At 68.7% G+C, this 114,061-nt stretch carries 106 protein-coding genes, 5 tRNA genes and 1 pseudogene (1 of these 112 cut by a window edge); 65 read left to right on the top strand and 47 right to left on the bottom strand.

Annotation, left to right across the window (positions count from 1 at the left end):
- Nucleotides 1–307, top strand: the 3' portion of a protein-coding gene (locus JOD27_RS32020) for a GNAT family N-acetyltransferase (RefSeq protein WP_204766035.1). It extends 194 nt beyond the left edge of the window; only the last 307 of its 501 coding nucleotides appear in the window; the start codon falls outside the window, past its left edge; the stop codon is at nt 305–307.
- A gap of 295 nt (nt 308–602) precedes the next feature.
- On the opposite strand, the gene JOD27_RS32015 is transcribed toward JOD27_RS32020, so the two are convergent.
- Both JOD27_RS32015 and JOD27_RS32010 read right to left on the bottom strand, forming a co-directional pair.
- Nucleotides 603–1,265: a glycoside hydrolase family 75 protein gene (locus JOD27_RS32015; protein ID WP_204766034.1), complete on the bottom strand. Its 663-nt coding sequence runs from the start codon at nt 1,263–1,265 to the stop codon at nt 603–605.
- An 85-nt stretch (nt 1,266–1,350) separates the two neighbouring features.
- A complete protein-coding gene (locus JOD27_RS32010) occupies nt 1,351–1,914 on the bottom strand; it encodes a TIGR03086 family metal-binding protein (RefSeq protein ID WP_307830453.1) in 564 nt (187 codons plus the stop codon).
- Between the two features lie 143 nt (nt 1,915–2,057).
- On the opposite strand from JOD27_RS32010, the gene JOD27_RS32005 reads away from it, so the two are divergent.
- A complete protein-coding gene (locus JOD27_RS32005) occupies nt 2,058–3,533 on the top strand; it encodes a peptide MFS transporter (RefSeq protein WP_204766033.1) in 1,476 nt (491 codons plus the stop codon).
- Between the two features lie 156 nt (nt 3,534–3,689).
- On the opposite strand, the gene JOD27_RS32000 is transcribed toward JOD27_RS32005, so the two are convergent.
- Together JOD27_RS32000 and JOD27_RS31995 are read right to left on the bottom strand one after the other, a co-directional pair.
- Nucleotides 3,690–4,976, bottom strand: coding sequence for a cytochrome P450 (locus tag JOD27_RS32000; RefSeq protein WP_204766032.1), 1,287 nt, complete (start codon nt 4,974–4,976; stop codon nt 3,690–3,692).
- A 31-nt stretch (nt 4,977–5,007) separates the two neighbouring features.
- Nucleotides 5,008–5,601 (bottom strand): TetR/AcrR family transcriptional regulator, encoded by a 594-nt coding sequence (locus JOD27_RS31995; RefSeq protein ID WP_204766031.1) that lies wholly within the window; start codon nt 5,599–5,601, stop codon nt 5,008–5,010.
- Nucleotides 5,602–5,726: 125 nt separating this feature from the next.
- On the opposite strand from JOD27_RS31995, the gene JOD27_RS31990 reads away from it, so the two are divergent.
- Together JOD27_RS31990 and JOD27_RS31985 are read left to right on the top strand one after the other, a co-directional pair.
- Nucleotides 5,727–5,894, top strand: coding sequence for a hypothetical protein (locus JOD27_RS31990; RefSeq protein WP_204766030.1), 168 nt, complete (start codon nt 5,727–5,729; stop codon nt 5,892–5,894).
- A 235-nt stretch (nt 5,895–6,129) separates the two neighbouring features.
- Entirely contained in the window at nt 6,130–9,012 is a 2,883-nt protein-coding gene (locus tag JOD27_RS31985; RefSeq protein WP_239569827.1) for a PQQ-dependent sugar dehydrogenase, read from the top strand.
- A gap of 87 nt (nt 9,013–9,099) precedes the next feature.
- Here the strand turns inward: JOD27_RS31985 and JOD27_RS46920 are convergent, their stop codons facing one another.
- Both JOD27_RS46920 and JOD27_RS47260 read right to left on the bottom strand, forming a co-directional pair.
- A complete protein-coding gene (locus JOD27_RS46920; protein ID WP_307830462.1) occupies nt 9,100–9,477 on the bottom strand; it encodes a hypothetical protein in 378 nt (125 codons plus the stop codon).
- 137 nt (nt 9,478–9,614) lie between these two features.
- Nucleotides 9,615–9,683: pseudogene (locus JOD27_RS47260) on the bottom strand (TetR family transcriptional regulator); the annotation flags it as partial.
- A 413-nt stretch (nt 9,684–10,096) separates the two neighbouring features.
- On the opposite strand from JOD27_RS47260, the gene JOD27_RS31970 reads away from it, so the two are divergent.
- The 5 genes from JOD27_RS31970 (at nt 10,097) to JOD27_RS31950 (ending at nt 15,982) form a co-directional block, all read left to right on the top strand.
- Complete coding sequence (locus JOD27_RS31970) at nt 10,097–11,296, top strand: glutamate-cysteine ligase family protein (protein WP_307830451.1); 1,200 nt, start codon at nt 10,097–10,099, stop codon at nt 11,294–11,296.
- A gap of 8 nt (nt 11,297–11,304) precedes the next feature.
- Entirely contained in the window at nt 11,305–12,597 is a 1,293-nt protein-coding gene (egtB, locus tag JOD27_RS31965; RefSeq protein ID WP_204766150.1) for an ergothioneine biosynthesis protein EgtB, read from the top strand.
- A 3-nt stretch (nt 12,598–12,600) separates the two neighbouring features.
- Entirely contained in the window at nt 12,601–13,326 is a 726-nt protein-coding gene (gene egtC, locus JOD27_RS31960; protein WP_204766027.1) for an ergothioneine biosynthesis protein EgtC, read from the top strand.
- On the top strand, nt 13,323–14,294 hold the full coding sequence (gene egtD / locus JOD27_RS31955; protein WP_204766026.1) for an L-histidine N(alpha)-methyltransferase: 972 nt from the start codon (nt 13,323–13,325) through the stop codon (nt 14,292–14,294). The genes egtC and egtD overlap by 4 nt, the downstream gene beginning before the upstream one ends.
- 80 nt (nt 14,295–14,374) lie before the next feature.
- Nucleotides 14,375–15,982, top strand: coding sequence for an alpha/beta fold hydrolase (locus JOD27_RS31950; protein ID WP_307830450.1), 1,608 nt, complete (start codon nt 14,375–14,377; stop codon nt 15,980–15,982).
- Here the strand turns inward: JOD27_RS31950 and JOD27_RS31945 are convergent.
- Nucleotides 15,967–16,737 (bottom strand): hypothetical protein, encoded by a 771-nt coding sequence (locus JOD27_RS31945; RefSeq protein WP_204766025.1) that lies wholly within the window; start codon nt 16,735–16,737, stop codon nt 15,967–15,969. The two genes, JOD27_RS31950 and JOD27_RS31945, sit on opposite strands and share 16 nt — an antisense overlap.
- Entirely contained in the window at nt 16,734–17,450 is a 717-nt protein-coding gene (locus JOD27_RS31940; RefSeq protein ID WP_204766024.1) for a sulfite exporter TauE/SafE family protein, read from the bottom strand. Before JOD27_RS31940 ends, JOD27_RS31945 begins: the two co-directional genes overlap by 4 nt.
- A gap of 137 nt (nt 17,451–17,587) precedes the next feature.
- Here JOD27_RS31940 and JOD27_RS31935 point away from each other — a divergent pair, with 137 nt between their 5' ends.
- On the top strand, nt 17,588–19,351 hold the full coding sequence (locus JOD27_RS31935) for a LamG-like jellyroll fold domain-containing protein (protein WP_204766023.1): 1,764 nt from the start codon (nt 17,588–17,590) through the stop codon (nt 19,349–19,351).
- Here the strand turns inward: JOD27_RS31935 and JOD27_RS31930 are convergent.
- Nucleotides 19,311–20,228 (bottom strand): sigma-70 family RNA polymerase sigma factor, encoded by a 918-nt coding sequence (locus tag JOD27_RS31930; protein WP_204766022.1) that lies wholly within the window; start codon nt 20,226–20,228, stop codon nt 19,311–19,313. The two genes, JOD27_RS31935 and JOD27_RS31930, sit on opposite strands and share 41 nt — an antisense overlap.
- The gene (locus JOD27_RS31925) at nt 20,225–21,187 is read right to left on the bottom strand and encodes a helix-turn-helix transcriptional regulator (protein ID WP_204766021.1); all 963 of its coding nucleotides are present in this window, start codon (nt 21,185–21,187) and stop codon (nt 20,225–20,227) included. The genes JOD27_RS31930 and JOD27_RS31925 overlap by 4 nt, the downstream gene beginning before the upstream one ends.
- Nucleotides 21,188–21,368: 181 nt before the next feature.
- Between JOD27_RS31925 and JOD27_RS31920 the strand changes: the two genes are divergently transcribed.
- Entirely contained in the window at nt 21,369–21,560 is a 192-nt protein-coding gene (locus JOD27_RS31920; RefSeq protein WP_204766020.1) for a S1 RNA-binding domain-containing protein, read from the top strand.
- A 171-nt stretch (nt 21,561–21,731) separates the two neighbouring features.
- On the opposite strand, the gene JOD27_RS31915 is transcribed toward JOD27_RS31920, so the two are convergent.
- The 3 genes from JOD27_RS31915 to JOD27_RS31905 are packed head-to-tail and all read right to left on the bottom strand — an operon-like array spanning nt 21,732 to nt 23,935.
- Complete coding sequence (locus JOD27_RS31915) at nt 21,732–22,592, bottom strand: hypothetical protein (RefSeq protein WP_204766019.1); 861 nt, start codon at nt 22,590–22,592, stop codon at nt 21,732–21,734.
- Nucleotides 22,589–23,047, bottom strand: coding sequence for a hypothetical protein (locus tag JOD27_RS31910; protein ID WP_204766018.1), 459 nt, complete (start codon nt 23,045–23,047; stop codon nt 22,589–22,591). Before JOD27_RS31910 ends, JOD27_RS31915 begins: the two co-directional genes overlap by 4 nt.
- A 15-nt stretch (nt 23,048–23,062) precedes the next feature.
- On the bottom strand, nt 23,063–23,935 hold the full coding sequence (locus JOD27_RS31905; protein WP_239569824.1) for an alpha/beta fold hydrolase: 873 nt from the start codon (nt 23,933–23,935) through the stop codon (nt 23,063–23,065).
- 49 nt (nt 23,936–23,984) lie between these two features.
- On the opposite strand from JOD27_RS31905, the gene JOD27_RS31900 reads away from it, so the two are divergent.
- Entirely contained in the window at nt 23,985–25,631 is a 1,647-nt protein-coding gene (locus tag JOD27_RS31900; protein ID WP_307830449.1) for an AfsR/SARP family transcriptional regulator, read from the top strand.
- On the opposite strand, the gene JOD27_RS31895 is transcribed toward JOD27_RS31900, so the two are convergent.
- Nucleotides 25,626–26,102, bottom strand: a complete 477-nt coding sequence (locus JOD27_RS31895; protein WP_204766015.1) for a hypothetical protein — start codon at nt 26,100–26,102, stop codon at nt 25,626–25,628. The two genes, JOD27_RS31900 and JOD27_RS31895, sit on opposite strands and share 6 nt — an antisense overlap.
- Nucleotides 26,102–27,535 (bottom strand): helix-turn-helix domain-containing protein, encoded by a 1,434-nt coding sequence (locus JOD27_RS31890; protein ID WP_307830448.1) that lies wholly within the window; start codon nt 27,533–27,535, stop codon nt 26,102–26,104. Before JOD27_RS31890 ends, JOD27_RS31895 begins: the two co-directional genes overlap by 1 nt.
- Nucleotides 27,536–27,916: 381 nt before the next feature.
- On the opposite strand from JOD27_RS31890, the gene JOD27_RS31885 reads away from it, so the two are divergent.
- From JOD27_RS31885 to whiA, 7 genes are all read left to right on the top strand, one after another.
- Nucleotides 27,917–28,411, top strand: coding sequence for a hypothetical protein (locus JOD27_RS31885; RefSeq protein ID WP_204766013.1), 495 nt, complete (start codon nt 27,917–27,919; stop codon nt 28,409–28,411).
- Between the two features lie 96 nt (nt 28,412–28,507).
- Nucleotides 28,508–28,822, top strand: a complete 315-nt coding sequence (locus JOD27_RS45385; RefSeq protein WP_307830447.1) for a Rieske (2Fe-2S) protein — start codon at nt 28,508–28,510, stop codon at nt 28,820–28,822.
- Between the two features lie 106 nt (nt 28,823–28,928).
- The gene (locus JOD27_RS31875; RefSeq protein WP_204766011.1) at nt 28,929–29,393 is read left to right on the top strand and encodes a Rieske (2Fe-2S) protein; all 465 of its coding nucleotides are present in this window, start codon (nt 28,929–28,931) and stop codon (nt 29,391–29,393) included.
- A gap of 42 nt (nt 29,394–29,435) precedes the next feature.
- Nucleotides 29,436–31,346, top strand: a complete 1,911-nt coding sequence (gene uvrC, locus JOD27_RS31870) for an excinuclease ABC subunit UvrC (protein WP_204766010.1) — start codon at nt 29,436–29,438, stop codon at nt 31,344–31,346.
- 911 nt (nt 31,347–32,257) lie between these two features.
- A complete protein-coding gene (gene rapZ / locus JOD27_RS31865) occupies nt 32,258–33,115 on the top strand; it encodes an RNase adapter RapZ (protein ID WP_204766148.1) in 858 nt (285 codons plus the stop codon).
- A 5-nt stretch (nt 33,116–33,120) separates the two neighbouring features.
- A complete protein-coding gene (locus JOD27_RS31860; RefSeq protein WP_204766147.1) occupies nt 33,121–34,089 on the top strand; it encodes a gluconeogenesis factor YvcK family protein in 969 nt (322 codons plus the stop codon).
- Entirely contained in the window at nt 34,080–35,066 is a 987-nt protein-coding gene (whiA, locus tag JOD27_RS31855; RefSeq protein ID WP_109637858.1) for a DNA-binding protein WhiA, read from the top strand. Before JOD27_RS31860 ends, whiA begins: the two co-directional genes overlap by 10 nt.
- Before the next feature lie 18 nt (nt 35,067–35,084).
- On the opposite strand, the gene JOD27_RS31850 is transcribed toward whiA, so the two are convergent.
- On the bottom strand, nt 35,085–37,439 hold the full coding sequence (locus JOD27_RS31850; RefSeq protein ID WP_204766009.1) for an ATP-binding protein: 2,355 nt from the start codon (nt 37,437–37,439) through the stop codon (nt 35,085–35,087).
- Between the two features lie 89 nt (nt 37,440–37,528).
- Here JOD27_RS31850 and JOD27_RS31845 point away from each other — a divergent pair, with 89 nt between their 5' ends.
- The 7 genes from JOD27_RS31845 to JOD27_RS31815 all read left to right on the top strand — a co-directional run bounded on the left by JOD27_RS31845 (nt 37,529) and on the right by JOD27_RS31815 (nt 42,010).
- Complete coding sequence (locus JOD27_RS31845) at nt 37,529–37,741, top strand: hypothetical protein (RefSeq protein ID WP_204766008.1); 213 nt, start codon at nt 37,529–37,531, stop codon at nt 37,739–37,741.
- Nucleotides 37,742–37,855: 114 nt separating this feature from the next.
- A complete protein-coding gene (gene gap, locus JOD27_RS31840; RefSeq protein ID WP_204766007.1) occupies nt 37,856–38,860 on the top strand; it encodes a type I glyceraldehyde-3-phosphate dehydrogenase in 1,005 nt (334 codons plus the stop codon).
- Between the two features lie 17 nt (nt 38,861–38,877).
- Nucleotides 38,878–40,071 (top strand): phosphoglycerate kinase, encoded by a 1,194-nt coding sequence (locus tag JOD27_RS31835; RefSeq protein ID WP_204766006.1) that lies wholly within the window; start codon nt 38,878–38,880, stop codon nt 40,069–40,071.
- Complete coding sequence (gene tpiA / locus JOD27_RS31830) at nt 40,071–40,859, top strand: triose-phosphate isomerase (protein ID WP_204766005.1); 789 nt, start codon at nt 40,071–40,073, stop codon at nt 40,857–40,859. Before JOD27_RS31835 ends, tpiA begins: the two co-directional genes overlap by 1 nt.
- A gap of 95 nt (nt 40,860–40,954) precedes the next feature.
- Nucleotides 40,955–41,200, top strand: coding sequence for a preprotein translocase subunit SecG (secG, locus tag JOD27_RS31825; RefSeq protein ID WP_030470276.1), 246 nt, complete (start codon nt 40,955–40,957; stop codon nt 41,198–41,200).
- A gap of 65 nt (nt 41,201–41,265) precedes the next feature.
- Nucleotides 41,266–41,610 carry an RNA polymerase-binding protein RbpA gene (locus JOD27_RS31820; protein ID WP_030470277.1) on the top strand — a complete coding sequence of 115 codons (345 nt, stop codon included), beginning with the start codon at nt 41,266–41,268 and terminating at the stop codon, nt 41,608–41,610.
- Nucleotides 41,611–41,809: 199 nt separating this feature from the next.
- Nucleotides 41,810–42,010 (top strand): hypothetical protein, encoded by a 201-nt coding sequence (locus JOD27_RS31815; protein ID WP_204766004.1) that lies wholly within the window; start codon nt 41,810–41,812, stop codon nt 42,008–42,010.
- A 13-nt stretch (nt 42,011–42,023) separates the two neighbouring features.
- Here JOD27_RS31815 and JOD27_RS45380 read toward each other — a convergent pair whose 3' ends face one another.
- Nucleotides 42,024–42,872: a hypothetical protein gene (locus JOD27_RS45380; protein WP_239569820.1), complete on the bottom strand. Its 849-nt coding sequence runs from the start codon at nt 42,870–42,872 to the stop codon at nt 42,024–42,026.
- 217 nt (nt 42,873–43,089) lie between these two features.
- Between JOD27_RS45380 and JOD27_RS31805 the strand changes: the two genes are divergently transcribed.
- Both JOD27_RS31805 and JOD27_RS31800 read left to right on the top strand, forming a co-directional pair.
- Complete coding sequence (locus tag JOD27_RS31805) at nt 43,090–43,713, top strand: hypothetical protein (protein ID WP_307830445.1); 624 nt, start codon at nt 43,090–43,092, stop codon at nt 43,711–43,713.
- Entirely contained in the window at nt 43,710–45,308 is a 1,599-nt protein-coding gene (locus JOD27_RS31800) for a serine/threonine-protein kinase (protein ID WP_307830444.1), read from the top strand. The genes JOD27_RS31805 and JOD27_RS31800 overlap by 4 nt, the downstream gene beginning before the upstream one ends.
- Here JOD27_RS31800 and JOD27_RS31795 read toward each other — a convergent pair.
- From JOD27_RS31795 to JOD27_RS31785, 3 genes are all read right to left on the bottom strand, one after another.
- Nucleotides 45,305–46,585, bottom strand: coding sequence for a sensor histidine kinase (locus JOD27_RS31795; protein WP_204766002.1), 1,281 nt, complete (start codon nt 46,583–46,585; stop codon nt 45,305–45,307). The two genes, JOD27_RS31800 and JOD27_RS31795, sit on opposite strands and share 4 nt — an antisense overlap.
- A 130-nt stretch (nt 46,586–46,715) precedes the next feature.
- Entirely contained in the window at nt 46,716–47,345 is a 630-nt protein-coding gene (locus JOD27_RS31790; RefSeq protein WP_204766001.1) for a DUF4360 domain-containing protein, read from the bottom strand.
- A 59-nt stretch (nt 47,346–47,404) separates the two neighbouring features.
- Nucleotides 47,405–48,175, bottom strand: a complete 771-nt coding sequence (locus JOD27_RS31785) for a DUF4360 domain-containing protein (RefSeq protein ID WP_307830443.1) — start codon at nt 48,173–48,175, stop codon at nt 47,405–47,407.
- A gap of 50 nt (nt 48,176–48,225) precedes the next feature.
- On the opposite strand from JOD27_RS31785, the gene JOD27_RS31780 reads away from it, so the two are divergent.
- On the top strand, nt 48,226–48,615 hold the full coding sequence (locus tag JOD27_RS31780; RefSeq protein ID WP_204766000.1) for a response regulator: 390 nt from the start codon (nt 48,226–48,228) through the stop codon (nt 48,613–48,615).
- Here the strand turns inward: JOD27_RS31780 and JOD27_RS31775 are convergent.
- Nucleotides 48,603–51,506 carry a substrate-binding domain-containing protein gene (locus tag JOD27_RS31775; RefSeq protein WP_204765999.1) on the bottom strand — a complete coding sequence of 968 codons (2,904 nt, stop codon included), beginning with the start codon at nt 51,504–51,506 and terminating at the stop codon, nt 48,603–48,605. The genes JOD27_RS31780 and JOD27_RS31775 overlap by 13 nt on opposite strands.
- 118 nt (nt 51,507–51,624) lie before the next feature.
- Between JOD27_RS31775 and JOD27_RS31770 the strand changes: the two genes are divergently transcribed.
- Both JOD27_RS31770 and JOD27_RS31765 read left to right on the top strand, forming a co-directional pair.
- Nucleotides 51,625–51,972: a hypothetical protein gene (locus JOD27_RS31770; RefSeq protein WP_204765998.1), complete on the top strand. Its 348-nt coding sequence runs from the start codon at nt 51,625–51,627 to the stop codon at nt 51,970–51,972.
- Between the two features lies 1 nt (nt 51,973).
- Nucleotides 51,974–52,984, top strand: a complete 1,011-nt coding sequence (locus JOD27_RS31765) for a hypothetical protein (RefSeq protein WP_204765997.1) — start codon at nt 51,974–51,976, stop codon at nt 52,982–52,984.
- Here the strand turns inward: JOD27_RS31765 and JOD27_RS31760 are convergent.
- The 7 genes from JOD27_RS31760 to tkt all read right to left on the bottom strand — a co-directional run bounded on the left by JOD27_RS31760 (nt 52,968) and on the right by tkt (nt 61,587).
- Nucleotides 52,968–53,384: a GNAT family N-acetyltransferase gene (locus tag JOD27_RS31760; protein WP_204765996.1), complete on the bottom strand. Its 417-nt coding sequence runs from the start codon at nt 53,382–53,384 to the stop codon at nt 52,968–52,970. The two genes, JOD27_RS31765 and JOD27_RS31760, sit on opposite strands and share 17 nt — an antisense overlap.
- Nucleotides 53,385–53,455: 71 nt before the next feature.
- Nucleotides 53,456–54,235, bottom strand: coding sequence for a 6-phosphogluconolactonase (gene pgl / locus JOD27_RS31755; protein ID WP_204765995.1), 780 nt, complete (start codon nt 54,233–54,235; stop codon nt 53,456–53,458).
- Nucleotides 54,232–55,239, bottom strand: a complete 1,008-nt coding sequence (gene opcA, locus JOD27_RS31750) for a glucose-6-phosphate dehydrogenase assembly protein OpcA (RefSeq protein ID WP_204765994.1) — start codon at nt 55,237–55,239, stop codon at nt 54,232–54,234. The genes pgl and opcA overlap by 4 nt, the downstream gene beginning before the upstream one ends.
- Complete coding sequence (gene zwf / locus JOD27_RS31745; protein WP_204765993.1) at nt 55,236–56,777, bottom strand: glucose-6-phosphate dehydrogenase; 1,542 nt, start codon at nt 56,775–56,777, stop codon at nt 55,236–55,238. Before zwf ends, opcA begins: the two co-directional genes overlap by 4 nt.
- Nucleotides 56,774–58,360, bottom strand: coding sequence for a phosphoglucose isomerase-related protein (locus JOD27_RS31740; RefSeq protein WP_307830442.1), 1,587 nt, complete (start codon nt 58,358–58,360; stop codon nt 56,774–56,776). The genes zwf and JOD27_RS31740 overlap by 4 nt, the downstream gene beginning before the upstream one ends.
- A 25-nt stretch (nt 58,361–58,385) precedes the next feature.
- Complete coding sequence (tal, locus tag JOD27_RS31735; RefSeq protein ID WP_204765991.1) at nt 58,386–59,498, bottom strand: transaldolase; 1,113 nt, start codon at nt 59,496–59,498, stop codon at nt 58,386–58,388.
- Nucleotides 59,499–59,502: 4 nt separating this feature from the next.
- Nucleotides 59,503–61,587, bottom strand: a complete 2,085-nt coding sequence (gene tkt, locus JOD27_RS31730; protein WP_204765990.1) for a transketolase — start codon at nt 61,585–61,587, stop codon at nt 59,503–59,505.
- A 243-nt stretch (nt 61,588–61,830) separates the two neighbouring features.
- On the opposite strand from tkt, the gene JOD27_RS31725 reads away from it, so the two are divergent.
- From JOD27_RS31725 to JOD27_RS31715, 3 genes are all read left to right on the top strand, one after another.
- Nucleotides 61,831–62,754 (top strand): heme o synthase, encoded by a 924-nt coding sequence (locus JOD27_RS31725; RefSeq protein ID WP_204765989.1) that lies wholly within the window; start codon nt 61,831–61,833, stop codon nt 62,752–62,754.
- Nucleotides 62,755–62,776: 22 nt separating this feature from the next.
- Nucleotides 62,777–64,768 carry a hypothetical protein gene (locus JOD27_RS31720; RefSeq protein ID WP_204765988.1) on the top strand — a complete coding sequence of 664 codons (1,992 nt, stop codon included), beginning with the start codon at nt 62,777–62,779 and terminating at the stop codon, nt 64,766–64,768.
- Between the two features lie 65 nt (nt 64,769–64,833).
- Nucleotides 64,834–66,780 (top strand): HelD family protein, encoded by a 1,947-nt coding sequence (locus tag JOD27_RS31715; protein WP_204765987.1) that lies wholly within the window; start codon nt 64,834–64,836, stop codon nt 66,778–66,780.
- A 3-nt stretch (nt 66,781–66,783) separates the two neighbouring features.
- Here the strand turns inward: JOD27_RS31715 and JOD27_RS31710 are convergent, their stop codons facing one another.
- From JOD27_RS31710 to JOD27_RS31700, 3 genes are read right to left on the bottom strand one after another with little or no spacing between them, the layout of a single operon-like run.
- Nucleotides 66,784–67,434, bottom strand: coding sequence for an HD domain-containing protein (locus tag JOD27_RS31710; protein ID WP_372441763.1), 651 nt, complete (start codon nt 67,432–67,434; stop codon nt 66,784–66,786).
- Nucleotides 67,435–67,494: 60 nt separating this feature from the next.
- Nucleotides 67,495–68,142: a hypothetical protein gene (locus JOD27_RS31705; protein WP_204765985.1), complete on the bottom strand. Its 648-nt coding sequence runs from the start codon at nt 68,140–68,142 to the stop codon at nt 67,495–67,497.
- A 6-nt stretch (nt 68,143–68,148) separates the two neighbouring features.
- Entirely contained in the window at nt 68,149–69,087 is a 939-nt protein-coding gene (locus JOD27_RS31700) for a hypothetical protein (protein WP_239569876.1), read from the bottom strand.
- 518 nt (nt 69,088–69,605) lie between these two features.
- On the opposite strand from JOD27_RS31700, the gene JOD27_RS31695 reads away from it, so the two are divergent.
- Nucleotides 69,606–70,151 (top strand): FKBP-type peptidyl-prolyl cis-trans isomerase, encoded by a 546-nt coding sequence (locus tag JOD27_RS31695; RefSeq protein WP_204765984.1) that lies wholly within the window; start codon nt 69,606–69,608, stop codon nt 70,149–70,151.
- A 45-nt stretch (nt 70,152–70,196) separates the two neighbouring features.
- On the opposite strand, the gene JOD27_RS31690 is transcribed toward JOD27_RS31695, so the two are convergent.
- Nucleotides 70,197–71,138: a quinone oxidoreductase family protein gene (locus JOD27_RS31690; protein ID WP_204765983.1), complete on the bottom strand. Its 942-nt coding sequence runs from the start codon at nt 71,136–71,138 to the stop codon at nt 70,197–70,199.
- 93 nt (nt 71,139–71,231) lie between these two features.
- On the opposite strand from JOD27_RS31690, the gene JOD27_RS31685 reads away from it, so the two are divergent.
- On the top strand, nt 71,232–72,416 hold the full coding sequence (locus tag JOD27_RS31685; protein ID WP_204765982.1) for an MFS transporter: 1,185 nt from the start codon (nt 71,232–71,234) through the stop codon (nt 72,414–72,416).
- Here JOD27_RS31685 and JOD27_RS31680 read toward each other — a convergent pair.
- Nucleotides 72,363–73,949, bottom strand: coding sequence for a DUF885 domain-containing protein (locus JOD27_RS31680; RefSeq protein WP_204765981.1), 1,587 nt, complete (start codon nt 73,947–73,949; stop codon nt 72,363–72,365). The two genes, JOD27_RS31685 and JOD27_RS31680, sit on opposite strands and share 54 nt — an antisense overlap.
- 36 nt (nt 73,950–73,985) lie before the next feature.
- Here JOD27_RS31680 and JOD27_RS31675 point away from each other — a divergent pair, with 36 nt between their 5' ends.
- The 3 genes from JOD27_RS31675 to JOD27_RS31665 are packed head-to-tail and all read left to right on the top strand — an operon-like array spanning nt 73,986 to nt 75,929.
- Nucleotides 73,986–74,276: a hypothetical protein gene (locus JOD27_RS31675; RefSeq protein ID WP_307830441.1), complete on the top strand. Its 291-nt coding sequence runs from the start codon at nt 73,986–73,988 to the stop codon at nt 74,274–74,276.
- Nucleotides 74,273–75,118 (top strand): ATP-grasp domain-containing protein, encoded by an 846-nt coding sequence (locus JOD27_RS31670; protein ID WP_204765979.1) that lies wholly within the window; start codon nt 74,273–74,275, stop codon nt 75,116–75,118. Before JOD27_RS31675 ends, JOD27_RS31670 begins: the two co-directional genes overlap by 4 nt.
- 22 nt (nt 75,119–75,140) lie before the next feature.
- Nucleotides 75,141–75,929, top strand: coding sequence for an alpha/beta fold hydrolase (locus JOD27_RS31665; protein ID WP_204765978.1), 789 nt, complete (start codon nt 75,141–75,143; stop codon nt 75,927–75,929).
- Here the strand turns inward: JOD27_RS31665 and JOD27_RS31660 are convergent.
- Together JOD27_RS31660 and JOD27_RS31655 are read right to left on the bottom strand one after the other, a co-directional pair.
- Nucleotides 75,915–77,492: a monocarboxylic acid transporter gene (locus JOD27_RS31660; protein ID WP_204765977.1), complete on the bottom strand. Its 1,578-nt coding sequence runs from the start codon at nt 77,490–77,492 to the stop codon at nt 75,915–75,917. The genes JOD27_RS31665 and JOD27_RS31660 overlap by 15 nt on opposite strands.
- Nucleotides 77,489–77,899 carry a DUF485 domain-containing protein gene (locus JOD27_RS31655; protein ID WP_204765976.1) on the bottom strand — a complete coding sequence of 137 codons (411 nt, stop codon included), beginning with the start codon at nt 77,897–77,899 and terminating at the stop codon, nt 77,489–77,491. The genes JOD27_RS31660 and JOD27_RS31655 overlap by 4 nt, the downstream gene beginning before the upstream one ends.
- A 333-nt stretch (nt 77,900–78,232) precedes the next feature.
- Between JOD27_RS31655 and JOD27_RS31650 the strand changes: the two genes are divergently transcribed.
- The 5 genes from JOD27_RS31650 to JOD27_RS31630 all read left to right on the top strand — a co-directional run bounded on the left by JOD27_RS31650 (nt 78,233) and on the right by JOD27_RS31630 (nt 83,232).
- Nucleotides 78,233–80,866: a sensor histidine kinase gene (locus JOD27_RS31650; RefSeq protein ID WP_204765975.1), complete on the top strand. Its 2,634-nt coding sequence runs from the start codon at nt 78,233–78,235 to the stop codon at nt 80,864–80,866.
- A complete protein-coding gene (locus JOD27_RS31645; protein ID WP_204765974.1) occupies nt 80,863–81,282 on the top strand; it encodes a roadblock/LC7 domain-containing protein in 420 nt (139 codons plus the stop codon). The genes JOD27_RS31650 and JOD27_RS31645 overlap by 4 nt, the downstream gene beginning before the upstream one ends.
- Before the next feature lie 131 nt (nt 81,283–81,413).
- Nucleotides 81,414–81,830, top strand: coding sequence for a DUF742 domain-containing protein (locus JOD27_RS31640; RefSeq protein ID WP_307830440.1), 417 nt, complete (start codon nt 81,414–81,416; stop codon nt 81,828–81,830).
- The gene (locus tag JOD27_RS31635) at nt 81,811–82,428 is read left to right on the top strand and encodes a GTP-binding protein (protein WP_204765972.1); all 618 of its coding nucleotides are present in this window, start codon (nt 81,811–81,813) and stop codon (nt 82,426–82,428) included. Before JOD27_RS31640 ends, JOD27_RS31635 begins: the two co-directional genes overlap by 20 nt.
- A gap of 60 nt (nt 82,429–82,488) precedes the next feature.
- Nucleotides 82,489–83,232 carry a DUF5919 domain-containing protein gene (locus JOD27_RS31630; RefSeq protein ID WP_204765971.1) on the top strand — a complete coding sequence of 248 codons (744 nt, stop codon included), beginning with the start codon at nt 82,489–82,491 and terminating at the stop codon, nt 83,230–83,232.
- On the opposite strand, the gene JOD27_RS31625 is transcribed toward JOD27_RS31630, so the two are convergent.
- The gene (locus JOD27_RS31625) at nt 83,169–83,690 is read right to left on the bottom strand and encodes a hypothetical protein (RefSeq protein ID WP_204765970.1); all 522 of its coding nucleotides are present in this window, start codon (nt 83,688–83,690) and stop codon (nt 83,169–83,171) included. The genes JOD27_RS31630 and JOD27_RS31625 overlap by 64 nt on opposite strands.
- Before the next feature lie 137 nt (nt 83,691–83,827).
- On the opposite strand from JOD27_RS31625, the gene JOD27_RS31620 reads away from it, so the two are divergent.
- Both JOD27_RS31620 and JOD27_RS31615 read left to right on the top strand, forming a co-directional pair.
- Entirely contained in the window at nt 83,828–84,292 is a 465-nt protein-coding gene (locus JOD27_RS31620) for a GbsR/MarR family transcriptional regulator (RefSeq protein ID WP_204765969.1), read from the top strand.
- 10 nt (nt 84,293–84,302) lie between these two features.
- A complete protein-coding gene (locus JOD27_RS31615) occupies nt 84,303–85,406 on the top strand; it encodes an ankyrin repeat domain-containing protein (RefSeq protein WP_204765968.1) in 1,104 nt (367 codons plus the stop codon).
- Here the strand turns inward: JOD27_RS31615 and JOD27_RS31610 are convergent.
- Genes JOD27_RS31610 through JOD27_RS31600 form a run of 3 tightly spaced genes read right to left on the bottom strand, consistent with a single transcriptional unit; the run spans nt 85,385 to nt 88,007 of the window.
- Nucleotides 85,385–86,311, bottom strand: coding sequence for a COX15/CtaA family protein (locus tag JOD27_RS31610; RefSeq protein WP_204766142.1), 927 nt, complete (start codon nt 86,309–86,311; stop codon nt 85,385–85,387). The two genes, JOD27_RS31615 and JOD27_RS31610, sit on opposite strands and share 22 nt — an antisense overlap.
- A gap of 11 nt (nt 86,312–86,322) precedes the next feature.
- Nucleotides 86,323–87,021: an ABC transporter permease gene (locus tag JOD27_RS31605; RefSeq protein ID WP_204766141.1), complete on the bottom strand. Its 699-nt coding sequence runs from the start codon at nt 87,019–87,021 to the stop codon at nt 86,323–86,325.
- Between the two features lie 56 nt (nt 87,022–87,077).
- Complete coding sequence (locus JOD27_RS31600) at nt 87,078–88,007, bottom strand: ABC transporter ATP-binding protein (protein WP_307830438.1); 930 nt, start codon at nt 88,005–88,007, stop codon at nt 87,078–87,080.
- Nucleotides 88,008–88,246: 239 nt separating this feature from the next.
- On the opposite strand from JOD27_RS31600, the gene JOD27_RS31595 reads away from it, so the two are divergent.
- Both JOD27_RS31595 and JOD27_RS31590 read left to right on the top strand, forming a co-directional pair.
- The gene (locus JOD27_RS31595; RefSeq protein ID WP_307830437.1) at nt 88,247–88,789 is read left to right on the top strand and encodes a DUF998 domain-containing protein; all 543 of its coding nucleotides are present in this window, start codon (nt 88,247–88,249) and stop codon (nt 88,787–88,789) included.
- Nucleotides 88,786–90,777: a glycosyltransferase gene (locus JOD27_RS31590; protein WP_204765966.1), complete on the top strand. Its 1,992-nt coding sequence runs from the start codon at nt 88,786–88,788 to the stop codon at nt 90,775–90,777. The genes JOD27_RS31595 and JOD27_RS31590 overlap by 4 nt, the downstream gene beginning before the upstream one ends.
- On the opposite strand, the gene JOD27_RS31585 is transcribed toward JOD27_RS31590, so the two are convergent.
- The 3 genes from JOD27_RS31585 to mptB all read right to left on the bottom strand — a co-directional run bounded on the left by JOD27_RS31585 (nt 90,758) and on the right by mptB (nt 96,796).
- Entirely contained in the window at nt 90,758–94,417 is a 3,660-nt protein-coding gene (locus JOD27_RS31585) for a patatin-like protein (RefSeq protein WP_204765965.1), read from the bottom strand. The genes JOD27_RS31590 and JOD27_RS31585 overlap by 20 nt on opposite strands.
- A 298-nt stretch (nt 94,418–94,715) precedes the next feature.
- Complete coding sequence (locus JOD27_RS31580) at nt 94,716–95,027, bottom strand: EthD family reductase (RefSeq protein ID WP_204765964.1); 312 nt, start codon at nt 95,025–95,027, stop codon at nt 94,716–94,718.
- A gap of 236 nt (nt 95,028–95,263) precedes the next feature.
- Nucleotides 95,264–96,796, bottom strand: coding sequence for a polyprenol phosphomannose-dependent alpha 1,6 mannosyltransferase MptB (gene mptB / locus JOD27_RS31575; RefSeq protein WP_204765963.1), 1,533 nt, complete (start codon nt 96,794–96,796; stop codon nt 95,264–95,266).
- A 95-nt stretch (nt 96,797–96,891) separates the two neighbouring features.
- Between mptB and JOD27_RS31570 the strand changes: the two genes are divergently transcribed.
- The 13 genes from JOD27_RS31570 (at nt 96,892) to JOD27_RS31510 (ending at nt 104,623) form a co-directional block, all read left to right on the top strand.
- A complete protein-coding gene (locus JOD27_RS31570; RefSeq protein WP_307830436.1) occupies nt 96,892–97,593 on the top strand; it encodes a helix-turn-helix transcriptional regulator in 702 nt (233 codons plus the stop codon).
- Nucleotides 97,590–99,044 (top strand): Fe-S cluster assembly protein SufB, encoded by a 1,455-nt coding sequence (gene sufB, locus JOD27_RS31565; RefSeq protein ID WP_204765962.1) that lies wholly within the window; start codon nt 97,590–97,592, stop codon nt 99,042–99,044. The genes JOD27_RS31570 and sufB overlap by 4 nt, the downstream gene beginning before the upstream one ends.
- Before the next feature lies 1 nt (nt 99,045).
- Nucleotides 99,046–100,203, top strand: a complete 1,158-nt coding sequence (gene sufD / locus JOD27_RS31560) for a Fe-S cluster assembly protein SufD (RefSeq protein ID WP_204765961.1) — start codon at nt 99,046–99,048, stop codon at nt 100,201–100,203.
- The gene (locus JOD27_RS31555) at nt 100,200–100,517 is read left to right on the top strand and encodes a non-heme iron oxygenase ferredoxin subunit (protein WP_204765960.1); all 318 of its coding nucleotides are present in this window, start codon (nt 100,200–100,202) and stop codon (nt 100,515–100,517) included. Before sufD ends, JOD27_RS31555 begins: the two co-directional genes overlap by 4 nt.
- Before the next feature lie 26 nt (nt 100,518–100,543).
- Complete coding sequence (gene sufC / locus JOD27_RS31550; protein ID WP_189259065.1) at nt 100,544–101,317, top strand: Fe-S cluster assembly ATPase SufC; 774 nt, start codon at nt 100,544–100,546, stop codon at nt 101,315–101,317.
- Nucleotides 101,318–101,344: 27 nt separating this feature from the next.
- Nucleotides 101,345–102,622, top strand: coding sequence for a cysteine desulfurase (locus tag JOD27_RS31545; RefSeq protein WP_204765959.1), 1,278 nt, complete (start codon nt 101,345–101,347; stop codon nt 102,620–102,622).
- Complete coding sequence (sufU, locus tag JOD27_RS31540; protein ID WP_030470337.1) at nt 102,623–103,063, top strand: Fe-S cluster assembly sulfur transfer protein SufU; 441 nt, start codon at nt 102,623–102,625, stop codon at nt 103,061–103,063.
- Nucleotides 103,060–103,446 (top strand): metal-sulfur cluster assembly factor, encoded by a 387-nt coding sequence (locus tag JOD27_RS31535; protein WP_189259067.1) that lies wholly within the window; start codon nt 103,060–103,062, stop codon nt 103,444–103,446. Before sufU ends, JOD27_RS31535 begins: the two co-directional genes overlap by 4 nt.
- 697 nt (nt 103,447–104,143) lie before the next feature.
- Nucleotides 104,144–104,216, top strand: a tRNA-Gly gene (locus JOD27_RS31530).
- Between the two features lie 11 nt (nt 104,217–104,227).
- Nucleotides 104,228–104,301 (top strand) — tRNA-Leu (locus tag JOD27_RS31525).
- A gap of 1 nt (nt 104,302) precedes the next feature.
- Nucleotides 104,303–104,375 (top strand) — tRNA-Leu (locus JOD27_RS31520).
- Between the two features lie 95 nt (nt 104,376–104,470).
- Nucleotides 104,471–104,547 (top strand) — tRNA-Ile (locus tag JOD27_RS31515).
- Nucleotide 104,548: 1 nt separating this feature from the next.
- Nucleotides 104,549–104,623 (top strand) — tRNA-Val (locus JOD27_RS31510).
- A 61-nt stretch (nt 104,624–104,684) separates the two neighbouring features.
- On the opposite strand, the gene JOD27_RS31505 is transcribed toward JOD27_RS31510, so the two are convergent.
- Nucleotides 104,685–105,095, bottom strand: coding sequence for a CBS domain-containing protein (locus JOD27_RS31505; RefSeq protein WP_204765958.1), 411 nt, complete (start codon nt 105,093–105,095; stop codon nt 104,685–104,687).
- Nucleotides 105,096–105,250: 155 nt separating this feature from the next.
- On the opposite strand from JOD27_RS31505, the gene JOD27_RS46910 reads away from it, so the two are divergent.
- From JOD27_RS46910 to JOD27_RS31490, 3 genes are read left to right on the top strand one after another with little or no spacing between them, the layout of a single operon-like run.
- Nucleotides 105,251–106,510 (top strand): prenyltransferase/squalene oxidase repeat-containing protein, encoded by a 1,260-nt coding sequence (locus JOD27_RS46910; RefSeq protein ID WP_204765957.1) that lies wholly within the window; start codon nt 105,251–105,253, stop codon nt 106,508–106,510.
- A complete protein-coding gene (locus JOD27_RS31495; RefSeq protein WP_204765956.1) occupies nt 106,507–107,610 on the top strand; it encodes a cytochrome P450 in 1,104 nt (367 codons plus the stop codon). Before JOD27_RS46910 ends, JOD27_RS31495 begins: the two co-directional genes overlap by 4 nt.
- Nucleotides 107,598–108,428, top strand: a complete 831-nt coding sequence (locus JOD27_RS31490; protein WP_204765955.1) for a UbiA prenyltransferase family protein — start codon at nt 107,598–107,600, stop codon at nt 108,426–108,428. Before JOD27_RS31495 ends, JOD27_RS31490 begins: the two co-directional genes overlap by 13 nt.
- Here JOD27_RS31490 and JOD27_RS31485 read toward each other — a convergent pair.
- The 4 genes from JOD27_RS31485 to JOD27_RS31470 all read right to left on the bottom strand — a co-directional run bounded on the left by JOD27_RS31485 (nt 108,425) and on the right by JOD27_RS31470 (nt 113,195).
- Complete coding sequence (locus JOD27_RS31485) at nt 108,425–109,225, bottom strand: SAM-dependent methyltransferase (RefSeq protein ID WP_204765954.1); 801 nt, start codon at nt 109,223–109,225, stop codon at nt 108,425–108,427. The two genes, JOD27_RS31490 and JOD27_RS31485, sit on opposite strands and share 4 nt — an antisense overlap.
- Before the next feature lie 69 nt (nt 109,226–109,294).
- Nucleotides 109,295–110,359, bottom strand: coding sequence for a carboxylate-amine ligase (locus tag JOD27_RS31480; RefSeq protein ID WP_307830435.1), 1,065 nt, complete (start codon nt 110,357–110,359; stop codon nt 109,295–109,297).
- Between the two features lie 154 nt (nt 110,360–110,513).
- Nucleotides 110,514–112,187, bottom strand: a complete 1,674-nt coding sequence (locus JOD27_RS31475) for a GGDEF domain-containing protein (protein ID WP_204765952.1) — start codon at nt 112,185–112,187, stop codon at nt 110,514–110,516.
- Nucleotides 112,188–112,229: 42 nt separating this feature from the next.
- Nucleotides 112,230–113,195 (bottom strand): lycopene cyclase family protein, encoded by a 966-nt coding sequence (locus JOD27_RS31470; RefSeq protein WP_239569809.1) that lies wholly within the window; start codon nt 113,193–113,195, stop codon nt 112,230–112,232.
- A 10-nt stretch (nt 113,196–113,205) separates the two neighbouring features.
- On the opposite strand from JOD27_RS31470, the gene JOD27_RS31465 reads away from it, so the two are divergent.
- On the top strand, nt 113,206–113,664 hold the full coding sequence (locus JOD27_RS31465) for a nitroreductase family deazaflavin-dependent oxidoreductase (protein ID WP_204765951.1): 459 nt from the start codon (nt 113,206–113,208) through the stop codon (nt 113,662–113,664).
- The last annotated feature ends 397 nt before the right edge of the window (nt 113,665–114,061 follow it).

Raw genomic sequence — 114,061 nt, 5'->3', positions numbered from 1 at the left:
GTCGGTGCGCAGCCGCGTCGACGGCGACCGCATGGAGGTCGCCCGGTTGTCGGTGGCTCCCGACGTGCAGGGCGGTGGTGTCGGCAGGCGGCTGCTCGAAGCGATCAGCACGCGGGCGCCCGAACAGGTCCGGGTCGTCTGGCTCTTCACGGGTGCGGAGAGCGACGAGAACCTCAGGTTCTACGAGAGCGCCGGGTTCGTGCGAGTCAGTGAGCACCTGGACGCCGTCGGCATCAGGTGCGTCAGCCTGGAGAAGAAGGTCATCTCGCGTTCAGGGGCCGGTCACGAGACCCTGGCAGGGTTTTGAAGCGGTCCACCCACGACCACTCACCGGTGCGGACGTCGATCACACGTCGGCTGATCCGTCCGGCACCCGCCGGCCCCGGCGCATCCGGCGCCGGGGCCGGCGCGTGTTCGTGGCCGAAACGTTGTCCGGAGGTCGTTGTCCGCTGAACACGCTCCGACACCGGACAACGATCACCCTGTAGAAAAGCGGTGCGGCCGACCGGTCCGGGGGGATCTGAGGACGCCGCGATCGGGGGAGGAGCGCCCCGCCTCGCAGGAGGCAAGAGGGGGATGCGAAGCGGGGCGCTTCAAGCACGTCAGTTCTCGTTCAGGAACTTCTGCGCCAGGGACTCACCCTGGGAGACGGCCTTCCCGTGGTCCTCGATCGGGGACACCTTCGAGTTCTTGAAGTAGAGGTAGTGCACCGGGCCGTCGGTGCCGCCGTTCTTCGGGTCCGGGTTGATGCCCAGCGTCACCGCGGACGCGTAGGACGCCTCACCGATGATGTTCGACGGCCCCGTGTCGCCGACGACGGCGTAGTCGACCCTGTTGTTGTAGATGACGGCCACGACGCCACCGCCCTGGATGCCGAACTTGCGGTAGTCCCAAGTGCTGCTGGCGCTGGGCACGACCACGTACGGGAGCTTGTCCGCGACCAGCGGCTTGCCCTTCGAGTCGTGGAAGGCGGTGTCGGGTTGGAACCACGGGTCGGTGTTCTTGTTGCACTTCGTGGTCGGCTGGCCATCGCAGTCGATGTCCATGTCGGCCTTGTACCAGACGGCGCCGTTCTTGCCGCAGACCGGGATGTTCGCGGCGGTCTCGGTGTCCGTGCGGTACTTGCCGTTCGAGATCTGCTGGCACGACGTCAGCTTGGCCAGCAACTGCGCTGCGGTGGGGCCTGCGGCCTGGGCGGTAGGGGAGGCCAGGACGGAGGCCACGAGTGCGGACACAGCGAGAAGCCCTGGGGCGAGCTTGCGCATTGCCACCTCTTTCGACAGGTAACTTTCCTGACTGAAAGCGGCGGTAGCGTTACTGTGCGCAACCTAAGTCACGAGTGTCAAGATGCTAGGGCTTACGTCCCAGAAGTCCTATCAGTCGTGTTTGGTCGTCCGCGTCCGGCGCGACCGGTACCGGTGAGTCGAACCACGGAGTGGCCGACCACTCGTCGACGTTCTGCTCCACGTACTTCAGAACCGTCGACGCCAGCTCCGGGTCCAGCTGCTCGTCGGCGCCGATCGAGCGCGCCAGATCCCACGCGTGCACGGCGAGATCCGTGGTCATCTGCCAGCAGTACTCCTCGGCGTCGATCACGCCGGACGACACGTGCACCCGCTTCGACAACGCCGACGGCTCCAGCCACGACTCGCGCGCCGCCGCGGCCGCGACCACCCAGGACACCAGCGGGTCGTCGCCCAGGTTGTCGTGGTCGAAGCGGTCGCCCACCTGTTTCACGGTGCAGCCGGCCAGCAGCTCCGGTGCCCAGAGCTGCTCGTAGACCAAATGGCCGACGAGGTCTCTGACCGACCACTCCCGGCAGGGCGTGCCGAGCGCCCACTGATCCGGTGCGATCGCCCGCACCCGCTTGTCGAACTCCGTCATCGCCAGTCCGTGTGCCTGGATCAAGTCCACCCCAGCAGTGCATCAAATCCCGCTCAAATGCGCACCCCGGCGAGAGATTTGGGCCACGCGGACGCAACCCCGACTGCAAACCGTACGGGCGTTCGGCGTAATGTGCGCCGAATCCGCCGTGACATCGTTGACACGAGAGGACGATGATCGTGAGCGCCACCAGCGCCAGCGTCTCCGAACAGGACAAGGGCTTCTTCGGGCATCCCCGAGGCCTCTCCACGCTGTTCTTCACCGAACTCTGGGAACGGTTCTCCTACTACGGGATGAAGGCCATCCTCGGCCTCTACCTGTGGACGGCCGTGTCCGAGGGCGGTCTGGGCGTCGACAAGGCGCTGGCTCTGTCCGTCGTCGCCATCTACGGCACCGCGGTCTACATGTCCGGCGTGGCGGGCGGCTGGCTCGCGGACCGCGTGTTCGGCGGCCAGCGGGCCACGTTCTACGGCGGCGTGCTGATCATGTGCGGCCACATCGCGCTGGCGCTGCCGATCGGGATCACGGGCGTGTACCTGGGCCTGATCTTCATCGTCCTCGGCACCGGTCTGCTCAAGCCGAACATCTCGACCGTCGTCGGCGGCCTCTACGAGCAGCACGACACGCGGCGCGACGCGGGCTTCACGGTCTTCTACATGGCGATCAACATCGGTGGCTTCGTGTCGCCGCTGATCACCGGCGCGCTGGCGGACGGCATCGGCTTCCACGCGGGCTTCGCGGTCGCCGCGATCGGCATGGCGCTCGGCCTGGTCCAGTACCGGATCGGCCGCAAGCACCTGCGCGGTTCCGCCGCGGTGGCGCCGAACCCGTTGCCCGAGCAGGAGAAGGGCCGCGTCTACGGCCTCATCGCCGCCGTCGTCGTCGCGATCGGCGTGCTGGGCGTGGTGTCGTACTTCCTCGGTGGCGTCGAGGGCGTCATCCTGATGATCAGCGTCATGTCGATCGTCCTGCCGATCGCGTACTTCACCGTGATGCTGCGCAGCAAGAAGACGCTGCCGGTGGAGAAGCCGCGCGTGCTCGCGTACATCCCGCTGTTCGTCGCGGCCGCGATGTTCTGGCTGATCTTCGAGCAGAGCGCGTCGGTCATCGCGGAGTTCGCCGACTCGCACGTCGACAACCACGTGTTCGGGTGGGAGTTCCCGGTCGTCTGGTTCCAGTCGATCAACCCGATCATGATCATCGCGCTGGCGCCGGTGTTCGCGTGGCTGTGGCTGAAGCTCGCCGACCGCGCGCCGTCCACGCCGCGCAAGTTCGCCGGTGCGCTCGTTCTGGTCGGTCTGTCGTTCGTGCTCATGTACTTCGCGAGCGACTCGGCCGCCGACGGCAAGGTGACGCCGCTCTGGCTGATCGTGATGTTCCTGATCATGACCTGCGGTGAGCTGATGCTGTCGCCGGTCGGCCTGTCGGTCACGACGAAGCTCGCGCCCAAGGCGTTCGCGTCGCAGACGATGAGCCTGTGGTTCCTCGCGGTCTCGGCCGGCACCGGTGTGGCCGCGCAGCTCGTGAAGTTCTACACGACGAGCCCGTCGGCCTACTTCTTCACGCTGGGCGGCGCGGCCGTCGTACTGGGTGTCGCGCTCGCTTTCGCCGCCCCCGCGATCCGCAACCTGATGTCCGGCGTGGAGTGACCGATGAACAAGGCGAGAGGGAGGCCCGTCGCGGCGGCGGTGCGGCGGGGCTCCCTCTCGCTCTTAAGGATGCACTACGCAGATGTGTCATTGGGGTACGAACATTGCTCCAGCCGGGTGAAGTCGAGCACGTGTTGCGACGGATTTCGCCCCACGTCAGCTGTTCTTCACCGCCAGTGACCGTTTGGTCTCGTTCGCCCGCACCGGAAGTCGCAACGCGCCGCGAATCAGCTTCGACTTCCTGCGCGTCACCGGTCCGTCCGGCGCGAGGCCGGGGAAACGCTTGAACAGCTCGTGCAACGCGATCGCACCCTCGATCCGCGAAAGCCCCGCGCCGATGCAGTAGTGGATGCCCGCGGAGAACGACAGGTGTTCGCGGGCGTTGGACCGCGTCGGGTCGAACTTCAGCGGGTCCTTGAAAGCACGCGGATCGCGGTTCGCCGCCGCCAGCATGAGCATCACCGGCATGCCCTTGGGCAGCGTCACTCCGGCGAGCTCGAGGCGTTCCTTGGGCCACCGCAGCGTGTACTGCACGGGCGGGTCGAGCCGCAGCACCTCTTCCGCGAACCCCTCGGCGTACTCCGGGCTCTGCGCGAGCGGGGCGACGGTGTGCGGGTTCTCGAACGCCTTCAGCACACCGTTGCCGATGAGGTTGACCGTCGTCTCGAACCCGGCGAACAACAACAACCCGGTCGTGGCAACGAGGTCCTCGCGGCTGAGGTCCGCGTGCTCGGTCACCAGGTGGCTGACGATGTCGTCCTTGGGGTTGCGGCGGCGTTCGTCCATCAGGCCGTCGATGTAGTCGTTGTACTCGATGATGGTGGCGTGCAAGTCCTTCAGCTGCTTGTGCGACCACACCCCGTCGAGCGTCTCGGCGAGCGCGCTGCCCCACCGGGCGAAGGTCGCCTTGTCCTCGTTGGGCACGCCGAGCAGGTCCGCGATGACCTGGATCGGTACCTGCGCGGCGAACTCCGTGACGACGTCGAACCGTCCGTCCAGTTTGTCCAGGTACGTGGCAACGATCTGCCGGATGGACCCGGTGCGGTCCTTGAGCGCCCGTGGCGTGAAGAACGGCTGGACGAGCTTGCGCAGCCGGGTGTGGTCCGGCGGGTTCATCATCAGGAACGAGTCCTGCACCGGGTTGACGATCTTCTCGCCGTCCTTCACGAGCGTGATCGGCACCATCGAGGCCTCGTCGAAGGTGGCGGTGATGAACCTGTTGTCCCGCAGGACCGAGTCGCAGATCTCGCGGGACGTCGTGACGTAGGCGCCCATCTTGCTGCGGACCATGTCGCCCTTGGCCCGGATCCGCTCGTACATGAGGTACGGGTCGCTGTTCGGCGGCGACGTGATCACCTTGGCGTACGGGTCACCGATGAGCGCATAGCCGCGCAGGAGCGTGCGCACTGCGAAGAACTGGGCGGCGGTCTTCAGCGTGGACATACGTCCACAGTGCGCGGTACGTGAAGAAGCTTCAAGAGCTCCGGCGGTGTCGCCGCACGGTTTCTTCGACGAGATCGAGCACGGGCTCCATGTCGTCCGCGGGCAGGCCCATCGCGAGGTGCGAGACCAGACCCTCCAGCACCAGCTCCAGGAAGCTGGTCAGGACCGTCACGTCGACGTCGTCGCGCAGGTTGCCGGCCTCGCGCTGGCGGATGAGGCGCTGGCGGGTGGCGGCGGTGAGCTGCTCGCTTCGCTCGGCCCACCTGGCGCGGAAGTCCGGGTCGGTGCGGAGCCTGCGGGAGACCTCCAGCCGGGTGCCCAGCCAGTCGGCCGCGTGCTCTTCGTCCCGTTTCTCCGGTTCGTCGAGGAGGTCGCGCATGACCTGGACGAGACCCTGCTCGGCCACGACGTCCGCCATCCGCAGGGCGTCGTCCTCGGCGAGAGCGAGGAAGAGCGACTCCTTGTCGCGGAAGTGGTGGAAGATCGCACCGCGGGACAGGCCCGTCGCCTCTTCCAGGCGGCGTACCGTGGCACCCTCGTAGCCGTGGCGCGCGAAGCAGGCACGCGCGCCGTCGAGGATCTGACGGCGGCGGGCGTCGAGGTGGTCCTGGCTCACCCTGGGCACCTGTAGATGGTCGCAGGGGGAGCACGGGAAATCCAATCCGTACGTACGGATTGTGATCCCTTTCGTGTGGATCATCGGCCAGCCCTGCGCGACCTCCGCCATCGCCACCAATATCCTGCACCGCCATGGAGACGCAGGAGATCATCAAGCTGTCGACGCTCGCGGAGCGCCTCGGGTGGCAGCCCAAGATCTTGAGGGACGGTCAGTCCACAGGCGTCCACGTGGTCGATCTGCTGGTGAGCCGTGCGGTCTCCGATCTGATCGCCGCGCTGGCCCAGAACCGGAACCTGTGACGGGTTCGGTAAACGCTTTCCCGCACTTCGGCCCAGGGATTGACAGCGGTTGTCATGCGGTGGTGTGATCGGCGTGACAGATAGGAAAGTTTCTATCCAATAACTGAACTCCGCCGCCGCTCGCAGTGATCCCCCTACCCGTCTCGTGGGAGGCACAACAGTGGCACCGAGCAGAGGCCGGGCGTTACGCGCGCTCGGCACGATGGGTGTTGCGTTCGCGACGACCATCGCAGTGATGTCGGTACCTGAGAGCGCCGTCGCGGCGCCGGTGAGGTACGAAGCGGAGAGCGCGACGATCTCCCAGGGCGTGGTGGAGTCGAACCACGCCGGGTTCTCCGGAACCGGGTTCGTCAACTTCGACAACGTGGCCGGGAGCTCGGTCGAGTTCGCCGTGAACGCCGCGAGGGCGGGCGAGGCGAAGCTGACCTTCCGCTACGCCAACGGAACCGCGGACAACCGGCCGGTGGACGTGAACGTCAACGGTGCCCTCGCCGTCGACGAACGCTCGTTCGCGGGCACCGGTGCGTGGACCACGTGGACGTCGGTCACGAACACGGTTCAGCTCACCGCTGGTGCCAACACGATCCGGTTGACGTCCACGGGTGCCAGCGGCGGCCCGAACCTGGACTACGTCGAGGTCGAGCAGACCGACGCGGTTCCCGCTCTCGAGCAGGAAGCGGAGAACGCGACGATCGGCCAGGGTGTCGTCGAGTCGAACCACGCGGGCTTCTCCGGCACCGGGTTCGTCAACTACGACAACGTGGTCGGCTCGTACGTCGAGTACACGATCACCGCCGACCAGGGTGGTGAGCACGAGCTGACCTTCCGCTACGCCAACGGAACGACGACCGACCGTCCGGTGTCGGTGACCGTGGACGGTGGCAGCGCGCAGACCGTGTCGTTCCCCGGCACCGGCGCGTGGACGACGTGGCAGACGCGCACCGCGAAGGTGACGCTGAAGGCCGGGCCGAACAGGATCCGGGCGACCGCGACGACCGCGAACGGCGGCCCGAACGCGGACAAGCTGTCCGCCGTGCTGGTCGGCCCGCCCGACAACGAGCCGCCGACGCCGCCGAAGAACCTGCAGTTCGTGTCGTCGACGCAGAACTCCGTGTCGCTCAAGTGGGAAGCGGCCACCGACAACGTCGGTGTCGTCGGCTACGACGTGTACCAGCACGGCCAGCACGTCACGAGCGTCGGCAACGTGCTCCAGGCGACCGCGACCGGCCTGCAGCCGGACACCGAGTACGACTGGACCGTCTTCGCGAAGGACGCCGCCGGCAACGTCTCGCAGGCCTCCAACAACGTGCCCGGCCGCACGCAGCCAGCGCCGCCGGACACCGAGGCGCCCACGGTGCCTGGAAACCTGCGGTCGACCGGCAAGACCGCGACGAGCGTCGACCTCGCCTGGAACGCCTCCACCGACAACGTCGGCGTGACCGGGTACGACATCTACGTCGACGGCGAGGCCAGGCAGACCGCCGACGGCAACGCCACCTCCGCGACGGTGGCCGGTCTGACCACCGGCACCGAGTACGCGTTCCGGGTGCTCGCGAAGGACGCGAAGGGCAACAAGTCGGGGCTGTCCAACGAGATCAAGGTGACCCCGGCCGCCGGCGGCCCGACCGGAACGCCCGACCCCGGCACGGTGTCGACGATCGCGTCCGGCGTGGATGTGGCCTGGGGCCTGGTGTTCCTGCCCGACGGCTCGGCGTTGTTCAGCGAGCGCAACACGTTCAACATCTACCGGCTGACCAAGAGCGGGCAGAAGACGCTGGCCGGCAAGATCAGCCAGGCCGTCGGCACGAACGGTGAGGGCGGTCTGCTCGGGCTGGAGATCTCGCCGTCGTTCAACACCGACCACTGGCTGTACGTCTACCACACGGCGTCCGAGGGCAACCGCGTCATCCGGATCAAGTACGAGAACGGCGCGCTCGTGCAGAGCTCGTACCAGATCCTGTTGCAGGGCATGGCGAAGAACCGCTACCACAACGGCGGACGGCTGCGGTACGGCCCGGTGGACGGCAAGCTGTACGTGTCCGTCGGCGACGCGCAGAACCCGGACAACAACCCGCAGAACAACAACTCGCTCAACGGCAAGATCCTGCGCATCAACCTGGACGGCTCGATCCCGTCGGACAACCCCTTCGGCAACGCCGTCTGGTCGAAGGGCCACCGCAACCCGCAGGGCCTCGACTTCGACTCGAAGGGCCGGCTGTGGGAGTCCGAGTTCGGCGACTCCTCGCAGGACGAGGTCAACCTGATCGTCAAGGGCGGCAACTACGGCTGGCCGAACTGCGAGGGCACCCAGGGCAGCTGCTCCGGCTACATCGCGCCGAAGAAGACCTGGTCGACCTCGCAGGCCTCGCCCTCCGGCCTCACGATCATCAACGACCACGTGTTCGTGGCCACGACCGTCGGGCAGCGCGTGTACCGCCTGCGGATCGACGGCGACACGCTGGTCGACCAGAAGGTGTACTTCCAGGGCACCTACAACCGGCTGCGCACGGTCGAGGTCGACCACGACGGCGACATCTGGCTGACCACCACGACGGACAAGGACGGCACCGCGAACAACGACCGCATCCTGCTGATCGACATCCAGTACTCGGGCGGCAACCCGCCGGCCGGGTTCAAGCTGACGTCCTCGGCGTTCGCGGACGACGCGATGATCCCGGCCAAGTACACCTGTGCCGGTGACGGTGTGGCGGGCCAGGACCCGTCGCCGCCTCTGGCGTGGGGCGAGTCGACAGGCGCCAAGGCCTACGCGATCGTCTTCGCGGACCGCGCGAACAACGGCAACAAACTGCATTGGGCGATCTGGGACATTCCGGCGGCCACGACATCGTTGCCGGAGAACCTGGGTGCCGGGTTCAACGTGCCCGGTCAGGGCACGGCGAAGCAGAAGGCGATGGGGTCCGGCGCGAATTCGCAGAAGTTCTTCGGGCCGTGTCCCGGTGGTTCCACCAACCCGTACACGTTCACGTTGTACGCGTTGAACACGGCCACGGTTCCGGGAATCACCTCGTCGTCCACGATGGCCCAGATCGAAACGGCCATCAAGAACGCGTCCACGGCCAACACCGTGCTGCGCGGACGTTCGAACGCCCGTACCTGATTGGTGAGTGGGGCCTTCTTTGCCGGGAGGCCCCGCTTTCGTGGTTTTCGCGAACTCGAAGGTCGCCGGTTTCTCCACGGCCAAGCCTCAGTTGTCGCGGTCGGGCGGTCCTTGGCCGAGGACCGCCCGCCTCATGCTGTCCGCGAGCCAGTCCCGGAACTTCGGCACCGGCCAGCCGCGGCCGCCGACCAGCGACGCGTGCAGCGCCGAGTCGTTGTGGATCCAGATCACGTCGATCGCGGTGTCGAGGTCGTGGGCCAGCGGTCCCAGCCCGGCCGCGTGCTCGACGACCATCGCGGACCCGGCACGGCGGTTGGCTTGCAGGGTCGCCCACAGCTCCGCAGCATCCGGCGCGTCGCCGGCGGCCTGGCGCACCGCCTCGAAGAGTCTCGCCGCGCGGCTCGCGATGAGCACGCACACGTCGGCGTAGGCCTCGAACACCCCGGCCGGGTCCGTGCATCCCACACCGGCCGGAACCAGGGCTGGTTCGGCACCGCCACCGGCTCGTCGTCGCCGGCCAGCGCCTGGTTCAGCACCTCGCGCGGCAGGGCCGGCTTGGACCCGAACGCGGCGATGACCGTCGGCCTGGACACACCCGCGGCCTTCGCGACGTCGGTGAGCGACGTGCCCGCGTAGCCGCGTTCGACGAACAGCTCCGCCGCCGCGGCCACGACCGCCTGCCTGGTTCGCCGGGCGCACGCCTCGCGGACCCGCGACCGGTGTTCGCGCTTCTTGACGTCGCCCACAGTTCGGTCATACCAGTGGCGTATTCACTGGACCAACGGTATGGCCGAATTGATTCCTCGGCAGCCTCATGACGACGAAGGCGGGCGGCGCGGCCGCGGTCGGGGAACCGGCGCGGGTCCGTGTCCCACGGGCACCGCCCGTGATCGATCCGGCCGCACTCGGTCACGCCGCGGCGATGCACTCCGTCGAACTCTTCGTCCCGCCACCACCGGGTTTGACGCTCGTGCGCACGCGTGCGCACGGCAGATCCTTGATCTGTAAGGATTTCAACGCGTGCAACTGTCAGACCCCGCGTGTAGCGTCGTGTGCGCCAGACGATCACGGGGAGTGTGGCAGCGTGACTGCGTTGCGTGACCAACCGGCGCCGGCGAGGTTCGCCGACCGCGCCGAGGCCGAGGCTTATGTGGCCTCGGTCTGTTTCAAGCACGGACCTCCACGGCTGTTCGGCGTGGAGCTCGAATGGACGGTGCACCACGCGGAAGACCCAGCTCGAACCCTCGATTCACGCAGGTTGGCCGCGGCTCTCGGAGACCACGCGCCACCGACCCTCGTACCGGACAGTCCCCAGAGGCCGCTACCGAGCGGCACCCCGCTGACCGTCGAACCGGGCGGGCAGGTCGAGATCTCGACTCCTCCCTGCACCAGCCTCCCGGACCTCTTCCGCACGGTCGCCCAGGACATTTCCCAGCTCACCGCGATGCTGGCGGACCACGGTCTCGTGCTCGGCGATCGCGGCGGCGACCAGCACCGCGGCCCCACGCGCATGCTGCAGGTGCCCAGATACGCCGCGATGGAGCACGCGTTCGGCCAGGTGGGCGGCGACGGCATCGCGATGATGTGCAGCACGGCCGGACTGCAGGTGTGCCTCGACTTCGGCGAGGAGAAGCACCTCAGGGACAGATGGGCCGCCGTGCACCAGCTCGGGCCGGTGCTGAACGCGTTGTTCGCGAACTCTCCCAGCATCGGTGACAGACACCAGAACTGGGCGTCCGCGCGCATGCGCACGCTCTACGGCACGGATCCCGTGCGCACCAGACCGAGCGCTGTGTGCGCCGATCCGGCACAGGCCTACGCCCGGCGGGTCCTCGACACACCGGTGATCGTCGTGCGCGGTCCTGGTCCCAGTTGGATTCCGCCGCGCCCGCTGACGTTCGCGGAGTGGATCGACGGTGCGCTCGACCGCAGCCCCACGAGCGACGATCTCGACTACCACCTGACGACGATGTTCCCGCCGGTCAGACCGCGCGGCTACCTCGAGATCAGATATCTCGACACACCCGCGCCAGGCGGGTGGATCGCGCCGAGTGCACTACTCGTCGCGCTGTTCAGCGATCCGTCCGTTGTGGACGGTGTGCTGGCGGCGACGGAACGGGCTGCCGGGCGGTGGCTCGTCGCCGCGCGGCACGGGATGGCGGACGAACGCATCGCCAAGGCCGCCAGAGATGTCGTGGCGCTGGGCATCGAGGCGTTGTGCCGCACCGGTCTTTCGCACGATCAGATCAGCACCATCAGCCGGGAGCTTGAGGGGAAGCTGTGACACGCCAAATGAATGGTGACGGTCTCCGCGAGCGTGTGGCAGAAGAGCTTCTGCGTTCGCGCGCGCGTTCCACCGCATTGACCGACGCCGTCGACGAGCACGATCTCGTCCGGCAGCACTCGAAGCTGATGTCGCCGCTGGTCTGGGACCTGGCGCACATCGGCAACCAGGAGGAGCTCTGGCTCGTTCGCGACGTCGGAGGTCGCGAACCGGTCCGCAGCGACATCGACGAGTACTACGACGCGTTCAAGTTCGCACGGAGCGTGCGGCCCGAGTTACCGCTGCTCAACCCGCGCGAGGCACGCCAGTACGTCGGGGATGTGCGCGGCAAGGTGTTCGACGTGCTGGAGAAGGTGCCGCTGCAGGGCCGCAGGCTCGTCGAGAACGGGTTCGCGTTCGGCATGATCGTGCAGCACGAGCAGCAGCACGACGAGACGATGCTCGCCACGCACCAGCTGCGCGTCGGTGAGCCCGTTCTGCACGCACCGGCGCCGCCGCACGGAAACCTCGTTCCCGCAACGGAAGCGTTCATCCCTGCTGGACCGTTCGAGATGGGTACGTCGGACGAACCGTGGGCGCTGGACAACGAACGTCCCGCGCACGCCGTCCACGTCGACGCGTTCTTCATCGACACCACGCCCGTCACGAACGCCGAGTACGCCGAGTTCGTCCTGGCAGGCGGCTACGACGACCGTCGCCTGTGGACCGAGGCGGGCTGGGAGCACCGGACGACGGCGAAGCTGGTCGCACCGCGCTTCTGGCACCGCGAGGGCACCTCGTTCAGCCGCACCGCGTTCGGCGTGACCGAACCGATCGTGCCGGACGAACCCGTTGTGCACGTGTGCTTCCACGAGGCCCAGGCGTACGCGACGTGGGCGGGCAAGCGGCTCCCGACCGAACCGGAGTGGGAGAAGGCCGCCCGCTACGACCCGTCGACAGGGCGGACCCGCCGGTATCCGTGGGGCGACGAGGACCCGACCGAGCTGCACGCGAACCTGAACCAGCGGCACCTGCGTCCGGCACCGGTCGGGGCGTACCCGGCGGGAGTGTCCGCGAGCGGCGTGCACCAGCTGATCGGCGACGTGTGGGAGTGGACCTCGACGGACTTCCACGGCTATCCGGGCTTCGAAGCGTTTCCGTACCGCGAGTACTCGGAGGTCTTCTTCGGACCGGAGTACAAGGTGCTGCGCGGCGGCTCGTTCGGCACCGACAAGTCCGCGATCAGGGCGACGTTCCGCAACTGGGACTACCCGATCAGAAGGCAGATCTTCGCCGGCTTCCGCTGCGCCAGGGACGCCTAGGCGATGTGCCGCCATCTGGCGTACCTGGGCCCCGCCGTGCCCTTGGCCGGCCTGCTCTACGACGCACCGCACTCGTTGGAGCACCAGTCCTACGCGCCCGCTGACATGCGGGCCGGGGGAACGGTGAACGTCGACGGCTACGGCGTCGGCTGGTTCCCCGGCCCCGTCCGGTACCGGCGCGCGGGCACGTTGTGGAGTGACGCGAACCTGCGGCAGCTGGCGGTTGTGGAGTCGACGGCTTTCCTGGCCGCGGTGCGTTCCGCGACGGTCGGCATGCCCGTGGCCGATGCCGCGTGCGCGCCGTTCACCGACGGCACGTGGTTGTTCAGCCACAACGGACGCGTCGACGGCTGGCCGCACACCGTGGCGGGGCTCGCGAAGACGCTGGACGTGACCGACTTGCTCACGATGGACGCGCCGACCGACTCCGCGCTGTTGTGGACGGTCCTGAGACGGCGCCTGGAAACGGGGAAGAATCCGGCCCAAACGCTTGTTGAACTCGTGCGGGAAGTGGTGGACGCGGCCCCGAAGTCGCGCCTGAACTTCCTGCTGACCAACGGTGAAGTGCTCGTGGGGACAACGTGGACACACGCCCTGTGGGTGCTCGCCAAAGGACAGAGCGTGACGCTCGCGTCCGAACCGCTTGACGACGACCCGGACTGGCGGGAGATCCCCGACAGGCACGTGGTCACCGCTGCTCCATCCACTGTGGAGGTTCAACCGATATGACCGAGCCGGTGCTGGACGTTCATCTCAAACCGGAGGACGCCGCACACGCGCTACGTGCCGATGCGCGCGCGGGGCTGACGGCAAGCCCGAAGTGGGTCTCGCCGAAGTGGTTCTACGACGCCGCGGGCAGTGCGTTGTTCGAGGACATCACGCAGCTGCCCGAGTACTACCCGACCCGCGCCGAACGCGAGGTGCTCGCCGAGCGGGCGAAGGAGATCGCGGCGACGACCAGGGCGCATTCCCTGGTGGAGCTGGGTTCCGGGTCGTCGGAGAAGACGCGGCTGCTGCTGAGCGCGCTGCGGGAGCACGGCACGCTGCAGGAGTTCGTGCCGCAGGACGTGTCGGTGTCGGCGTTGACCGACGCGGCGCACGCGATCATGGCGGACTACCCGGGCCTTCGCGTGCACGGTGTGGTCGGCGACTTCACGCAGCACCTGTCGTTGCTGCCGGGCGAGTCGCCGCGCGTGGTGGCGTTCCTGGGCGGCACGATCGGCAACCTGATCCCGGAGGAGCGCGAGAAGTTCTTCCGCACGGTCCGCGACGTGCTGCAGCCGGGGGAGTGGCTGTTGCTCGGCACCGACCTGGTGAAGGACGAGGAGACGTTGGTGCGCGCGTACGACGACGCGCAGGGCGTTACGGCCGAGTTCAACCGGAATGTCCTGAACGTGCTCAACCGCGAGGTCGGCGGAGACTTCGACGTCGAGGCGTTCGAGCACGTGGCGTTGTGGAACGCCGAGCAGGAGTGGATCGAGATGCGCCTGCGCGCCAAGCGGGACATGACGGTGACGCTCGCGGAGCTCGGTCTGACCGTGGAATTCCGCGCGGGCGAGGAACTGCGGACCGAGGTGTCGGCGAAGTTCCGGGAGGACGGTGTGCGGCGGGAGCTGGAAGAGAGCGGATTTTCCTTGCACCGCTGGTGGACCGACTCTCAGGGCCGCTTCGCCGTCTCACTGGCCCAAGCCGTTTAGGGACACAACCCTCCGATAGGCGGGTACAAACGGTGCACCTTCGGTGATGGGGTGCATCCGTGACGTCATCTCCTGCATCTGTGCGTGCCGTGCGCGCGGCGCTCGCCAGCGCGCTCGTGCTCGGCACCATCGTTTCCGGTCTGGGCACGGCGAGTGCCCAGACCGAGGCATCCGCCGTCAGACCCGCCGCCTGGGGGCAGTGCGCGGCCGACGTTCTCGCCTCGCTTCCCGCGTCCGTGACGCCGGAGGAGCGGGCGCGTCTGACGTGCGCCGTCCAGGAGGTGCCCGTCGACCACTCGCGTCCGCGCGGTGAGAAGACGGGCATCGCCATGATGAAGCGGCCCGCGAACGACCCGTCGAAGAAGATCGGCTCGATCTTCCTCAACCCCGGTGGTCCCGGCGGTTCCGGCCTGATCCGCGGTGCGGTGTCGAAGAACTACTTCCAGCCCGCCGTGCTGGACCGGTTCGACATCATCGGGTTCGACCCGCGTGGTGTCGCCCGCAGCAACCCGTTGCGCTGCTTCCGCACCCAGGAAGAGGCCGACGCGGTGAACGAGGGCTGGTACGCCCTGCCGCGGACGACGGAGGAGATCTCGAGCTCCATCCGGCAGTCCAAGGCCTACACGGACTACTGCAAGATCAACGCCGGTCCGCTGCTCAACCACATGTCGACCGAGGCCGTCGTGCGCGACCTCGACATCATGCGCGAGGCAGTAGGCGACAAGCAGCTGAACTTCGTCGGCTTCTCGTACGGCACGCTGATCGGTTCGACGTACGCCAACATCTTCCCGCAGCGCACGCGCGCGATGGTGATCGACGGCAACGTGGACCCGCAGCTGCGCCTGACCAACGGCACCGAGTACGACCGCCAGCGGGCCAAGGGCTTCGAGATCGCGCTCGACGCGATGCTCAAGCGCTGCGACTCCGCCGGTGTCGCGAAGTGCGCGTTCGCCGGCAACGCCCGGCAGAAGTTCGAGGTCATGAAGACCGCGCTGGGCAAGGGCCCGGTCACCATGCCGGACGGCAAGCAGGTCGGGCTGGCCGACGTCATCGGCCGCGTGTCCAGTGACCTGTACTCGGTGCCGCGGTTCGCGACGCTGGTGCAGTGGCTGCAGAGCGTCCACCAGGCGCTCAACCCGTCCGCCGCCGCGGCGACCACCTTCGGCGTTCAGTCCGTTGTGGACCTTCCGGCGCCGCTGAACAACAGCGGTGGCCGCATGGACGTCGACCCGCTGCCCGACACCCCGTACACCGCGGACGACTCGTACTACGCGGTCAACTGCACCGACAAGCCGTTCGTCCGCACGAACCGCTTCTGGGCGCAGACGGCGAGCAAGTGGGAGAAGGAGTCGCCCACGTTCGGCCGCTACCAGGCCGCGTCCGACCTCCTGACGTGCCCGACGTGGCCGACCCGCCACCCGGACCGCTGGATCGGCCCGTGGAACCGCAAGACGCCCAACCCGGTCGTCGTGGTGGGCAACTACTACGACCCGGCGACGCAGTACCTGTTCTCGCAGCGCATGGTCAAGGAGCTCGGCAACGCGCGGCTGATCAGCGTCGACTCGTTCGGCCACTGCATCCTGGGCCGCTCGGCCGCGACCGACGCGGCCGTGGCGAAGTACCTGGTGGACCTCATTCCGCCGGCTGAGGGCTCGGTGTTCCAGCCGAACGTTCAGCCGTTCGCCTGATCGATCCGCACGCGGTGGCGGTGCTGGTACAGCGCCGTCACCGCGGCGGCCAGGAGCACTCCCGCGCTGAGGTACGGCGTCACCGAGGCCGCGGCCAGTGCGAGCAGGGCCACGGCACCGTTGACGACGTCCTTCCTGACCAGGGCCCAGATCGTCAACGCCAGCGTGGCCGTGATGGCGACGATCGTGGCCACCAACGGGCTTGTCCACGCGAGCGCCAGAACCCCGATGCCCATCAGGTAACGGACGTCCTTGCGCGGGCCCAGAGCAGCCGCTGCCGCCGCGAACAGCACGATCGGCGCCTCGTGCGGCAGGAACACCACCGCGGCGCCGTACAGCGCGCCCGCGACGGCGGTCCGCCAGCTGCGACGCCGGATCGCCCAGCCCAGCACACCGACGACGATCAGCCACGCCGGAACGACGGGCAGCTCGAGGAAGAACCCGGTGACGCCGGGAGAGTAGGTCTTCTCGTCGGCGATGTACCAGTCGGGCTGGGTGCCGCCGCAGATCGCGCTGCCGTTGAGGCAGACGGCATCGAGCTGCCCGAAGTCGACCATCAGGAACACCGAGCGGACCGAGTACGCGGCGAGCCCGGCGATCACGAGCGCGACCCAGGCTGGTCGTGGTGCCACGACGACCAGCAGCACGGAGATCGCCAGTGCGGTGAACTGAAGAGATGGCAGCCACAGCATCTGATCGTTGATCAGAGCGAGCGCCGCGAGTGCCGCGCCGAAGATGATCGTCCGCCGAATCACAGCAGTGCGCTCCTCACGATCAGCACGACGGCGCTCGCCCCGGCCACGATCAACATAGGGGTACGGATGCCGCCCGCGTCGACCTTCCGCCGCAACGGCCCGGACAGCAGGAACCCGGCGACGAGGAACGGGATCAGCGCGACTCCCGTCCACAGCCGGTGCGCGGTGACCTGCCCGGCCGCGAGCAGCCCGATCACCGACGCGCCGGAGCCGAGCACGAAGAACGCCGCCAGGGTCGCCCTGACCTGCGGGCCCGTCTGGTTCTGGTAGAGCAGCGCGACCATCGGGCCGCCGACCGACGTCGCCGTGCCGAACGACCCGCTCGCGAACCCGGCTGTGACGAGGGACTTCGGCCGGGGCCGTGGACGCCACGTGGTGATCGACAGCAGCACGCACCCCAGCACCGAACCACCGACGACGAGCCCGAACCCCTTGGGGTCGAGCGCGTCGACGACCCAGATGCCGATCAGCGTGCCGGGCAGGCGGCCGAGCATCGCCCAGCCGACGCCGTGCCAGTCGACGTGGCTGAACTCCCTGGCGAGCGACATCGACGCGTGCGCGATGGCCACGATCAGCACCGGCACCGGCAGCAGAGTCGGGTCGAGCAGCGCGATCAACGGCACGGCGATCAGCGCCAGCCCGAAGCCGATCAACCCCTGCAACAGCCCGCCCAGTGCGACCACGCACCCGGCCGCCACTATCCCCCAAGACATAGTTCGCGATGCTATCGAGTACGCGGGGAGCTTTCGTACTCTCCTGGAGTACGCGGGGGCCCCGCGTGCGGTTTGCGCGGCGCAGGTTTCGCTCGCCGTTCGCCTGGTGTTGGTAAAGCTTGCTTACGCTCCGCGCCATGACCGCGTCCCGCCGCTCCTTCCTGCTCGGCACCGGCGCGACCGCCGCCGCTGCCGCCCTGGTCACGCCCGGTTCCGCAGCGGCTGACATCGTTCTCGGCGGCCGTCCTGACCGGGGGCCACGCCGGTTCACCCTCGCCGTGATCCCGGACACGCAGTACATGTTCGACCAGGACCGGGGCGACTCGGCGCCGATGAAAGCCACGCTGCAGTACCTGATCGACCACCAGAAGTCCGAGAACATCGTCTTCGTCAGCCACCTCGGCGACCTCGTCGAGAACGGGCTGAAGAGCGAGATCGACGACATCAGTGAGCGGTTCGAGGTGCTCGACCGGCGCCGCGTCGGGTACAGCGTGCTCGCGGGCAACCACGACCTGCCGGACTCGCGCACCGACGACCAGCGCGGCCGCACGCCGTACCTCGACAGGTTCGGGCCGCAGCGGTTCCGGCACTCGCCGACGTTCCGCGGTGCGAGCGCCGACGGCTACAACTCGTTCCACGTGTTCCGGGCAGCGGGCAAGGAGTGGCTGGTTCTGGCGCTGGACTGGCGCATGTCCACCAAGGGGTTCGCGTGGGCGCGTGACGTGCTGAAGCAGCACCCGAAGCTGCCCGTCATCCTCACCACGCACGAGCTCGTCCAGGACGGCGGCGACGGTGCCGCGGTGATGTCCGACTACGGCCGCAAGCTGTGGGACGAGCTGATCAAGGACAACGACCAGGTCTTCCTGACGCTGAACGGGCACTTCTGGCCGCCCGCACGCGCGACGCTGCGCAACACCGCGGGCAACGACGTCCATGTGCACATCACGAACTACCAGGACCGCTACTACGGCGGCGGTGCGATGATCCGGCTCTACCACTTCGACCTCGACCGCCGGACGATCGACGTGCGGACGCTGTCGCCGTGGCTGCTGGGCAAGCGCTCGCTCAACCCGTTGGAGCGCAAGGAGATCGAGCTGACCGGACCCGCCGACCGGTTCAGCGTTCCGATCGACTTCGAGCAGCGGTTCGCCCGCTTCGACCCGCCGGTGCTGCCCGCGGCGCAGCCCGCTCGCGACGTGCTGGTGCCCGGCACCGTCGCGTACTGGCGGCTCGGCGAGGGGCTGAAGGACCTGTCGGGCAACGGGAACGACCTGAAGCAGACCGGCACGCTGACCGCGGGGGACGACCACCACCGGTTCGCGCCGTCGCACCGTTCGCTGTACTTCGGCAAGAACGGCCATCTGTCCACTGTGGAGTCGGCGCCGCTGAACCGGGAGACGTTCGAGCGCGGGTACACGATCGAGCTGTTCCTCAAGCTGCCCAAGGACTTCGACCACCCGTGGTGCGGCCTGCTCACCAAGCTCTCACCCGGATCGGCCGCGGGCAAGACCGGGGACGACCCGAGCGAGCCGATCGCCACGCTGAACCTCGCGGGCGGCGGCAGTCTGCAGTGGGCGGTCTTCCCGCGCGACCAGGCGGGGATCTCGACGAACTGGGGCCACGAGATGCCGTACGAGACGTGGTGGCATGTCGCGGTCGTCAACGACGGCACGCACACCACGTTGTACGTCGACGGATCTCCGTTGCTGCGCAACCCTTCGACGCCCGCGCGCGGCATCTCGACCGCAGGCGACCCGTGGCTCGTCGGTGCCTACGCGTACAACAAGGTCGTGGAGAAGTCGTTGTACGGCTGGATCGGTGACCTGCGGGTCGTGAACCGGGCTCTCGACCAGTCCGAGTTCATGCGGTCGAAGGCAGCCCGAATCGCGGGAACAGACTGAGGTCGAAGAACGACGAGACGTGCGTGATCCGGTTGTTCCTGACTTCCAGCACCTGGAGGTTGAACGGCCGGAACACGCCGTCCTGCTCGCGCAGGTACAGCCCGTAGGCGGGCTGGCCGTTCGCCTCCACCGCGATCATGCGCGCGCCGTGGGGCACGGCAGGGCACTGGTTCGTGAGATGCCACGCCACCATCTCCGGACCGCTGTACCACTGCGGGTACGGCGGCATGTCCCAGACGACGTCCTCGGTGAACATGCCGATGATCGCCGGGATGTCCTTGGCCTCGAACGCCTTCACCCACCTGTCGAGCAGCGGTTTGGCGTCCGCGGGCTCGGTGACCGCGTCCTCGGTGAGGTCCTTGAGCTGCGCGTGGGCCCGTTGCAGGGCGCTGTTGACGGCCGCGACCGTCATGTCGAGCTGGTCGGCTGTCTCGGCGGCGGTCAGCCGCAGCACGTCGCGCAGGATCAGCACCGCGCGCTGCCTCGGCGGCAGGTGCTGGAGCGCGGCGACGAACGCGAGCCGGGTGGACTCGCGTTCGGTGACGATCGCGGCCGGATCGGTCGGGAACGGCTCCAGCCACGGGATCTCGTGGTCCTGGGTCAGCGGGTCGTTCTGGGTCGCGCCCGCGGACAGGTCGAACGGCAGCGGCCTGCGGGCGCGGCTGTCGAGCGCGGTGAGGCAGACGTTCGTCGCGATGCGGTACAGCCAGGTGCGCACCGACGAACGACCCTCGAACTGGCCGTACGCCTTCCACGCCCGCAGGTACGTCTCCTGCACCAGGTCCTCGGCGTCGTGCAGCGAGCCGAGCATCCGGTAGCAGTGCGCGAGCAGCTCACGGCGGAACGGATCCGCCGCGGTCGCGAAGTCCACTGTCACGACTGCACTCTAACCGCGTTCCGCAGTCTGCCGATGATGGCGTTCACGTGGTCCCTGAGCTCCGCGGGCTCGTGCACGTCGAACTCGAAGCCCAGGAACATCATGTGCCACACGATCCGGTCGAGCGTGTCGGCGCCGGTGATCATGCGGCACGAGCTGTCGTCGATCGGTTCCAGTGACGCCGACATCGGCGAGGTGCGTTCGGCGACGGCCCGCAGCGGGGCGTGGATCGTCAGCACGGCCTGATAGGTGTAGACGTTCGAGGAGACCTGACGGGACACGAACTCGCCGAGGCTCTCCGCCGGTGGTTCGCGCGGCGAGAAGCGGGCGGCGAGCGTCGGTTCCGTGGTGATGCGGTCGACGCGGAACGTCCGCCAGTCCTCTTTGGACGAGTCCCAGGCGACCAGGTACCACCGGCGGCCGGTGTGCACGAGGCCCTGCGGTTCCACGAGACGTTTGGTGGGCTCGCCTTGCGTTGGCGAGTAGGTGAACCGCAACTGCTGGTGGTCGCGGCAGGCGGCGGCGATGATCGTGAGCGTCTCAGGGTCGACCGTGGGGCCCGCGGCCGTCAGGGGAGTGGTGTGGGCCTGGAGCGCCTGCACCCGCCGGCGCAACCGGCTCGGCAGGACCTGTTCGAGCTTCGTGAGTGCACGGATCGACGTCTCCTCGATGCCCGCGATCGTGCCGTTGGCCGCGGTGCGCAACCCCACCGCCACGGCAACGGCTTCGTCGTCGTCGAGCAGCAACGGCGGCAGTTCCGCGCCGGCGCCGAGCTGGTAGCCGCCGGTCGCGCCGGGCAGCGACGTGACGGGGTAGCCGAGACTGCGCAACTTGTCGATGTCGCGGCGAATCGTGCGGACGTCGACGCTGAGCCGGTCGGCGAGCTCGGGGCCCGTCCAGTCGCGCCGCACCTGCAGCAAGGAGAGAAGCTTCAGCAGCCGTGCGGACGTCTCCAGCATGTGACGGATTCTAGATTCCATTGCGGACAACGGCCTGTGGTGGTTAATGTTCGTGGCATGACTGCCGGGTCGGCCTTGTGCCGTGAGCGGAACGGTTGCCCGGCCCTGACTTGATCAGGGCCCCTCCTGCCCCCGCGCTATCCGTCTTGGGATACGCGCTCGGGAGAGGAGGTGATGCGCAATGCTTCCCAACGTTGGTGATGTCTTCTCGGGAAAGGTCGTCAAGACCCTCCCGTTCGGTTCGTTCGTCGAGCACCCCGCCGGTGCACACGGGCTTCTGCACGGCCAGCAGCCCGAGGTCGGTTCGACCGTGCAGGTGAAGGTGCTCATGGTGGACGCCGACAAGCACCGGTTCAGCCTTGAGCTGGCCTGAAGCGTGAGCGACACCGGACAGTGAGTTCGCGTCGGTCGTCCGGTCAACCGCTCGTGCCGAATTCGGCGAAGCCCAATTCGGTGCGAGCGATTCGGCCGGACGACCGACTCAAAGGCGAACTCACCGCCGTCTCCGGAGGAGCGGCAGTCAGGCACAGCGCCCTGCCCGAGTTCACGGTTTGCGGTAGTCCGCGCACTCCACGATCAACCGGTCGTGGAGTGTTCTGCGATGCCCTTGTTCCTGGGGCGCCCGACCGAGCGCGTTCGCCGGGCTCGTGACGTCGTGCAGCAGCCGGTACAACACGACATCCGTTGCGGTGTAAAGCCAATCGTCCGCCTTGCCGGGCGGTGCGGCCGGTCCGAGCATGTTCTCGAACCACGCCGGGAAGAGCAGATCGTTCGCGACCGCGTCCTCGATGCGGGTGCGGATCAGCTCGCGTGCCTCCGCGATGGCTTCGTTGCCCGCTGACTTCACAGCGGTGTCCTTGGCGTGCTCGTCTTCGTCCGGTGCTTCCGGGCGTTGCTTGCCTGCGATCGCCTGCCACTGCTTGTACTTCTTGCGCCACAACGCTTCCGCGTTCGGCGGCAGCGTCGTCAGCGCTTCGGCGGCGTCGATCGCCTCGTGCGCCAGCCGGTCGTACTCGGAGATGGCCTTGCGCCTGGTCTTGGCTTCCTGCGGCGTGAACGTCCTGCGCGCGTAGGCTTCCTGGCCCGCGAGAATCCTGGCGATGAGCGGCTTGCCGATCTCCGGCCAGTTGTCGAAGTCCGCCTTCCGCGTCTCGCCCGCGCGGACCTTCCTGTTGAGCGCCACCAGAAGCCGCTCCAGCCGGTGCACGCTGTCCGCGAGTTCGGTGACGCGGTCGTTGGTCTTGGCGATCTTGCGCGTGGTGTCGCGGATCTGGTTCGTGGTGCTGAGTTTGTTCTGTGCCGCGTCGGTCTGGGCGTTGTCGATGCGATCACCGAGGGACTTGAGGTCCTTCTTGAGCCGCTCGACCTTGTCGTCCAGGGCCTTGACCGGGTCGATGTTCTTCATCGGATCCTCCACGCCCACCACGCGACGCCCGCCACCACGGCCAGGGCGGCCCAGCCGTGCGCCAACGGCGTCAGCAGGACCGCCAGTCCGGCCGCCGCGATCGCCGCCGTCCTCGCCCGCGGCTCCCAGATCCCGTGGCCGGTGGGATCCACGAGCACCGCGGCCGCGACGGCCACCGCGAGCAGGACGGACAGCAGGGACCAGCCGTCGAACCAGCCGATCACCACGACGAGGGCCGCGATGGCCGTACCCGCCGCGATCGCCCTGTTCGGGATGGTCAGGCGGGCCGCCTCGACGTCGTGGCGGGCCTGCAGGACGGCCTCGACCTCCTTGCCGGTGTCGGCGAGGAGGGAGGGGAAGTCGGGGCTGCCGGGTCCCGCTGCCTGCAGTGCCCGTAATGCTGTTCGCAGCGCGTGCTGGCGGTCGGCCAGGCGGGCGAACGGTTCGGCTGCCATGCCCCGAAATCGTGATCAACGAGCCCCGTGGGCCGCCAGACCTGTCGCCTGAGTTGGTCCGGTTGCCGACGAACTTCCCTCATCCGGAGCAACGAGGTCCCTGATGAGCCGAACGACCTCGTCCGGTGCCTCCTCGGCCATGAAATGACCCGCACTGGTCGTGGTGTGGCGGAGGTCGGTGACCCACTTGCGCCAGAGCTCGGTGGGGTCGAAGCCGAGCTGGCTGCCCCAGTCCTGCTGCATGACCGCCACGGGCATGGTGAGCTTCCTGCCCGCGTCGAGGTCGGCGCGGTCGTGCTCGACGTCGACGGTGGCGAGGGCGCGGAAGTCTTCGATGATCGACGGGATCGCGTTCCTGCAGGCTTCGAGGTACTCGTTGCGGACCTCGGCCGGCATGGGGCTCGTCGACCACGCGTCGAGGAAGTGGCCGAAGTACGCGTCGGCGCTGTTGGTGATCATCTGTTGCGGGAGTTCGGTCTGCTGCGCCATGAGGTACAGGTGGAACGCCACCGCTGCTTCGCGTCCGTGCAGGACGTTCCAGGTGTCGTAGGCCGGGACGCTGTCGAGCAGGGCGAGGTGGCTGATCCTGCCCGGGTGGTCGAGGGCGGCGCGGAAGGCCACGTGGACGCCCCGGTCGTGGCCGACGAGCGCGAACCTGCCGACATTCAGCTCGTCGGCCAGGTCGATGACGTCCTGGGCCATCGTGCGCTTGTCGTAACCGTCCCGCGGCTTGCCGCTGGCGCCGTAGCCGCGCAGGTCGGGGCAGATGACGGTGTGGCTCCTGGCGAGTTCCGGGGCGACGTGCCGCCACATCAGGTGGGTCTGGGGGAAGCCGTGCAGCAGGATGATCGGCGAACCCTCGCCGGTGATTGTCGTGTGGAGCTTCATGTGGTCAGCATCGGGCGGCCTGATCAGCAGCCGATTAGCATCCACGTTCGTGCAGATCAGGGTGCTCGGACCGGTCACGGTCATCGGCACTGATGGTCGTGTCGTCGCCGTCGGCAGCAAACGCCGCCGTGAGCTGCTCGGTCGTCTCGTGGCGGCCGGTGGCCGGGTCGTGTCGCTCGAGGCGCTGATCGACGACCTCTGGGAGGACCCGCCCGCTGGTGCTGTTGGTGCGGTCCGCACGTTCGTGTCGGAGCTGCGCGCGGCCTTGGGATCGGACGTCATCGAGACGGTTGGTCGCGGCTATGTCCTTCGGGCTGCGGACGTGGACGTGTGGCGGTTCGAGAAGTCGCCGTCGTCCGTCAGCTGGGGCGAGCCCTATGCCGATCTCGACCCGTCGCCGTGGGTGTTGCAGGAGCGCGCTCGGCTGTTGGAACTGCGTGCGCGCGCACTGCTCGACCAAGGCCGTGGGGCGTCGTTGGTCTGTGAGCTCTCATCGTTCGCCGCGGCGCATCCGTGGCGGGAGAAGGCCCAGGTCCTGCTGGCGCACGCGCTGTACCAGGACGGGCGGCAGGTCGAGGCGCTGGACGTGCTGCGCGAGGCCCGCGGCAGGCTGGTCGACCGGTTCGGGCTGGACGCCGTGCCCGATCTCGACCGCGCCGAGGACGACATTCTTCGCCACGCCGTTGCTCGGGGTGGCTCGTACGCGCGGTTGCGGTCCGCGAGTGTGGTCGCTGGGGAAGCCGCGTTGACGGGCGGTTTGGCGCTGGCTCAGGCACAGCGGTTCGCCGCGGTCGCCGAGGCCGAGCGGCTGGGCGACCCCCTGCTCACCGCTCGCGTTCTGACCGCCTACGACGTGCCGTCGAACTGGACCGTGCCGGACGACGCCGCGCGGGCTGGGGCGCTGGTCGAGGCGGCTCGCCGCACGCTGCGGCTGCTGCCCGCGGATGCGCCGGTCGCGTTGCGGGCGCGGCTGCTCGCCGTGATCGCCCTGGAACATCGGGGGACGCGGGACCTGTGGGCGGCCGAGGCGGCGTGCGAGGCCGAACGGCTGGCCCGTGAGCTGGGTGATCCGGCCGTGCTCGTGGTGGCGTTGAACGCGCGGTTCATGCAGTCGTTCCAGCAGCCTGGACGGTCCGCCGAACGTGCGCGGATCGCTGCCGAGTTGATCGAGGTGTCTGCCCGGCACGACCTGCCCGCGTACGAGACCCTCGGGCATCTCGTGGGAATGCAGGCATGGTCGGCGTTGGGGGACTTCACCGCGGCCGCACGTCATGCGGCCGCGGTCGAGCAGCTGGCCGAGATCCACGAGACGCCGCTGGTGCACGTCTTCACCGCGGGGTTCCGGTTGATGCGTGCGCCGGATGAGGCCGGCTATCGCGCGCTGGACCTCTCATGCATGCCCGGCGTGGAGGCCGGGTTCCTGCCGCTGGCGTTGCTGTCGCTGGGACTTCCTCCCGATCTGACGCTCGACTGGGGGCCGTACCGGCCGTGGGCCGAGGCGCTGGTGATGGCGGACCGGGACGTGCCGACGCCGCGTGCCGACCACTACTACGAGGTGCTGTGGTGGATCACGGCACGCATCGCGGAGCAGCGCGGCGACGAGGTGCTCGCCGCGGCCGCCCGTGAGGCGCTCGAACCTGCGAGCGGCGAGATCATCGGCGGTACCACCGCGATGATCTCGTTCGGCCGGCTATGACTTGCGGCGTGCTTCCGGAGGCCACACGACCTCGATCGGCACGCCGGACGCCCGCGCCTGCTCCACCACGTCCGCCGTCCCGCCCTTGCCCTGCGCCGGCACCCCGTCCCACACCGCCACCAGCAGCTCGACCGACGCGAGCATGCGTTCGTTGGCGGCCACGTAGGCGAGCCGGCCGGACGACATGTGCGGAAGGACGCTGACGACCGTGGCGGCCGCACGCAGCTCGTCGTACTCGGCGACCTGATGCGGCTTGAGCTTGTCCCGGTAGTCGAGCGCCGGCAGCACGACCTCGACCTGGCCGCCGAGGCCCAGCACCGCCCGTGCGAACACCTGGTCGGCGCCCGGCGCGAGGCACGTCACGCCGACCAGGGGTTGCCCGAGCCGTTCCAGCACCTCGGTGATCGCGGCCCGGACGGCCGGGACGCACTCGGGCACCAGGTTGGTGTGTCCGGTGATACCGACCCGCATCAAGCCGTCCGGATCGCTCTGATGGCGTCCCGTGTCTCCTGCACGGCGCGGATGTGGCGGTGTCGTGCCGCTTCCTTGGCGAAGTCCTCCAGCTTGCGGAGCACGCGCCCCGAGGAGAGCCTCGCCGCGGTCGGCAGGACATCGTTGATCAACCCGCACGCTGCCTCCGGGTCTCCCGCGACCATCTTGGTGCGCGCCAGTCCGATCACGTCGAACGCGCGGTTGCGCACCTTCGACGGGTCCCGCAGCTCCAGTGCCCGCCGGATGTGCTGCTCGGCGAACACGGCCTGGGCCGGATCGTGCATGGCGAGGTCGCGGCACCGCGCCCCGATCACGCCCTCCAGCTCGGCCTCGTCGAAGCTGTGCAGGTAACGCGGCTCGTTGTCCTCTGCTCGCTGCGAAAAGCTGTCCTGGGCCATGCCGACGGCCTGATGGAACTCGCGGACCTTGCCCATCTGCGCGTACGCCCACGCCTCACGAGTGAGGAGCAACGCCTTCAACGTCGGCGTGCCCGTGCGGCGCGTGCCGTACTGGCCGAGCTGGACCAGTTCGAGCCCGTCCTCCGGCCTGCCGAGATCGAACATCTGCCGCGCCATGGCCGCGAGGCACAGGGCCGCGAAACCGTCGTTGTGGCCCGCCTTCGCCATCCGGACGGCCAGCACGTAGTAGCGCTGGGCCGCGTTGTGCAGGCCCTGGTCGAACGACATGCTCGCCGCCACCTTGGACAGCTCGGCGCCGATGAAGAACGCCCGTTCCGTCGTCGGACCCGCAGGCGCGCGCTGCAGCCGTTCGGCCAGCTCGTCGAGCTGACCCAGCACGGCCTTGCGCGCCAGTCCGTACCCACCGCGGCCGCCCCAGCCGCGCAGCCCGTCCGCGACGCGCTGCAGGGCTACGAGCTCCTCCTCGCTGATCGCCGAGTGCGACGACCACTTCGACAGGTTCTGCAGGGGGTGCAACCACCGCTGCAGCGGCTCGACAAGCGCGGACCCCACCGTCACCGCGGCCGCTCCCGTGAGCGCCGCTCGTCTGCTGATCGCCAAGTCGCTCCTCGCCGTCTCCTCGACCGAACGGGCAATGCTCGTCGCCTCCCACGGAGCGCCGAGCACATCTGGCGGGCCGGTTTCGGGGGAGCCCACCTGAGCTGGGATGACGGCGCGGTCGAACCACAGTCGTTCGCCGGGCACCCCGAGCACGAGCGCGAAGTGGCGCAGCCGGTCGAGCCGGTCGATCTGGTTCTCGCCCGACTCGTAACGCGACAGCTGCGCCTGGCTGATGCCGAGCCACGCCGCCATGCGGTCCTGCGTGACGCGGCTCAGGTGCTGGGGGTGATGCCGGTACGCGGAGATCAGCGCACCCATGTCGCGGTCGGAGCAGGCGGCCACGATGGCGGGGTGGTCCCAGAAGTCGTTGGGGACCTCTGGCGGGCCGTGCACGCTGGAACGAGCGTTGCGACGGCAGCGGTGACAAAGCCGATCGGTGTTGTCAGCGGCGATGAACGCCCCACACGGGCAAGCGCGCCTGGATTTGGGTCTCGCGGTATCCATCGGCATCGCCCCCGTCACTGAGCGTTTTCCAAGTGTACGGAGACGTGATCGTCAGTCCATCCATCTCATGCATAAGACGTAATGGATTCGCGTGTCGCAGTACGGATACCTCCGTGCGGCGGATGAGCTTCATGCGTTCGCTGCATGAGGCTCATGCACCGGCCGAGTGGTGTTGGCGCGAAGTGCGACGCACTCTGCACATCGCAGGTCGCGGGCCGATCCCCGTGGCGTTGCCAGTGCCTGACCCACCAAAGGGGAGGACGACCGCCGATGAGCATGACGACAGCGGAGACCGGCACGGGGAGTGCCCGGATCCCACAGAACAGGGGACACGAACGGGCGATCGGGGAGGCCGTAGCCGGCTACCGGTTGCTCGGCTGGCAGGTGACCGTCACCGAGCAGGGTGTGTTCCTACCCCTCGGGCCCGCCACCACCGCGCTGGCGATGCCCGCGCGCATCGGGTCGCGCGTGCTCGCCGACCTGAAGTCGCGCATGCTCGCCGGCCCCGTCACCGTCATCCCCGGACCCCGCGAACACTGGATCTTCCTGGCCGAGCTGGTGGCGTTGCTCCCCACGCACCTGAAGGCACCGCCGGAGGTCCAATTCGTGCGATCCCCGCACCGGATCGCGCTGCCACCCACGATGACCAGGTACGGATCCCTCCGCTGGGCCAACCCGCCGTCGCACTCGCGGCACTGGTTCCCGCCGTTCACCGCCGTGCTCGCGCTGGCCCGGACGGCTGCCGCGGAGGACCAGCGCCGATAATCGGCGCTCGTGGACCGTCGTTCTGTGTTGATGTTGTGTGGGCTCGCTGCCGCCCTGAGCGCCTGTGGCGAGCCCGCTCCTCGCAAGACGGGTGGCGTGGGGACCGCCCGGCCGGGCGATCGCGTGACTCCCGCCGCTTCCGTTCCCGTCGGCAGCGGTGTGCTGGTGGACATGCCCGGTAACGCTCAGCTGCTGGTCGTGCAGCCTTCTTCGGGTGAGTTCCGCGCTTTCAACCCCGCCTGCCCGCACGTGGGCTCGTTGGTCAACCCTCCCGCCGGTGGTGTCATCACCTGCCCGTTGCACGGGAGCGCTTTCGACCCTTCTTCCGGCGAGGTCCGCAAGGGACCTGCGGCTTCGGGACTGACTTCGGTCGCTATCGCGCTTTCAGGTGAAGATCTCGTGCTCGCCTGATACCTGTGAGGTTGCTGTGCATTGGGCTTCGCGCTGAACTCTCGCTGACCGGTTCGCGTAATGCTGTGGTGTGACCCCGGACACCCACCACCACGGAGGAACGGTCGTGAACACCGAAAGCCCGGTCAGCAGGCGGGCGGCGCTGTGCGGCATCGTCGTCGCACTCGCCGTGCCGAGCGGTCTCGTGACCGCGTGCAGCTCGTCGGGTTCTCCCAGCACTGGATCCACGCCCACGAAGGGTGGTTCCACTCCGACTGGTTCTGCCGGATCTTCTCCCGCCAAGCTCGTGGCGCTCGCTGATGTCCCCGAGGGCGGCGGCGCTGTCGTGGACGGCCCCGGCGGCACGAAGATCGTCGTGGCACGCCTGTCCGCCACCGAGGTGAAGGCGTACGACGCGACGTGCCCGCATCAGGGTTCGACGGTCGGGGAGCCTTCCGGCGGCACGATCACGTGTCCTTCGCACGGCAGCCAGTTCGGTGCTTCCGACGGCAAGGTGAAGAAGGGCCCCGCGACGTCGGGACTGCGCGCCGTCGGCGTGCGCGTCGACGGCGACCAGGTCGTGCTGACCTGACCGTTTCGGTTTCTGTCAGACCACGTCGTTAGTCTTGAACACGTGGCAGATCCTTCGACGTACCGCCCCGCGGTGGGCACGATTCCCGAGGCTCCCGGCGTCTACAAGTTCCGCGACGCCGGTGGCCGGGTCGTGTACGTCGGCAAGGCGAAGAGCTTGCGCAGCAGGCTGAACTCGTACTTCGCGGATCTCGCCGGCCTGCACCCGCGCACCCGCCAGATGGTGACGACGGCGGCCTCCGTCGAGTGGACGGTCGTCACCACCGAGGTCGAGGCGCTGCAGCTCGAATACAACTGGATCAAGGAGTTCGACCCGCGGTTCAACGTCCGCTACCGCGACGACAAGTCGTATCCGGTTCTCGCCGTGACGCTGTTCGAGGACTACCCGCGGCTGCACGTGTACCGCGGGCCCCGCAAGAAGGGCGTGCGCTACTTCGGCCCGTTCGCCCACGCGTGGGCGATCCGCGAGACGTTGGACCTGCTGCTGCGCGTCTTCCCGGCGCGCACCTGCTCCGCCGGGGTTTTCAAGCGGCACAACCAGATCGGGCGCCCCTGCCTGCTCGGGTACATCGACAAGTGCTCGGCGCCTTGTGTGGGCAGGGTTTCCGCCGACGAGCACCGCGCGATCGTCGAGGACTTCTGCGACTTCCTGGCCGGCAAGACGGACCACATGATCCGGCGCCTGGAACGCGAGATGACGGCGGCCGCCGAGGAGCTGGAGTTCGAGCGCGCGGCACGGCTGCGCGACGACCTGGGCGCGTTGCGCCGTGCCATGGAAAAGCAGGCGGTCGTTCTCGGCGACGGCACGGACGCGGACGTGATGGCGTTCGCGCAGGACGAGCTCGAGGTCTCCGTCCAGGTCTTCCACGTCCGCGGCGGCCGGGTCCGCGGCCAGCGGGGCTGGGTGCTCGACAAGGTGGAGGCGGTCGACGACGCCGCCCTGGTCGACCAGTTCATCATGCAGTTCTACGGCGACAACACGGAAAGCACGCCGCGCGAGGTCCTCGTCCCGGTGCTGCCGGACGACGCCTCGGCGCTGGAGGACCTGCTGTCCGAACAACGCGGCTCCCGAGTCGTTCTCCGCGTCCCGCAACGGGGCGACAAGCGCGCGCTGATGGAAACCGTGGCCCGCAACGCCGCGGAAGCCTTCGCCCAGCACAAACTCCGCCGCGCCGGCGATCTGACGGCCCGCTCGGCAGCGCTGCAGGAGCTGCAGGACGCGTTGATGCTCGACACGGCCCCACTCCGCATCGAGTGCATCGACATCAGCCACGTCCAGGGCACCGACGTCGTGGCATCGCTGGTGGTGTTCGAGGACGGTCTGGCCCGCAAGTCCGAGTACCGCCGCTTCGCCATCCGCGAGGCCGCCACCGAGGGCGACGTCGCCTCCATCGCCGAGGTGGTCCGCCGCCGCTTCCAGGCGATGCTCCGCGAAACGGCGTCCGGCGGCCCCAACCCGGGCATCGACCCGGACACCGGCAAACCCCGCAAGTTCGCCTACCCGCCCAACCTCCTGGTGGTCGACGGCGCGGGCCCCCAAGCCGTGGCGGCGGCCGACGTCCTCGCCGAACTCGGCATCAACGACGTGGCCGTGGTGGGCCTGGCCAAGCGCCTGGAGGAGGTCTGGGTCCCCGGCGAGCCCGACCCGGTGATCCTCCCGCGCACCAGCGACGCCCTGTACCTCCTCCAGCGAGTCCGCGACGAGGCCCACCGCTTCGCCATCGCCTACCACCGCCAGAAACGCTCGAAGCGCATGATCGCCTCCGAGCTGGACGGCGTCCCCGGCCTCGGCGAAACCCGCAAAGCCGCCCTGCTCAAACACTTCGGCTCTGTCCGCAAACTCCGTGAGGCCACAGTGGACGAAATCAGCGACGTCCCCGGCGTGGGCCGCCGCACCGCCGAAGCCGTGGTGGCCACCCTCGCCACCCCGGCGTCCGAGGGCAAGCCCCGATGAGCCCACTCCCGGCCACCCGCGCCCTGACCGAGGGCCCCGCAGTCGCGGAAGCCGCGTCGCTCCGCGCGGTGCACGACGTGGCCGGCCAGCCGAGGGACCGGGTGACGGCCGCCGCGCTGGGTGGCGCGGCCTGCCGCGACGCAGGAAAGGTGCTGCACCTCAGCGGGTTGTCGGGGCCAAAGTCTGTTCAGGTGGCGGACGTGCCGGGTGGTGCCGCCATCCGCGGCGCCGGAAAGGTGCCGTACCCCAACGGGTTGCGGGAACCGGGCTCTGCCCAGGCCGGGGACGTGCTGGTGAGCTTCTCCGGGGTGGCGGGGCGGCGTGAACCTCATTCGCCGCGGTTACGCCGTCACCCGCGACGCCGAAAGGCGCCGCACCCCAGCGGTTTGCCGGAACCAGGCTCTGCCGCGGCGGAGGTCGTGCCGGTGAGCCCGTCCGCGGTGGCGGAGCGCCGCCACCCACGACATCGGCAAGGTACTGCACCCCAGCGAGTTGCCCGAGCCGAACGCCGCCCACGCGGAGGACTTGCCGGTGAGCCGCCCAGCAGCGGAGGGGCGGCGGCGCGAACCTCATTCGCCGCACCGGTCACGCCGTCCCCACCGGCCCCGCACGTCCCACCCGCCCCGCACACCCCCGCCCTCCGAACAACGATCTGGGCGACGACAACCGACCCGGCACACGAGACGTCTCAACCCCACGGGCAGGTCATGAGGTGTGCGTGGCGTGATCGCGGACACGGCGCAGGCGTCTCAACTGCCGAACCTGCCGCGCGCAAGGACCATACGGGTGGAGACTCACACCTGAGGCGTGCCGTGAGCGGCGCCACCAACGCAAGGCTTGCCCAAACGAGAGCGCCAGTTCGCTCATGAACAGGTAACGGAGTCGTAGTCGTGAACGCGGAGAAGTCCGGCATCGAAGTCGCCGTGGTGACCGGGCTGTCCGGTGCGGGCCGCAGCACCGCGGCCAAGTGCCTGGAGGACCTCGGCTGGTTCGTCGTGGACAACCTGCCGCCCGAGCTCATCGCCACCATGGTCGAGCTCGGTGCGCAGGCGCGTGGGGCCATCACCAGGGTCGCTGTCGTCATGGACGTGCGGAGTCGCGCGTTCACCGAGGACCTGGCGTCCATCATCAAGGATCTGGACGCTCGCGGGTACAAGCCGCGGGTGTTGTTCCTGGAGGCGACGGACGCCGTGCTGATCCGCCGGTTCGAGGCGGTGCGGCGTGGTCACCCCATGCAGGGGGACGGGCGGTTGCAGGACGGCATCGAGGCCGAGCGGATTCTGCTCACGCCGCTCAAGCAGGAAGCCGACCTGGTGCTCGACACGTCCGCCCTCAGCGTGCACCAGCTGCGCGCCAAGATCGAGGACACCTTCGGCTCCGAGGCGGCGTCGCGGACTCGGGTCACCGTGCTGAGCTTCGGGTACAAGTACGGGCTGCCGATGGACGCCGACCTCGTCATGGACGTGCGGTTCCTGCCGAACCCGTTCTGGATCCCCGAGCTGCGGGAGCAGACCGGGCTCGACGGCGAGGTGCGCAACTACGTGCTGTCGCAGGAGGGCGCGGACGAGTTCCTCGACCGGTACCACGAGCTCCTCAGGCTCATCGGTGCCGGCTATCGGCGTGAAGGGAAGCGCTACCTGACGCTCGCCATCGGGTGCACCGGTGGCAAGCACCGCAGTGTGGCCCTGTCGGAGGAGCTGGCAGCGCGTCTGGCGTCCGAGGACGGCGTGGCGGTCAAGGTTGTGCACAGGGATCTGGGACGCGAGTGACGAAGTTGAAGGCTGTTGCCCTGGGCGGCGGGCACGGGTTGCACGCGACGCTGACGGCGCTCAAGCGGATCACCGGTGACGTGACGGCCGTGGTGACCGTCGCGGACGACGGTGGCTCGTCGGGGCGGTTGCGGCGGGAGATCCCGTACCTGCTGCCGCCGGGGGACCTGCGCAAGGCCATGGCGGCGCTCGCGGGGGAGGACGACGAGAGCAGGCTCTGGACGTCGCTGTTCAAACACCGGTTCGGTGGCACGGGGGCGCTCGCGGGGCACGCGGTCGGGAACCTGGTGCTCGCAGGGCTGCTCGAGCAGCTCGGCGATCCGGTCAAGGTGCTCGAACACGCCTCCAAGCTCCTCGGCGTGCGGGGCCGGGTGCTGCCGATGTCCAACCAGCCGCTGGACATCGAGGCCGATGTGACCGGGCTCGACGAGGACGTGAACGACGTGCGGCGCATCCGGGGGCAGGTCGCCATCGCGACCACGCCGGGGCTCGTGCAGCGCATCCGGTTGACTGCCCCGAACGGGCGACCTGTCGGCTGTCCGGACGCCGTGGAGGCTGTACTTGACGCCGATCTCGTGCTACTCGGGCCCGGATCGTGGTTCACCAGCGTGTTGCCGCATCTGCTCGTGCCCGAACTGCACGACGCGCTCGTGCGCACGCGCGCCACGAAGGTCCTGGTGCTCAATCTTGTCCCCCAACCGGGCGAAACCGCCGGTTTCTCTCCGGAGCGGCATTTGGACGTAGTCTGCGAACACGCACCCGAGCTGAAGGTGGACGCGGTCATCGCGGACGTCGACTCGGTCCCCACCCCGGACCGGTTGACACGCGCCGCCTCGGCGCTGGGAGCGCGGACGCATCTGGCCAAGATCGCCGCACCGGACGCCGCCGAGCGGCATGATCCGGAGGCACTGGCCGGTTGCCTGATGCAGGTGGTCGATGAGACCGGAGTGGGAGGGACAAGCCCGTGGCGATGACGTCGGCGGTCAAGGACGAGCTGAGCAGGCTCGCGGTATCCAAGACCTGTTGCCGCCGCGCGGAGGTGTCCTCCCTGCTCAGGTTCGCCGGTGGCCTGCACATCGTGTCCGGCCGAGTGGTCGTCGAGGCCGAGCTCGACCTCGGGTCGGCCGCGCGCAGGCTCCTCAAGGAGATCCAGGCTCTCTACGGTCACCACGCCGAGGTCTTCACCATCCAGTCCAACGGGCTGCGCAAGGGCACCCGCTACGTCGTGCGCGTGGTGAAGGACGGCGAGGGTCTCGCGCGCCAGACGGGTCTGCTCGACCCGCGCGGCCGTCCGGTCCGCGGGCTGCCCGCGCCGGTCGTGTCCGGTGGCGTGTGCGACGCGGAAGCCGCCTGGCGCGGTGCGTTCCTCGCGCACGGCTCGCTGACCGAACCCGGCCGCAGCTCGTCGCTCGAGATCACCTGTCCCGGCCCGGAGGCGGCACTCGCGCTCGTCGGTGCGGCGCGCAGGATGGGCATCTCGTCGAAGTCCCGTGAGGTGCGCGGGGCCGAGCGCGTGGTGATAAGGGACGGCGACGCGATCGGCGCCATGCTGACCAAGCTCGGCGCGCACGACAGCGTGCTGGCCTGGGAGGAGCGCCGGATGCGGCGCGAGGTCCGCGCCACGGCCAACCGGCTCGCCAACTTCGACGACGCGAACCTGCGCCGGTCGGCCCGCGCGGCGGTCGCGGCGGCCGCGAGGGTGGCCCGCGCGCTCGAGATCCTCGGCCCCGAGGCGCCCGACCACCTGGCCGCCGCAGGCCAGCTCAGGCTCGCGCACCGCCAGGCGTCGCTCGAGGAGCTGGGGCAGCTGTCCGACCCGCAGATGACCAAGGACGCCGTCGCCGGCCGCATCCGGCGCCTGCTCGCCATGGCGGACAAGCGCGCCAAGGACCTGGGACTGCCGGACACCGAGTCCGCCGTGACCGCGGAGATGCTCGAAGCCGAGGTCTGACCGGAGTCGGCGGGGCCGTCACGCCGTGTGGCGCCCCGCCCACACGGCCAGCTGGGCCCGCGACCGCAGTCCCAGCTTGGCCCTCGCGTGGGTCACGTGCCGGGCGACGGTGTGGGTCGAGATCCCCAGCCGCTGCCCGATCTGCCGGTTGGTGAGCCCTTCTGCCACGAGAGTCGCGACGTGCAGCTCGCGGGCCGAGATCACCGCGTCGTCGTCCTCGGCGGCGGGACGCGCGGTCAGGGCGTAGGAAATGGCTTGGGGCAACGACATCCGCTCGCCGGTCGACTCCGCTGCGCGCAACCGGCCGGCCGTGATGCGGCTGCGGCAGACCGACCGAGCCTCGTCCAGCAGTTCCTGCCAGTAGGGCTCCGCGCGGAAGTCGTAGCGCGTCCGCACAACCGAGGCGGCGGTCAGCAACGACAGGGCGCGCTCGTCGTCGGAACCGACGCCGACCAGCCCCAGCGCCAGGCCCTCCAGGTCGTAGAACTGGTCCATCGGGTGCTCCGACCCCACCTCGAGGCTCTCCCGGAACAGGTCCACCGCCTCGGGAAAGCTCTTGCGCGCCAACGCGATCGCGCCCGCGGTGTGCAGCGCGGGGTTGAGCAGGTGCGGCAGGCCCACCAGCCGGATCAGGGCCAGCGACTCACGGACCAGTGGTGCGGCCGGCTCCGCCTCACCGTGCTGCAGCAACGTCCAGCCGTAGGAGTTCAGCAGGACACCGCGGGCGAGCTTGTCGTCCGAGGAGCGCAGGAGTTCCACCGCCTCGTCGAAGAGCTGCCAGGCCAGCTCGGGGTTGCCCGTGTGGGCCTCGGCGGAGGCGAGCACCTCCAGCGCGCGGGCGAGCGTGCCGGGGCGGCTCGCGTCGGCGCGTTCGATAGCCAGCGACTCCTGGGCGAACCTTCGAGTCACGTGCCAGCCGCCGCGAATGCGGTGGTGCATGGCCGCGAGGACGGTCAGCACGCTGCGGTACGACGGCGGCAGGGGCTGGGACAGTGCGCGGTGCAGCAGCTCGGTGGGTGCGCCGCGAGGGCCGCGCGGGTTCGAGGTCCAGGCCGTGGCGACGATCGTCAGCGCGTGCCGCGGCCAGTCGCCCGTCTCGGCGCTGCGGCTCACGGCGAGCTCGACCAGGCCGATGTTGCGCTCCAGGCGCACGACCACGGACGGCGCCGGGAAGAACGACGAGATCTCCGGCTCCACGACAGAACAGACCCAGTCGACCACGCGGTCGGCTACGAGAGGGACGTCGCCGTGTTCGATGGCACGTTCGCGGCAGTAGAGGCGGATCGACTCCAGCTGGCGGAACGTGGTGTGCCCGGAGGTCCGCTCGACCACCAGCAAGGACTTCTGTTCGAGGCTGGTCAGCAGATCCAGCGCGTCGGGCACGCCGCAGACGGCGCTCGCGACGCCAAGGTCGAACGGCACGCCGAGCACCGCCAGGCGACGGCAGGCGGCCTGTTCCTCGTCGGAGAGCAGGTCGTAGCTCCAGCCGATCGCGGCGCGCAGCGTGCGGTGGCGGTCGTCGGACGCACGCGGCCCAGCGGTCAGCAGTGCCAGGCGATCACCGAGCCTCGCCAGCACGTCGGCGGGGGAGAGGACGGTGCTGCGGCGCGCGGCCAGTTCGATGGCGAGCGGCATGCCGTCGAGCGAGCGGCACACGGCGACGACATCCGCGACGTTCGCGGCATCCACCTCGAACGAGCGGTCTACCGAGACGGCACGATCGCGATAGAGGAGCACGGCGTCGTAACGCAGCGCTTCCGTCACGTCGGATCCGACCGGCGGCAGATCCAGTTCCCCGAGCGCGAATACCTGTTCTCCCGCGAGACGGAGAGGCTCGCGGGAGGTCGCCAGCACGCGCAGCCGCGGGCAGCAGGCCAGCAGCTCCGACACGACGTCGGCGACGTCCGCGAGCAGGTGCTCGCAGTTGTCGAGCACGAGCAGCGGACGCTTGTGCCGTTCGATCTCGGCGATGACGGCGTCGCGCACCGAGCGGTTCGGCAGTGGGTGGGCGCCGACGGCGTGGTAGACGGCCTGCGCGACGCCGGACGCGGGCACGAGCGAGGTCCACCACACCTGATCTGCGCGTTTGCCGACGTGCTGGACGGCCAGCCTGGTCTTGCCGCAGCCCGCGGGGCCGACCAGCGAGACGAGCCGGTGCTCCGCGCCGAGCCTGGCGAGCGCCGCCAGCTCCTCGCGGCGGCCGACGAAGGTGTCCAAAGGTGCGGGAACGCCGGAGTCGTGCGGTGCGTCGTCGCGGGCGGAGGAGCGTTCGCGATACGCGCGCTGCCGACACGCGTTGGAGCAGTAGCGGCGGCCGGAAGGCGCGTCCTTCAGCGGGTTTCCACACGTCACGCAGGCGGCGTTGGCCGTCATGAGCAATGACCGTACCGGTGCGTAACGGTCCGTAACACCCGCTGTTTCGGGGTATTGAAGGCTCTTCGTCGCGTGGACACGATCCGGTCATGACAGCGCAGACGAGACCGGGAAGCACCCCACCGCTCGTGCCGCCGCAGGATCGTGAGGTGGTGGACGAGTGGCTCGCGCGGATCGGAGCCGTCGTCGGCAGCGACGCGGTGGACGACAGTCCGGAGGCGTGCCGCACCGCCGCGGAGGCAGCGGAGGAGCTGAGCGCGTACCTCTGGATGCTCCGCGCCCTTCGCCGCCGAACGGCCTAATCAGCGCCACTTTTTCTGGCTCGATCAAGAGATACGTACTATCCGTGTGACCAGCGGCGCAGTTCGACAGATAGGCTGGGCGTGTTCCTGCCAGTCGAACACAAGGAGTCCGTCGTGACGGTTCGTGTAGGTGTCAACGGTTTCGGTCGCATCGGGCGCAACTTCTTCCGCGCCGTGAGGGCCGCAGGCCACGACATCGAGATCGTCGCGTTCAACGACCTCGGTGACGTCGCCACCATGGCCCACCTGCTGAAGTACGACAGCATTCTCGGTCGTCTGGACGCCGACGTGCAGGTCACCGAGGAAGGCATCTCCGTCGACGGCAAGGTCATCAAGGCCCTGGCCGAGCGCAACCCGGGCGCCCTGCCGTGGAAGGACCTCGGCGTCGACGTCGTCGTCGAGTCCACCGGCTTCTTCACCGACGCCACCAAGGCCCGCGCGCACGTGGACGAGGGTGGCGCCAAGAAGGTCATCATCTCCGCGCCGGCCAAGAACGAGGACCTCACCGTCGTCATCGGTGCGAACGAGGACAAGTTCGACGGTTCGCAGACGATCATCTCGAACGCGTCCTGCACCACGAACTGCCTCGCGCCGCTCGCCAAGGTGCTGCACGACAGCTTCGGCATCGAGCAGGGCCTCATGACCACGATCCACGCGTACACGCAGGACCAGAACCTGCAGGACGCGCCGCACAACGACCTCCGTCGTGCCCGCGCCGCCGCGCTGAACATCGTGCCGACCTCGACCGGTGCCGCGAAGGCCATCGGCCTGGTGCTGCCGGAGCTCAACGGCAAGCTCGACGGTTACGCGCTGCGCGTGCCGATCCCCACCGGCTCGGCCACCGACCTGACGGTCACCCTCAAGCGCGAGGTCACCGCGGACGAGGTCAACGCCGCGTACAAGGCCGCCGCCGACGGCCCGCTGGCCGGCATCCTCAAGTACTCGACCGACCCGATCGTGTCGGCCGACATCGTCACCGACCCGCACTCGTGCATCTACGACGCGCCGCTGACCAAGGTCATCGGCAACCAGGTCAAGGTCGTCGGCTGGTACGACAACGAGTGGGGCTACTCCAACCGCCTCGCGGACCTGGTCAAGCTCGTCGCTTCCAAGATCTGAGCAAGGGCGGAAAGTCAGTGAAGACTCTCAGCGACCTGCTCGCCGAGGGTGTCGCGGGTCGGCGCGTCCTGGTGCGCGCCGACCTGAACGTCCCCCTCGACGGCGACAAGATCACCGACGACGGCCGCGTGCGCGCGTCGGTGCCGACGATCAAGGCCCTGGCCGACGCGGGTGCCCGCGTGATCGTCACCGCTCACCTCGGCCGCCCCAAGGGCGAGCCGGACCCCGAGTTCTCCCTCGCCCCGGCCGCCGCTCGCCTCGGTGAGCTGCTCGGTTCCGAGGTCGCGCTGGCTTCGGACCTCGTCGGCGACTCGGCGAAGTCCGTGGTGGCCGCGCTGACCGACGGTGGCGTCGTGATGCTGGAGAACGTCCGCTTCGACGCCCGCGAGACCTCGAAGGTCGACGCGGAGCGCGAGGCGCTGGCCGCTGAACTGGCAGCGCTCGCCGACGTCTTCGTGTCCGACGGCTTCGGTGTCGTGCACCGCAAGCAGGCGTCGGTCTACGACGTGGCGAAGAAGCTGCCCGCGTACGTCGGCGGTCTCGTCGACGCCGAGCTGGGTGTGCTGCGCAAGCTCACCGACGACCTGGAGCGCCCGTACGTCGTGGTGCTCGGCGGCGCGAAGGTGTCCGACAAGCTCGGCGTCATCGCGAACCTGCTGACCAAGGTCGACAAGCTGCTGATCGGCGGCGGCATGGCGTACACGTTCCTCAAGGCCCAGGGCCACGAGGTCGGCACGTCGCTGCTGCAGGAAGACCAGCTCGACCAGGTGCGCGGTTTCCTCGCCGAGGCCGAGAAGCGCGGCGTGGAGCTCGTGCTGCCGGTCGACGTGCTGGTCACCGCCGAGTTCGGCAACACAGAGCACTCCGTCGTGGCGACCGACGCGATCCCCGCGGACAAGATGGGCCTCGACATCGGCCCGGAGTCGCGCGAGCTGTTCGCGTCGAAGCTGGCCGACGCCCGCACGGTGTTCTGGAACGGCCCGATGGGCGTCTTCGAGATCGAGACCTACGCCGGCGGCACCCGCGCCGTCGCGGAGGCCCTGGTCAAGTCCGAGGCGTTCACCGTCGTCGGTGGCGGCGACTCCGCGGCGGCCGTCCGCGCGCTGGGTCTGCCCGAGGACGGTTTCTCGCACATCTCCACCGGTGGTGGCGCGTCTCTGGAGTTCCTGGAAGGCAAGGAACTCCCCGGCATCAGCGTTTTGGAGTCCTGATGGCAGCCCGGCTCCCGCTCATCGCGGGCAACTGGAAGATGAACCTCAACCACCTCGAAGCGATCGGCCTCGTGCAGAAGATCGCCTTCTCCCTGCCGGAGAAGTACTTCGCCAAGGTCGAGGTGGCCGTTCTCCCGCCGTTCGTCGACATCCGCAGCATCCAGACGCTGGTCGACGGCGACAAGCTGCTGATCAAGTACGGCGCGCAGGACATCTCGCAGCACGACTCCGGCGCCTACACCGGTGAGGTGTCGGGCCCGATGCTCGCGAAGCTCGGCTGCCACTACGTGGTCGTCGGCCACTCCGAGCGCCGCGAGTACCACGGCGAGACGGACGCGCTGGTCAACGCCAAGATCAAGGCGGCGCTGAAGGTCGAGGTCACCCCGATCTTCTGCTTCGGCGAGAAGCTCGAGACCCGTGAGGCCGGCGGCCACCTGGAGCTGGTGCGCCAGCAGCTGGAGGACGGCCTGAAGGGCTTCACCGCCGAGCAGGTCGCCAAGATCGTGTTCGCGTACGAGCCGGTCTGGGCGATCGGCACGGGCCGCACGGCGTCGTCGGCCGACGCGCAGGAGGTGTGCTCGCTGGTCCGCTCGTTCGTGGCGGAGAAGTTCGGCGAGGAGACCGCGGCCGTCGTTCGCGTGCTTTACGGCGGTTCGGTGAAGTCCTCGAACATCGGTGAGCTCATCCAGCAGAAGGACATCGACGGCGCTCTCGTCGGCGGTGCGAGCCTTCAGGCCGACGAATTCACCAAGCTGTGCGCTCTGGCTGCGGGCGGCCCTCTACCCTAAGTTGATCTGGATAAACCCGTAAACCCAACTGGTTGCACACGTTCGGCAGTCGAACAGGTACTCTATGGCGTCGGCTGCCTGACAGCGAGGAAGAAATGATCCTGTTCCTGCAGATCCTGTTGATCGTCTCCAGCGTGCTGCTGGTGCTGCTCGTGCTGCTGCACCGCGGCCGAGGTGGCGGCCTGTCCTCGCTGTTCGGCGGCGGTATGCAGTCGAGTCTGTCCGGTTCCTCGGTCGTCGAGAAGAACCTGGATCGTCTGACGCTGTTCGTCGGCGCGGTCTGGATCATCGCGATCGTGGGCATCGGACTGCTGATCAAGCTGCCCGGCGCGGGCAGCTGATCTCCGTTCAGCGGCAGAAGCCCTCAGGGGCTTGGGGTAACCACTTGGTGGGGGTGTAACGGTCGATGTCCGGTGGTAACGCGATTCGCGGTACCCGCGTCGGCGCAGGCCCGATGGGCGAGTCGGAGCGCGGCGAGTCCGCGCCCCGCCGTCGGGTGTCGTACTGGTGCGCGAACGGTCACGAGTCCCGGCCTTCCTTCGCGGTCGACGCGGAGGTGCCGGAGAACTGGGACTGCCCGCGTTGCGGCCTGCCCGCTGGGCGGGACGAGCAGACGCCACCCGCGCCTCCGCGCAACGAGCCGTACAAGACGCACCTTGCGTACGTGAAGGAGCGGCGCTCCGACGCTGATGGTGAGGCGATCCTCGAAGAGGCTCTCGCCAAGCTGCGCCGTCAGCGGGAAGAGCCGTAAGCCTGGCTCGGCGATCAACGGCTTCAACGCGAAAGGCCCCCTCGCCGAGGGGGCCTTTCGCGTACTTTTTTCGCGTTGTTGAGGCGTACGCGGGGAGCTTTCGTACGCTCCTGGCGTACGAAAGCTCCCCGCGTACTGCTAGTAGAGCGTCGCGGCTTGGTTGTGCTCCGTTGAGTCGGGCAGGGGGCTGGGCGGTCTGGTGCTCGTCACCGAAAGCCCGGATGGTCGCGCTCTCATGCACGTCGCTGCCGAGATGGCGGTAGAGAAATGCCGACGCAAACGCTCGCTGATCACCCCAACTGCTGCCAACCGTGCAGTTGGCAGCCATGAGAGCGCGATCTTCACGATCGAAGCGCGGCTGCCTGCCGAAATCACCTCACTTTCACATCCCAAGAGATAGCTGCAACAAGCTGCTAGCGGCGCAGGCCGGTGAACTGGCGGCGCAGCATCGCGGCGCCCACCAGCAGGAAGAACAGCAGCACCACGAGGGTGCTGGTCGTGCCGCCTGACGAGCTTGAGAGCGTCACGTCCACGTTGCCCACCAGGGTGATACCGCATTCGGCGCGGACCTTGTGGCGGCCCGGCTCGATGTTCGCGAACCTCACCGGAGAGGTGAACTCGCCGTTCTCGTCGGCTACGGCGTCGCCTACGTCCTGGCCGAGTGACTTCAGGGTCACCTTGGCGCCCTTGGGGCAGCCCGTGCCCGTTGCGGTCAGGGGGTCGCCGGGCTGGATGTTGTCCTTGTCCAGGACCAGGACGCCGTCACCGGGGTTGGACGGCTCGCTGGAGGACGAGGACGGGGACTCCGAGGACGGAGGAGTGGTCTCCGTGGTCGTGGTGGTGACCGGGGCTGTGGTGGTCGTCGTGACCGGAGGGCGCGTCACGGGCGGCTTGGTCACCGGCGGATTCGTCACCGGCGGCTGCGTCACGGGAGGCTGGGTCGTGGTGGGTGGCGGTGGCACGACGACGCGCAGCCCCGTGGACACCTTGTTGCAGCTGTTGTACGCATCGATGGTGTGCGACCCGGCGGTCGTGCTCGCGGGCACGGTCGCCCCGACCGACCCGCTCGCGGCCGAGGCCGCAGAGGCGACCTGCGCGCCGTCCAGCGTGAAGGTGATGGGACCGACGATGCGACACGGCCGGAAGTTGTTCCAGGAGATGGTGATGTTGCCGCCCGCTGTGGCAGGCTGCGGCGCCGCGGTCACCACGGCCGGAGGTACCGGCGTGGTCGTCTGGGCCGTGGCCGGTGTGGCGCCGAGCACCGTAACACCAGCGGCTATAGCCACGAGTAAGCCTAAAGACCGCATTCCCTCTCCCCGGATCAGAACCTAAGGTGCGCTAGTGAGACGTCGCTTGGCCGGTGCAGGTTTACTGCTGTGGTGCGGAATTATGCTGCTGCCGTCAACGGCCTCCGCACAGGACGGGTCTGTTCAGCTCGAGGCCGATGTGGACGGTAGGCCGGTTGGAGCAGGGACCCTCGTGCTGAACCCGGCGGAGACCGCGAAGGTCTCGGTCACGGTCCGCAACAACACGAACACCGTGCAGCGCGTGAAGACCGTGCGGATCAGCGGGACGGCGCTCGCGTTGACCTTCTTCTCCTACGACACAACGGTTCCGTTCGACGTGCCGCCCAGGTCGGAGGAGACCCGGTCGTTCCCGCTGGAGCCGACGGACCTGGGTGCGCAGGCGATCGGTCTCCTTCCGGTCACGGTCGAGGTGATCGACGTGCAACGGGAGTCCATCGCCTCGGTGCGGACGACCGGGGACGTGCGGGGCTCGCTGTGGTCGGTGTACGGCGCGTTCGGGCTGGGAGTGCTGGTGTTGACGGCGTTGTCGTGGGCCGGTGCCCTGATCGCGCTGGCTCGTCGCCGGCTGCCCTGGAACCGCTGGCAGCGGGCCATGCGGTTCCTGCCTGCCGGGATCGGGACCGGTCTCATCGCGGTGATCTCGTTGTCAGTGCTGCGATTGGTGGCGCCGTCGCCGACGGCCGAGATCCCGTTCATCGTGGGTGCCGCCGCTGCCGCGTTGCTTCTTGGCTATGTGACACCGCATCCCGGTGAGCAGCAACCGTCCGAAGTGGAGACCGTGAGGATTCAACGGTGACTCTGTCCAGTGTGGTCGCCGCGCTGCCGCAGTACGCCGTCGGCGAGCAGATCGGCGAGGGCGGGATGGGCGTCGTCTACGGCGGCGTGCACCGTCAGCTCGGCCGTCCTGTTGCCATCAAACGGCTGCCGCACGCGGTGGCCGAGGACCCGCGGATGAGCGAGCGGTTCGAGCACGAGGCGCGGTTGCTCGCGCGGCTCGACCACCCGCACATCGTCCCCGTCTACGACTACGTGCGGCAGCAGGGTGAGCACCTGCTGGTGATGGAACGCCTCGACGGAGGCACCGTCTGGTCGCGGTTCGCGAGCGACGGGCTCACCGCGCAGCAGTCGTGCGCGATCGTGCTCGCGACGCTGTCCGGGCTGCACGCGGCGCACGAGGCCGGGGTGCTGCACCTCGACGTGAAGCCGAAGAACCTGCTCTTCACCTCCAACGGGGTCGTGAAGGTGGCGGACTTCGGCATCTCCCAGGTGGTGTCGGAGGGTGCGACGCTCGTGACGCACGGCGGCGCCGTGCTCGGCACGCCCGCGTACATCGCGCCGGAACAGGCGATGGGCAACGCGCTCACGCCAGCCGCCGACGTCTACGCGACCGGCACCGTTCTCTACGAGCTGCTGTCCGGCGACCTGCCGTTCGAACGCGGTGGCGGCCCGCTCGCGATGATCCAGAAGCGGGTCTACCAGGATCCGCGGCCGTTGCAGAACGTGCCGGAACCCCTTGCGGGCGTGGTGATGCGGAGCATCGCGCGGGATCCGAGCGCGCGCTACCGCAACGCCGAGACGTTCGCGATCGACCTCGCGGGCGCGGCCGGCACGTTGTTCGGCCCCGACTGGTTGCCGCGCCTGGGGATTCCCGTGCACCTCGCGCCACAGGTGTCGGCGTCGTCGACCCGTCCGTCGCTGCGGCCGGTCGAGCGCGACACGGTTTCGCTCACGCAGCAACCGATCCGCGCCACGCTGGTGGACCCGATCCCGGCCGCGCGGCTGGGCGGCAGCAGCACGCTGGTGCCCGCCGCGTCGGTGATCAAGCCGCCGTCCACGCCGTGGGCGCTGTGGCTGGTGGCCGTGATCGCGTTGCTGGCGCTGGTGGCCGTGCCGTTCCTGGTGTCCGGCAGGCAGCTGGTCGAGATCAGCCAGAACCTCGCGGATCCCGTTCGAGAGCAGGGAAACCAGCTCGTCGTGAACCTCGCGGGCATCGAGCTGGCGAACGTCGGGCGCGGACCGGACGGGTTCGAGCTGCCCGGTGCCGCGCGGTGGATCGTCGGCGGTGCGGTGACGGCCTCCGTGGACGGGCGGGAGTTCCTGCTCGTCTCGAACCAGACGCCGTGGCTCAGCATCATGGGGACCGGCTCGGCCCTGCTGCTGCTCTTCACGCTCGCGTACCTGGAGTCGAACCTGCGGGCGTTGCGCCGCAGGCAGACCGGCATGGCCGCGGTGGTCGCGTCGGTGCCGCTCGGGTTCGGGCTCGGCCTCGCCGTGTGGCTGCTCGTGTCGGTGGTGCTGAAGCACGAGCCGACGCTGCCGATCGCCCTCACCTGCGGGGTGCTCGGAGCGGCGGCGGCACTGAGCGCGTCGCTCGCCTCCAAACGCGCCTAGCCGGTCCATCCTGGCTGGTCGGGCACCGTCCGCTGCTTCGGGAACGACGCCGTCACCAGGAAACCGCCCTCCTCGGTCGGCCCCGCGGAGAACTCGCCACCCAGCAGCGTGGCGCGTTCCCGCAGCCCCACGAGGCCGTGACCGCCGCTGGGCAGGGACGAGGACGCGCTCGACGGTGGCGTGTTGCGCACCTCGACCAGGACGTCGCCCGCTGCGTCGTCCGCGTCGATGAGGACCGTCGCGCTCGCCCCGACGGCGTGCTTGCGGATGTTGGTCAGGGCCTCCTGCACCGTCCGGTACACCGCGCCGGACACCGGTGCGGGCAGGTCCTCGACCGGGCCCTTGAGCTGCATCGTCACCTCGAAGCCCGCGTCGGCGGCCAGGTCGGGCAGCTCGTCGACGCCCGGCTGGCTGTCCTCGGTCGTGCGCAGCACGGACACGAGCTGGCGGAGCTCGTCGAGGGTGCGGGTCGACAACGTGCGGATGGTGCCCGCGACCTGCTTGTGCTCGGCGTCGGCCACGGCCATGCGCAGCGCGCCCGCCTGCATGGCGATGAGGCTGACCTGGTGGGACACGACGTCGTGCATCTCGCGGGCGAGCTTTGCCCGTTCGTCCGCGCGGATGGCGTGCGCGTGCAGCACACGTTCCCTCTCGCGTGACTCGGCGAGTTCGGCGATGCGGTTCGACAGCTCCTGGCGTGCGTGTGCCAGGAGGGCGACGGCGATCGGCAGGCCCGCCGTCAGGAAGCCGGAGATCGCCGAGGCGAAGTGGCCGTACGGGGGCCGTTCGATGAACTCCGACGGCGGCCACGCCATGAACCTGCTCAGCCACACCAGGACGCCGGCCACGATGGTCTGCCAGGAGGTGATGTAGCGGCGGGCCACCGTGTAGAGCGCGATCATCGACGCCAGCTGCGCGAAGCCCGTGAAGAAGCCGGGGATCGTCAGCAGGGCGACGACGAACGGGAAGCGGCGCCTGCCCACCAGCACGACCGCCGAGATCCAGGAGAGCCACTCCGAGTGGACCGGCACCTCGGGCATGCCGACCGGGTCGGCCTTCACCCACCGCAGCCGCAGCCAGGCGTCGAGCAGCGCGATGAGCACGAGTCCCACGTCGAGCAGGACCATGCGGTAGTCGCCGAGCAGCGACCTGCGCGGGCCGGCCTCGGCATCTGTGGCCGCCGCGCGGTGCGCCGGAAGGAGCGTGGTGGTCAGGATCCGGCCTCCCCTGTCAGGCGTTCGGTCCTCACCGTACTGCGCGTATGCCGCGGTTGGCATTGGCTGCCCCTTCACCCCGACCTGCCCCGTCACGGGGATAGACATCCCCAGACGCGGATTGGTACGGCGCTCTGCCCACATATGTGCTACCGCACACGCATCGGGCGTGTGCGGCAGCCGGAGGAGTGGCCTACGGGCAGGTCTTCCAGGCGAAGTGATACGTCGTCTCGAGGTTGCCGTCGGTCGAGTCCATCGTGATGAAGCTCGTCGTCGTGGCCGTGTTCGACGTACCGGGGTAGACCCGGAGCTCGGTGTTGATGTTGAAGTTCCGCTTCTCGCCGCACGGGGAGTAGACGATCGCGGCCACTTCGGTGGTGTCGGTGGCCTGCCAGTCGTCGCTGACGGGGCCGTTGTACCGGTGGGAGATGGACTCCGTCTGGGACATGCCCTGGAAGTAGTAGTTGGCCTTCTCGATGCCGTACGCGCCGTGTTCGAGGTGTGCGAAACCTCTGTAGTCGGCCTGGGCGATGCCGTAGGTGAAGCCCTGCGGCACGTTGACCCGCAGGTTGAGCTGGCAGTTCTTGCGCAGGTCGGTGGGCTTGGCTCCGACGCCGACCTGGGCGAGGTAGTCGCTGTAGGTGACGGTGAACGCCTTGTTGTCCTCGGACACCGCGACGGCCGCCGTGCCCGCGGGGCAGCCCGAGCCGTTGATCGTGACGATGTCGATCGTGATGTGGTCGGGCGGCGGCGTGTCGTTGGGAGCGCCGGGCGGGATGATGATGGACGAGGCCAGCAGGGCAGCGGCAACCGCGTTGAGCATGGGAGACCTTTCCGACGCTTCTCGCAGGGTGGGGGGTTGGCGGCGGCCTTTGGAAAAAATCAGCAGCGCTTCCAGGAGAAGTGGAACAGCGTGCGCACTTCACCGCGCTGGTAGTCCATCGTCATGAAACTGTTTGTATTGGTGTCCGAGGTACCCTTGTCAACGCGCAGGGCGCTGTTGACGTTGAGATTCCGCTTCTCTCCGCACGGTGCGTAAACGATGTCCGCGAACTCGGTGCGGTGCGTGACCGACCAGTTGTCGTCGTACGGCCCGGCGAAGGTCTGCTTCTTCACGTTGTTGGCCGACTGACCCTGGAAGTAGTAATTCACCCACTGGTTCCCCGTCGCTCCTCGTTCGAGGTGCGCGAAACCGGCGTAAGTTGCTTCCGCGATGCCGTAGGTGAAGCCCTGCGGGATGTTGACCTGCAGGTTGAGCTGGCAGTTCTTGCGGAAGTCTGTCGCGCTGGCACCCTTGCCGGCCTGCGCGAGGTAGTCGCTGTAGATCACCCAGAACGACGTGTTGTCGGAGGAGACGATCACTTCCGCGGTGCCCTGCCTGCACCCGGAACCGTTCACCGTCACCACGTCGATCGTCACCCGGTCCGAAGGAATCGTGTCGGCGTGCGCGGGTGCGGACGACAATGTGAACAGCGCGGCCAGAGCGGCTGCTGCCGTCGCTTTACGCATGAAGTTGGCCTTTCCTGGTGCCTCTTTCTCAGCGTGGAGCGGCAGCGGTGCCGTGGAGGTTAGCGCAGACCCACAACCAATGGTGTGATCCAAATGGCCCATGTCATCCTGATGGAGCAGTTCGTGAGGAATTATCGCGAGCACTTCTCGACCTCGTGCTGAGGGAACGAATACTTTCCGGCATACTGACGCGCATGTCGCAAGCTGGGTTGGTGCTCGTAGTAGAGGACGAGGACCCCGTGCGGAGGTACACCGTCAGCCTGCTCGAGGAACTCGGCTTCACGGTCCTGCAGGCCAGCGACGGCGTCGAGGCGATCGCGATCCTGCGCGAACGCAGCGCGGAGATCAGGGCGATGCTGCTCGACCACAGCATGCCGGGCCTGTCCGGCGAGGAGGTGCTGGCCGAGCTGGAGCGCGAGGGCCTGACCGTGCCGGTCGTGCTGACCAGCGGCCACGACCGCACCTCGCTCGAGCGCCGGTTCGCCGGGCACACCATCGCGGGCTACCTGCAGAAGCCGTTCCGCCTGGAGAAGCTCGAGGAGGCGGTCCGGCAGGCGCTGGCCAACCGGGCTCAGGCGTCCTGAGTCAGTACCGTCTTGATGCGTTCGAGCAGCTCCGACTCCACGTACGGCTTGGTGATCAGCACCTCGTCGTCGAGGATCTCGTCCGTCGTGTAGCCGGACATGTAGATCACGGCGGGTGCCGCGCCGGTCGAGCGCAGCAGCCGGACGAGCTCGGGGCCGCCCATCTTCGGCATCACGACGTCGGTGAGCACGAGGTCGATCGTGCTGCGGTGCGCCGTGGCGAGCTGCAGCGCCTCCTGCCCGTCGCTCGCCTCGATCACCGCGTAGCCGGCGGTCTCCAGCGACCGGCGGGTCATGATCCGGACCTGGGCGTCGTCCTCCACCAACAACACCGTGCCCACGCCCTGGTGCGATGTCGCCCTGCGCGCGCACGGTGCTTCCGGCGTGCCGTCGTGGTCGTGCGGAACGGGCAGGTAGACCTCGATCGTCGTGCCCGCACCGGGCGCGCTGATCAGTTCGATCTGCCCACCGGACTGCTGCACGATGCCGAACACCGTCGACAGGCCGAGCCCGGTGCCCTTGCCGACCGGTTTGGTGGTGAAGTACGGCTCGAACACCTGCGCCTGCACGTCCGGCGCCATGCCCGCGCCGGTGTCCTGGACGCGCAGCACGACGTACTCGCCCGGCCGGACGCCGACGATCCGGCCGGTGTCGCCGTGGCCGAGCGAGGTGTCCGCGATGGAGATCCGCAGCGTGCCGCCGTCGGGCATCGCGTCGCGCGAGTTGACCGCGAGGTTGAACAGGATCTGCTCGACCTGACCCGCGTCCGCCCACACGTGCGCGACGTGGTCGGGCAGGTCCATCTCCAGCTCGATGCGGTCGCCGACGAGCGTGCGGAGCATCGAGTGGACCTTGGTGAGGTTCTCCTTCAGGTCGAGCGACTCCGGGTGCAGCACCTGCTGGCGGGTGAACGCGAGCAGCTGTCTCGTCAGGTTCGCCGCTCGTTCGCCCGCGTGCCTGATGTCCTCGATGGCCGTGCGGCGCGGGTCGTCGGGCAGGGTGCGGCGAAGCAGCATCTCGCTGTTGCCGTTGACCACCGTCAGGATGTTGTTGAAGTCGTGTGCGATGCCACCGGTCAGCCTGCCGATGGCCTCCATCTTCTGCGCGTGCCGCAGCTGCGCTTCGGTCTCGCCGACGCGTTCTTCGAGCCGTGCGCGCGCGTCCTTCAGTTCCTGCATCAGCCTGATGCCCCGCAATGCGCTGCTGAGCTGCTGCTGCACGGCCTCGTAGATCCAGCCGGGTTCCGGGCCCTGCTCGAAGATCACGTACCCGAGGTGGTCCTCGTCGGTGTAGAGCGGGACGCACAGTGCGCTGAACGGCTTGTCCCTCCTGAACGGGTACGGCGTCAGGTTGATGGCGGGGAACGAGCCGTCGGGGTGGTCCTTGAGCTGACCGTCCTCGTACCGGACGAGCGCGCGCGCCGTGCCCGCGGTGTCGTACGCCATGACGTGGCATCCGGGGATGCCGAGCCGGGGGAGTTCCTCGTTGAGGGCGTTCGTCAGCTCGTCGACGTCGCGCGACGCGATGAGCCGTTGACCTGCTTCGCGCACCGTCTGGTCGTGACGCTCGTGCGAGAGATATTTGAAGCGTGCGTCCGTGGCGAACGCATCGCCGACGAGGAGCTGCACGCGCAGCCACAGGTCGTTGATGAGCGTGGCGTCGCTGATCCGTGCCGTCACGAACCGATGGAGGTCGAACAGCGGTGGCCACCAGCGTTCGGGCTGGCACCCGGCGCGCGCACTCGCGCGGATGTACTCGGCCAGCAGCTGGAGGAACTCCGCGCCCTCGACCTCACCACGCCCTGCCGCCATCAGCTCGACGATCAGCTGCTCGGCCCAGCTGTCCGGGAGCTTCGCCGAGAGTGGTCCGAGCGAGCTGCGCAGGTGGTCCGCCACCGTCGCCGCCGTGGCCGACTCGGAGATGTTCAGCGGGCCGTGCGCGGGGGCGTGGTCGCCGGGCCCGGACGGCAGGCAGCCGCACGACCGCCTGACGATCAGCTCGGTCGGCATGGTCTGCCGCGCCGGCGTCGGTTCACCCTTGACGAGCGCCAGCGCCAGCTCCGCGGCACGGACCCCCATCTCGTGGAACGGCGCGCGCACGGTGGTGAACGCGGGCGTCGCCGCGTCGATGTTCACCTCGCGCCGCACCCGGTCGCGCTGCCCGTCGCCCGTGACGGTCATGTAGCCGAGGTCGTGCGTGCGGACGTTGGTGTGGTTGTCGTACCCGACGACCGCGATGTCCTCTGGCGTGCGGAAGCCCATCTGCTCCAACGCGGACACGACGCCGATGGCGTAGTCGTCGTTGGCCGCGGCGATGGCGTCCGGCGGGCCTGCGACACCCCTGACCATCCTGCGCACGGCGTCGGCTGCGCCGATCGGTTCCCAGATGAACGATCCCGGCATGGTGACGAGGTCGGGATCGTACGGAATCCCGTGCCTGCGCAACGAGTTCAGGTACCCCTGGAACCGCTCTTGGGCGCCCGCGTGCGTTTGCGGCCCCCTGATGAACGCGATGCGGCGTTTGCCGTGCACCTCGACGAGGTGGTCGACGGCCTGTTCCATGCCGCCTTGGTTGTCCATCAAGATGGTCGGCCACTGTGCGAGAGAGGTCTCCACACTCACAATCGGCATCGGCGCGTACCGCTTGACGAACTCCTGCATGCCCCCAGTCCCGACGAGCTGCCCCACGCGCGTAGCCCACACGACGAGCGCATCGATCCGGTTCGGCGAGATGAGGTCATAAACAGTGTTGGCACGACGTTTGTGCGGATCCGGGTGGTCCAGCTCGCTGCCGGCGAAGCACAGCAGGTCGCACCCGAGGCGCTGGGCGCCGTCACTGACACCGCGCCACTGCTCGCCGGCGAGCTCGATGAGCGGGCCAGCGGTGATCATCCCGATGGTGGGACGTCGCTTCGCACTGCCGTTCGCCACAAAACCCCCGCTAGTCAACGCGATTCGGGATGATACGCGTTGTCGGGGGGAATGCCTGCCGTGTTACCTGGGGGAACTGGTGAACACCGTGCTGGACGGTCTGGCGTCGAACCCCGCCCTGCCCGCCGCGCTGCTCGACCGCCTGATCGTCCTTGCGGACCCCGTGGTGACCCCCGAACTGGCTGCCCGTTCCGACCTCACACCGGCTCAGGTGCGGGCTCTCCTGGCTCGCGAGGACCCCGCGGTGGTGTCGGCGCTGCTGGGGACAGGCCTGGTCGCTCCGGCGGACGTGCCTTGGTCGAACCCGTCGGTCGCACTCGTGGTCACCGCCCACCCGGACGCCCCGCCCTCCGTTTGCCCGCGCACTCGCCGCACACCCGGAGTTCAAGGTCCGGCTCCCGGAGCGGGCCCGCACGTTGCCTCCTGATGTGGTCGAACTGCTCGCGCGCGATTCGGACTTTCAGGTGGTCGCCGAGCTCGTCACGTTCCACGCGCTGCCTCCTGCGCTGGCCGACGAGCTGAGCCGGCATCCGAGCACCGAGGTCCGCCGCGCGCTGGCCGCTAGCCCGCACACGCCCGGTGACGTGCTGGCGCGGCTGGGTGGTTTTGCTCGCGAACTCTCGGCGAATCCGGCGACACCGGCTCCGGTCGCAGCCGGGTTGGTGCACCACCACGAGGCCCGCTACTGGCTCGCTTCGCGCACCGATCTGCCGCGCCACGTCTACGAACAGCTCGCGGCGGAGGTCGAACCCGGCATCCTGGCGGAACTCGCGGCCAATCCGGCGGTTCCCGCCGATCTGCTTCGTCAGCTGACGGGCACCCGTGCGTTGCGGCGCGCGTTGTTGCGGAACCCTGCTCTTCCGCTGGATCTGTTGCTCCAGGTGGTCGAGACCGCTCGCATCGGGCCCGCGCCGGTGCCGCGCGTGTTGTCTGCTTCGGAAGACGAGCTGCGGACGTTGGCGGCGTCAGCCACGATGCAGGCGCGGATGCTGGTGGCCGGGCGTCCCGATCTGCCGTTGGAGCTGTTCCAACGGCTTGTCGCGGACCCGGATCCCGGTGTGGCGGCGGCGGTCGTTGCGTCTCCGCTGGTGACCGTCGCCCAGCTGTGGGAGCTGGTCGAGCGGCACGGTTCGCGGTTGTTCCCGCGGGCGGCGTCGAACCTGCTTTGTCCGCCGGAGTTGTTGCACCACATGGCTTTGCGGGCCGGCGGGGTCGAGGAGACGTACCGGGCGATCGCTCGGCATCCGGAGGCTTTGGGGGAGACTTTGTTGTTGTGCTTGGAGGATGCGCAGGCTCGGCACCTTGCCGCCGGTCATCCCCGTCTGCCGGTGCCGAAGATCGTCGAGCTGCTGGGCAGTGAGTTCACGGCGAGGGCTGCGGCGGCGAACCCGTCGTTGCCGGTCGCCGTGATGGAGAACCTGATCAGCTCCACCACTTGATGAGGTTCGTCTGCTCTTTGCGTACCTCATATCCGTTGGCCGCGTAGAACTTCCGCGCGTCCACCCGGTTCTGGCCTGTCACCAGCCGCACCCCGCAGGCACCGTCGGCCCGCGCCCACTCCTCGCCCGCTTCGAGCAGCAGCCTTCCGGCACCCTTGCGCTGGTGCCGCGGCGAGACGGCCAGCGTGATCAGGTTCTTCAACGGCCGGTGGTAGGTGTTCTCGTAGTCGCTGAGCTGGATGTATCCGACGACCTCCGCACCGTCCACCGCCACGAACAGCACCGCGTTGGGAGCCTTGACGATCCGCTCCAGCTGGGCACGGGTGTCCACGAGCGGGAACTCGTACCCCAGCGCCTCGCGGTTGATGTCGCAAATGGACTGAGCGTCGGAGAGTTCCACCGAACGAACAATCATGTTCCCCCCCCAAAGAGAAACGGCCCCCAAACAGAGTCTGGGGGCCGTCGAGAACCTCACGCCAGCGGCGGCTTGAACAAAGCCGGCACCTTCGAAGCGGCCGCCGTGTCCAGCAGCCACAACGTCCGGCGCCGCCCGGTAGCCCCCGCAGCCGGCAACTGCACCTCGCCCGTCCCGGTCAGTGCCATCGACACCGCTGCGGCCTTGGCCTCACCGGTGGTCATCAGCCAGACCTCCTGCGCACACCGCACCGACGACAACGTCAGCGACACGCGCGTGGGCGGCGGCTTCGGGCAGTTGCGCACCGCCACGACGGTCCGCTCCTTCTCGTACACGGCGGGAGAAGCGGGGAACACCGAGGCGACGTGGCCCTCCTCGCCGACGCCCAGCATGCAGACGTCGAACGTCGGCACGTCGCCGTGGTCTTCCGGACGGGCCAAAGAAGCCAGCAGGTCGGCGTAAGCCGAAGCGGCGGCTTCCGGGTCGTCGCCGAACTTGCCGTCCGAGGGCTCCATCACGTGGACGCGCGCGGGATCCACCGGCACGTGGTCCAACAAAGCAGCGCGGGCCTGAGTTTCGTTGCGCTCCGGGTGGCCGGAAGGCAGGAACCGCTCGTCACCCCAGAACAAATCCACCCGCGACCAGTCCACGGCATCGCGGGCGCCGTTGCGGTTCAGGTGTTCCAGGACCGCGGTTCCGGTGCGGCCGCCGGTCAGCACGACGGACGCGTAGCCGCGGGCGGCCTGGGCGTCGACCATGCGGGTCACCAGGCGGGCCGCCGCGGCGGCGGCCAGGAGGTCGCCGTCGCGGTGGACCACCACTTGCGGATTGCTCACGAACTCGCCTTCGCCTTGGACTTCTTCGAAGCGGGAGCAGCGCCGTTGGTGGCCTCGGGGGTCTCCGGCTTCGCGGTCGCCGGGCGGCCCTTCGCGACCTTCGACAGCGACTTCAGGGCTGCCGCGTACACCTCGTCCGGGTCCAATCGGCGCAGTTCCTCCGCCAGGCAGTCGCGGATCGAACGACGCTGCAGGGCAACTCGCCGCGACGGCTGGCCGGGCTGGGACAGCGTGCCCACCTTGCCGTCCGGGCGAATCAGATCCACGTCGCCGGACGCGCGGCCCAGCCGGACCTGCACGATGCCCTCGCCCGACGTGGCCTTGAAGCGACGAGCCGGGACCTTCAGCTTGTCGGTCAGCCACGCGGCCAGCAGGTCGGTCGACGGCGAGTCGGCCTCGCCGGTGACCTCGGCTTCGATGATCTTCTCGTACGGCGGCAGGTCCAGGGACGCGGCGAGCATGGCGCGCCACAACGTCAGGCGCGTCCACGCCAGGTCCGTGTCGCCCGGCGCGTAGTGGGCGCGGCGGGACTCCAGGGCCTTGATCGGGTTCTTCTCGGCTGCCGCGTCCGTGATGCGGCGCTGCGCGAGCTGGCCGATCGGGTCCTTCGACGGCGAGACCGGCGCGTCGAACGGCCACCACGCCACGACCGGGGTGTCGGGCAGGAGCAGCGGCATCACGCAGGACGCGCCCTCCTTGGCGAGCTCGCCGTACAGACGAAGAACGACAACCTCTGACGCTCCCGCGTCGCCGCCGACACGGATCTGCGCGTCGAGACGTGGAGCTGCCTGGCGAGCACCGCGGGCCACGACGATCACGCGACACGGGTGTTCGCGCGAGGCGTCGTTGGCCGCGTCGATCGCGGCGTCGGTGCGCTGGCCGTCCTCGGTCACGATGACGAGGGTCAGCACGCGACCGAGCGTCGTCGCGCCGCCTTCGTCCCGCAGCCGGACCAGCCGCGAGTTGATCTGGGACGTGGTGGTCGAGGGAAGGTCGATGATCACGGACGCCTCCAGTGCCTTCCGGTCCTGGCGGTCATCGCGTCCGCCGACGGCGGACCCCAGGTGCCTGCCTTGTACTTCTCCAAAGCCGGTTCGTCCTTGCGAGCCCAGAAGTCCAGAACGGGATCCAGGATCTCCCAGGACAGCTCGACCTCGTCGTTCTTCGGGAACAGCGACGGCTCACCGAGCAGCACGTCGAGCAGCAGCCGCTCGTAGGCCTCCGGCGACGACTCGGTGAACGAGTGGCCGTAGCCGAAGTCCATCGTGACGTCGCGGACCTCCATCGTGTTGCCCGGCACCTTCGAGCCGAACCGGATGGTCACGCCTTCGTCCGGCTGAACCCGGACCACCAGGGCGTTCTGGCCGAGTTCCTCGGTCGCGGTGTCGTCGAACGGCAGGTGCGGCGCGCGCTTGAACACGACGGCGACCTCGGTGACGCGACGGCCCAGCCGCTTGCCGGTGCGCAGGAAGAACGGCACCCCGGCCCAGCGACGCGTGTTGATCTCACAGGTGATCGCGCCGAACGTCTCGGTCTTCGACTCGGGCGAGAACCCGCCCTCCTCCAGCAGACCTGGGACCTTCTGGCCGCCCTGCCAGCCACCGGTGTACTGGCCCCGCGCGGTGGTCTCCTCGAACGGCTGCGCGGGACGCGTCGCCGAGAGGATCTTCACCTTCTCCGCCCGCAGATCGGACGGCTTGAAGGAGACCGGCTCCTCCATCGCGATCAGCGCGAGCAGCTGCAGGAGGTGGTTCTGGATGACGTCCCGCGTCGCGCCGATGCCGTCGTAGTAGCCCGCGCGGCCACCGAGACCGATGTCCTCGGCCATGGTGATCTGCACGTGGTCGACGTAGTTCGAGTTCCAGATGGGTTCGTACAGCTGGTTCGCGAACCGCAGCGCCAGGATGTTCTGCACGGTCTCCTTGCCGAGGTAGTGGTCGATGCGGAACACCGACTCCTCGGGGAACACCTCGTTGACCGTGCGGTTGAGCTCCTTGGCCGAGGAGAGGTCGTGGCCGAACGGCTTCTCGATGACCACGCGACGCCACTGGTCACGCGACGTCTGGGCGAGCCCGGCGCGCTTGAGCTGGTTGATCACCGTCGGGAACGCGCTCGGCGGGATCGACAGGTAGAACGCGTGGTTGCCGCCCGTGCCGCGCTCGGAGTCCAGCGCCGCCAGGCACGAGGCCAGGTTGTCGAACGCCTGGTCGTCGTCGAACGTGCCCTGCACGAACCGGATGCCCTCGGCGAGCTGCGACCACACGTGCTCGTTGAACGGCGTGCGGGCGTGCTCCTTCACCGCGTCGTGCACGACCTCCATGAAGTCCTGGTCGGCCCAGTCGCGGCGGGCGAAGCCGACGAGACCGAAGCCCGGCGGCAGCAGACCCCGGTTCGCGAGGTCGTAGATCGCGGGCATGAGCTTCTTGCGCGACAGGTCACCGGTGACACCGAAGATGACCAGCGCGCTCGGGCCCGCGATGCGGGGCAGGCGCTTGTCCGCCGCGTCCCGCAGCGGGTTGCGCCACTTGTCGGATGAGGTCACGAGCCGTCCTCCTGGACTGCCTCGACGAGCTGGGCCAGACCTGCGATGCGGTCCTCCAGGTGCAACCGCAGCACCGGACGACCGTGTTCGGCCAGCACCTGGCCGTCGCCGAGCGCCTGCGCGAGCTGCAGCTGCGCCAGCGTGTACGGACGGCCGGGCACCTCCAGGTCGTCGCCGGACTCGCCGGTGATCTGGATGAACACGCCGTTCTGGTGACCGCCCTTGTGGTACTGGCCGGTCGAGTGCAGGAACCGCGGACCCCAGCCGAACGTGGTCTGCAGGTGCGTCCTCTTCGCGATCTCCGCACGGAGCAGCTCGAACGACGCGTCGTCGATCCTGTCCAGGTACGCCTGAACCGAGATGTAGCCGTGGTCGGGCGCCACTTCGACCAGCGCCGCGAGCGCTTCCGCGACGGTGTTCACCTTGCGCGGCGCCCAGTCCGTGCCGTGGCCCTCGACCGGTCCGTCCACAAAGGACGGAGAGGACGCCGACGCGACCGGCGCGTCGAGCAGCGCGCGAGCGGCCTTCTTCGCGGCCTCGACGTCGGGCTGGTCGAACGGGTTGATCCCGAGCACGCGGCCGACGAGCGCGGTCGCGTACTCCCACAACAGGAACTGCGCGCCCAGCGGACCCTCGACGGCCACGTTGGCGGAGCCGGTGGCCGGTCCGATCGCGACGGTCGTGGCGTCCGAACGCGCGTCCACGAAGCCGGGAGCCCCGGGACCCTCGACGACGACCGGCAGCAGGCCGGTGCCGTTCTTGCCGGTCGACTCGGCGATCAGCTGCTCGGCCCAGTCACCGAACCCGACGATGCCGGAACCGGTGTCGGCGAACACGATCTTCTCCGCGCCGTTCGCGTGCGCGGCACCGAAGATCGCGGCCAGCACGACGGCGGGGTTCTCGACCGAGTCCTGCGCGAGGACCTTGGCCTCCTCCGCCGCCTCGTCGAGCAGCGCCTCGACGTCGGCACCGGCCAGGTACGACGGCACCAGACCGAACGCGGTCAGCGCGGAGTAGCGGCCACCCACGTGCGGGTCGGCCAGGAACACCTTGCGGTAGCCCGCTTCCTCGGACGCCTTCTGCAACGGCGAACCGGGGTCGGTGACCACCACGATGCGCGACGCGGCGTCGATGCCGGCGTCCGCGAAAGCCTTCTCGAAGATGCGCCGGTGGCTGTCGGTCTCGACGGTGCCACCGGACTTGGACGACACCACGATCACCGTGCGCTCGAGGTCACCGGCGAGAGCGTCGGCGACCTGGGCGGGATCGGTGGTGTCCAGCACGACCAGCGGAACGCCGGCGGTCCGCGTGATCACCTCGGGGGCGAGCGACGAGCCGCCCATCCCGGCGAGCACGACGCGGTCGACGCCCTCGGCGTGCAGTTCCTCGCGCAGGGCCTTGAGCTCGGGGAGCAGTGAACGGGACGTCTCGTGCAACGTCGTCCACGACAGACGAATGCTCGCCTCGGACTCGGCTTCCGGCCCCCACAGGGTCGGGTCCTGCGCGGTCAGCTTGCTCGGCACCGAATCCGCGACCAGGTCAGCAGCGATCGTGCTGACCTGGTCGGCGTTCGGTGACCTCACGATGTCGACGGAGGTCACTTCGTGATCAGCCCTTCAGTTGAGCCAGTTGGTTCGTCACCGTCTCGAGCAACTCTTCCCAGGACTTCTCGAACTTCTCGACGCCCTCGGTCTCCAGGACCACGAACACGTCCTGCAGGTCGATTCCCACGGCGGCGAGCTGGTCGAACACCTCCTGGCCCTCAGCGGCGCGTCCGGTGACCGTGTCACCGGTGATCTTGCCCGCGTCCGCGACGGCGTGCAGCGTCTTCTCCGGCATCGTGTTCACGACGTCGGAGACGACGAGCTGGTCGACGTAGAGGGTGGGGGAGTAGCTCGGGTCCTTCACGCCGGTCGACGCCCACAGCGGACGCTGCGCGTTGGCACCGTCGGCCTTCAAAGCCTCCCAGCGCTCGCCCCGGAACGTCTTCTCGAACGCTCCGTAGGCGATCCACGCGTTCGCGAGCGCTGCCTTGCCGCGCAGTGCCTTGGCCTCGTCCGTACCGATCGCGTCCAGGCGCTTGTCGATCTCGGTGTCCACGCGGGACACGAAGAACGAGGCGACCGAGTGGATCGAGCGCAGGTCGTGACCGTTCGCCTTGGCCTGCTCCAGGCCGTCGAGGTACGCCTCCATGACCTTCTGGTAGCGCTCGACGGAGAAGATCAGCGTGACGTTGACGGAGATGCCCTCGGCGATCGTCTTCGTGATCGCGGGCAGGCCCGCCTCGGTGGCCGGGATCTTCACCAGCAGGTTCGGCCGGTCCACGGTCTTCCACAGGTCCTGCGCCTCGGCCACGGTCTTGTCCGTGTCGAACGCCAGGCGCGGGTCGACCTCGATGGAGACGCGGCCGTCCACACCGTTCGTCGAGTTGTAGATGTCGCGGAACTTGTCGCACGCGTTGCGGACGTCCGTCGTGGTGACCTCGCGGATGGTCGCCTCGGTGTCGGCACCCCGGTTGGCGAGCTCGCGGACCTGCTCGTCGTAGGACTCGCCCTTGGACAGCGCGCCCGCGAAGATCGTCGGGTTCGTCGTGACGCCGACGACGTTCCACTCGCGGATCAGCTCGTCCAGGTTGCCGCTGGTGAGCCGTTCACGGGACAGGTCGTCCAGCCAGATGGACACACCGGCGCCGGACAGCGCGGCAAGATTCGGCTTGCTCACTGAATCAACCCCTCACTCGGTCAAGGGAACGGCGGGCGGCGGCGACGACGTTCTCCGTCGTGAAGCCGAACTCCTTGAACAACGTCTGGTAGTCGGCCGATGCGCCGAAGTGCTCGATCGACACGATCTCGCCCGCGTCGCCGACGTAGCGGTACCACGGCTGCGCGATGCCGGCCTCGACAGCGACACGTGCCTTCACCGACGGCGGGATGACCGACTCGCGGTACTCGGCGTCCTGCTTCTCGAACCAGTCGATGGAAGGCATGGACACCACACGCACTGCAACGCCCTCGCCCTGCAGAACCTTCCCGGCCTCGGCGGCAACCTGCAGCTCAGAGCCAGTACCGATGATCACGATCTCCGGGTTGTCGTCACCGAAGAGCACGTAACCACCGCGCTTCACGCCCTCCGCGGAGGTGCCCGGAAGCGTCGGGACGTTCTGGCGGGTCAGCGCGAGGCCGACCGGGCCGAACTGCTCCAGCGTCGCCTTCCACGCGTAGGCGGTCTCGTTGGCGTCACCGGGGCGGACGACCGCGAAGTCCGGGATCGCGCGCAGGGCCGCGAGGTGCTCGATCGGCTGGTGCGTCGGGCCGTCCTCGCCGAGACCGATCGAGTCGTGCGTCCACACGTAGGTGACGGCCGCCTGCATGATCGCCGCGAGCCGCACGGACGGGCGCATGTAGTCGGAGAACACCAGGAACGTGCCGCCGAACGGGCGGGTCGGGCCGTGCAGGGCGATGCCGTTGAGGATCGCGCCCATCGCGTGCTCGCGGACACCGAAGTGCAGCACGCGGCCGTACGGGTCGGCCTTCCACATGCCGGTGGAGATCGACTCCGGGCCGAACGACTTGGCGCCCTTGATGGTCGTCAGGTTCGACTCGGCGAGGTCGGCGGAACCGCCCCACAGCTCGGGCAGCGCGCCGGCGAGCGCGTTGATGACCTCACCGGAGGCCTTGCGGGTCGGGACGCCCTTGGCGTCGACCGGGTAGACCGGCAGCGCGTCCGCCCAGCCCTCGGGCAGCTCGCGGGCGACGAGGCGGTCCAGCAGCTTCTTGTTCTCCGGGTTGGCCGCGGCCCACGCGTCGAACGACTTCTGCCACTCGGCCTTGGCGAGCTCGCCGCGCTTGACGACCTCGCGGGTGTGGTCGAGCACCTTGTCGGCGACCTCGAAGGTCTGCTCCGGGTCGAAGCCGAGGATCTCCTTGGTGGCCTTGACCTCGTCGGCGCCCAGCGCCGCACCGTGCGCGGCACCGGTGTTCTGCTTGTTCGGCGCCGGGTAGCCGATGATCGTGCGCAGCAGGATGAACGAGGGGCGCTCGGTCTCCGCCTTCGCGTTCTCGATCGCTTCGAGGATGCCCTTGACGTTCTCGCCGGACTCCACGACCTGGACGTGCCAGCCGTAGGCCTCGTAGCGCTTCGCGGTGTCCTCGGACAGCGCGATCGTGGTGTCGTCCTCGATCGAGATCTTGTTGTCGTCGTAGAAGACGATCAGGTTGCCCAGCTGCTGCGTGCCGGCGAGCGACGACGCCTCGGAGGTGACGCCCTCCTCGATGTCACCGTCGGAGGCGATCACGTAGATGTTGTGGTCGAACGGGCTCTGGCCCGGCGCGGCGTCCGGGTCGAACAGGCCGCGCTCGCGGCGGGCGGCCATCGCCATGCCGACCGCGGAGGCGAGGCCCGAGCCCAGCGGGCCGGTCGTGATCTCGACGCCCCTGGTGTGACCGTGCTCGGGGTGGCCGGGGGTCTTCGAGCCCCACGTGCGCAGCGCCTTGAGGTCGTCCAGCTCGAGGCCGTAGCCGGAGAGGTACAGCTGCACGTACAGCGTCAGGCTGGAGTGGCCGGCGGACAGCACGAACCGGTCGCGGCCGATCCAGTCCGGGTCGGCCGGGTCGTGCCGCAGCACGCGCTGGAACAGCGTGTACGCGAGCGGCGCGAGGCTCATGGCGGTGCCGGGGTGCCCGTTGCCGACCTTCTGCACCGCGTCCGCCGCGAGCAGCCGCGCGGTGTCGACGGCACGCTTGTCCAGCTCCGTCCAGTCGTCGGGCAGATCGGCCTTGGTGAGCCGGGTGATGTCGTCGGTGACGGTCACGGACTTACAGCTCCACTCTTGTCGCTAGGGCGGGCAGGCTTGATCGATCCCGAGTAGCCTGACCCGCGTCTCTCCCTCGTCCTTCGGCCAGCCTAGTCCTGCGAGATCCGGATGTTGCTCTGAAAGGTCTCAGGTGGGTGTGTGCCCAGGCACACCGGCACCCGAACGGGCTGTGAATTCTTTGCGCGGTTACCATCAGTCGCTGGATTTCACACCTGTCTCGACACGAGGAGCGTCCCCGCGATGAGTGCCGTCCTCGAGGCTCCTTCCAGGTCGCCTCGCCAGGTCGTGAGCGCCTACGTGGCGCTGACCAAGCCGCGGGTCATCGAGCTCCTGCTGATCACGACGATCCCCGCGATGCTGCTCGCCCAGCACGGCCTCCCGCCGCTGTGGCTGATCGCCTGCACGCTGACCGGCGGCACCCTCGCCGCGGGGTCGGCAAATGCCCTCAACTGCTTCGTCGACGCCGACATCGACTCGGTCATGAAGCGGACGACGGCCCGGCCGCTCGCCCAGAACGCCATCCCGCCGCGCAACGCCCTGATCTTCGGCATCGTGCTCGGCGTCGTCTCGTTCGCGTTCCTCTGGATCTTCGTCAACCTGATGTCGGCCGCCTTCGCGGTGGCGACGATCCTCTTCTACATCTTCGTCTACACGCTGGTGCTCAAGCGCCGCACCTCCCAGAACATCATCTGGGGCGGCATGGCGGGGTGCATGCCGGTCATCATCGGCTGGAGCGCGGTGACGGGCACGGTGGAGTGGCCGGCCCTCGTGATGTTCGGAGTCATCTTCTTCTGGACTCCGCCACACACCTGGGCCCTCGCCATGAAGTTCAAGGAGGACTACGCCAGGGCAGGCGTGCCGATGCTGCCCGTGGTGGCCACAGCTGCGCAGGTGACGCGGCAGATCGTGATCTACAGCTGGATCACCGTCGTCTGCACGCTCGCCCTCGCTCCCGTCACCTCGTGGATCTACGTGGCGGTGGCGGCCCTGTCGGGCCTGTGGTTCGCCGTCTTCGCGCACAAGCTGCACAACGTCGTGCGCCGCGGCGGGTCCACGAACACCATGAAGTTCTTCCACATGTCGAACCTCTACCTGATGCTCGTGTTCTGCGGTCTCGCCGTCGACGCGGTGGTCGGGTTGCCGGTGCTTGGCTGGCCGTTCTAGCTGCACCTCCAGGCGTACGGCTGTGGCGCCCGTTGAGTTCACCGTCTCCGGCGGCGAAGGCGCGCCGCTGGAGTTCGCCGCCGCGCTCGTCGCCACGAAGTCCCTGCTCGTCGTAACGGATCCCGGCGGGTGGGCCCAGGTCAGCCACGGTCTCCCGGTCGGACACGCGGCGTCCGCGGTGATCACCACGCGGGTGCGCGTGCTGCGGCTCGCCGTGCTGGATCTCCGCCACTTCCCGTCGGCCTCGTCGTTGCCGTCGATCACCGACGTCGTGGGCGACGTGGTCGCGTTGCACGACACGCGTTCCTGGGACACAGCTCCGGTCGTGCAGGCACTGCGCCGGCTCGGGCGGCCGGTCGTGCTGTTCACCGCCGTGCACACGTGGGTGCCGGGCGTCGATCCCGCTTCCGCGTTCATCGGGTGGAGTGCGCCGCACGTCGTGATCGCGGAGCCTCGTGGTGCCGGGGAGGGGCGGGTCGAGGACGCGCTGTGGCAGTTCCGCGAGCTGGAACGGCGTCGCCTCGTTCGCTTCACCGCCCTGCCGGAACCGCCCGCGCCCGACGATCGCGTGGTCACCGTGATGGTCGCGTTGCCCGGTGCCACCGAAGGCATCGCGGGAGCGTTGCGGCCGGGCGCGGACTACGAGGTGTGGGTGCGCGTCGGGCAGCACGCGGCCGCTCTGCCGTGCGACCTGGAGCTGCGGGCCGTGCTCGGCATGAACGGGCGCGCGGTGCAGTCCGAGTCGTTCGTGCTGCCCGCCGAGGGTTCCGGCCCGTGGGTGAGTTTTCCGGTCACGACGCCGTACGCGTCGGTGCCGTGGAGCGGTGAGCTGGTCATCTACTCCGGTGTGGTGCCGGTGCACGTGCAGCGGGTCGTGCTGCCGGTCGGGGGCGGTGACTCCCGTGCGACGCCGAGGTTCCGGTTGTCGCGGACGTTCGCGGACCTCGAACCGTTGTCGTCGCGGGTCGCGTCGATCATGGTGCTCGGCGAGCGGGCGCTGGTGGCGTCCGGCGGGCTGCCGTCGTGGATCAGCCTGGACCTGGGTGACCTGCCGCGCTCGCTGCCGCACGTGACAGGGCTGGATCCCTGGTACGGCAAGGACTTCCCGGCCTTCTGCGAAGATCTCGCGGCGCTGGCCCGGCAGGGGTCCGCGCTGTGCTCGCGGCTCTTCGGCTCCGATGCGCCGGCGGAGCGGATCCGGCGGCTGGCCCGTGCCGGTGGCCGTCCGGCCGGGGTGATGATCGCCGACGTGACCTCGGGCACGGTGCCGTGGTCGTTGATCTACGACCTGCCGTTCCAGGACGGCCCGTATCGGTTGTGCGCGTCCGTGGGCCAGTTCGGTCCGTTCGGTGCCGGGGGAGAGGTGCCCGCGCACTGCCCGGTGTCCGACCACAGCGGAAACATCTTGTGCCCCTTCGGTTTCTGGGGCCTGTCGTGCGTACTGGAGCAGCCGGTCGGGCCGCTGGTACCCCTGGTGTCGGCGCGGCCGCACCCGTTCGCGGTGTCGATGGCGGTCGATCACGGCATGGACCGCGCGTTGACCGAACGACACGTGACCGAGCTGATGTCGATGCTTCGGCCAGAGGCAGTGACGTCGGCCTACGTCAGCCCGTCGGAGCTGGGACGCGCGCTGGCCGACGAGGCCATGGACGTCGTGCACCTGCACTTCCGGGAGGGTTTCCTCGACGCCGAGGAGATCGAGCGCTGGGACCGCGAGGGCGTGTGGCCGCGTCCGCACTGGCCGTCGCGCAAGCCGCTGGTGGTGGGAACGTCACCGATGACCGGTCTGGTGCGGGCTTTCACCGACGGCGGCGCGTCGGGCGTGATCAGCCCGGAGACCGTTGTGCCGCAGGACATGGCGGGCTGGGTGACCGGCATGGTGCTCGCCCGGCTGGCCGCGGGGTTCAGCGCGGGCGAGGCGCTGCGGCTGACCCGCTGGGAGATGATCAGCCGCGGCAACGTGATGGGCCTCGCCTACACGTTGCACGGCAGCGCGGACCTCCGCCTTCGGTGAGCGGCTGAGGCTGTCAAGAAGAACAAGACTGCACTTTCCGCGAGGTCGCGGGCACCCTCTCCCGAGTGCAGGAACTCGCAGCTGAGCAGGACCACGTCAACGTGCTGTACGCCCGCCTCGACGCGCTGCGGCACGAGGCGGCCGCCGCGCTCGCCCGCGGCCACACTTCGGACGTGTGGCGGGCGGAGCTCGCGCGGCTGGAGGCGGTGGAGGAGGGGCTGTGCTTCGGCAGGCTGGACCTCGCCGACGGCCGAAGTGTCCACATCGGACGGATCTCGCTGTTCGACGACGACGAGCCGTTGCTGGTGGACTGGCGTGCGCCCGCCGCCCGCCCCTTCTACACCGCGACCGCCGCCGAGCCGGACGGCGTCGTGCGCCGGCGCCGGATCACGACGCGTGGCCGGGCCGTCGTCTCCGTGGACGACGAACTGCTCGATCTGGACGCGCCCGGCGACGGGCTGGTCGGCGAAGCCGCGTTGCTGGCCGCCCTGACGGCCGAGCGGACCGGACGCATGCGGGACGTCGTCACGACGCTGCAGGCCGAGCAGGACCGGATCGTCCGTGACGACGCCAGGGGAGTGCTCGTCGTGCAGGGCGGACCGGGCACCGGCAAGACCGCCGTCGCCCTCCACCGCGTCGCCTACCTGCTGTACACGCACGAGCACCTGCGGGCCCGCGGTGTGCTCGTCATCGGGCCCAGCGAGGTGTTCCTCGACTACATCGGCCAGGTGCTGCCGGGGCTCGGCGAGAACCGGGTGGTGACGGCGACCGTGCCCGGACTGAGGTCCGTCGCCGTCACCGAGGTGGACTCGGTGGCGGAGGCCGAGCGCAAGGGCCGCGCGGACATGGCGGCCCGGCTGGCCGAGAGCGTGCGCGCCGCGGTCCGGCTGCCGGAGGAACCGGTGGACGTCGAGTTCGAGCAGGAGGTGCTGCGGCTGGACCCGGCGGTGGTGCGACGGGCCGTGCGGACGGCGAGGGAGACCGGGCTGCCGCACAACCAGGCGCGACTGGTGTTCCAGCGGGAGATCGTGGCCGCGCTGGCCGGGGAGCTCGTCGGCCGGATGGAGGCGGTCGTGTTCACCGCGACCGGTGAGGCACTCGACGGAGGCAGTGCCGACGGCCGGCTCGGCGAGGCGGAACTGCGTGCGCTGGCGGCAGCGGGTGTGGTGCTCGGGCAGGAGGAGGACGGTCCGCGTGACCTGCTGGACGAGGTGGACCGGGAAGCGTTGCGGACCGCGCTGCTCAGTGACGCCGGTGTTCGGGACGCGCTCGACGAGCTGTGGCCGACCCTGACCCCCGCGGAGGTGGTCGAAGGTCCGTGGAGCGCCGCGGACGTCCCGCTGCTCGACGAGGTCGCCGCGCTGGTCGGTGAGAGCGTGCCGGTGTTCGGGCACGTCGTGGTCGACGAGGCACAGGAGCTGTCCGGCATGGCCTGGCGGATGCTGGTGCGCCGCTGCCCGTCGCGGTCGATGACCGTGGTGGGAGACCTGGCGCAGACAGGCAGCGCGGCGGGCGCGTCGTCGTGGGAGCGGGTGCCGCGGCCGCACCGGCTCGCCCAGCTGACCGTCAACTACCGCACGCCGGTGGAGATCATGACGGTCGCGGTGGAGCTGCTCGCCCGGCACCACCCGGCACTGCGGCCGCCGCGATCGGTGCGGGCGAGTGGCGAGGTGCCGTGGCGGCTGGCGGCCGCGGACGTGCCGGGCGCGCTCGCCACGCTGATCGCCGAGCACGCGGAAGGCAAGCTGGCGATCATCGCGCCGGTCGTCGACGAGCTGGCGGCCGCGTTGTCGCTCCCCGTGCCACCGGACCTCACGGGTGACGTCGTGCTGCTGACACCTGCACAGGCCAAGGGCCTGGAGTTCGACGTGGTCGTGATCGCCGACCCGGTGGCCGTTCTCGCGGCCGGTCCCAACGACCTCTACGTGGCCATGACGCGGGCCACCAGGCAGCTGGGCGTGGTGCATCCGGGGCCGGTGCCGCCGGAGCTCAGCTCGTTGGTCGCCAGGTGAGGCTCACGACGCCACCTTGGTCAGCAGCTCCTCGACGCACGGGTCGTCGAGCGACTCCACGATGTGCTGCCACAGCAGGAGGTTCGTCTCGGCCCACTTGGTGTAGGTCGCGGCGGCCTCCGCGTCGTAGAAGTAGTAGCCCTCGTCGGCCTTGGACACCTGCTCGCCCACGATCTTGTGCGCGAGCTCCCGCAGCGTGATGCCGTTCTCCTGCAGGTACTTGTGCGCGAGGACGACCGGCGTCACCGGGAGCGCCTTGAAGAGCGTGTCGGCGTCGGACAGCGCCTGGGCCTCCAGTGAGATGTCGCGGTGGCGGGTGCGCATCTCCGCTTCGAGGACGATGCGTTCGATCCACTCGATGTCACCGAGGCAGACACCGGCGACGAACAGCACCTTCCTGCGCAGCGCCGCACCGTCGGTCGGCAGCGAGTTGCGGCGGACCATGTAGTTCAGGTCGTGCACCAGAGCGGCCACCTCGACGATGTCCGTCGCGGCGCCGTTGCGTTCGGCGAAGTGCACGGCCTTGTCGCGGACGAAGCTCACGTGGTGCCAGCCGTGGAACTGCAGCTTCGCGGCCAGGTCCTCGCACAGCCGCCTCACGCGCTGCTCCACGTCCGCGATGACAGACCTCGGAATCGTTGTGCGCGTACGCATCATCAGCCCTCCCACCGGGTGGGCTGATGGTAGGCGTGTCATGCGCGCCTCGGCGCGGCTTCACAGGTGGTTCGTCAGATCCTCCAGTCGGTCCTCGACCGGCACGTGCCGATGACTGATCCCGGTGTCCGGGTCGTAGCTGAGGCTCCACGGCGTGACGGCACGCGACTTGGCCAGGAACGTCATCGTCCCGTCCGCCGCGCGCGGGATGCGGTGGAACTCGTGCGCGAGCAACGTGCCCGTGGTGCCTTCGGTGCACTGGGTGCGGTTCGTGAGCTCCGTGCCGACGATCGAGCGCCCACCGACGCCGAGCCGGGCGTCAAATCGTTCGTGCAGGTACGCGCCGCTCAGGATGGTGGTGCAGAAGTGGTACCGGTGGTTGTGGACCGAGTCCGCGTACCCGGTCCGCCAGTCCGCCAGCGGCTTGTACTCGTGCAGCCAGAACGTGAACGGCTCGTCCGGCTCATCCCGCAGGCACCACGCGAAGTGCGTCGTCGTCTCGCGCGAATGCGCGATCACCCAGGTCGCCTGCTGCGGCGTGAGCCCGTCGATGTACGCGCGAAGCTCCTTGCGCAACTCCGGCCGGGCCGCCCACTCGCGGAACCACACGCCGACATCGGTCCAGTGGTCCACCACGGGAAAATCGGCGCCCCTTATCCGAGCGGCGAGCTCCTCGAGCGCGGACAACCCGGTGAACTCGGCTAGCAAGATCGATCAGCTCCTCAACTGAGCGGATGCGGAGAATTCGCGACGGAATGCGTGGAACTTGTCTTCGAGCTCGCGGTATCCGTCGTCGGTGAGAGTGTCGCCGGTGATCTTCTCGAACAACGCCAGGAAGTCGTTCCTCGTCGTGCCCGGCGTGATGACGAAGTGATACCCGGCCTTGGAATTGCTGATCCGCAGGAACTCCGCCCGTTCCATCGTGTACAGGAACGAGCTCTCGGTGAACCTGAGCGTCCTGGGATAGGGCCGCAGCACTCCGGCGGTGTTGCTGAAGAGCGTGAGCCAAGCGGAGTCGTCGAACAATTCGAGCCGATCGAGCGGCGGATCCGAAACGATCGTGACATCGATTCTGCTGCACCGGCTGCGCGCCACGTAGAGCCCGACGAGCCCGATCCCGATCTGCTCCTTGAGCTTCGTCTGGATCTCGTCGTAGTCGCCCTCGGCGCCTTCGTTGCGCAGGAGATACCGCGCCCGCCCGCTGATGGCGTTGTCGTCCCGCGGGTCCGCCAACACGGCCCTGAGCTCGCATTCCGTCTGGGAGAGCAACACCCGCCCCGCCGCGTACCGCCCGGCGAACCCGCGGAAGCAGTACAACCGCGTCCGCTCCAGGTCCTGCATCATGAGCTGGTTGAACACCGGATCCGGCGTAGCGGTCGGCTCGAACACGTGACTGGGGAAGAACTCCCGATCCAGCGCCCGATACTCCTGCGTGAGCTCCTTCAGAGCCTTGCGACTCTCCTCGATGACCGGCGTGAGCAGAGCCTTCTGCGCGGCTTTGGACGTAACCAACGTCTGCGTGAAGCTCACGACAGCCGATATGAGCGTGCCCGTCCCCACCGCGGTCAGCAGGTTTCTAGCCGCCCCGGAATCCATTTGACTGGAAATGGCAAGCGACGCGCCCGACGTCACCACGAGTATGAGGAGGAGCAACCCGGTCCGAGTCCAAAACAACTCCTGGATCAGGTTGCTGCGGATGCCTCCGGCCTCCGCGGACACAAGTCCCACCTCCTGGCGGTCACCTCATCGGCCGCTACCCGATCGGACGAATGCGTTCAGTGTCCGATCAAGTGCGCGGAGTCACTGTACGCGTCGGTCAAAAGATAAGGAAGCTGCTATTCGTGCGACATTTACAACCGGAATAACCGCCCTTGAGCCCCTCCGCCAACCCGCACCCGTGCACTTCGGTGACACCGAGTCGCGACCTACGCTCAACGAGTCGGATGAGGGTGACCCACCCACCCAAACGCACGCACGCCGCGTGTCTTCCTCCACTCGCCCGCACCGCCCACTGCGCCGCGAGGACGAGCCCCGCGTCCACCCGCTGCCGGCCGCGATGCCGGGCATGGACGGCGCCCGAGGGGCCCACGCATCCCGCTGGTGCCGCGTCGGGTGGGCGGCGCCCGACCTGCTACACCCCGCTAACACACCCCCGAATACGCTCCCCCCTCATGCGCAACGTCCTGCTCATCGCGTCCCTGGCGCTGGCAGCCGCCACCGGCCTGACCGCCTGCGGCGGCTCAGCCCAGCCCTCGCTCGGCACCGGCACCGGCAGCAGCAGCAACACGCCGGCCCCGACCACCCCCTGCAAGGCCGACGACTTCAAGGTCACCGGCGACTTCGGCGCGGCGCCCAAGGTCGAGATCCCGGCCTGCAAGCCCACTGACGAGCTCATCGTCAAGGACCTGGTCCAGGGCACCGGCGCCGAGGTCAAGGCCGGCTCGACGGCCACGGTCAACTACCAGCTCACGACCTTCTCCGACAAGAAGGTGCTGGACAGCTCCTTCAAGCGCGGGCAGCCGTTCGACGTCGAGAACGTCGGGCAGGCGCAGGTCATCGAGGGCTGGAACGAGGGCATCATCGGGCTCAAGGAGAAGGGCCGGCGTCTGCTGGTCGTCCCGCCGGCCAAGGGCTATGGCAAGGGCGGCCAGGGCATCAAGCCGAACGAGACCCTCGTCTTCGTGATCGACGGCGTGAAGGTCACTCCCGCGGCGTGACGAACCGGCCCCCGACCAGGAGAACAGTCGGGGGCCGCTCAAACCTCACGGCAGCAGCAGCAACTTCCCGGTGGTCCGGCGCGACTGCAGGTCGGTGTGCGCCTGCGCCGCCTCCTCCAGCTTGTACCGCCCACCGATCCGCACCGACAGCGTTCCGTCCGCGATCGCCCCGAACAGGTCGGCCGCCCGCCACTCGAACTCCGCGCGGTCGAGCAGATAGGCCCCGGTCGACGGCCGGGTCAGGTACACCGACCCGGCGGCGTTCAGGCGCTGCGGGTCCAACGGCGGCACCGGCCCGGACGACGCCCCGAACAACGCCAGCAACCCGCGCGGCTTCAGCGACGCCAGCGACTGGTCGAACGTGTCACGCCCGACCCCGTCGTACACCACGTCGACCTTCTCGATCTGCGACGCGAAGTCCCCGTACCGCAGCACCTGGTCGGCCCCGGCCTCGCGAGCCAGCGCCTCCTTCTCGTCGGTCGACACCGTCGCGACGACGTACGCCCCGCGAGCCTTCGCCCACTGTGTCAGCAACAACCCGACCCCACCGGCGGCCGCGTGCACGAGCACCCGATCGCCTTCCTTCACCACGTGGGTCGAGTGCGTCAGGTAGTGCGCGGTGATGCCCTGCAACAGAGCAGCCGCCGCCAGCTCCACGTCCAACGAAGAAGGAACGCGCACCGCGGCCGAAGCAGGCACCACGACCTCGGACGCGTAGCTGCCCAGCACGGACATCCACGCCACGCGATCACCGACGGCGAACGAAGAGGAGTTCGAGGCGATGACCTCGCCCGCACCCTCCAGGCCCAGAGCGGTGGGCAGCGGCACGGGGTACTGCCCGCTGCGCTGGTAGGTGTCGATGTAGTTGACGCCGGCCGCGCCCACCCGCACCAGCAGCTCGTCGTCACCGGGCACCGGCGACGGCACGTCCGAGTACTCGAGCACCTCCGGGCCGCCGGCCGAACGCACCACCACTGCCTTGGGCATCTGTCCTCCTTGATCGACTCAACTCGAAAGAACTCGGGCCACGGCACGGATGTTCCCGTTCCCGCCAGGTGGGAACCGCTACGGTCGTCCAGCATGGGGGCGTTCGGGTTGTTCTGCTCGGCACGGTTCATCTCACTGCTCGGCACCGCCATGGCGGTGGTCGCGTTGCCGTTCGCGGTGCTCGACCACGGCACGGCGCTCGACTCCGGTCTCGTGCTCGCCGCGCGCATCGTTCCGTATCTGGCGCTGGTCCTGATCGGCGGTTCCATCGCGGACCGGTTCAGCCGGTCGGCCGTTCTCACCATCAGCCACGTCGGTTCCGGTGCGGCGCAGGCCGCGGCCGCCGCCACCCTTCTCACCGGCAACTACCACCTGGGCCTGCTCCTCGGACTTCAGGCGGTGCAAGGCGCGTTCAACGCCTTCACCTCACCGGCGGCGCGCGGCGGGCTCCCGCAAATCGTGGAGCCCGACCGCCTGCAGAAGGCCAACTCGCTGCTCAGCGCCGCGCGCTTCGGCACCGGCCTGATCGGCCCTGCCGCGGCGGGGCTCGCCGCCGCCACCATCGGCGCGGGGTGGGCGCTGGCGTTCGACGCCGCCACCTACTTCGCGGCGGCGGCCCTGTACGCGAAGCTGAACCTCCCCGGCAAACCGGTCACGTCGAGCCTCACGCAGAACCTCGGGGAAGGCTGGAACACGTTCCGCACCACGAGTTGGGTGTGGACGATGGTCCTGTCCTTCTGTCTCACCAACGCCATCTACGTCGGCGTGTGGACGGTCCTCGGCCTCGCGATCGCGAAACGGACCATCGGCGAGTTCGAGTGGGGCCTGGTGCTCAGCGCGTCGGGCGCGGGCCTCGCTCTCGTCACGCTGATCATGTATCGGACGCGGACCGTTCCGTTGTGGATCGCCACACTGATCACGCTCGTGGCGGCGGTTCCGTTGCTCGCACTGGGGCTCGGTGCGAACACTCCCACGTTGATCGTCATCGCCTTCGTCGAAGGCATGGGCATGGCCACGTGGGCGATCGCGTGGGAGACGGAGCTGCAACGCGCCATCCCCAACCACCTGCTGTCCCGCGTCACCGCCTACGACGAGTTCGGCTCCTTCCTGGCGATTCCGCTCGGCGCCGTCACGGCACCGCTGGTCGCCACGAAGATCGGCGACACGACGACCGCGACGATCTCGGCGTTCGCCTACGTCGTCGCAGCCTTCATCCCGCTGCCGTCACTCCTCGCCCAGCGCCACGCGGCGCGCCAGCCCGAGCGGCAGCGAGCCTGATCCCGCGATGCGGTCGTGGAAGTCGCGCGACGATCCCAGTGATGCGGCCAGGTACTCGTCGCGGATCTGGTCGATCTCCAACGCGCCGGTCAGGTACGCCGGCGCCTGCGTCGGCCACGCGCAGTACCGCTTGACCTCGCCGACGGCGGTGCCCGGCGTCAACGCGGTGCGCGCCAGCATGAACGCCTCGGCTTCTTCCGGCGTCATGTCCCCGCAGTGCAACGCGGTGTCGACGATCATCCGCGCCGCGCGGAACAACCGCGCCTCGACGTGCCCCATCAACGCCGCACGGGTCGTGTAGTACCCGACCGACCGCAGCAGCTTCTCCGCGTACAACGCCCAGCCCTCGGAGAAGAACGGCGTCCGGAACACCTTCCGCAACGGATGCGCGTCTCCCTGCGCCGCCACCCACGACATGTGCCAGTGATGGCCGGGGTAGGCCTCGTGCACCGAGATCGTCGGCAGCTGCGAGCGCGCGTTGGTGCGCAGCCGGTGCGTGATCTCCTCGTCCGTGGCGCCGTCCGGGGTGAACGGCACGAAGAAGTAGCCCGCGCGACGTGACGTCAACGGCGGCGGGCCGAGGTAGCTCGCGACCGACATGATCGGACGCTGGAACGGCAGCGACGGCACCACGGCGCACTCCTCGCCGTCGGGCAGCGTCACGAGGGAGTGCTCGACCAGCGCCGCGCGGGCCCGCTGCGTCTCCGCCTCGTACTCGGCCCGCATCGCCTCCAGCGTCGGCGGGTGGTCGTCCTGCAACGAGCTCATCACCGAACGCCAGTCGGACGATCCCGCGAGCTCGATCAGCTCCGCCTCCAGCGAGGCGTACGCGTCCTGGCCGCGCTGGTGCAGCTCCGGCGCGCCGTAACCGAGCAACTCCTTGTCCTGCAACAGGGTCGAGTAGAGCTTCTCGCCCATCCGCCAGTCGCCGGTCGCCCGCACGGCGAGATCTTCGAGGAACGTGGCGTACCGGTCGAACGCCTCCGCGGCGGGCACGGCGGCCTCAACCAGCTGCGCGCGCAGCTCGGGCGACGACACCTCAGACGGCAGCGAGTCCAGCAGGAACGACCGTCCCGTCCGCACCTGCCCGAGCGCGCGCCGCACCACCAGCGGCGACGCCAGCGACGGGTCCAGGTTCGCCTGCGCGGCCGCGAAAACCGAAGGCACCTCACGCAGCTTCGCGACGGCGGAGGCGACCAGCTCCGCCTCGGGCAGCAACCCGTGCAGAAAAGGCGTCAGCAGTCCGAAGAAGACCATCCCCGAGTACTCGTGCGGATCACGCCGCCACGACGGCCACGTCTCCGCCGCCAGCCATCCGCGCAGCACCGACAGCGCGAGATCGCGGTCCACCGACCTGGGCAACGGCTCCAGCCGCGCGACCCACGCACCGTTCTCCCTGGCCCGCCGCTCGAACGCGGCAGCGGAGAAGTCCCCGAACGTCGAGTAGTGCGGAAGCGAACCGACCAGCGCCGCGTGAGCGGGGTTGTTGTCGAAGTACCACGAGAGGAAGGACGCGAGCGTGTCGGTGGTCACCCGACCGAACCTACTCGCTGGTTTTACAGTGTGGGGGTGTCTGATCAAACCACTCAGAAGCGCATCGCCGAGTTCGTGAAGGCCCACGGCAAGCCGGGCACCGCGGTCAAGGCCGTCGTGGAGCCGATCGGCCGGGCCGGCGCGCGGATCGTGCTGGTCGGGGCGGACGGCGCCATGGGCGACGTGATGGCCAAGGACGTCGAGTCCGCCACCAACGCCGTCGACGCCGTCGACAACGTCGAGCAGGCCGAATGGGACCGCGAGACCATCGCCGCCACCAAGATCGGCTTCGCGCACCGCCGCAAGATGGCCTCGATGCAGTCGTGAAGGTCGTTTTCGCTTCCTGCGCCGCACTGCCGGAAGGTGACGGCGACGAGGACGCGCTCCTCGAAGTGCTGCGGCGCGACGGCGTCGACGTCGTGTGGCAGCCCTGGGGCGAGCCAGTTGACGCCGACCTCGTCGTGCTGCGCGCCACGTGGGACTACACCGAGCGCCTCGACGACTTCCTGGCGTGGTGCGAGACCGTGCCCGCGCTGGCGAACCCGATCTCAGTCGTGCGCTGGAACACCGACAAGTCCTACCTGGTCGAGCTCGCCTCGCACGGCATCGCCGTCGTGCCCACCGCCGTGGTGGAGCCGGGGGAGGAGCCGCACTTCCCGGACGGCGAGTTCGTGGTGAAACCGGCCATCGGCGCGGGTTCCCGCGGCGCCGGGCGGTTCACCGACCACGCCAAGGCCTGTGCGCACTTCGAGGCCCTCGGCGTCAAGGCGCTGGTGCAGCCCTATCAGTCCAGTGTGGACGCTCATGGCGAGACGGCGCTGGTGTTCTTCGCCGGCGAGTACTCGCACTCGTTCCACAAAGGACCGATGCTGGCGCAGGGCCTCGCCGAGTCGGAGTCGGGGCTGTACGTCGAGGAGAAGCTGCGCGCCATCGAGCCGACGGAACGCCAGCTCGACCTCGCGAACCGCGTGCTCGACGTCGCCGCCGAACGCCTTTCGTTGCAGCGCAACGACTTCCTCTACGCCCGCGTCGACGTCGTCGAAGGCGAGGACGGCGAACCGCTGCTGCTCGAACTGGAGCTCACCGAGCCGTCGCTCGGCTTCCGGCAGACGGGCGACGAGGCCGCTTCCCGGCTGAGCAAGGCGATTCGGGCGTCAGCGTCGCGATAGTGGCCCGCGCTACGTTCGGATCATGACCATCGCGAGCGTCAACGGCATCACCATCGGCTACGACGACGAAGGCACCGGTGACGACGTTCTCGTCCTGGTGCACGGCCACCCGTTCGACCGCTCGATGTGGCGGCCGCAGGTGGAGCACTTCAGCGCGGCCGGCTTGCGCGTGATCGCCGCGGACCTGCGCGGCTATGGCGAGAGCACCGTCGTTCCCGGCGTCACGCCCCTGTCGGCGTTCGCCGGGGACGTCGCCGCGCTGCTCGACCACCTGGAGATCGACAGGTTCGTGCTCGGCGGCTTGTCGATGGGCGGGCAGATCGTCCTCGAGTTCCAGCGGCTGCACGGCGAGCGCACCAGGGGCCTGATCCTCGCCGACACGTTCGCCCAGGCGGAGACCCCGCAGGGCCGGCGGAACCGCAACGACATGGCCGACCGGCTGTTGCGCGAGGGCATGTCCGGCTACGCCGACGAGGTGTTGTGGAAGATGGTGGCCCGGCACAACGCCGGTCCCGTCTCCGAGCACGTGTCCCGGATGATGCACAACGCCCCGGCGGAAGGCGCCGCGGCGGCGTTGCGAGGCCGTGCGGAACGCCCCGACTACACCGAGCTGCTCGGCACGATCACCGTGCCGACCCTGGTCGTCGTCGGCAGTGACGATGAATACACCCCGGTGCCGGACGCGGAGTACATGCACGAACGCGTCCCGGGTTCGGCACTGGTCGTGGTCGACGGTGCCGCCCACATGCCGAACCTGGAACGCCCCGAGGTGTTCAACAAAGCGGTCGGCGAGCTCCTAGCGCAGGCCTGAGCCGATGCCGGTGAGCCCGCGGACCTCCATCTCCGACTGCTTGTCCGGGTCCGCGGGCTCCCTGCTGAGGATCGTGCCCAGGAACCCCGCGAGGAACGACAGCGGGATCGACACGATGCCGGGGTTGGACAGCGGGAAGTACGCGAAGTCGGCGTCGGGGAACACCGACGACTTCGAACCCGAGATGGCGGGGGAGAACACGATGAGCAGCACGCACGACGTGAGTCCGCCGTAGATGCTCCACAAAGTGCCGCGCGTGTTGAAACGCTTCCAGAACATCGAGTAGAGCAACGTCGGCAGGTTCGCGGACGCGGCCAGCGCGAACGCGAGAGCGACCAGGAACGCGACGTTCTGACCGTTCGCCGCGATACCGCCGACGATCGCGAGGATGCCGACGCACACCGCGGTGACGCGGGCGACCCGGACTTCGTCGCGCGGGTCCGCCTCACCGTGCTTGATGACGTTCGCGTAGACGTCGTGGGCGAAGGAAGCGGACGCCGTCAGCGTCAGACCGGCGACCACAGCGAGGATCGTGGCGAACGCCACCGCGCAGACGATGCCGAGCAGCACCGTGCCGCCGACCTGGAACGCGAGCAGCGGCGCGGCCGAGTTCTCGCCGCCGGGAGCACCGGTGATCTTGTCCGTGCCGACCAGGGCCATCGCGCCGAAGCCGATGACCAGCGTGCACGAGTAGAAGATCGCCATCATCCACGTGGCCCACACGACCGACTTCCGCGCCTCACGCGCGTTGGGCACCGTGTAGAAGCGCATCAGCACGTGCGGCAGCGAAGCGGTGCCCAGCACGAGAGCCAGGGCGAGCGACAGGAAGTCGAGCTTCGTCAGGTCGGTCGCGCCGTACTTCACGCCCGGCGCGAGCACCGCCTCGCCCAGCGGCGACTTCTGCGTCGTGCGCTCGAGCATCGCGGACATGTCGAAACCGAACTTGCCGATCAGGAAGATGGTCAGCAGCGAGGCGGAGAGGAGGAGCAGGACGGCCTTGATGATCTGCACCCACGTGGTGCCCTTCATGCCGCCGACCAGCACGTACAGCACCATGACGATGCCGACGACGGCGATGATGATCGCCTGGCCGACCTTGCTGTGCACGTCCAGCAGCAAGGCCATCAGACCGCCGGCGCCGGCCATCTGCGCGATCATGTAGAAGATCGAGATCACGAGCGTCGCGTTGGCCGCGGCGGCGCGGACCGGGCGCTGGCGCATGCGGAACGCCATGACGTCGCCCATCGTGTAGCGGCCGGTGTTGCGCAGCCGTTCCGCGATGAGCATCAGGCCGATCAGCCAGGCGACCACCCACCCGATCGAGTAGAGGAATCCGTCGTAGCCGTTCACCGCGATGGCACCGGAGATGCCGAGGAACGACGCCGCGGAGAGGAAGTCACCCGAGAGCGCGATGCCGTTCTGGGTGCCCGTGAAGCTGCTGCCCGCCGCGTAGTAATCCGAGGCGCTGACGTTCCGCGTCGACGCGCGGTACACGATGTACAGCGTCAGCAGGACGAAGATGCCGAAGACGGACAGGTTGATCGCGGTGTTCGCCCCGGTCACGCGAGCTCCTCATCGGTTTCCGCGAGTGCGCGCACCTTTTCGACCTGCGGGTCGAGCCTCTTCTTGGAGTAACGCGCGTACGCCATCGTGATGATGATGGTCGTGACGAACTGGAGGAATCCCATCGTCAGTCCGACGTTCACCGTTCCGAAGAGCGGTGTGCTCATGAAGTCGGCGGCGTAGGCGGAAAGTAATACGAACGTCACGTACCAAGCGAGGAACAGCAGTGTTGCGGGCAGAATAAAACGCGTCACACGCCGCTTCAGCGTGAGGAAATCTTCACTCGTTTGGATGGTGCCGAAATCGGGCTCACCGTCACCATCGATAAGCAATGAGTGATGACGCTCGTCAAAGGTCGCGAAACCGGGGGTGGCCGGGCGTGACACGGAGGGCAGCGCCTTCGTCATCAACCGCTCGCATTCGTTACGGGGAGTACCCGGCGAGCGCCGTCGAGGCGGCTTCGGCCGGACCGGGGGTGGAGGGCGCAAGCGTAACCACGCGCCGCGACGAGTCAATCCCCCGAACCCGCAGGACCACCCATAAGGAGGGCTGTCACGGTCAGTGATCAGTCGTACACGCCCCAGGTCGTTGTCGCGTCACGCTCTCTGGCTTACTATCCGCTGACACCCGATACGGCTGATCGGCGATATCGAGCTGCGGGTGACTCAAGTCGCGGGGATTCACCAGGCCAGGAGGTAGCCGATAGTGGGGCACTTCGAGCGCGCCTTGGGGATCATTTCGTGAATGTCGAGTGGAGAAAGATCAGCGACTGGCGCAACTGGCGCCTGCCCGTCAAGCTCGGCGTCGTGCTGCTGGTGCCGGTCGCCGTGGCGGTCGGTGCGGGCACACTGCAGATCTCCGGTTACGTCGACCGGTCCAACAACTACGTGCAGATGCAGGGCCTGGTTCGGCTGCGGGCAGATCTCGCGCCATTGATCTCCAGCGTCCAGCAGGAACGCACGCTCGCCGCCCAGAGCGCGACGAGCGGTTCCGGTGTCGGCGCCTACCAGAACCAGATCAGCGCGACCGACAACGCCGCCGCGACCGTGCGCCGCCGCGTCGACCGCACCGAAGGCCTGAGCGACGTCGCCCGCAACCGCTTCACCGAGATGGGCGGCCAGCTCGACACGCTGAAGAGCGTGCGCGAGAAGGTCGTCCAGGGCGGCGACGGCGGTGACCCGTCCGGCGGCACCATCGGCTACACGAGCGTCGTGAAGTCGTTGCTGGACTTCGAGCAGGCCCTCATCAGCCAGCTCGGCGACGAGGCCATCGCGGGCACGGCACTGGCGCTGCACCACATGGTCATCGCGCAGGAACAGGTCTCCCTGCAGCACGCGATCGTCCTGGCAGGCATCGGCCGGACCAAGCTGCTCGGCGCCGAGCAGCGCACGCTGGAGCAGTCCGACATCCGGCTGCAGGACCGCCTGAACGACTTCCAGGCCATCGCCACCACCGAGCAGCGCCGCGAGTACGAGCAGACCGTCACCGGCATCGCCGTGGCGAGCCGCAACACGCTCGTGGAACGCGCGCTCACCCAGCCCGACGGCGTACCGCCACCCACCACGAAGGCCGGCCAGCCGAAGCCGCCGCCGTCGTTCGGCATCGCGGCGGACGAGTGGAACACCGCGTCCGGCACGACCACGCGCCTGATGGAGAAGGTCACCCGCGCGCTGCAGGACCAGCTCGGGAGCTCGGCCGCCGCGCTGCAGGACGACACGTCCAACAAGGCGGGCGCCGCCGCGGTGATCCTGCTCGCGATGCTGATCATCGCCGGCGCGCTCGGCTTCGTCATCGGCCGCTACCTGCTGCGCTCGCTGTCCCAGCTGCGGCACTCCGCGCTCGACGTGGCGCACCACCACCTTCCGGAGGTCGTCGCCGCGATCCGCGCCGACCGCAAGCCGGACACCGAGGTCGAGCCGGTGCCCGTGCACACCACCGAGGAGTTCGGTCAGCTGGCGCGCGCGTTCGACGCCGTGCACGAGCAGGCCATCCGGTCCGCCGTCGAGCAGTCGTCGCTGCGGTCGGGCATGAAGAACATCTTCGTCAACCTGTCGCGCCGCTCGCAGGGCCTCGTCGAACGCCAGCTCAAGCTCATGGAGGAGCTCGAGCGCCACGAGGAGAACCCGGAGCAGCTCGCCAACCTCTTCAAGCTCGACCACCTCGCGACGCGCATGCGCCGCAACAACGAGAACCTGATGGTGCTGTCGGGCACCGACGTCGCCCGCCGGTTCCACCAGCCGGTGCCGCTGGCCGACGTGCTGCGCGCCGCCGCGTCCGAGATCGAGCACTACCAGCGCGTCGTCGTGAAGTCGACGCCGTCGGTGGAGATCGTCGGCTACGCGGCCAGCGACCTCGTGCGTCTCGTCGCGGAGCTGCTGGACAACGCCACCGCGTTCTCCGCGCCGACCACCCAGGTCATGATCGGTTCACGCATCGACCAGCAGGGTTCGGTGCTCGTCGAGGTCGCCGACCAGGGCATCGGCATGGGGCCCGCCGAGCTGACCGAGGCGAACGAGCGGCTTTCCTCTGGTACAGAAGATGATGTGCCGGTTTCGCGTCAGATGGGTCTTTTCGTGGTCGGGCGTCTCGCGGCCCGCCACGGCATCACCGTGCGCCTGCGCACGCCGGGCGAGGGCCGTGAGGGCCTGCGCGCGTTCGTCCTCGTGCCGTCGGAGCTCGTCCGTTCGCACGACGAGGAGCCCGCCGCCGCGCCCGCCCAGCCGCGCCACGCCGCGCTGCCGCAGCCGAAGCAGGTTCCGCAGAAGCCGCACGTGGTCGTGAAGACCCCGAACCTGGCGGCACCGCCCGCACCGGCCCCGGTCGCTCCCGCCATCGAGCACCCGCGCGAGTCGGCCGAGTGGACCTCCTTCCGCGGCGCCGCGATCGAGGAGCCGCAGCGGCAGTCGCGCCCCTCGCCGAACGGATCTCCGAACGGGTCGCCAACCGAGACGCGGCCAACCACTGTTGAGACGACGTCTTCCTGGTTCTCCGGGAGCGGAGTCTCGGACGAATCGGTCAACAGTGATCATTCGTCGCCAGCTCCCCGACCCGGACCGTCACCGTCCGTAGCGGCTTCCTGGTTCGGCAAGAAGTCCGCGGGCGGGGTCTGGGAACAGCCGGGCGACCCCGCGACGGACGCCGGTGAGACAGACGCCGGGTTGCCGAAACGGGCGCCGCGCAAGAATCTGCTTCCCGACCTCGCGGACCGTTCCGAGAGCGGCACCCGCGCGCCGGTGCCGCCGAAGCGCGATCCGGAGCGAGCACGGGGCTTTCTCGCGAGCTACCAGACAGGCATTCGCCAGATGCCGCTGGGCAGCAACGGGAACGGAAACGGCCAGGGGAAGAACGGCCAGGGGAACGGGGAAAAGGCATGAGCACGCCTCAGTCGCGTCAGGTGGACCAGTTCGGCTGGTTGATCACGAATTTCACCGATCGCGTACCGGGTGTCGCACACGCGATCGTGATCTCGGTGGACGGCCTGCTGCTCACCAAGTCGACGGGTCTGCCACCGGACCGCGCCGAGCAGCTGGCCGCGATCGCCGCGGGCGTCACATCACTGACGATGAGCGCCTCGCGTTGTTTCGAGGGTGGCGGAGTGTTGCGCACCGTGATCGAGATGGACTACGGGATCATGCTCCTCATGTCCATTCGAGACGGATCTTGTTTGGCGGTTCTCGCCGCGCCCGACAGCGACGTCGGCCAAGTGGCCTACGAGATGACCGTGGTCGTCGACCAGGTGGGCCAGATCCTCACTCCCGAACTGCGAGCGCAGCTGCACAGCGTGAGGTGATCATGAGTTCGGCCGCTGACGCGCACCGACGACGCAGGCGGGTGGAGTCACCCGCCGAGCAGACGTTCGCCGACCTGTTGAACGGGTTCTCCCTGGATTCGGGTCGAAAGCGGACGCGCGGTGCGTCCCCCGTGCCCGAGCGGGAAGCGACTCCCGTTGCACCGCAGGAAGAAAAACCGGTGTTCGAGCCCTCGGTTCCCGAGAGCCCGGACGCCTCGATCGTGCGTGCATATGCCTGGACGGGCGGGCGCACACGGTCGAACATCAACCTCGAGATCGAGACACTTGTCTCCGCCAATGATCAGAGTCGCCAGTCTGCGGGTATCTTGCAGGCTGAGCACCAACACGTTGTCGAGCTGTGCCGCTCGCCGCGATCCGTCGCGGAGGTGGCCGCACTGATGCGCCTCCCGCTGGGAGTCGTCAAGGTACTGCTCGGCGACATGGCGGAACGAGGTCTGGTGGACGTGCACCAGACCGCTTCCGCGGGAGGTGTCGCGCCGGACCTCGGGTTGATGGAGAGAGTGCTGAGTGGACTACGTCGGCTCTAGATTTCCCGATTTCGGGCCCCCTGGGCCGCCTGGTCGGGAGCTGACTTCGGCCAAGATCGTCGTCGCCGGTGGCTTCGGCGTCGGCAAGAGCACCTTCATCAGGACGATCGTGGAAAACGATCTGCTGACCATGACAGCGCTCCCACCGGAGCGCGCCGGTCTGGTCACCGAGCTGGTGCGCATCCAGTTCGGCCGGGTGTGGCTCGATCCGGGCCTCGCCCTGCACCTCTTCGTGGCGCCGCAGTGGCAGGATCCGCGCGCGGGCTGGAACGACGTGGTGCGCGGCGCCGTCGGCGCGGTGGTGCTGTTCGACGTGATGCGTCCCGCGGACTCCGTGGACGCCATGCGGTACTTCGAGGATCACCGGATTCCGTACGTGCTGGCGTTGAACAACGTGCACGCGTCTGTCCGGTCGGACGTGAAGGCCATCATCCGCGGGATGGGCATCGCGCCCGAGGTTCCCGTGGTGAACTGCGATCCGCGGGTGCGGTTGTCGGTGCGCGAGACGCTGATCTCGCTGGCGGAACACGCGAAGCTGGACCGGTGGCGCCGTCGGCCCGGTCCCGACGAGACCACGCCGCTCGCACCCGTCTGCTGACTTGAGATCATGGAGCTGGGAGGCCTCTGCCTCCCAGCTCCTTGTGCATCGGGGGTCGGGTTGAGCGGCTGGATCGGCAGGGCACGGGCGTTCGTCACCGACGACAATCTCGACCTCTACCTCCTCGCCCTGGTGGGCCTGGTCTTCACCGTCCTCGGCATCACGGGCCTGTCCGACGTCACGACGCTGGCCTCGGCCGTCCTCGCCCTCCTGGCGATCCTCGCCTTCTCGCAGATCAAGTCGAGAAAGCTGACCCAGCAGATCAACGGAGCCCGCAGCGGTGCCGTCGCGCTGCGCGGCGAGTTCCCGGCGGACCTGATCGACCGCCGCGCGAACGCCTCCGACATCCTCCTGATCGGTCTCACGATGACCAGGACCGTGCAGGGCATGCGCACCGACCTGCCCGCCGTGCTGAAGACCGGTGGGCGGGTGCGCGTGCTGGTGCTCGATCCCGCCGACGAGCGCCTGATGGCGATCGCGGACCGGCACCGGTCGCACTCCCAGGGCGTCGAGCACCTGCGTACCAGGATCCGGGCGACGCTCGACGACCTCACCGCGCTGCGGGAGCGGCACGGCGGCCGGCTGGAGATCCGGGTACTGTCCACCATCCCGTCCGCGGGCTTCAACTGCCTGGACGTGCGCAAGCCGAACGGTGTCGTGTGCGTGCAGCACTACGAGTTCCACCCCGAGGGTGAAGCGGCTCCGATCATGGTGCTGTCGAAGAACGACGCTCCCTGGTATCAGCGTTTCGGCGCGGAGGCCGAGCGGCTGTGGGAGTCCGGCGCGGACTGGCCGCGGAACTGACGCAGATCGGCCAGCTGCCGGGTGTGCGCCGGCACGTGGTTCGAGGCGAGCCCGTTGACGAGATCGGCGAGCGGGACGGGCTGGTCCAGCAGGAGCTCGTCGTTCGACATGAGGAACGACGGCACGAGCACCGCGGCGGCCTGCTCGGTGAGCCGATCGGCGATGTCGCAGAGGATGGCCGCCTGGTCACGGACGCGCGCGATCAGCGCGGTCCTGCCGGGGTGCTCGGCGATGATCCGGTCGAGGTTCCAGCGGTCGAGGCAGATCCGGTTGTCGAAAGTGGGGCGTGCGCCGGACATCACGCCGAGCACGACGGCGGCGGTCGCGGCGTCGACGCTGAGCATGTGGGCCAGCACCTGGTCGGCGTTCCACCCGCCGTCGGAGGCCTCGCCGAGGTCGGGTGAAACCGCCACGTCGAAGAACTTCTCGTAGGCGCTGCGAAGAGCGGTCGTGTCCATCGGTACGTCCTTGTCTGCAAAGAGATGTGCAACCGATGGTTGCACGTTGCGTCCGGCATGTGCAACCAAAAGTTGCGCAAAGGCATTGACAAGATCGCTACGATGACTTCAGTGTTGACCGAAAGAAAGGCTCCGTCATGAGCGTGGGCAGGGAAACCCGGCTGTCCGCCTGGATCGAGCGGTTCGCGGCCCACTTCGCCGAGGAGGGCATTCCGCTGATCGGCGGCCGCATCCTCGGCTATCTCCTGATCTGCCAACCGGTGGAGCGCACGGCGGCTGAACTCTCCCAGGAGCTCGAAGCGAGCAGCGGGTCGATCAGCACGAACCTCAAGTACCTCGTCAACGTCGGCCTGGTGACCAAGCGGACCCGGCGCGGCAGGCAGGCTGCCGAGTACCGGATCAACGAGAAGGCCTGGTCGGAGTTCGTACAGCGAAAGCTCAACGCGATCGCGAGCGTGCAGACGCTGACCGACGACGGCATGCGGCTGCTCAGCGGTGATCCGGAGCGCGCGATGCGGCTGCGGACGGTCGACCACCTCTACGGTTGGCTCTCGGCGGAACTTCCGGCTTTGTGGGAGCGCAGGCCCGCGTCACCCAAGTAGCTTGGGATGCATGTGGCACCCGTTTCGCGACGACATCGAGTACTACGAGGAGCGGGCCAGAGGGCTGCTCGCCTCGGCGTGGGACGGTGTGCCCGGCGCACTCGAGGTCTTCGACGACGTGCCGCTGACGGACGAGGGCGCACACACCGTTCTCGCCCAGGCCCACGGCTGTGCGGACTGGAAGGCGTTCAAGGCGCACATCCGCATGCCGCGCCCGTTCGCCCGCGCCTACCAGGCCGTCGAGCTGCAGCACCCCGATGAGCTGAAGGCGATCATCACGCGCGACCCGTGGCTCGTGAAAGCCAGTGGTACCAACGGGAACGACCTGCTCGGCCTCTCCGCCGCCAAGTGCGACGAGCGGCTCGTCAGGGTGTTGCTCGACGACGGCGCGGACGTCAACCACCAGAACGTGCACGGCTGGACGGCGTTGCACCAGGCGGCCTACCAGGACCTCCCGCAGCTGGCCCAGCTCCTGCTCGACCGCGGCGCCCGCACCGATCTCGAAGCCCGCGGCGAGGGCGGCACCCCGCTCGCCGTCGCGTTGTTCTGGGGCAACTCCGAGACCGCGGAACTGCTGGCACAGCACGGAGTTCACCCGCCTAACCTGCGCACCGCGGCCGGCCTCGGCAACCTCGACCTCGCCACCGAGCCGGAGACGAAGCGCGGCTATTACCGGCCGCACAGCGGTTTCCCGCGCTGGTGGCCGACGAACGACCCGCAGGAAGTCCTCGACGAGGCGCTGTCGTGGGCTGCCCGCAACGACCGCACCGAGGTGTTCGGCGACCTGCTGAAGCGCGGCGCCAGGATCGACGCGGACGTCTACCGCGGCACCGCACTGGCGTGGGCGGCGTGGTGCGGACTGGAGAACGCGACCCGCGCTCTCCTGGACCTGGGCGCGAATCCCAACCAGCGCACGGGTTTCGGCGGCCCGATGCACGGCGAGGGCGTCACGGCGCTGCACCTGGCGGCCGAACGCGGCCACCTGCCGATCATCCGGATCCTGCTCGACGCGGGCGCCGACCCGACCATCAGGGACGCGAACTTCGACTCGACCCCCGCGAACTGGGCCGGGCACAACAACCAGGGCGACGCTCAGGCCTTGCTGAGCGCCTGATCGCCGGGAGCGGGCAGCTCTACCTCGTGCGTCCGCTCACGCGACGACGTCCACAACGCCGCCGTGGCAACGACAACCGCACCGGCACCGAGCACGTGGAGCGACACGAGTACCTCCGGCACGCCAGTCCAGTACTGCACCATGCCCAGCGCGCCCTGAGCGAGGACGACGCCGACGAGCGTCCAGTACGCGCGGGTGCGCGTGAAGAACCCGACCGCGATCAGCAGTCCCAGGAACAGGAACAGCAGGTCCGCGTGGATCTGGGCGAGCGTCGCGACCTCGATGCCCAGGCGCGGCGTCGACGCGTCACCGGCGTGCGGCCCGGCGGCCGTGACCCAGGTGCCCGCGAGCAGCAGCGCGCCGAGCACGGCGGCCATGACCACCTGGAGCTTCTGCAACGGTGCCGGCACGAGCAGCCGGGCGGGACCGTCGCCCTCGGACAGCGAGCGGACGAGCAGCGCGGCGAGCCACACCAGGGCCATCGAGATCATGAAGTGGACGGACACGGTGTACCAGGCGAGCCCGGCCAGCACCGTGACGCCGCCGACGACCGCCTGCAGCGCCACGCCACCGAGCTGGATGAGCGCGAGCGTCAGCACCCGCTTGCGGCGCGGCAGGTGGAACCACGCCGCCAGCACGCAGAGACCCGCGATGACGCCGACGACCCCCGTCAGCGTCCGGTTGCCGAACTCGACCCACTGGTGCAGGGCGGCGACCTCGGGGTGCTGCACCGGCACGACGCTGCCCTCGACGCACTGGGGCCACGTCGGGCAGCCCAGTCCGGAGCCGGTCACGCGGACGATCGAACCGGTCACCGCGATTCCGGCCTGCGCGATGACGACGGCAATCGCGAGCGCGCGCTGCCAGGAAACGAGAAGGGCGGTCAGCTTCGACACGCCTTTGATGGTAGGTGTCCTCAGGTGAGCTTCGTCGTCCGGGTGGCCAGTGCTCCGGCCACAACGCCCCAGGCCACGAGCACTGCGACGGGGCCCACACCCGGTGCCGTGCCGTACACCACAGAGGTTTCCAGCGCCTGCGCGAGAGCAGCCGACGGCAACAGGTGCACGAAGCCGACCGGCACCGACAACGCCACACCGCCGACCATCAGCAGCACGAACCACACGATGTTCGCCAGCGCCAGCACGATCTCGGCCCGCAACGCGCCACCCAGCAGCACACCCAGCGCACCGAACGACAACGTGCCCAGGATGATCAGCAGGATCACCCACGGCAAACCGGACAGCGGGAAGCGCCACCCGAGGATCAACGCGGTGATGCCCAGCAACAGGATCTGGATCGCCACGACGGCCAGCGCGCCGCACACCCGTCCGGCCACGAGCAGCCACCGCGGCAACGCCGAAGCCGCCAGCCGCTTGAGCACGCCGTAGCGCCGGTCGAACCCGAGCGCGATGGCCTGCCCGGTGAACGCCGACGAGATGATCGCCAGCGCGAAGATCCGGGCCGTGGCCGAACCGACGCGCGGCTCGGGCATCGGGATCACCGACATCAAGCTGAGAGCGACGAGGAGCGCCAGCGGGATGATGACGGTGAGCAGGATCTGCTCGCCGTTGCGCAGCGTCAGCAACGCCTCGGTGCGCGCGTGTGCGAACAGCATCTTCGGCAGCGACCCGCGGCCGGGCGCGGGCGTGAAGGTGCCGGGAGCGAAGGTGGTCACGAACGCAGCTCCCTGCCGGTCAGCTCCAGGAAAACGTCTTCGAGGCTGCGCTTGGCCACGGTCAGCTCCTCGGCCAGCACACCCTGCTGCGCGCACCACGACGTGACGGTCGACACGACCTGCGGGTCGATCAGGCCCTCCACGACGTACGTGCCCCGCGTCGCCTCGCGCACCTTCAGCCCCTCGGGCAGTGCGGCGGACAGCAACGAGGTGTCGAGCCCCGGACGGGCGCGGAACCGCAGCTGCTGGTCGTCGGCGCGGTTCGCGGTCAGCTCGGACGGCGAGCCCTGCGCCACGACACGACCCTCGTCGATGATCACGACGTTGTCGGCCAGCGCTTCGGCCTCGTCCATGAGGTGTGTCGTCAGCAGCACGGACACACCGTCGTCCTTCAACGCGCCCACGAGGTCCCACACCAGCCGGCGCGCCTGCGGGTCCATGCCCGCGGTCGGTTCGTCCAGGAACACGAGCTCGGGGCGTCCGACCAACGCGCACGCGAGCGACAACCGCTGCTGCTGACCGCCGGAGAGCCTCTTGTACGGGGTCCGGGCTGCGCCGGCGAGCCCGAGCACCTCGATCAGCCACTTCGGCTCGAGCGGGTGCGCCGCGCACGCCGCGACGAGGTTCAGCATCTCCTCGGCGCGAATGCCGGGATACCCGCCGCCGCCCTGCGGCATCACGCCGATGCGCGGCCGCAGCGACTCGTCGGACGGAGAGAGCCCGAGCACGCGCACAGTGCCGTCGTCCGCCGAGCGGAAGCCCTCGCAGATCTCGACGGTCGTCGTCTTGCCCGCGCCGTTGGGGCCGAGGAGGGCCAGCACGGTGCCGGGAGGCTGAACGAGGTCGAGGCCGTCGACGGCGGTCTTCGAGCCGTACCTCTTGACCAGCCCCGACACTTCCACCGCAGGCTGGGGATTCGGGCTCACGAACGGCAAGCCTAGGCGGTCCCGCCTGCTGAACGGCACGCGGGGACCCCACGTACCCCAGGAGAGTACGAAAGCTCCCCGCGTACTCCTGAAGGACGGCTGAAGAGGGTGGGGCTGGCCCTACCCCGGGGACTCAGGGACACCTCAGGGTTTGCTCGGGGGAGTTCCCCATTGGTTGATCAACGCCGTCACAAGAGACTTTTCTCGTGCTCGAGACGGGGGCGGACAGACGGGGACTCGTGGTCGGGGGACTGGTGTTGTCACTTGTTCCGATTTTCTACCTGCATGTGGTGTCGGCAGGGCAGTTGAACCCGATCACGGACGTGATCAGCGACTACGTGTTCGTTCACAACGGCACGGGCTGGCTGGCCGCGACCTCACTCAGCCTCGCCGCCATCTCGATGTTGCTCGCTGTCAACCTGAGAGGTGTAGGCAGGTCAGCGCAGTGGCTGATCGGCATCTGGTCGGCGGGCCTGACCGTGTCGACGATCTTCCCGACCGATCCGACGGGGGCGCCGACGTCCATGTCGGGCTACATCCACAGGTACGCCGGCGCGGTGATGTTCGTGGCGTTGCCCGCGGCCGGTGTGCTCATCGCCCGCAAATTTCCGGCTCTGCTCGGTATCGCAATAACGGCCAGCGTGTCGAGTGCGGCATTTCTGGTCAGTCACGTTTCGTTCGCCGGATTCGAGGCGCGCGGACTGACCGAACGCGTTTTGTTCGCATCCCTTTACGGACTTCTCTTCGCCATCGCGGCCCTACAGGTTAGGCGCACGACATGACCCTGCTCGCCATTGCGCTCGCCGTGTGCGGCGCCGTGTGCTTCGCGCTCGCGGCTCGCCTGCAGCACGACGCGGTCGCCGAGACCGGTGCACGGGTCATCGTCCTGCGCCAGCCGCGCTGGCTCGGTGGCCTCGCCCTGCTCGTCGCCGGTGCGGGGGTGCACGCGGTCGCGCTCGGCATGGCGCCGCTCACCGTCGTCCAGCCGATCGGCGTGCTCGCGATCGGGATGACCGCGTTGCTGGACCGCCGTTTCCGCGAGCTTCCGGCGATCCTGATCACAACCGTGGGCGTCGGGGCGTTCGTGTTCCTCGCCTCCGGCAGCGCGACCGCCACGCAAGTCGCGCCTGATGCCGAGCTGACAGCCGGTTTCGTGGTCCTCGGCGCGATCGCGGTGCCTGGGGTGATCGCCGCTCTCACGACGAACGCGCGCGTTCGGGCCGTGGCGTTCGCATCGGCTGGTGGTGTCGCGTACGGGTACGTGTCCGTGCTCATGCGGGCCGTCTCGCAGTCGGTTCAGCAAGGCGGGTTCGGGTTCGCGCACGTCGCGTCCGTGCTCGGTATCGCACTCTCGCTCGCCGTCGGCGGCTGGCTCGTCCAGCACGCCTACGCCGGCGGGCCCCCTCATCTCGCCGTCGCCTGCCTGACCGTGGTGGATCCGCTGGTCGCGGTCGGCATCGGCGCCTTCCTGCTCGGCGAGGCCGCGCACCTGTCCCCGTGGACCGGTGCCGCGCTGATCGCCTGCGCGCTCGCCGCAGCCAGCGGTGTGTTCGCCCTCGTCCGTCAACCACAACGTGTGTCGAATACTCGATCGGAGCTTCCCGTGAACACCTCCAGCGCGCTGCGCGTCGTCATCGCCGCCGACACGTTCCCGCCGGACGTCAACGGAGCCGCGCGGTTCGCCCAGCGCCTCGCCATCGGCCTCGCGTCCCGCGGACACGACGTCCACGTCATCGCACCGGACTCGCCCAGGGCCACCGAGATCGAGGGCGTGACCGTGCACCGGCTGCGCTCGCACCGGCTGCCGTTCTACCCGGACTTCCGGTTCTGCCTTCCGTGGCAGGCGTCGAAGGAGGCCGACGAGCTGATCAAGTCGCTCAAGCCGGACGTCGTGCACGTCCAAGCACACTTCGTGGTGGGCCGGTTCGTCCTGAACTCCGCCGTCGCCCAGGGCATTCCCACGCTCGCCACGAACCACTTCATGCCGGAGAACCTGTTCAGCCACGCGCACGTGCCGGCGTTCCTGCAGGGCATGGCCCGCAAGTTCGCCTACCGCGACCTGGCGCGCGTGTTCGGGCGGGCCGACCTCGTCACCGCGCCGACGCCGCGTGCCGTGCAGTTGTTGCACGACAGCGGTTTCCCGGAGCGCGCGGTGCCGGTGTCGTGCGGCATCGACATCTCCCGCTACCAGCGGTCCGTGACGCACAACGACCGCCCGACCGCGTTGTTCGTCGGCCGGCTGGACGAGGAGAAGCGCGTCGACGAGTTCCTGCGCGCGCTGGCCCGCGTGCCCGGCGCGTTCGGCGAGATCGTCGGCGACGGCACGTGCCGCGCCGAGTGGGAGCTCCTGGCCCGCGACCTGGAGATCACGAACCGCGTGAAGTTCCACGGCTTCGTGTCCGAGGACGACCTGCTCGACGCGTACGCCCGCTGCGACCTGTTCGTCATGCCCGGTGTGGCCGAGCTGCAGAGCCTCGCCACGATGGAGGCGATGGCCGCGGGCAAGCCGGTGATCGCCGCGAACGCGATGGCGTTGCCGCACCTCGTGCACACCGGCCGCAACGGCTGGCTGTTCGAGCCGGGTGACGTGAACCAGCTGGCGCAGCGCCTGCACACGCTGGTCCACGACGCGCCCATGCGGGCCCGGATGGGCGCCGCCAGCAGCGAGATCATCTCGCACCACGCGCTGGCGGCGACCCTGGATCGCTTCGAGGCCCTCTACGCACGGGCGATGGGCCGCACGGCACCCGTCATCGCACTGGCGGCCTGAGCTTCTGCTCGATCCGTTGGGCGACAACGAGTCCGGCGGGGGAGAGGGTGAGCTTCGAGGGGTGCTCGCCCTCTCCCCTGATGAGGAACCGGTAGAGCGAGGCGTGGCCCTCCAGCCGCTCGCGCAACGTCTCCGCGATGTCGCAGTCGTCCGGGTAGATCGCCGGAATCGCCTCGCCGACGAGCTGCCGGCGGATCCTGCGGCGTTCCGCCCGCGGCACGTACCAGGACGTGATCAGCAGCAACGTCAGCCCGAACGCCAGTGCCGTGCCGATCACCGCCTGCCGGCCCCACCCGTGCGGGCCGATGATCAGCAGGACGTCGGCGATCGCGAGGTAGCCGACTCCGTAGACAGCGGCCCAGCCCGCCGTCGCCGCGGCGGGCGGCTCCGCTCGTTCCGTGCCCCAGACACCTTCGACCCGGCGCCAGCGCTGCAACGACTTGCCGCCGCCCAGCGCCATCCAGATGCCGAACACTCCACAGAGGACGGACGTCGGGATCACCAGCCAGGGCTTGGTGTGCAGCTCGAACCGCCAGATGCCCCAGACTCCTCCCGCCGCCACCAGCGCGATCAGAACCTGCTTCCAGCGGCGCTTGACGATGTCCATCGGCCTGAAGTCGGCCAGCACCGCCAGCGGTGTGCGGATCGGCGCCGGGAGCGAACCCAGCACCAGCAACGCCGTGACGACCAGCGCCACACCGGCCACCGTGACGGTGCCCGTCGTGATCTCCGAGCGGTCGTCTGGCAGTCTGTCGACCGCCACGGCCACCAACGGGATCACCGGTGACAGCAGCACCAGCCCGTGCAGCATCGTGCCGCTTCTCAGTGCCGCGTAACCGAAAGCGGCGAGGAGACTGGCCGCACCGATCGCCGCGCCCGGCCCTGCCGCCCACGTCGGCAGCATGCCGAACAACGCCATCACGACCAGCGCGCCACCGACCGCGAGGCCGAGCAACCCCAGGAACTGAGCCAGGTTCCCGCCTCTGGTGAGCCCTGTGATCGTCCAGTACGGGAGCAGCGCCGCGCCCCTGACCGTGCGGGTGATCGGCCGGACCGCCCGCAGTCCCGCCCGTTCGGAGTCGGCGACCGTGACCGCGACAGCAGCTGCGGTCGCGGCCGTGCGGATCATCTGGTCCGACGCGGCTTCCTGGGTGAGGGGCTCGCGGCCGATCCCGGCGCGGTCGAACGCGGTGAGCGCCGCCATGCCCAACGTGACCGTGTGCTCCTGCGGGTACTCCAGACGTCGGAGCATGTCCGCGTGTTCCTCCAGGAACAGCTCACCTCGTGAGCGCTTGTCGGCGCCGTCGCCTCGATCGGCGATGATCGCGCCCCTCAGCCGGGGGAGCTCCTCGCAGATGATCCGCCAGTGCAGGCCCCACGCGGCCAGTTCGGCGAGCTTCATCGACGACGGCGACAGCTCGTGCTCCGCCTCGTAGATGCCCTGCAGCTCCTTCTTGGCCTCCTCGGCGCACACCGCCACCTGCATCGGCAGCTCGGGCCCGAACATCGTCTTGATCACCGTGTCGACCACGGCCGCCGCGCGCTGCTCGGTCGTGCGCTGGTCGTCTTCCGGCCGCCCGAGCAGGTCCATCCTGCGCAGCCGGCGCGGGTCGAACAGCACCCGGCACAGCATCGTGGCGCCGTCGAGCCGGCCCCAGATCCAGTCGTTGACCCGCCACGACCGCTTGAGGAACCCGGAGAACCGCGACAGCGACGCCCCGCCCGCCTTGTCGTCGGCGGTGATCGACTGCCGCGCGAACGCGTTGCGCGTCTGCAACGACACCTGGACCAGCTCGACCGGCGTGTCCAAGCCGGTCGACGCGTCGTCCGACAGGCACGTGCCCGCGATCTCCAGGGCGAGCAGGCGACTGAGCCACCGTTCGCCGTCGCTCAGCCCGGCTTCCTGATCCGTGGCCTCGGGGTCGAGCAGCGCGTGCCAGCAGCCGAGCCCGCCGAGCTTGAGCCGGTGCTCGTCGAGGTCGTACATCACCCGCTGGGCCTCGCCGACGATCCGCCCGATCTCGGCGACCTGTGCCTTGACCTCCAGCCCGAGATGTCCGTCGATCATGTGCTCGTGGTAGCTCGCTAGCCGCCCGGTCCAGTACTCCTCGCCGAGCGAGTCCGACGGCTTCCACGCGAACAGCTCGGTCCGCAGCCTGCGCAGCTCCGCGCGAACCTGGTGCAACTCCCGCCGCGTCCTCGCGATCTCGTCGGCCTGCCCGTCCGGAGCCACCCACACGATCCGCTTGAGCAGGTCGAGCGCCGACGCGCCGAGCCGCTCGGCCATCGTGATGCCCCACTCCCAGCCGAGGTCCTCGCGGCACACCGTGCTCGGCAGCTTCACCCCCGGCACGTACGGCAGCACACCGTGCTTCTTCTTCCACTTGCGCTGAGCCGTCTCCGCCGCCCTGCGCGCCCGCTCGAACGACCAGTTGGCGGGATTCCCCTTGGGCAGCGCGAACTGCTGCGCGGTGAGCTGCCGTGCCGCGAGCCGGATCTCGACGTCCTCATAGTGCCCGAAGAGCTTGTCCGCCAACGAGTACACCTCGTCGACGACGTTCTCCCCACCCGCGTGCAACCGCTCCAGCAACGCCATCCGCCCACCGCGACTGCTCGCGGCACGCCGGTTGTGCTCCTCGATCTTCTCGACGTACGTGCGCCCGGCCTGACTGGACATGGCGCTCAGCAACTTGGCGCCAGAACTGACCGTCGTCATCGCCTTGTCGACCGTGTCCGCCTGCGGCTCGGACCCCAACGGCTCGGCGTGCGGGAACACCAGCAACATCACCCTGCGCACCGGCCCGTCCGCGGGCATCCGGTCGATGGCCTCCAGCGCCTCCTTGGTGGGCGTGTTGACCAGCACCCCGCCATCGACCGCGAACCTGCTCCGGTCTCCACCGTTGGCCCAGCTGGCGACGTCCCCCATGTCAGGCCGGTCGGGCGTGGCCTGCCCTCCGACGGGGATGAAGCTGGGCTCGAACGCGAACGGGAAGCTGGCGGAGCTGCGCGCGGCCAGTGCCAGCTGCAGCACACGGTGGTCGAGCGTGTCGGCGGTGAAGTCGTCCCGCGTGTCCTCCGACACCCAGTTGTAGGGGTCGCGCCGGAACGAGAACGAGCCCTGGTGCACCGACTGCGTCAGCGGCTGCCCCAGATCGTCGTACGTGATGGTCGGAACACCCCCGAGCAGCGTGGTGGTGATCCTCAGATCGATCGGCCGCTCGTTGGGCTCGGTGGGCTCGAAGTCCGCCGTGAGCCTGGCCAGCGCCTCCTGCAGTCTCGGCAGGAAGAACTCGTCCCCTTTGAGCAAGCTCGCAGGCTCACCCCGGAACGGCGTCCTGAGCAGCTGCTCCATCCGCCCCTGCTCGGCCCACAGATCCCGCAGCCTGCTGAGATCGGCCTGCTTGTTGACCTGCGACAACGCCAGCGCGGCCCCGTTGATGCCCCCGGCCGACGTGCCGGCGATGACATCCGCTCTCGCGGTGCAGCCCACGAGGTCGAGCAACGGCTGATACGTCGTCCCAGCCCTGGTCAGCCGGTCCAGCTCCAGCACAACGCCGCCCATCCAGACGGCGAGGCTCACCCCACCGTTGAGCACGACGGCGAAGCGGACCTCTTCCCGCGACATGGGTTGCTCGGTCATGCCGCACCACCCCCTCCGGCTTCGATCTTCCCCCTAGGGAGTACTCGTCGGCCGAAGGGATGTGGTTACTGGCCCGGTTGCACCAGTGGTCCGGCCTGGCGGTCCGGTGCCGGTTCCAGCGTGGTCGCTTGAGCGCTTTACCGGGACGGGTCATTTCATCGCCGCTTCGCGACGATTGCGATTGGCGCTTGACTTCGGGGCCCTTGCGAGGCGCTGGTCGGCCTCAAAAAGCCGGGCATGTAAAGCGCCCGGCCGATCCGAACACGGAAGCACCTCGCACCCAAAGTCATCTAAAGGCTCAGGCGATGCCGTCCTGCACCGGATAGTGGATGACGATCGCACCACCGGTGGCGTAGTTGGCGACGTCTGCCGCCGCCTGCCGGCCTTGCGGAGACGCCCTCGCCGCGGTCATTGCCTCGGCGTCGGCGAACTCCGCTTCGAAGATCGCGAAATACGGCGTCTGTCCCTGCGTCGCTGCCACGTCGAAGCTGTAGCGCCACGCGAGCAGGCCGGGCATGCGCATGACCAGTGGGAGATGGGTGGTCACGTAGTAGTCGCGGAAGTGGTCGGGATCGGCGGGCTGGGGATACAGGACAACCAGCTTGTGCATGAGAACCTCCGTCCAGCGGCTGGTCACAATGCCAGCGCCGCTTACGGCACCACAACCGAGTATCGCGGCCACCTCGCATGCCCGACGGGAAAGCCGAGAAACCTCAGAGCCCGACCGCCTAACGCAACCTCGCACGCAATCGTCGCGAAGCGGCGATGAAAAAACCAACGCTCGTCAATAACCCTCCGGAAACGGCAACGGCAACGCGAAGCGAGCCGAACAGCCCCCGAAGCGGTTCACGCGGGGTCGGACTTCAGAAACGGTCCAACCCGCTTCCGAGCGATCAACACACAAACCGCAAACGTGATCACCGCACCGGCAACCGCCTGCGGCACCGTGTAAGCCCGCCCGTCGAACGCAGACCCGGTGGGCGGCAAGATCACGGCGATCACAGCGGACGTCACCATCGCGAACGTACGGAACTTCGGCCCGACCACGGCGGTCGCCAGCGGGAGTGCCGCCCACAGCACGTACCAGGGCTGCAGCACCGGCCCGAGCACCAGGATCGCCCCGAGGGCCGCCCCCAGCCCGTTCATCGCCTTGATCCGCCCCTTGAAGCTGCGCCACAGCAGGATCACCGTGATCACGACCGACACGCCCTGCCCGAGCAGCCGGGTCAGCGAGATCATGGCCTCGGTGTGGTTGCCGAGGCCGAGCATGATGCCGGTGCCCGCGCCCAGGAAGCCCAAAGCGGTGGGCGGCGACATCCACGATTTGACGGTCGACGCGACGTTCAGGGTCTGGATCCAGCCGAACCCGAACCCGGTGCCGAGGCAGATCGCCACCACGCCGACGCCGGCGATCACGGCCATCACCCCGGCCACCAGCACCAGGTGCTTGACCTGCCCGCCGAGTTTGCGCGCCACCAGAACGCCGAGGAAGCCCAGCGCGGCCATCGCCGGGATCTTCACCATCGCGCCGCACACGATGATCGCGGCACCCAGCGTGATCCACGACCACCGCAACGGTTCCAGGCCGCGCATCGCGAGTTCCAGACCGACGAGCATCAAGCCCAAGGCCAGGCCGTCGTTGTGCACGCCGATGACGATGTGGAACAGCACCAGCGGGTTCAGCGCGCCCAGCCACAGCGCGCCGACCGGGGGCACGCCGAAGCGGGCGGCCAGGCGGGGGAGCGCCCACACGATCATCGCCAGGCCGCACAGCACCAGCAGGCGGTGCACGAACACGCCGGACACGACGTGGTCGCCGGTGATCATCGACGTGACCCTGCCGAACGCGAGGAACAACGGGCCGTAGGGCGCCGGGGTCTCGCGCCAGATGTTCGGCACGCCCTTGGTCAGCACGTGGTCGACGCCCAGCGCGTTCGCCGGGCCCAGGACGTAGGGGTCGAGGCCGCGCGCCGCGATCTCGCTCTGCGCCAGGTACGAGTACACGTCGCGCGAGAACATCGGCACGCAGAAGACCAGCGGCACGGTCCACATGAGCAACGTGCGGTCCATCTGGCTGCGTGACACCAGGCGCGCGCGTCCCGGCCGCACGAACCGGCCCAGCGCCAGCCAGGCCGACACGATCATGAAGATGCCGGTCCAGACGACGCCCATCGCCACTGAAGGCATCCTCGAGAAGAGCCCGAGGACGGGTACGCCGTAGAGCGGCGAGTAGATGGGGGCGGCGCCGCCGCCGAGCGATCCGACGGTCAGCAACAACGCGCCGATGGTGCCCCAGCGGCGGACGATGTCCAGCTGACGACGCTCTCGACCGTTCAAGAGGTCGCTCTCCGGAGTCACGGCTCCGCCGGAAGTGGGCATGCGTGGAGCGTATCCAGCCCCGCTCAGTCGTGAGTCAGGTCACCCTGTGACCGGCGATCTTTGCTACCTCAGGCTAAATACGCAACACTGGTGTTGTGAAAAACGCCGAGACCCACCTTGACGCCGTGCCGCAGCACGACGGCAAGACTCGGCGCGCTGTCGCCAGGCTCCTGTTGGAGCAGGGTCCGGTCACCGCGGCAGCTGTTGCCGAGGAACTGGGCATCAGCCCCACGGCCGTGCGCCGTCACATCGACGCACTGCTCGCGGACGGCGAGGCGATCACGAGGGACGCACCCCGCCAGACCCAACGCGGTCGTGGCCGTCCCGCGAAGCTCTTCCTGCTGACCGACGCCGGACGCGCCCGGTTCGGCCACGCCTACGACGACCTCGCGGTCGCCGCGATCAGGTTCCTCGCGAAGACAGGTGGCGAGGAGGCGGTCAAGGCGTTCGCGCAGAGTCGTGTCGACGCGCTCGTGGACCGGCACCGGGCAGCGATCGTGGCCCAGGCCACACCCGCTGACCGGGCCAAGGCCCTTGCGACCGCGCTGACCAGGGAGGGCTACGCTGCGTCGGCACGTCACGTCGGCGTGGGCGAGCAGTTGTGCCAGCACCACTGCCCGGTAGCCCACGTGGCGGCTGAGTTCCCCCAGCTGTGCGAGACCGAGACGGAAGCTTTCGCGGCCCTCCTCGGTTCTCACGTACAGCGCCTCGCGACGATCGCAAGCGGCCATGCCGTGTGCACGACGCACATCCCGAACGTTCAACGGATCCCAGATGATGGAGGGGAGCCCGCATGACTGCCGCTGCCGAGCAGCGCACGCCCACCACGGTGCAGTCTCCGCTCACGCAGGAAGAGACCATCGCGTCTCTCGGCAACTACGAGTTCGGCTGGGCCGACTCGGACACTGCCGGCGCGAGCGCTCGCCGAGGCCTCAACGAGGACGTCGTCCGCGACATCTCGGCGAAGAAGAGCGAGCCCGAGTGGATGCTCGAGTACCGGTTGAAGGCGCTGAAGCTCTTCGACCTCAAGCCGATGCCGAACTGGGGCGCCGACCTCTCTGGGATCGACTTCGACTCGATCAAGTACTTCGTGCGGTCCACCGAGAAGCAGGCCCAGAGCTGGGAAGACCTGCCCGAGGACATCAAGAACACCTACGACCGCCTGGGCATCCCGGAGGCCGAGAAGCAGCGCCTCGTCGCCGGTGTCGCCGCCCAGTACGAGTCGGAGGTCGTCTACCACAAGATCCGTGAGGACCTCGAGGAGCAGGGCGTCATCTTCCTCGACACCGACTCGGGTCTGCGGGAGCACCCGGAGCTGTTCAAGGAGTACTTCGGCTCGGTCATCCCGGCCGGTGACAACAAGTTCTCCGCGCTGAACTCCGCGGTGTGGTCCGGCGGCTCGTTCATCTACGTGCCGAAGGGCGTGCACGTCGAGATCCCGCTGCAGGCCTACTTCCGGATCAACACCGAGAACATGGGCCAGTTCGAGCGCACGCTGATCATCGTCGACGAGGGTGCCTACGTGCACTACGTCGAGGGCTGCACCGCGCCGATCTACTCGTCCGACTCGCTGCACTCGGCCGTCGTCGAGATCATCGTGAAGAAGGGCGGCCGCTGCCGCTACACGACGATCCAGAACTGGTCGAACAACGTCTACAACCTGGTCACCAAGCGCGCCAAGGCCGAAGAGGGCGCGACCATGGAGTGGATCGACGGCAACATCGGTTCCAAGGTGACCATGAAGTACCCGGCCGTCTTCCTGATGGGCGAGCACGCCAAGGGCGAGGTCCTCTCGATCGCGTTCGCGGGCGAGGGCCAGCACCAGGACGCCGGCGCGAAGATGGTCCACCTGGCGCCGCACACCTCCTCGACCATCGTGTCGAAGTCGGTGGCGCGCGGCGGTGGCCGCACCTCCTACCGCGGCCTGGTCCAGGTCAACAAGCGGGCGCACCACTCGAAGTCCACGGTGAAGTGCGACGCGCTGCTGGTCGACACGATCAGCCGATCGGACACCTACCCGTACGTCGACGTGCGCGAGGACGACGTCGCGATGGGCCACGAGGCCACGGTCTCGAAGGTCTCCGAGGACCAGCTGTTCTACCTGATGTCGCGCGGCCTCAACGAGGACGAGGCCATGGCGATGATCGTGCGCGGGTTCGTCGAGCCCATCGCGCGCGAGCTCCCCATGGAGTACGCCCTCGAACTGAACCGCCTGATCGAACTGCAGATGGAAGGGGCCGTCGGCTGACATGGCCGCCCTGTCGACTCAACCTCACTCCCACGGTGCTGTTGTCCCGGTGACCTCGCGCGCCGAGCACTTCACGTCCTACGACGTCGAGGCGTTCGAGGTGCCGGGCGGCCGTGAGGAGATCTGGCGTTTCACGCCTCTCAAGCGTCTGGCCGGTCTGCACTCCGGCGCTGCGGCAACGGGTTCCGCTGCCGTTGAGGTGAACGCCGCAGCCGGTGTCACCGTCGAGACGGTCGGTCGTGACGACGAGCGCCTCGGCAAGGCCGGTGTGCCCGGCGACCGCATCGCGGCGCAGGCGTACTCGTCGTTCGAGGACGCCACCGTCGTGACGCTGCCCGGCGACGCGAAGTCCGAGCCGACGACCGTCACGGTGACCGGCGCGGGCGCGGGTTCCGTTGCGTACGGCCACGTTCTCGTGAAGGCCTCGCAGTTCGCCGAGGGCACGGTGGTCCTGGACTACCGCGGTTCCGGCGCGTACGCGGAGAACGTCGAGTTCCTCGTCGCGGACGGCGCGCACCTCCAGGTGATCGCCATCCACGACTGGGCCGACGACGCCGTGCACGTCTCGCAGCACCACGTGAAGCTCGGCCGTGACGCGTCGATCAAGCACACGGTCGTGACGCTGGGCGGCGACGTCGTGCGCATCACGCCGGTCGTGCAGTACGCGGGCAAGGGCGGCGACGCCGAGCTGCAGGGTCTGTACTTCGCGGACGCGGGGCAGCACCAGGAGCACCGCCCGTTCATCGACCACTCGCAGCCGAACTGCCGCAGCAACGTCACGTACAAGGGCGCGCTGCAGGGCGAGGGCGCGCACACCGTGTGGATCGGCGACGTGCTGATCCGCGTTGCGGCGGAGGGCACCGAGACCTTCGAGCTCAACCGCAACCTGGTGCTCACCGACGGCGCGCGCGCCGACTCGGTGCCGAACCTGGAGATCGAGACCGGCGAGATCGAGGGCGCGGGCCACGCCAGCGCCACCGGCCGGTTCGACGACGAGCAGCTGTTCTACCTGCAGGCGCGCGGCATCCCGGAGGAGCAGGCACGTCGTCTCGTCGTGCGCGGCTTCTTCCAGGAGCTGATCGCGAAGATCGCCGTCCCCGAGGTGCGCGAGCGCCTCGAGGCCGCCATCGAGGCAGAGCTCGAGGCGGTCGGGGCGTGATCCGCGTGTGTGCACTGTCCGAACTGGACGACCGCAAGCCGTTCGCAACCGAGATCTCCGACGTGTCGGTGGTCCTGGTGCGCAACGGCGAGCGGGTGCACGCGCTCGCCGACGAGTGCTCGCACGCGGCGGTGTCGCTGAGCGAGGGCGAGGTCTCCCGCAAGAAGGGGATCGAGTGCTGGTTGCACGGGTCGTGCTTCGACCTGGAGACCGGCAAGCCCTCCTCGCCGCCCGCCACCGAACCGGTCGACGTCTACGCCGTCGACATCCGTGACGGCGATGTTTTCGTCGACGTCACCGTCACCACGAACTGACTTAGTACCAGGAGATACAGGTAGTCATGGCCACGCTCGAGATCAAGGACCTGCACGTCTCGGTCGTCAGCGAGGACGCCCCCAAGGAGATCCTCAAGGGCGTCGACCTGACGATCAAGGCGGGCGAGACCCACGCCATCATGGGCCCCAACGGCTCCGGCAAGTCCACGCTGTCGTACGCGATCGCCGGTCACCCGAAGTACGAGATCACCAGCGGCAGCGTCACGCTCGACGGCGAGGACGTCCTCGAGATGTCCGTCGACGAGCGCGCCCGCGCCGGCCTCTTCCTCGCCATGCAGTACCCGGTCGAGGTCCCCGGCGTCTCGATGTCGAACTTCCTGCGCACCGCCGCCACCGCCGTCCGCGGCGAGGCCCCGAACCTCCGCCACTGGGTGAAGGAGGTCAAGGGTGCGATGGCCGACCTCGACATCGACCCGGCGTTCGCCGAGCGTTCGGTCAACGAGGGCTTCTCCGGCGGTGAGAAGAAGCGCCACGAGATCCTGCAGCTGGGCCTGCTCAAGCCGAAGGTCGCGATCCTCGACGAGACCGACTCCGGCCTGGACGTCGACGCGCTGCGCGTCGTGTCCGAGGGCGTGAACCGCTACAAGGCTTCCGGCGACGTCGGCGTCATGCTGATCACGCACTACACCCGGATCCTCAAGTACATCGAGCCGGACTTCGTGCACGTGTTCGCGAACGGCCGCATCGTCGAGTCCGGTGGCCGTGAGCTCGCCGACCAGCTCGAGAACGAGGGTTACGTGAAGTACACCGGCAAGGCGGAAGCCGCCAGCCTGTCCTGACGTTGCAGGTGTTGGAGAGGAGGCGCTGTGACCACCACCGCAGCACCATTGGATGTAACCGCTCTGAGGGCGGACTTCCCCATCCTGTCTCGCACCGTTCGTGACGGGAAGCGCCTGGTCTACCTGGACTCCGGCGCCACCTCGCAACGCCCGACGCAGGTTCTGGAAGCCGAGAAGGCGTTCCTGGAGCAGCACAACGCTGCTGTGCACAGGGGCGCCCACCAGCTCGCCGAGGAAGCGACCGACGCCTACGAGGGTGCGCGCCAGCGCATCGCGGACTTCGTCGGCGCCGACTTCGGTGAGCTGGTGTTCACCAAGAACGCCACCGAGGGCTTCAACCTCGTGGCGTACGCGATGGGCAACGCCGCGACCTCGGGTCCCGAGGCCGCGCGGTTCGTGCTGAACCCCGGTGACGAGATCGTCGTGACCGAGATGGAGCACCACGCGAACCTCGTGCCGTGGCAGCAGGTCGCCCAGCGCACCGGCGCGGTCCTGAAGTGGTTCAAGCTGACCCAGGACGGTCGTCTCGACCTGTCCGATGTGGACAGTGTGATCACGCCGCGCACCAAGGTCGTCGCGTTCACGCACCAGTCGAACGTGACCGGTGTGATCAACCCCGTGGACGTCCTCGTCGCGGCCGCGCGGAAGGTCGGCGCGCTCACGGTGCTGGACGCGTGCCAGTCCGTTCCGCACGGCCCGGTCGACTTCCACGAGCTGGGCGTCGACTTCGCGTCGTTCTCCGGTCACAAGATGCTCGGCCCGTCCGGCATCGGTGTCCTTTATGGACGGCGTGAGTTGCTGGAGGCGTTGCCTCCCTTCATCACCGGCGGCTCGATGATCGAGCTGGTGAAGATGGAGGGCTCGACGTTCGCGCCGCCGCCGCAGCGCTTCGAGGCCGGTTCGCCGATGACGTCCCAGGCCGTCGGTCTGGGCGCGGCGGTGGACTACCTCAGTGTCGTCGGCATGGAGCGGATCCACGCGCACGAGCACGCGCTGACCGTTGCCGCGCTGGAAGGTCTGTCGGGCATCAAGGGTGTCCGGCTGATCGGGCCTTCCGATGCCGTCAACCGTGGTGGCGCCGTGCCGTTCGAGATCGAGGGCGTCCACCCGCACGACGCGGGCCAGGTGCTCGACAGCCTGGGCATCGCCGTGCGCGTCGGCCACCACTGCGCGTGGCCGCTGCACCGCTGCCTGAACGCCCAGTCGTCGGTGCGCGCGACGTTCTACCTGTACAACACGATGGACGAGGTCGACGCACTCGTCGACGGCGTCCGCGAGGCGCAGAAGTTCTTCGGGGTGGCCTAGATGCAGCTCCAGCAGATGTACCAGGAGATCATCCTGGACCACTACAAGAACCCCCACGGCCGCGGCCTGCGTGACCCGTACGATGCCGAGTCGTTCCAGGTCAACCCGACCTGCGGCGACGAGGTGACGCTGCGCGTCCACGTCGTCGACGACGTCGTGCAGGACGTCTCCTACGACGGCCAGGGCTGCTCGATCAGCCAGGCCTCGACGTCGGTGTTGACCGACCTCGTCGTGGGTAAGCCGGTGGGCGAGGCGTTCAAGAAGATGGACGCGTTCGTCGAGCTCATGCAGGGCCGCGGCCAGGTGGAGCCCGACGAGGACGTCCTGGAGGACGGCATCGCGTTCGCCGGTGTCGCGAAGTACCCGGCACGCGTGAAGTGCGCGCTGCTGGGCTGGATGGCGTTCAAGGACGCAGTCGCACGAAGCCAGGGAGCAGCATGAGCACCGAAGAAGTTGTCCGGGGAGCCGAAGGCATGCCGGTCTTCGAGCCCAAGGCTGACGTCGCCGCGCTGGACGACGTGGAAGAGGCGATGCGCGACGTCGTCGACCCGGAACTCGGCATCAACGTCGTGGACCTGGGCCTCGTCTACGACATCCGCATCGACGAGGAGAACGTCGCCACCATCGACATGACGCTCACCTCGGCGGCCTGCCCGCTGACCGACGTCATCGAGGACCAGACGAAGGCCGCCCTGACCGGCGGCGCCGGCGGCGGTCTGGTGAAGGACTTCCGCATCAACTGGGTGTGGATGCCGCCGTGGGGCCCGGAGAAGATCACCGACGACGGCCGCGAGCAGCTGCGCGCGTTGGGCTTCACCGTCTGACCTTTTGTCCTGCTGAACGGCGCGCATCCACCTGGGTGCGCGCCGTTTCTCCGTTCAGCCCCGGATCCGGTCGAGGAACACCGGCGCCAGCAGGTCGGTGGAGGTCGACGCCCGCGCCTCGGTGAGGCTGACCAGGCGGTCCACGCCGTGTCCGGTCCGCCGTCCCGTTCGGTCGCGGTGCGACGATCAGCTCACCGACCTGCACGACGCACCGCACCGAGGTGACCAGCTCCTCGGGCAGATCGGCCGGGACGGTGTAGGCGCCGACCCACAGTTCCGGATGGCGCCCGCCGAACCCCGGCCGGTTCCTCGTCATGGTCACTGTCGAATCAGACACCGCTCGAGAATCCACTATCTGGAACACCATTAAATGCGTTGCACGGCCTCCCGGCCGTCACATAACTTGATCCCAGCAAGACGGACAGAGATCAACCGGAGGAAGACATGCTCACCAAGGCTCAGCTCGCGGGATGGCGAATTCTCGCCTTCGTCGCCGGTTGCCTTCTGGTGCTGGCGTGGGGCTCCAGGCCGTGACCTCGTAGCAGGTCGAGACCTCGGAGCCGCCAGGGACAATCCCCGGCGGCTTTTCTTTTGCCCTACCCACAATGCCGACGAGCTTCGGAAGCGGAACGGATTCCAAACCCGTTTCCCGAGGGTTCGACTCCTTCCGTCGGTGCCGCACAACTGAATGACGCACGCGGTCGTGGTGAACTCGGCGGACACGTCGGTCTTCCAAACCGAAGCAGAGGGTTCGATGCCCTCCGGCCGCTCGCGGCAAGAAGTGGATCTAGCCCAACTGGTAGAGGCACATGGTTGAGGGCCATGACAGTCGGGGTTCGACTCCCCGGATCCGCACGCCCTCGTAGCCCAACGGCAGAGGCAACGCGCTCAGAACGCGTCCAGTCCAGGTTCGAATCCTGGTGAGGGCACCGCACCAACCACAACTACATGGGGGGACGCGCCGGTGCGCAGACGATCCTTGCAAGATCGCCGTGGAGGGTTCGACACCCTCGTCTTCCACTGTCGTCCCGTAGCTCAGCTGGAGAGAGCGTCCGTCTGATACGCGGTAGGTCCCAGGTTCAAGTCCTGGCGGGACGACCACCGTCCGGTAGCTCAGGGGAAGAGCATCTGTCTTACAAGCAGAGGGCCCCAGGTTCGAAACCTGGCCGGACGACCACCCTTCCCGCACGAAGCCGCAGCCCGCCGTGACCCCGGCGGGCTGCGGTGTCTCACGGCGTTCAGGCGTAGACCCGTTCCACGAACGACGCCAGCTGCTCCTCCGGCAGGTGCCGCGCCAGATCGGCCTCCGACACCATCCCGACCAGCTGGTCGTTCTCGATCACCGGCACCCGCCGGATCTGGTTCTCCTCCATCGTCGCCAGCACGTGTTCCAGCGAGTCCTCCACGTCGACCCAGTGGACGTGGCCGCCGAACTCGCCGCACCGGGTGGTGCTCAGGTCGAGCCCGCCCGCGACGGCCCTGATCACGATGTCGCGGTCGGTGATGATGCCGCGCAGCCGGTCGTCGGAGTCGCAGATCGGCAGCGATCCGACGTCGAGGTCACGCATCATGCGGGCGGCCTCGACGAGGCTCGCGTCCGAGTCGACGCACCGGACGCCGGGGTGCATGATTTCGCGAGCTGTAGTCATGACTCCCAGGATCCGCCCGGCTGAACCACCCTGCAGGTTTGGCCCGCTGAACGGCCTAAACCCTTGCGGGCTCAACGGTCCGGAGTGCTACTCTCTGTGGTCCTACGGTTACGCAGGTGCTACCTCCGGGGGCCGCGATGGATCTGTTAGCGGAAGTGACCGACGATCCCTGGAGCGGAATCACACCGTCCGTGTACGAGACAGGCAGACTCGTCGCGCTGGCGCCGTGGCTGAACGGACACGAAGCCAGACTCCGATATCTCCTCGACACCCAGCACCCCGACGGCACGTGGGGCGGACCCGGCGAATACGCGCTGGTCCCGACCCTCAGTGCCGTCGACGCTCTTCAGGAGCACCCGGCGGCGCGCAGAGGTCTCGAAGCGCTGCGCAAGCTGCTCAGCCTGCCGCTGACGCTGCCGGACACGGTCGCGGTCGAGCTCATCGTGCCCGCGCTCGCCGAGAGACTCGGCCTGCGCACACCGTTCGACCCGCGTCCGCTGCACGCGCTGAGACAACGGCCGCTGCCGGAGAAGCTCTGGCACACGCTGGAAATCTTCGGTCCCCGTCCCGAGGTCAGGACCGTCGACGGCATCGTCGCCGCCAGCCCCGCGGCCACCGCCGTCCAGCTGGGCGGCCCCAGACCGGGTCCGAGCCTCGACTACCTCGACACCGTCCAGCGACGGCACAGAGGTCCTGTCCCCGCAGGAGTTCCGGTCCCGCTGTTCGAACGTTCCTGGATCATCGTCGCGTGTAAGTCCGCGGGGCTCGACGTCCCCGACCCGATGGCCGAGAAGATCAAAGCCGCGTTCGGCCCCGAAGGCGCGGCAGGCGGTCCGGGACTTCCGGCCGACGCCGACGACACCGCCACCGCACTGCACGCGCTCGCGTTGTGCGACAGCCCTCGCCCCGCCGATGCCCTCGGTCGTTACCGGGAAGCCCGCCACTTCGCCTGTTTCCCGAACGAGCGCACCCCGTCGACCAGCACGAACGCCCACGCGCTCCAGGCGCTCGGCCACGATCGGCAACTGGAGGAGTGGCTGCGCGACATGCAGCAGCCGGAAGGGTTCTGGCGCGACAAGTGGCACGCCTCGTCCTACTACGCGACCGCCTGTGTCACTAACGCCCTGCGCGGCAACGAAAAGGCCGTCGACTGGGTGCTGCGGACACAACGGGACGACGGCTCGTGGGGCAGGTGGGAAGGCACCTACGAAGAGACCGCGTACGCCATCAGGATCCTGTCGCACTCCCTCCGTGACGTCACCGAAGCGGTGACCCGTGGCGCGAAGTTCATGCAGGACTGGGGAGATCGCCCGCACCCGCCGCTGTGGCACGACAAGGACCTGTACTCCCCGACGAGAATCGTCCGGGCAGAAGGCATGGCGGCGCTCCACCTCGCGTGCGCGGTGCGCCGATGAACCGCACCGAGCTGAGGTTCGCGCTGCAGCTGATCCCGTTCCTGGACTCGGTGGAGGACTTCGAGGACGGCATGGTCAAGCTCCGGGAACGGCGCTGGCTCGTCTGGCACCCGGATGTGATGGCCGCGCTGTTCCGTCACGACCGCGACCTGCGCCACCCGCCGAGCCGCACGCTGAGCCCGTTGCTGGGCAACCGTTCCGTGCTGTGGCTCGACGGCGAGGAGCACACCGCGTACCGCCGCACCCTCACGCCCATGTTGCGCGGCAACAGGTATCAGGCCCTCATCGACGAGATGGTCGAACGCTCGATCGCCGAGCTGCCGACCGGTGCGCCGGTGGGCCTTGCCACCTGGACGAGAAAGCTCACGCTCAGGATCATCGGCCGGATCGTCTTCGGCGCGGACGACGACGAGCTGCTCACCGCGTTCACCCGCTGGCTCGACCGCCGCCTCGGCAGTCGCGTCCGCACGCTCGCCCGCCGCTACTTCACGCCCGGTGCGACGAGATCCGACCCGCACCTCGACCGAATGCTGCTGCACCGCGCGCACATCGCGGAACCACCGGCCCTCGCCGCGTCCCTTCCACCGGAGGACCTGCGCGACCAGGTCGTCTCGCTGCTCTTCGCCGGCCACGAAACGACAGCGTCGGCCACCGCCTGGACGGTGTACTGGATCGACCGCACCCCAGGCCTCGCCGAACGGCTCCTCACCGACGAGTCGTTGCTCGACGCCACGATCGCGGAGTCGCTGCGGCTGTCCCCGCCGGCCACGCTCGCCGGGAACCGGATGAGCGACGACGGCATGGTGATCACCCCGAGCATCTACCTGGCGCACCGCCGTGCCGCGACCTACGAGAACCCGCACACCTTCGACCCCACCAGGAAGCCACCACCCCCTGGCGCGTTCTTCCCGTTCGGCGGGGGAGTGCGCCACTGCCCCGGCAAAGACCTGGCGCTGCTGGAGATCAGGACGATCGTCACAGCTCTGCTGCGCCACCGGCGGATCAGCCTGACCACACCCCGCTCCTGCGCCCCGCAGCTGCGGGGCGCCGCGATGGCGCCGCCGCCGAGCCTCGCGATGGTGGCCACGTGCCGGCGCTGACCCGTCTCCACCGCCTGGAACACCCCTTCGGTGTGCACTACGCGTGCTGCGCCGCGTGGGGTGCCTGCTACGCGACGAGATTCGACCTCGCCGTGGTGATGGCCGTGCTCGCCAACTTCGTCGCGATCATCTCCGGCAACCCGCTCAACGCCTACGCCGACGTCCGCAACGACCTTCACACCGCGGAGAAACGCCATCTGGCCCAGGCGGTGCAGGAGATCGGCGCGCACAAGGTCCTCGCACTGGCGATCTTCGAGATGATCTTCGCCCAGGCGCTGGCGGTCGCCGTCTCGTGGCGGGTGGCGGTCGGCGTCGGACTGATCCTGGTGCTGTACCTGGCGTACAACCTCGAACCGATCAGGTTGAAACGGCGTGGTTATTCCGGTCCGGTCGTGCTGGCGATCGCCGCGGGGCTGTTGCCGAGCATCACCGCCTATGCGGCAGCCGGGGGACAGGCGGACCCGGCGGTGTGGCTCGTCTTCTCCGGTGTCGCGGTGCTCGCGACCGGCCGGGCGCTGTGGTGGGCGGTCCCGGACCGTGTCGGCGACGCCCACGTCGGGTCGAGAACACCGGCCGTCGTGTACGGCACCAGACATGCCGTCAACGCGACGACACAGCTGACCGTGGGCGGGTTGCTGTTGGTGGGCGGCGGTCTGTGGTTCAGGTTCGGCTGGATGTGGGCGGCGGTGGGCGTGGCGGCGTGCTCGGCCTTCCTGCTCGCGCGGAACCTGCCCACCGCCAAACAACAGCTGCGTTACGGCATGTCGACTGCTGTCGTGTCGACGATCGTGCTGGCCGCGATCCCGTTGCTGGCTTAGATTTTGCGCGCGAGGCCGCCGCACCCCTGGAAGTTCTCCGGGTTGCGGTCCTGGATCTCGTCGGGATCCGGTTCCCACAACGGGATCGGCACCACGCCCGGCGCGAGGATCTCCATGCCGTCGAAGAACTGCACCACCTGCTCCGGGTATCGGAACGTGAACGCGGGCACCGGCTGATTCCCGTACATGGCACCGAAAAGCTCCACGGCGGCCAGCATGAACGGGTCGCGGCAGGTGTGCGACAGCCCGAGATAGCTGCCCGGTGCCAACGCGTCCATGTACTTGGCAAGCACCTTGTGCGGCTCGGCGCTGTCCGGGACGAAGTGCAGCACGTCGAGCACCAGCACGGCGACCGGCTCGGAGAGGTCCAGCGTCGAGTGGACCTCCCGCGACTCCAGCACCTTCTCCGGGTGGCACAGGTCCGCGCAGAGGTACGCGACCTGGGGGTTGCCCGCCACGATCTCGCGGCTCTCGCTCGCCACGGCCGGATCGATCTCCACGTACACCACGCGCGCGTCGGGCGCGACGAGGTGCACGTTGTCCGCGGTGGGCAACCCGGAGCCCAGGTCGATGAACTGCCGGATCCCCAGCGCGGACAGTCTGCTGACGATCCGGCCGAGGAACGCGCGGTGCGTGCGGCACAGGTACGGCAGGTGCGGTGCCGCGGACACGAGATGGGACGCCAGCTCTTGGTCGGCCTCCGTGTTGTGGGTGCCTCCGAGCCAGTAGTCTCTGACGCGCGCGGTGTTGGGTTTCTCCGGACCGTTCACTCCCGGTGCCCAGATGGGGGTGGCCACGGAGACTAACTACCGGATCCTGGCTTGGAATAACACCAGGAAAGCCCAAGGTGTAGCCGATCGAGTGAATCAGGCCGGTGCGGTCTGCGCGACGAGGAACCCGACCACGTCGTCCAGCCTCCCGCGCCGCGCGAACGCCCTGCGTTGCCGCGCCGCGCCCGTGCCGTCGAGCAGCAACCTGTCGAGGCCGTCGCTCACCATCTCGTAGTCGTCGGCGAACTCCAGCGCTGGCCGCACCCACCGCAGCAACGACGCGGCGATCGTCGACGCCGGTGTCGGCGCACCCGTCACGGGGTCGATGCCGAAACCTTCCAGGCCATCGCGCGCGGCACGCCACATCGCGACCTTCAACAGATGCGGAGGGATCGGCGTGGGCGCCACCCCGGAACTCAGCGCGGTGGACGCGATTCCGCGCACGAGAGCGGCCATCAGGACCGCTTCCTCCACCGTCGGCGCGACGTCCGACACCCTCAGTTCGAGCGTGGGGTGGCGAGCGGACAACCTGACGTCCCAATAGAGCATCCCGGCGTCTATCGCCGCTCCGCTCGCGACGATCTCCTCCCGTGCCCCGTGGTACTCGGCCGCGGAGTCGAAGTGCGGCGGTGCACCCGAAGTGGGCCAACGGTTCCAGACCACGTAGCGCCAGCTCGAGTACCCCGTGTCGCCGTCGAGCCAGTACGGCGAATTCGCGCCCAGCGCCAGCAAGGTCGGCAACCACGGCCGCAGGTGGTTGCTCACGAAGATCTTCGACTCGTCGTCGGGCAGCCCGATGTGCACGTGACAACCGCAGATCGCGAGATCGTTGGTGAGAGCGCCCATCTCCTGGGCCATCCGGTGGTAGCGCGGGGAGTCCGTCAACGGCGTGGGCATCGTGAGGCCCAGCACGGGAGTTCCCGTCGCGGCCAGCCTCGCCTCGTGCCGCGCCGCCCGTTCGATCAACGCCCGGCGCGCGACGGTGAGCTCGTCCCGCAGCGCCGTCATGTCCGTGCAGATTCCACTGGCCGATTCCACCTGGTACTGCGCGATTTCCGGCTGCAGGTCGACCTCGTAGCGGTCGGCGCCGGCGAGCACATCCCTGGCGCGGTTGGCCAGATGGCCCGTGGATGCGTCGACGAGAACGAATTCTTCTTCCACACCAACGGTGAGGAGGCCTTCGATGCTCGTGCGTTGCGCGGGTACCGATTGAGTTCTGCTGCCGACCTGCACGCCGAACCTCCTGTGCGCTGAGTAGCGACCTCGATGCTATGAGTGATCAGGTCGTCGCACAGGAGGCGTTTGGTTGTACTTGTCAACTCACCGCGCGTTGCGCGACACCACGCAGCACATCGCGTCGTTCGCTGCCCGGCCGGCCCATGACCCAGCTGGATCCGGCGAGCGACTTGGCGTGCTCCTTGACTGGCGCCAGCAACCGCGACACCTCGCGATACGACCCCACTGACCCCGCGGCACAGATAAGGGTCGCAAGAGAGAGGGTGATGTGTCGTCCCTCCGCCGTGTACGGCTTGTCGAGCAAACGGGCACTCAGCGGCACCGTTTCGTCGAGCCCGGCGAGAATCAGGAAGTCGTCACCGCCGACGTGCCCGACCTGCACACCGGGGAACGCGTTCGCGAGATCGGCCAGGTCGTGCCCGATCTCGCGGATCAGGTCGTCGCCCGCAGCGAACCCGACGGTGTCGTTGACCTGCTTGAAGCTGTCGACGTCCAGCCACGACACCGCGAAGATCTCGCCGACCTCGATGCGCCGGTCGACCTCCTTCGCGAGCGCGTCGCTGCCGGGCAGGCGCGTGAGCGGGCTCAGCGCGGCCGCCTGCTCCACCTTGAGCTCCGCGACGCCGCGCACCACGTCCGCAACGCGCACAACACCCATGCACCGCTCGTTGTGGTCCACGACGATGAGGTCGTCGTTCGTACGCTCACGGTTCGCATGCGCCACCACGTCAAGAAGGTCGAGCGCGGACGCCTCAGTGCCGATGATGTGCGGCTTGTCCGCGAGCCGTGCGGCTTCTCGTTTCGCGTGCAGGGCGTGCCCGTACGGCCCGGTGACCGCGAGCAGGAACCGGTTGCGGTCCACCGACCACTTCGGCCGGCCCTCGTCGTCGACGAGCACCACGCCCGTGACGGTCGGCTGGCTCGCCAGGACCTCGCGGACCTCCTCGCTGGTGGCGTGCTCGGGCAACGTGGTGGCGGGGTGCAGGAAGTCGGTGACCCTGGGACCGGCGTTGCGCCGGATCTCCCCGGTCTCAGTGACCGCCTCGGGGGCGATGCGGGCGTTCACCGCTGGTCTTCGCTGCGGGGGCGCGAGCATGTTGCCCTGCGCGTGCCCCACTCCCAGCTTGCGCAGGTACGTCAGCTGCGCCTCGGTCTCCACACCCTCGGCCACGACCTGACCGCCGGTGTACTCGCCGAGGTGCACCAACGACCGCACCAGCGCACACCGCGCCGCGTCGTCGGGCAAGGTGCGCACGATCTCGCGGTCGAGCTTGATGAAGTCCGGCGCGGCGCTCGTGAGCAGCCCGAGCGGCACGTCCCCTTCGCCCACGCAGTCGAGCGCGACGCGGAAGCCGTTGTTGCGCAACGTCTTCAGCCCGCGGGCGAGCCGGGCGCGGTTGGCGCGCGAGTACGGCTCGCCGACCTCGATCACGATGCTGTCGGGGGAGCGCCGGGCGTCCCTGAGCGCGCCGTAGAGCGGGCTCAGGACGTCGGGCCTGTCCGCGACCGTGATCGCGAGCAGGTTGACGTGCAACGGCAGCATCAGGTCGAAGTCGGCAGCCGAGCGGACGGCCCGGCAGGCGAGTCCGACGTCGGCGTTGGTCAGCAGTCCCGCCTGGAAGGCGGCCTGGAGCAGATCCTGCACGCTGCCGTCGCGCGGTCGGGCCAGGGCCTCCACCGCTACGACGCCCCCGGTGTTCAGGTTGAACAGCGGCTGGAAGGCGAACCTGACGTCATCCAGTAAGGCGGGCACGTCTCAAATCGTGCAGGGGCGAATGACCCGCTCCAAGAGGGTTCACCAGGAGTTCATCATCTTGGCGCGAAGGCGCCACGGTGCGGCGCTGAACAGTTTCGCCATCGCGGCGGACGTACCGCGTACGTCCTCACGGCCCGACAGGTACGCACGTTGCAGTTCCGCCGGAAGCTGGAAGAACAGCTCGAAGAAGTCCCTTGTCTCGTCGGCGTCCATGCGCAGCAGCACCTCCAGTCCGAACCGCCTGAGTTTGTGGACGATGCGCGCGTTGCGCGACCAGATGACGCGCTTCGGATCCTCGCCTGCCTTGACGGCGTGAGCGACTCTCGGCGCGAGCGCCAGTGACGTCGCGACGCTGTAGCCGGTCGCAGGGTGGATGAAGCCCGCCGACGCGCCGAACGCCAGGCCTTGTGCTCGTGGTGCGTCAAGAGGGAAGCGGACGCGCTCCTCTTGTGGGCCCGGTTCCAGCCGTGTGTGGAGTCTGCGGCGGAGTTCGCTGAGCGGCATGCCTGGACGGCGGGCCAGGCAGGTCTCCTCGACGAGGACCTTGTCGTCACCGAGTGGGACTCGGTAGAGGAACGTGTCGCCGATGCGCCAGTCCATCAGCGTGGTCTCGGTGCTGTCGGACTCGATGACCGTGCCCACGGCCGTTTGCTCGGCACGGCCCTTGCGCGCGCCTGTGGCGTTGAACGTGTAGCGCGCCTCTGCTGGTTCTCTGAGGACCTTCACGTCTGGCGGCAGTTCGTGGAGGCGTGCGTTGTCGAGCACGACATAGGTGCGTTGGATCAGGTGCTCCTCGCGCGCGTACGCGCGAACAGTCGTGCTGATGGCCCTGGTCGGCGTGTCAGGTGGGAGCTCGTCGGCCCACGCTCCGTAGGTCGCCCTCCAGATGCGATCCGGGTGACGGTCGACGATCGCGGTGTCGAGGCCTACTCGTGCGCAGGCGCGGGCCAGCGCACGACCCGCTGGGCCGCCGCCGATCACGAGGACGTCGAACACGAGGTCCATGATTGACGCCGTGGCCAAGACCTTCCGCTCGACCCTCCTCCGGCGCGTCGGCAACGTAGTCATCAGCCGTGCCGTCGCATTGGGGATCGCGCCTTCTCACTACGTACTGCTGTCCATCCGCGGCCGACGCAGTGGTGTGGAGCGAACGATCCCCATCCGACTGATGTGTCACGACGGGCAGGAGTGGTTCGTCGCGCCGTACGGGGTCCGCGACTGGGTGCACAACGCACGGGCCGCCGGCGAAGCGGTCGTGCGAAGGGGACGTAGGTCACGTCAAGTGCGTTTGGTGGAGGTTTCCGCGGCCGTCGCGGCGCCGGTGCTCGCCGCATACGTGCGGAAAGAGCCCGTGACGAGGCCTTTCTTCGACGCACGCGTCGGCGACCCCGTGTCGGCGTTCGAGGCGGAGGCTGACCGCCATCCGGTGTTCCGTGTCGAGAACCCGCAGGTCAGCGGTCGTTTCGAGGACTAGGCGACCCCCCGATTTGGAGAGCCGATCACCCCCGTGTAATGTTCTCTCTGCCAGCGCGGAACGGGCCGGAAATCAAAACCGGAACGAGCGGGGCACAAGCCGGGACAAAGAGCCTCTGAGAGGCCGATTTGACACCGGCGCGAAACACCAAATAAGCTTCAGCAACACAAGCCCCGAGAGAAACTCTCCGGAAACGGAGAATGGAACCGGTGAGCGCGTGTTCTTTGAGAACTCAACAGCGTGCCGAAACACAGCCAGTAATATGAATACTCCTCGTCAGGAGTATTCCTTTGAGTAGTTTTACCAGATTGCCAGACATATTCCGTCTGGAGCGATCACAACGATCCTTATTGGAGAGTTTGATCCTGGCTCAGGACGAACGCTGGCGGCGTGCTTA

The organism is Lentzea nigeriaca, from assembly GCF_016907955.1.
In the GTDB taxonomy this organism is placed as follows: Bacteria; Actinomycetota; Actinomycetes; order Mycobacteriales; family Pseudonocardiaceae; genus Lentzea; species Lentzea nigeriaca.
This window is presented reverse-complemented; position numbering and strand designations above follow the sequence as displayed.

Bases quoted from the DNA above. Each gene is read 5' to 3' on its own strand.
- JOD27_RS31665 (WP_204765978.1), top strand. From the start codon at position 75,141: ATGACCATCGCGAGCGTCAACGGCATCACCATCGGCTACGACGACGAA.
- JOD27_RS31470 (WP_239569809.1), bottom strand. From the start codon at position 113,195: ATGGACCTCGTGTTCGACGTCCTCGTGATCGGCGGCGGCCCAGCGGGT.
- JOD27_RS31495 (WP_204765956.1), top strand. From the start codon at position 106,507: ATGAACCGCACCGAGCTGAGGTTCGCGCTGCAGCTGATCCCGTTCCTG.
- JOD27_RS31625 (WP_204765970.1), bottom strand. From the start codon at position 83,690: ATGGACACGACCGCTCTTCGCAGCGCCTACGAGAAGTTCTTCGACGTG.
- JOD27_RS31895 (WP_204766015.1), bottom strand. From the start codon at position 26,102: ATGCGGGTCGGTATCACCGGACACACCAACCTGGTGCCCGAGTGCGTC.
- JOD27_RS31790 (WP_204766001.1), bottom strand. From the start codon at position 47,345: ATGCTCAACGCGGTTGCCGCTGCCCTGCTGGCCTCGTCCATCATCATC.
- JOD27_RS31535 (WP_189259067.1), top strand. From the start codon at position 103,060: ATGAGCACCGAAGAAGTTGTCCGGGGAGCCGAAGGCATGCCGGTCTTC.
- JOD27_RS31695 (WP_204765984.1), top strand. From the start codon at position 69,606: ATGCGCAACGTCCTGCTCATCGCGTCCCTGGCGCTGGCAGCCGCCACC.
- sufD (WP_204765961.1), top strand. From the start codon at position 99,046: ATGGCCGCCCTGTCGACTCAACCTCACTCCCACGGTGCTGTTGTCCCG.
- JOD27_RS31585 (WP_204765965.1), bottom strand. From the start codon at position 94,417: ATGACCGAGCAACCCATGTCGCGGGAAGAGGTCCGCTTCGCCGTCGTG.
- JOD27_RS31915 (WP_204766019.1), bottom strand. From the start codon at position 22,592: ATGAAGAACATCGACCCGGTCAAGGCCCTGGACGACAAGGTCGAGCGG.
- JOD27_RS31925 (WP_204766021.1), bottom strand. From the start codon at position 21,187: ATGCTGGAGACGTCCGCACGGCTGCTGAAGCTTCTCTCCTTGCTGCAG.
- JOD27_RS31710 (WP_372441763.1), bottom strand. From the start codon at position 67,434: ATGCGTACGCGCACAACGATTCCGAGGTCTGTCATCGCGGACGTGGAG.
- egtD (WP_204766026.1), top strand. From the start codon at position 13,323: ATGACCGAGCCGGTGCTGGACGTTCATCTCAAACCGGAGGACGCCGCA.
- JOD27_RS31605 (WP_204766141.1), bottom strand. From the start codon at position 87,021: ATGCTGTTCGCACACGCGCGCACCGAGGCGTTGCTGACGCTGCGCAAC.
- JOD27_RS31885 (WP_204766013.1), top strand. From the start codon at position 27,917: ATGAGCATGACGACAGCGGAGACCGGCACGGGGAGTGCCCGGATCCCA.
- egtC (WP_204766027.1), top strand. From the start codon at position 12,601: ATGTGCCGCCATCTGGCGTACCTGGGCCCCGCCGTGCCCTTGGCCGGC.
- sufU (WP_030470337.1), top strand. From the start codon at position 102,623: ATGCAGCTCCAGCAGATGTACCAGGAGATCATCCTGGACCACTACAAG.
- JOD27_RS31725 (WP_204765989.1), top strand. From the start codon at position 61,831: ATGAGTGCCGTCCTCGAGGCTCCTTCCAGGTCGCCTCGCCAGGTCGTG.
- JOD27_RS31580 (WP_204765964.1), bottom strand. From the start codon at position 95,027: ATGCACAAGCTGGTTGTCCTGTATCCCCAGCCCGCCGATCCCGACCAC.
- JOD27_RS32000 (WP_204766032.1), bottom strand. From the start codon at position 4,976: ATGTCCACGCTGAAGACCGCCGCCCAGTTCTTCGCAGTGCGCACGCTC.
- JOD27_RS31905 (WP_239569824.1), bottom strand. From the start codon at position 23,935: ATGAAGCTCCACACGACAATCACCGGCGAGGGTTCGCCGATCATCCTG.
- JOD27_RS31985 (WP_239569827.1), top strand. From the start codon at position 6,130: ATGTCGGTACCTGAGAGCGCCGTCGCGGCGCCGGTGAGGTACGAAGCG.
- JOD27_RS31990 (WP_204766030.1), top strand. From the start codon at position 5,727: ATGGAGACGCAGGAGATCATCAAGCTGTCGACGCTCGCGGAGCGCCTC.
- JOD27_RS31845 (WP_204766008.1), top strand. From the start codon at position 37,529: ATGACAGCGCAGACGAGACCGGGAAGCACCCCACCGCTCGTGCCGCCG.
- JOD27_RS31615 (WP_204765968.1), top strand. From the start codon at position 84,303: ATGTGGCACCCGTTTCGCGACGACATCGAGTACTACGAGGAGCGGGCC.
- sufC (WP_189259065.1), top strand. From the start codon at position 100,544: ATGGCCACGCTCGAGATCAAGGACCTGCACGTCTCGGTCGTCAGCGAG.
- JOD27_RS31620 (WP_204765969.1), top strand. From the start codon at position 83,828: ATGAGCGTGGGCAGGGAAACCCGGCTGTCCGCCTGGATCGAGCGGTTC.
- JOD27_RS31690 (WP_204765983.1), bottom strand. From the start codon at position 71,138: ATGCCCAAGGCAGTGGTGGTGCGTTCGGCCGGCGGCCCGGAGGTGCTC.
- mptB (WP_204765963.1), bottom strand. From the start codon at position 96,796: ATGCCCACTTCCGGCGGAGCCGTGACTCCGGAGAGCGACCTCTTGAAC.
- JOD27_RS31820 (WP_030470277.1), top strand. From the start codon at position 41,266: ATGTCCGGTGGTAACGCGATTCGCGGTACCCGCGTCGGCGCAGGCCCG.
- JOD27_RS31775 (WP_204765999.1), bottom strand. From the start codon at position 51,506: ATGATCACCGCTGGCCCGCTCATCGAGCTCGCCGGCGAGCAGTGGCGC.
- JOD27_RS31655 (WP_204765976.1), bottom strand. From the start codon at position 77,899: ATGACGAAGGCGCTGCCCTCCGTGTCACGCCCGGCCACCCCCGGTTTC.
- tpiA (WP_204766005.1), top strand. From the start codon at position 40,071: ATGGCAGCCCGGCTCCCGCTCATCGCGGGCAACTGGAAGATGAACCTC.
- JOD27_RS31920 (WP_204766020.1), top strand. From the start codon at position 21,369: ATGCTTCCCAACGTTGGTGATGTCTTCTCGGGAAAGGTCGTCAAGACC.
- JOD27_RS31935 (WP_204766023.1), top strand. From the start codon at position 17,588: ATGACCGCGTCCCGCCGCTCCTTCCTGCTCGGCACCGGCGCGACCGCC.
- JOD27_RS31505 (WP_204765958.1), bottom strand. From the start codon at position 105,095: ATGACTACAGCTCGCGAAATCATGCACCCCGGCGTCCGGTGCGTCGAC.
- JOD27_RS31685 (WP_204765982.1), top strand. From the start codon at position 71,232: ATGGGGGCGTTCGGGTTGTTCTGCTCGGCACGGTTCATCTCACTGCTC.
- JOD27_RS31795 (WP_204766002.1), bottom strand. From the start codon at position 46,585: ATGCCAACCGCGGCATACGCGCAGTACGGTGAGGACCGAACGCCTGAC.
- JOD27_RS31645 (WP_204765974.1), top strand. From the start codon at position 80,863: ATGAGCACGCCTCAGTCGCGTCAGGTGGACCAGTTCGGCTGGTTGATC.
- JOD27_RS31940 (WP_204766024.1), bottom strand. From the start codon at position 17,450: ATGTCTTGGGGGATAGTGGCGGCCGGGTGCGTGGTCGCACTGGGCGGG.
- JOD27_RS31910 (WP_204766018.1), bottom strand. From the start codon at position 23,047: ATGGCAGCCGAACCGTTCGCCCGCCTGGCCGACCGCCAGCACGCGCTG.
- sufB (WP_204765962.1), top strand. From the start codon at position 97,590: ATGACTGCCGCTGCCGAGCAGCGCACGCCCACCACGGTGCAGTCTCCG.
- egtB (WP_204766150.1), top strand. From the start codon at position 11,305: ATGAATGGTGACGGTCTCCGCGAGCGTGTGGCAGAAGAGCTTCTGCGT.
- JOD27_RS31780 (WP_204766000.1), top strand. From the start codon at position 48,226: ATGTCGCAAGCTGGGTTGGTGCTCGTAGTAGAGGACGAGGACCCCGTG.
- JOD27_RS32005 (WP_204766033.1), top strand. From the start codon at position 2,058: ATGATCGTGAGCGCCACCAGCGCCAGCGTCTCCGAACAGGACAAGGGC.
- JOD27_RS32015 (WP_204766034.1), bottom strand. From the start codon at position 1,265: ATGCGCAAGCTCGCCCCAGGGCTTCTCGCTGTGTCCGCACTCGTGGCC.
- JOD27_RS31590 (WP_204765966.1), top strand. From the start codon at position 88,786: ATGACCCTGCTCGCCATTGCGCTCGCCGTGTGCGGCGCCGTGTGCTTC.
- JOD27_RS31850 (WP_204766009.1), bottom strand. From the start codon at position 37,439: ATGACGGCCAACGCCGCCTGCGTGACGTGTGGAAACCCGCTGAAGGAC.
- secG (WP_030470276.1), top strand. From the start codon at position 40,955: ATGATCCTGTTCCTGCAGATCCTGTTGATCGTCTCCAGCGTGCTGCTG.